Origin of the sequence: Pseudomonas gingeri (genome assembly GCF_013385425.1) — a bacterium.
GTDB lineage: Bacteria > Pseudomonadota > Gammaproteobacteria > Pseudomonadales > Pseudomonadaceae > Aquipseudomonas > Aquipseudomonas gingeri_D.
Genome location: NZ_JACAQA010000004.1, coordinates 1 through 112,120, shown reverse-complemented (window position 1 = coordinate 112,120; position 112,120 = coordinate 1). Strand labels below are relative to the sequence as shown.

The 112,120-nt window shown below is 62.0% G+C and carries 112 protein-coding genes and 1 pseudogene (1 of these 113 cut by a window edge); 57 read left to right on the top strand and 56 right to left on the bottom strand.

What is annotated here, in order from left to right; all coding sequences use genetic code 11:
• The 3 genes from HX830_RS06120 to HX830_RS06110 all read left to right on the top strand — a co-directional run.
• Positions 1-265, top strand: partial view of a C4-dicarboxylate transporter DctA gene (locus HX830_RS06120; RefSeq protein ID WP_103497059.1) — the 3' end only. It extends 1,049 nt beyond the left edge of the window; 265 of the gene's 1,314 nt are visible here — the last part of the coding sequence; its start codon lies beyond the left edge, outside the window; the stop codon is at positions 263-265.
• A gap of 98 nt (positions 266-363) precedes the next feature.
• A complete protein-coding gene (locus HX830_RS06115; protein ID WP_103497061.1) occupies positions 364-1,074 on the top strand; it encodes a FadR/GntR family transcriptional regulator in 711 nt (236 codons plus the stop codon).
• 25 nt (positions 1,075-1,099) lie between these two features.
• Positions 1,100-1,768 carry a GntR family transcriptional regulator gene (locus HX830_RS06110; RefSeq protein WP_177099325.1) on the top strand — a complete coding sequence of 223 codons (669 nt, stop codon included), beginning with the start codon at positions 1,100-1,102 and terminating at the stop codon, positions 1,766-1,768.
• A 260-nt stretch (positions 1,769-2,028) separates the two neighbouring features.
• Here the strand turns inward: HX830_RS06110 and yjiA are convergent, their stop codons facing one another.
• From yjiA to HX830_RS06095, 3 genes are all read right to left on the bottom strand, one after another.
• The gene (gene yjiA / locus HX830_RS06105; RefSeq protein WP_177099323.1) at positions 2,029-3,015 is read right to left on the bottom strand and encodes a GTPase; all 987 of its coding nucleotides are present in this window, start codon (positions 3,013-3,015) and stop codon (positions 2,029-2,031) included.
• A gap of 137 nt (positions 3,016-3,152) precedes the next feature.
• The gene (locus HX830_RS06100) at positions 3,153-3,350 is read right to left on the bottom strand and encodes a YbdD/YjiX family protein (protein ID WP_017123431.1); all 198 of its coding nucleotides are present in this window, start codon (positions 3,348-3,350) and stop codon (positions 3,153-3,155) included.
• 15 nt (positions 3,351-3,365) lie between these two features.
• Positions 3,366-5,432 (bottom strand): carbon starvation CstA family protein, encoded by a 2,067-nt coding sequence (locus HX830_RS06095; protein WP_177099320.1) that lies wholly within the window; start codon positions 5,430-5,432, stop codon positions 3,366-3,368.
• 233 nt (positions 5,433-5,665) lie between these two features.
• Here HX830_RS06095 and HX830_RS06090 point away from each other — a divergent pair, with 233 nt between their 5' ends.
• Positions 5,666-6,034, top strand: a complete 369-nt coding sequence (locus HX830_RS06090; protein WP_152741773.1) for a PilZ domain-containing protein — start codon at positions 5,666-5,668, stop codon at positions 6,032-6,034.
• Between the two features lie 92 nt (positions 6,035-6,126).
• On the opposite strand, the gene HX830_RS06085 is transcribed toward HX830_RS06090, so the two are convergent.
• The 4 genes from HX830_RS06085 to katB all read right to left on the bottom strand — a co-directional run bounded on the left by HX830_RS06085 (position 6,127) and on the right by katB (position 10,602).
• The gene (locus HX830_RS06085; RefSeq protein ID WP_177099318.1) at positions 6,127-6,852 is read right to left on the bottom strand and encodes a hypothetical protein; all 726 of its coding nucleotides are present in this window, start codon (positions 6,850-6,852) and stop codon (positions 6,127-6,129) included.
• Positions 6,853-6,898: 46 nt separating this feature from the next.
• Positions 6,899-8,266, bottom strand: a complete 1,368-nt coding sequence (gene radA, locus HX830_RS06080; protein WP_100941462.1) for a DNA repair protein RadA — start codon at positions 8,264-8,266, stop codon at positions 6,899-6,901.
• Positions 8,267-8,311: 45 nt separating this feature from the next.
• Positions 8,312-8,863 carry an ankyrin repeat domain-containing protein gene (locus HX830_RS06075; protein WP_103499710.1) on the bottom strand — a complete coding sequence of 184 codons (552 nt, stop codon included), beginning with the start codon at positions 8,861-8,863 and terminating at the stop codon, positions 8,312-8,314.
• Positions 8,864-9,060: 197 nt separating this feature from the next.
• Entirely contained in the window at positions 9,061-10,602 is a 1,542-nt protein-coding gene (gene katB, locus HX830_RS06070) for a catalase KatB (protein ID WP_177099316.1), read from the bottom strand.
• Between the two features lie 285 nt (positions 10,603-10,887).
• Here katB and mscL point away from each other — a divergent pair, with 285 nt between their 5' ends.
• Positions 10,888-11,301: a large-conductance mechanosensitive channel protein MscL gene (mscL, locus tag HX830_RS06065; RefSeq protein ID WP_177099314.1), complete on the top strand. Its 414-nt coding sequence runs from the start codon at positions 10,888-10,890 to the stop codon at positions 11,299-11,301.
• 21 nt (positions 11,302-11,322) lie between these two features.
• Here the strand turns inward: mscL and HX830_RS06060 are convergent, their stop codons facing one another.
• Entirely contained in the window at positions 11,323-12,099 is a 777-nt protein-coding gene (locus HX830_RS06060) for a ferredoxin--NADP reductase (RefSeq protein ID WP_177099312.1), read from the bottom strand.
• Positions 12,100-12,517: 418 nt separating this feature from the next.
• Between HX830_RS06060 and HX830_RS06055 the strand changes: the two genes are divergently transcribed.
• Entirely contained in the window at positions 12,518-13,231 is a 714-nt protein-coding gene (locus HX830_RS06055; protein ID WP_103498102.1) for a helix-turn-helix transcriptional regulator, read from the top strand.
• 147 nt (positions 13,232-13,378) lie between these two features.
• A complete protein-coding gene (locus HX830_RS06050) occupies positions 13,379-14,503 on the top strand; it encodes a methyltransferase (protein WP_177099310.1) in 1,125 nt (374 codons plus the stop codon).
• Between the two features lie 133 nt (positions 14,504-14,636).
• On the opposite strand, the gene HX830_RS06045 is transcribed toward HX830_RS06050, so the two are convergent.
• The 3 genes from HX830_RS06045 to HX830_RS06035 form a co-directional block, all read right to left on the bottom strand.
• Entirely contained in the window at positions 14,637-14,804 is a 168-nt protein-coding gene (locus HX830_RS06045) for a DUF2474 domain-containing protein (RefSeq protein WP_177099308.1), read from the bottom strand.
• An 89-nt stretch (positions 14,805-14,893) separates the two neighbouring features.
• Positions 14,894-15,901, bottom strand: coding sequence for a cytochrome d ubiquinol oxidase subunit II (gene cydB, locus HX830_RS06040; protein ID WP_100941470.1), 1,008 nt, complete (start codon positions 15,899-15,901; stop codon positions 14,894-14,896).
• A gap of 3 nt (positions 15,902-15,904) precedes the next feature.
• Positions 15,905-17,338: a cytochrome ubiquinol oxidase subunit I gene (locus HX830_RS06035; protein ID WP_177099306.1), complete on the bottom strand. Its 1,434-nt coding sequence runs from the start codon at positions 17,336-17,338 to the stop codon at positions 15,905-15,907.
• Positions 17,339-17,547: 209 nt separating this feature from the next.
• Between HX830_RS06035 and HX830_RS06030 the strand changes: the two genes are divergently transcribed.
• Complete coding sequence (locus tag HX830_RS06030) at positions 17,548-18,810, top strand: MFS transporter (RefSeq protein ID WP_152741764.1); 1,263 nt, start codon at positions 17,548-17,550, stop codon at positions 18,808-18,810.
• Here the strand turns inward: HX830_RS06030 and HX830_RS06025 are convergent.
• A complete protein-coding gene (locus HX830_RS06025; protein WP_103495862.1) occupies positions 18,807-19,259 on the bottom strand; it encodes a DUF4879 domain-containing protein in 453 nt (150 codons plus the stop codon). The genes HX830_RS06030 and HX830_RS06025 overlap by 4 nt on opposite strands.
• A 249-nt stretch (positions 19,260-19,508) precedes the next feature.
• On the opposite strand from HX830_RS06025, the gene HX830_RS06020 reads away from it, so the two are divergent.
• Both HX830_RS06020 and trmA read left to right on the top strand, forming a co-directional pair.
• Positions 19,509-20,804, top strand: a complete 1,296-nt coding sequence (locus tag HX830_RS06020) for an NCS2 family permease (RefSeq protein WP_177099304.1) — start codon at positions 19,509-19,511, stop codon at positions 20,802-20,804.
• Positions 20,801-21,880, top strand: a complete 1,080-nt coding sequence (gene trmA / locus HX830_RS06015; protein WP_177099302.1) for a tRNA (uridine(54)-C5)-methyltransferase TrmA — start codon at positions 20,801-20,803, stop codon at positions 21,878-21,880. The genes HX830_RS06020 and trmA overlap by 4 nt, the downstream gene beginning before the upstream one ends.
• 134 nt (positions 21,881-22,014) lie before the next feature.
• Here trmA and HX830_RS06010 read toward each other — a convergent pair whose 3' ends face one another.
• From HX830_RS06010 to HX830_RS06000, 3 genes are all read right to left on the bottom strand, one after another.
• Positions 22,015-22,863, bottom strand: coding sequence for an amidohydrolase family protein (locus tag HX830_RS06010; protein ID WP_371317475.1), 849 nt, complete (start codon positions 22,861-22,863; stop codon positions 22,015-22,017).
• 149 nt (positions 22,864-23,012) lie between these two features.
• Entirely contained in the window at positions 23,013-24,296 is a 1,284-nt protein-coding gene (locus HX830_RS06005; RefSeq protein WP_177099298.1) for an MFS transporter, read from the bottom strand.
• A gap of 41 nt (positions 24,297-24,337) precedes the next feature.
• Entirely contained in the window at positions 24,338-25,069 is a 732-nt protein-coding gene (locus HX830_RS06000) for a GntR family transcriptional regulator (RefSeq protein ID WP_103495857.1), read from the bottom strand.
• Positions 25,070-25,366: 297 nt separating this feature from the next.
• On the opposite strand from HX830_RS06000, the gene HX830_RS05995 reads away from it, so the two are divergent.
• From HX830_RS05995 to HX830_RS05980, 4 genes are all read left to right on the top strand, one after another.
• The gene (locus tag HX830_RS05995) at positions 25,367-25,711 is read left to right on the top strand and encodes a transcriptional regulator (protein ID WP_100941579.1); all 345 of its coding nucleotides are present in this window, start codon (positions 25,367-25,369) and stop codon (positions 25,709-25,711) included.
• The gene (locus HX830_RS05990) at positions 25,711-26,916 is read left to right on the top strand and encodes a type II toxin-antitoxin system HipA family toxin (protein ID WP_177099296.1); all 1,206 of its coding nucleotides are present in this window, start codon (positions 25,711-25,713) and stop codon (positions 26,914-26,916) included. Before HX830_RS05995 ends, HX830_RS05990 begins: the two co-directional genes overlap by 1 nt.
• Positions 26,917-27,025: 109 nt before the next feature.
• Complete coding sequence (ypfJ, locus tag HX830_RS05985; RefSeq protein ID WP_177099295.1) at positions 27,026-27,916, top strand: KPN_02809 family neutral zinc metallopeptidase; 891 nt, start codon at positions 27,026-27,028, stop codon at positions 27,914-27,916.
• The gene (locus HX830_RS05980) at positions 27,917-28,903 is read left to right on the top strand and encodes an alpha/beta fold hydrolase (protein ID WP_177099294.1); all 987 of its coding nucleotides are present in this window, start codon (positions 27,917-27,919) and stop codon (positions 28,901-28,903) included.
• A gap of 158 nt (positions 28,904-29,061) precedes the next feature.
• Here the strand turns inward: HX830_RS05980 and HX830_RS05975 are convergent, their stop codons facing one another.
• The 3 genes from HX830_RS05975 to HX830_RS05965 all read right to left on the bottom strand — a co-directional run bounded on the left by HX830_RS05975 (position 29,062) and on the right by HX830_RS05965 (position 31,238).
• Complete coding sequence (locus HX830_RS05975) at positions 29,062-29,655, bottom strand: HAD family hydrolase (RefSeq protein ID WP_177099293.1); 594 nt, start codon at positions 29,653-29,655, stop codon at positions 29,062-29,064.
• Positions 29,652-30,521: an acyl-CoA thioesterase II gene (tesB, locus tag HX830_RS05970; protein WP_103495853.1), complete on the bottom strand. Its 870-nt coding sequence runs from the start codon at positions 30,519-30,521 to the stop codon at positions 29,652-29,654. Before tesB ends, HX830_RS05975 begins: the two co-directional genes overlap by 4 nt.
• 147 nt (positions 30,522-30,668) lie before the next feature.
• The gene (locus HX830_RS05965; protein ID WP_103495852.1) at positions 30,669-31,238 is read right to left on the bottom strand and encodes a GNAT family N-acetyltransferase; all 570 of its coding nucleotides are present in this window, start codon (positions 31,236-31,238) and stop codon (positions 30,669-30,671) included.
• 93 nt (positions 31,239-31,331) lie between these two features.
• On the opposite strand from HX830_RS05965, the gene HX830_RS05960 reads away from it, so the two are divergent.
• On the top strand, positions 31,332-32,252 hold the full coding sequence (locus tag HX830_RS05960; protein ID WP_177099292.1) for a histone deacetylase family protein: 921 nt from the start codon (positions 31,332-31,334) through the stop codon (positions 32,250-32,252).
• 309 nt (positions 32,253-32,561) lie between these two features.
• Positions 32,562-33,821 (top strand): TIGR03862 family flavoprotein, encoded by a 1,260-nt coding sequence (locus HX830_RS05955; protein WP_177099291.1) that lies wholly within the window; start codon positions 32,562-32,564, stop codon positions 33,819-33,821.
• A gap of 132 nt (positions 33,822-33,953) precedes the next feature.
• Here the strand turns inward: HX830_RS05955 and HX830_RS05950 are convergent, their stop codons facing one another.
• Positions 33,954-35,288: a DEAD/DEAH box helicase gene (locus tag HX830_RS05950; RefSeq protein WP_177099290.1), complete on the bottom strand. Its 1,335-nt coding sequence runs from the start codon at positions 35,286-35,288 to the stop codon at positions 33,954-33,956.
• A gap of 58 nt (positions 35,289-35,346) precedes the next feature.
• A complete protein-coding gene (gene yedA, locus HX830_RS05945) occupies positions 35,347-36,237 on the bottom strand; it encodes a drug/metabolite exporter YedA (protein ID WP_152741758.1) in 891 nt (296 codons plus the stop codon).
• Between the two features lie 161 nt (positions 36,238-36,398).
• Here yedA and HX830_RS05940 point away from each other — a divergent pair, with 161 nt between their 5' ends.
• From HX830_RS05940 to HX830_RS05930, 3 genes are all read left to right on the top strand, one after another.
• Entirely contained in the window at positions 36,399-36,860 is a 462-nt protein-coding gene (locus HX830_RS05940) for an Lrp/AsnC family transcriptional regulator (RefSeq protein WP_177099289.1), read from the top strand.
• 127 nt (positions 36,861-36,987) lie between these two features.
• Positions 36,988-37,224, top strand: coding sequence for a type II toxin-antitoxin system Phd/YefM family antitoxin (locus HX830_RS05935; RefSeq protein ID WP_100941491.1), 237 nt, complete (start codon positions 36,988-36,990; stop codon positions 37,222-37,224).
• Positions 37,221-37,562, top strand: coding sequence for a type II toxin-antitoxin system RelE/ParE family toxin (locus HX830_RS05930; RefSeq protein WP_100941492.1), 342 nt, complete (start codon positions 37,221-37,223; stop codon positions 37,560-37,562). The genes HX830_RS05935 and HX830_RS05930 overlap by 4 nt, the downstream gene beginning before the upstream one ends.
• A gap of 65 nt (positions 37,563-37,627) precedes the next feature.
• Here the strand turns inward: HX830_RS05930 and HX830_RS05925 are convergent, their stop codons facing one another.
• The 4 genes from HX830_RS05925 to HX830_RS05910 form a co-directional block, all read right to left on the bottom strand.
• Positions 37,628-38,194 carry a BRO-N domain-containing protein gene (locus tag HX830_RS05925; RefSeq protein WP_177099288.1) on the bottom strand — a complete coding sequence of 189 codons (567 nt, stop codon included), beginning with the start codon at positions 38,192-38,194 and terminating at the stop codon, positions 37,628-37,630.
• A gap of 351 nt (positions 38,195-38,545) precedes the next feature.
• A complete protein-coding gene (locus tag HX830_RS05920; RefSeq protein WP_177099287.1) occupies positions 38,546-39,157 on the bottom strand; it encodes a 3'-5' exonuclease in 612 nt (203 codons plus the stop codon).
• Between the two features lie 26 nt (positions 39,158-39,183).
• Complete coding sequence (locus HX830_RS05915; RefSeq protein ID WP_100941494.1) at positions 39,184-39,663, bottom strand: NYN domain-containing protein; 480 nt, start codon at positions 39,661-39,663, stop codon at positions 39,184-39,186.
• A 282-nt stretch (positions 39,664-39,945) separates the two neighbouring features.
• The gene (locus HX830_RS05910) at positions 39,946-40,731 is read right to left on the bottom strand and encodes a DUF2076 domain-containing protein (protein WP_177099286.1); all 786 of its coding nucleotides are present in this window, start codon (positions 40,729-40,731) and stop codon (positions 39,946-39,948) included.
• 182 nt (positions 40,732-40,913) lie between these two features.
• Between HX830_RS05910 and HX830_RS05905 the strand changes: the two genes are divergently transcribed.
• Together HX830_RS05905 and HX830_RS05900 are read left to right on the top strand one after the other, a co-directional pair.
• Positions 40,914-41,576, top strand: a complete 663-nt coding sequence (locus tag HX830_RS05905) for a YciC family protein (protein ID WP_103495843.1) — start codon at positions 40,914-40,916, stop codon at positions 41,574-41,576.
• Between the two features lie 10 nt (positions 41,577-41,586).
• The gene (locus tag HX830_RS05900; RefSeq protein WP_177099285.1) at positions 41,587-42,669 is read left to right on the top strand and encodes an endonuclease/exonuclease/phosphatase family protein; all 1,083 of its coding nucleotides are present in this window, start codon (positions 41,587-41,589) and stop codon (positions 42,667-42,669) included.
• Between the two features lie 148 nt (positions 42,670-42,817).
• Here the strand turns inward: HX830_RS05900 and hrpB are convergent, their stop codons facing one another.
• Positions 42,818-45,349, bottom strand: a complete 2,532-nt coding sequence (hrpB, locus tag HX830_RS05895) for an ATP-dependent helicase HrpB (RefSeq protein ID WP_177099284.1) — start codon at positions 45,347-45,349, stop codon at positions 42,818-42,820.
• Between the two features lie 265 nt (positions 45,350-45,614).
• On the opposite strand from hrpB, the gene HX830_RS05890 reads away from it, so the two are divergent.
• Complete coding sequence (locus tag HX830_RS05890; protein WP_103495838.1) at positions 45,615-46,034, top strand: polyribonucleotide nucleotidyltransferase; 420 nt, start codon at positions 45,615-45,617, stop codon at positions 46,032-46,034.
• A gap of 33 nt (positions 46,035-46,067) precedes the next feature.
• Entirely contained in the window at positions 46,068-46,958 is an 891-nt protein-coding gene (locus HX830_RS05885; RefSeq protein WP_177099283.1) for a cation diffusion facilitator family transporter, read from the top strand.
• Positions 46,959-46,962: 4 nt separating this feature from the next.
• Here HX830_RS05885 and HX830_RS05880 read toward each other — a convergent pair whose 3' ends face one another.
• Positions 46,963-48,072, bottom strand: a complete 1,110-nt coding sequence (locus HX830_RS05880) for a DUF6515 family protein (protein WP_177099282.1) — start codon at positions 48,070-48,072, stop codon at positions 46,963-46,965.
• Positions 48,073-48,528: 456 nt separating this feature from the next.
• On the opposite strand from HX830_RS05880, the gene HX830_RS05875 reads away from it, so the two are divergent.
• The gene (locus HX830_RS05875; protein WP_007937367.1) at positions 48,529-49,008 is read left to right on the top strand and encodes an Lrp/AsnC family transcriptional regulator; all 480 of its coding nucleotides are present in this window, start codon (positions 48,529-48,531) and stop codon (positions 49,006-49,008) included.
• A 94-nt stretch (positions 49,009-49,102) separates the two neighbouring features.
• Positions 49,103-49,312, top strand: a complete 210-nt coding sequence (locus HX830_RS05870) for a DUF2788 domain-containing protein (protein ID WP_100941503.1) — start codon at positions 49,103-49,105, stop codon at positions 49,310-49,312.
• A gap of 12 nt (positions 49,313-49,324) precedes the next feature.
• On the opposite strand, the gene HX830_RS05865 is transcribed toward HX830_RS05870, so the two are convergent.
• Together HX830_RS05865 and amn are read right to left on the bottom strand one after the other, a co-directional pair.
• On the bottom strand, positions 49,325-49,957 hold the full coding sequence (locus tag HX830_RS05865; RefSeq protein ID WP_256350414.1) for a pseudouridine synthase: 633 nt from the start codon (positions 49,955-49,957) through the stop codon (positions 49,325-49,327).
• Between the two features lie 238 nt (positions 49,958-50,195).
• Entirely contained in the window at positions 50,196-51,668 is a 1,473-nt protein-coding gene (amn, locus tag HX830_RS05860; RefSeq protein ID WP_152741749.1) for an AMP nucleosidase, read from the bottom strand.
• A 327-nt stretch (positions 51,669-51,995) separates the two neighbouring features.
• Between amn and HX830_RS05855 the strand changes: the two genes are divergently transcribed.
• A complete protein-coding gene (locus HX830_RS05855; RefSeq protein WP_177099281.1) occupies positions 51,996-53,210 on the top strand; it encodes a hypothetical protein in 1,215 nt (404 codons plus the stop codon).
• Between the two features lie 101 nt (positions 53,211-53,311).
• Here HX830_RS05855 and HX830_RS05850 read toward each other — a convergent pair whose 3' ends face one another.
• A complete protein-coding gene (locus HX830_RS05850; RefSeq protein WP_177099280.1) occupies positions 53,312-54,961 on the bottom strand; it encodes an acyl-CoA dehydrogenase family protein in 1,650 nt (549 codons plus the stop codon).
• Between the two features lie 90 nt (positions 54,962-55,051).
• Positions 55,052-57,436, bottom strand: a complete 2,385-nt coding sequence (locus tag HX830_RS05845) for a hybrid sensor histidine kinase/response regulator (RefSeq protein ID WP_177099279.1) — start codon at positions 57,434-57,436, stop codon at positions 55,052-55,054.
• Positions 57,437-57,722: 286 nt separating this feature from the next.
• Here HX830_RS05845 and HX830_RS05840 point away from each other — a divergent pair, with 286 nt between their 5' ends.
• The 4 genes from HX830_RS05840 (at position 57,723) to HX830_RS05825 (ending at position 61,254) form a co-directional block, all read left to right on the top strand.
• Positions 57,723-58,520, top strand: a complete 798-nt coding sequence (locus HX830_RS05840) for a hydroxymethylpyrimidine/phosphomethylpyrimidine kinase (RefSeq protein ID WP_103495832.1) — start codon at positions 57,723-57,725, stop codon at positions 58,518-58,520.
• A gap of 35 nt (positions 58,521-58,555) precedes the next feature.
• Positions 58,556-59,179: a thiamine phosphate synthase gene (thiE, locus tag HX830_RS05835; RefSeq protein WP_177099278.1), complete on the top strand. Its 624-nt coding sequence runs from the start codon at positions 58,556-58,558 to the stop codon at positions 59,177-59,179.
• A gap of 17 nt (positions 59,180-59,196) precedes the next feature.
• On the top strand, positions 59,197-60,480 hold the full coding sequence (gene hemL, locus HX830_RS05830) for a glutamate-1-semialdehyde 2,1-aminomutase (protein WP_177099277.1): 1,284 nt from the start codon (positions 59,197-59,199) through the stop codon (positions 60,478-60,480).
• Between the two features lie 225 nt (positions 60,481-60,705).
• Positions 60,706-61,254: a tetratricopeptide repeat protein gene (locus tag HX830_RS05825; RefSeq protein WP_177099276.1), complete on the top strand. Its 549-nt coding sequence runs from the start codon at positions 60,706-60,708 to the stop codon at positions 61,252-61,254.
• Between the two features lie 3 nt (positions 61,255-61,257).
• Here HX830_RS05825 and HX830_RS05820 read toward each other — a convergent pair whose 3' ends face one another.
• Positions 61,258-61,584, bottom strand: a complete 327-nt coding sequence (locus tag HX830_RS05820; RefSeq protein WP_103495828.1) for a DUF1820 family protein — start codon at positions 61,582-61,584, stop codon at positions 61,258-61,260.
• Positions 61,585-61,717: 133 nt separating this feature from the next.
• On the opposite strand from HX830_RS05820, the gene miaB reads away from it, so the two are divergent.
• From miaB to lnt, 5 genes are all read left to right on the top strand, one after another.
• Entirely contained in the window at positions 61,718-63,046 is a 1,329-nt protein-coding gene (miaB, locus tag HX830_RS05815) for a tRNA (N6-isopentenyl adenosine(37)-C2)-methylthiotransferase MiaB (protein WP_177099275.1), read from the top strand.
• Positions 63,047-63,119: 73 nt separating this feature from the next.
• The gene (locus HX830_RS05810; protein WP_152741744.1) at positions 63,120-64,121 is read left to right on the top strand and encodes a PhoH family protein; all 1,002 of its coding nucleotides are present in this window, start codon (positions 63,120-63,122) and stop codon (positions 64,119-64,121) included.
• Positions 64,114-64,572, top strand: a complete 459-nt coding sequence (ybeY, locus tag HX830_RS05805; protein ID WP_103495825.1) for an rRNA maturation RNase YbeY — start codon at positions 64,114-64,116, stop codon at positions 64,570-64,572. Before HX830_RS05810 ends, ybeY begins: the two co-directional genes overlap by 8 nt.
• Positions 64,573-64,606: 34 nt before the next feature.
• Positions 64,607-65,446, top strand: coding sequence for an HlyC/CorC family transporter (locus tag HX830_RS05800; protein WP_103495824.1), 840 nt, complete (start codon positions 64,607-64,609; stop codon positions 65,444-65,446).
• Positions 65,447-65,454: 8 nt separating this feature from the next.
• Positions 65,455-66,978: an apolipoprotein N-acyltransferase gene (gene lnt / locus HX830_RS05795; protein WP_103495823.1), complete on the top strand. Its 1,524-nt coding sequence runs from the start codon at positions 65,455-65,457 to the stop codon at positions 66,976-66,978.
• 126 nt (positions 66,979-67,104) lie between these two features.
• Here the strand turns inward: lnt and HX830_RS05790 are convergent, their stop codons facing one another.
• Positions 67,105-67,866 (bottom strand): YdcF family protein, encoded by a 762-nt coding sequence (locus HX830_RS05790; protein ID WP_152741743.1) that lies wholly within the window; start codon positions 67,864-67,866, stop codon positions 67,105-67,107.
• A 121-nt stretch (positions 67,867-67,987) separates the two neighbouring features.
• A complete protein-coding gene (locus HX830_RS05785; RefSeq protein WP_152741742.1) occupies positions 67,988-68,305 on the bottom strand; it encodes a hypothetical protein in 318 nt (105 codons plus the stop codon).
• A 223-nt stretch (positions 68,306-68,528) separates the two neighbouring features.
• Between HX830_RS05785 and leuS the strand changes: the two genes are divergently transcribed.
• From leuS to HX830_RS05760, 5 genes are all read left to right on the top strand, one after another.
• Positions 68,529-71,135, top strand: coding sequence for a leucine--tRNA ligase (gene leuS, locus HX830_RS05780; protein WP_177099274.1), 2,607 nt, complete (start codon positions 68,529-68,531; stop codon positions 71,133-71,135).
• Between the two features lie 88 nt (positions 71,136-71,223).
• Positions 71,224-71,829: an LPS-assembly lipoprotein LptE gene (locus tag HX830_RS05775; RefSeq protein WP_152741740.1), complete on the top strand. Its 606-nt coding sequence runs from the start codon at positions 71,224-71,226 to the stop codon at positions 71,827-71,829.
• A gap of 40 nt (positions 71,830-71,869) precedes the next feature.
• On the top strand, positions 71,870-72,907 hold the full coding sequence (gene holA / locus HX830_RS05770) for a DNA polymerase III subunit delta (RefSeq protein ID WP_103495819.1): 1,038 nt from the start codon (positions 71,870-71,872) through the stop codon (positions 72,905-72,907).
• A 90-nt stretch (positions 72,908-72,997) separates the two neighbouring features.
• Positions 72,998-73,159, top strand: a complete 162-nt coding sequence (arfA, locus tag HX830_RS05765; protein ID WP_103495818.1) for an alternative ribosome rescue factor ArfA — start codon at positions 72,998-73,000, stop codon at positions 73,157-73,159.
• A 79-nt stretch (positions 73,160-73,238) separates the two neighbouring features.
• Positions 73,239-74,549: a lytic murein transglycosylase gene (locus HX830_RS05760; protein WP_103495817.1), complete on the top strand. Its 1,311-nt coding sequence runs from the start codon at positions 73,239-73,241 to the stop codon at positions 74,547-74,549.
• An 87-nt stretch (positions 74,550-74,636) separates the two neighbouring features.
• On the opposite strand, the gene HX830_RS05755 is transcribed toward HX830_RS05760, so the two are convergent.
• From HX830_RS05755 to HX830_RS05695, 13 genes are all read right to left on the bottom strand, one after another.
• Positions 74,637-75,593 carry a S66 peptidase family protein gene (locus HX830_RS05755; protein ID WP_103495816.1) on the bottom strand — a complete coding sequence of 319 codons (957 nt, stop codon included), beginning with the start codon at positions 75,591-75,593 and terminating at the stop codon, positions 74,637-74,639.
• Positions 75,594-75,596: 3 nt separating this feature from the next.
• Positions 75,597-76,622 carry a lipoyl synthase gene (gene lipA / locus HX830_RS05750; RefSeq protein ID WP_103495815.1) on the bottom strand — a complete coding sequence of 342 codons (1,026 nt, stop codon included), beginning with the start codon at positions 76,620-76,622 and terminating at the stop codon, positions 75,597-75,599.
• 1 nt (position 76,623) lies between these two features.
• Entirely contained in the window at positions 76,624-77,274 is a 651-nt protein-coding gene (lipB, locus tag HX830_RS05745) for a lipoyl(octanoyl) transferase LipB (protein WP_103495814.1), read from the bottom strand.
• Complete coding sequence (locus tag HX830_RS05740) at positions 77,274-77,549, bottom strand: DUF493 domain-containing protein (RefSeq protein ID WP_103495864.1); 276 nt, start codon at positions 77,547-77,549, stop codon at positions 77,274-77,276. Before HX830_RS05740 ends, lipB begins: the two co-directional genes overlap by 1 nt.
• 96 nt (positions 77,550-77,645) lie before the next feature.
• Positions 77,646-78,809 (bottom strand): D-alanyl-D-alanine carboxypeptidase family protein, encoded by a 1,164-nt coding sequence (locus HX830_RS05735; RefSeq protein WP_152741738.1) that lies wholly within the window; start codon positions 78,807-78,809, stop codon positions 77,646-77,648.
• A 181-nt stretch (positions 78,810-78,990) separates the two neighbouring features.
• Entirely contained in the window at positions 78,991-80,007 is a 1,017-nt protein-coding gene (locus tag HX830_RS05730) for a septal ring lytic transglycosylase RlpA family protein (RefSeq protein WP_152741737.1), read from the bottom strand.
• Positions 80,007-81,017, bottom strand: coding sequence for a lytic murein transglycosylase B (gene mltB, locus HX830_RS05725; protein WP_152741736.1), 1,011 nt, complete (start codon positions 81,015-81,017; stop codon positions 80,007-80,009). The genes HX830_RS05730 and mltB overlap by 1 nt, the downstream gene beginning before the upstream one ends.
• A 17-nt stretch (positions 81,018-81,034) precedes the next feature.
• Entirely contained in the window at positions 81,035-82,138 is a 1,104-nt protein-coding gene (rodA, locus tag HX830_RS05720) for a rod shape-determining protein RodA (RefSeq protein ID WP_177099602.1), read from the bottom strand.
• Positions 82,139-82,176: 38 nt separating this feature from the next.
• Positions 82,177-84,063, bottom strand: coding sequence for a penicillin-binding protein 2 (gene mrdA / locus HX830_RS05715; protein WP_103495810.1), 1,887 nt, complete (start codon positions 84,061-84,063; stop codon positions 82,177-82,179).
• Between the two features lie 9 nt (positions 84,064-84,072).
• Entirely contained in the window at positions 84,073-84,540 is a 468-nt protein-coding gene (gene rlmH, locus HX830_RS05710) for a 23S rRNA (pseudouridine(1915)-N(3))-methyltransferase RlmH (RefSeq protein ID WP_040071182.1), read from the bottom strand.
• A 9-nt stretch (positions 84,541-84,549) separates the two neighbouring features.
• Complete coding sequence (gene rsfS / locus HX830_RS05705) at positions 84,550-85,044, bottom strand: ribosome silencing factor (RefSeq protein WP_103495809.1); 495 nt, start codon at positions 85,042-85,044, stop codon at positions 84,550-84,552.
• Between the two features lie 70 nt (positions 85,045-85,114).
• Entirely contained in the window at positions 85,115-85,801 is a 687-nt protein-coding gene (nadD, locus tag HX830_RS05700) for a nicotinate-nucleotide adenylyltransferase (RefSeq protein WP_177099273.1), read from the bottom strand.
• Positions 85,802-85,805: 4 nt separating this feature from the next.
• Complete coding sequence (locus tag HX830_RS05695) at positions 85,806-87,077, bottom strand: glutamate-5-semialdehyde dehydrogenase (protein WP_152741735.1); 1,272 nt, start codon at positions 87,075-87,077, stop codon at positions 85,806-85,808.
• Positions 87,078-87,258: 181 nt separating this feature from the next.
• Between HX830_RS05695 and HX830_RS05690 the strand changes: the two genes are divergently transcribed.
• Together HX830_RS05690 and HX830_RS05685 are read left to right on the top strand one after the other, a co-directional pair.
• Positions 87,259-87,945 (top strand): DNA-3-methyladenine glycosylase, encoded by a 687-nt coding sequence (locus HX830_RS05690; protein WP_152741734.1) that lies wholly within the window; start codon positions 87,259-87,261, stop codon positions 87,943-87,945.
• 160 nt (positions 87,946-88,105) lie between these two features.
• Positions 88,106-89,422, top strand: coding sequence for a bifunctional DedA family/phosphatase PAP2 family protein (locus HX830_RS05685; RefSeq protein WP_177099272.1), 1,317 nt, complete (start codon positions 88,106-88,108; stop codon positions 89,420-89,422).
• On the opposite strand, the gene HX830_RS05680 is transcribed toward HX830_RS05685, so the two are convergent.
• From HX830_RS05680 to HX830_RS05660, 5 genes are all read right to left on the bottom strand, one after another.
• Positions 89,416-89,649: a cold shock domain-containing protein gene (locus HX830_RS05680; protein ID WP_152741732.1), complete on the bottom strand. Its 234-nt coding sequence runs from the start codon at positions 89,647-89,649 to the stop codon at positions 89,416-89,418. The two genes, HX830_RS05685 and HX830_RS05680, sit on opposite strands and share 7 nt — an antisense overlap.
• A gap of 102 nt (positions 89,650-89,751) precedes the next feature.
• A complete protein-coding gene (locus tag HX830_RS05675; protein ID WP_152741731.1) occupies positions 89,752-90,000 on the bottom strand; it encodes a cold-shock protein in 249 nt (82 codons plus the stop codon).
• A gap of 184 nt (positions 90,001-90,184) precedes the next feature.
• Positions 90,185-90,775, bottom strand: coding sequence for an LON peptidase substrate-binding domain-containing protein (locus HX830_RS05670; RefSeq protein ID WP_103495802.1), 591 nt, complete (start codon positions 90,773-90,775; stop codon positions 90,185-90,187).
• Between the two features lie 10 nt (positions 90,776-90,785).
• Entirely contained in the window at positions 90,786-91,502 is a 717-nt protein-coding gene (locus tag HX830_RS05665; protein WP_177099271.1) for an LrgB family protein, read from the bottom strand.
• Complete coding sequence (locus tag HX830_RS05660) at positions 91,499-91,861, bottom strand: CidA/LrgA family protein (RefSeq protein ID WP_177099270.1); 363 nt, start codon at positions 91,859-91,861, stop codon at positions 91,499-91,501. Before HX830_RS05660 ends, HX830_RS05665 begins: the two co-directional genes overlap by 4 nt.
• 163 nt (positions 91,862-92,024) lie before the next feature.
• Here HX830_RS05660 and HX830_RS05655 point away from each other — a divergent pair, with 163 nt between their 5' ends.
• The 3 genes from HX830_RS05655 (at position 92,025) to HX830_RS05645 (ending at position 94,970) form a co-directional block, all read left to right on the top strand.
• Positions 92,025-92,480, top strand: coding sequence for a MaoC family dehydratase (locus tag HX830_RS05655; RefSeq protein ID WP_103495799.1), 456 nt, complete (start codon positions 92,025-92,027; stop codon positions 92,478-92,480).
• Between the two features lie 102 nt (positions 92,481-92,582).
• Entirely contained in the window at positions 92,583-94,301 is a 1,719-nt protein-coding gene (locus HX830_RS05650) for a C13 family peptidase (protein WP_103495798.1), read from the top strand.
• A 27-nt stretch (positions 94,302-94,328) separates the two neighbouring features.
• Entirely contained in the window at positions 94,329-94,970 is a 642-nt protein-coding gene (locus tag HX830_RS05645; RefSeq protein ID WP_103495797.1) for an NAD(P)H-binding protein, read from the top strand.
• A 130-nt stretch (positions 94,971-95,100) separates the two neighbouring features.
• Here HX830_RS05645 and HX830_RS05640 read toward each other — a convergent pair whose 3' ends face one another.
• From HX830_RS05640 to mpl, 3 genes are read right to left on the bottom strand one after another with little or no spacing between them, the layout of a single operon-like run.
• The gene (locus HX830_RS05640) at positions 95,101-95,388 is read right to left on the bottom strand and encodes a YceK/YidQ family lipoprotein (RefSeq protein WP_177099269.1); all 288 of its coding nucleotides are present in this window, start codon (positions 95,386-95,388) and stop codon (positions 95,101-95,103) included.
• A complete protein-coding gene (ubiX, locus tag HX830_RS05635; protein WP_177099268.1) occupies positions 95,381-96,013 on the bottom strand; it encodes a flavin prenyltransferase UbiX in 633 nt (210 codons plus the stop codon). The genes HX830_RS05640 and ubiX overlap by 8 nt, the downstream gene beginning before the upstream one ends.
• Positions 96,010-97,359 carry a UDP-N-acetylmuramate:L-alanyl-gamma-D-glutamyl-meso-diaminopimelate ligase gene (gene mpl, locus HX830_RS05630; protein WP_177099267.1) on the bottom strand — a complete coding sequence of 450 codons (1,350 nt, stop codon included), beginning with the start codon at positions 97,357-97,359 and terminating at the stop codon, positions 96,010-96,012. The genes ubiX and mpl overlap by 4 nt, the downstream gene beginning before the upstream one ends.
• Before the next feature lie 211 nt (positions 97,360-97,570).
• Between mpl and HX830_RS05625 the strand changes: the two genes are divergently transcribed.
• Complete coding sequence (locus HX830_RS05625; protein ID WP_152741726.1) at positions 97,571-98,689, top strand: molecular chaperone DnaJ; 1,119 nt, start codon at positions 97,571-97,573, stop codon at positions 98,687-98,689.
• Between the two features lie 9 nt (positions 98,690-98,698).
• Here HX830_RS05625 and HX830_RS05620 read toward each other — a convergent pair whose 3' ends face one another.
• Positions 98,699-100,615, bottom strand: a complete 1,917-nt coding sequence (locus HX830_RS05620; protein ID WP_177099265.1) for a sigma-54-dependent Fis family transcriptional regulator — start codon at positions 100,613-100,615, stop codon at positions 98,699-98,701.
• A gap of 412 nt (positions 100,616-101,027) precedes the next feature.
• On the opposite strand from HX830_RS05620, the gene exaC reads away from it, so the two are divergent.
• From exaC to HX830_RS05570, 10 genes and pseudogenes are all read left to right on the top strand, one after another.
• A complete protein-coding gene (exaC, locus tag HX830_RS05615; protein ID WP_177099264.1) occupies positions 101,028-102,548 on the top strand; it encodes an acetaldehyde dehydrogenase ExaC in 1,521 nt (506 codons plus the stop codon).
• Between the two features lie 245 nt (positions 102,549-102,793).
• Complete coding sequence (gene eat, locus HX830_RS05610; protein WP_177099263.1) at positions 102,794-104,164, top strand: ethanolamine permease; 1,371 nt, start codon at positions 102,794-102,796, stop codon at positions 104,162-104,164.
• 180 nt (positions 104,165-104,344) lie between these two features.
• The gene (locus tag HX830_RS05605) at positions 104,345-105,739 is read left to right on the top strand and encodes an ethanolamine ammonia-lyase subunit EutB (protein ID WP_103498206.1); all 1,395 of its coding nucleotides are present in this window, start codon (positions 104,345-104,347) and stop codon (positions 105,737-105,739) included.
• Entirely contained in the window at positions 105,736-106,566 is an 831-nt protein-coding gene (gene eutC / locus HX830_RS05600; RefSeq protein ID WP_177099262.1) for an ethanolamine ammonia-lyase subunit EutC, read from the top strand. The genes HX830_RS05605 and eutC overlap by 4 nt, the downstream gene beginning before the upstream one ends.
• Before the next feature lie 103 nt (positions 106,567-106,669).
• Positions 106,670-107,128, top strand: coding sequence for a GNAT family N-acetyltransferase (locus HX830_RS05595; RefSeq protein WP_152741721.1), 459 nt, complete (start codon positions 106,670-106,672; stop codon positions 107,126-107,128).
• 284 nt (positions 107,129-107,412) lie between these two features.
• The gene (locus HX830_RS05590) at positions 107,413-108,069 is read left to right on the top strand and encodes a DedA family protein (RefSeq protein ID WP_103498203.1); all 657 of its coding nucleotides are present in this window, start codon (positions 107,413-107,415) and stop codon (positions 108,067-108,069) included.
• A 4-nt stretch (positions 108,070-108,073) separates the two neighbouring features.
• Complete coding sequence (locus HX830_RS05585) at positions 108,074-108,913, top strand: zinc-dependent peptidase (protein WP_177099261.1); 840 nt, start codon at positions 108,074-108,076, stop codon at positions 108,911-108,913.
• A gap of 198 nt (positions 108,914-109,111) precedes the next feature.
• Positions 109,112-109,639, top strand: a complete 528-nt coding sequence (gene ppa / locus HX830_RS05580) for an inorganic diphosphatase (protein WP_177099260.1) — start codon at positions 109,112-109,114, stop codon at positions 109,637-109,639.
• Between the two features lie 227 nt (positions 109,640-109,866).
• Complete coding sequence (locus HX830_RS05575) at positions 109,867-110,622, top strand: LexA family transcriptional regulator (RefSeq protein ID WP_177099259.1); 756 nt, start codon at positions 109,867-109,869, stop codon at positions 110,620-110,622.
• Positions 110,623-111,049: 427 nt separating this feature from the next.
• Positions 111,050-111,325 (top strand): annotated as a pseudogene (locus HX830_RS05570) (Arm DNA-binding domain-containing protein); the annotation flags it as partial.
• A gap of 144 nt (positions 111,326-111,469) precedes the next feature.
• Here the strand turns inward: HX830_RS05570 and HX830_RS05565 are convergent.
• Positions 111,470-111,820, bottom strand: coding sequence for a helix-turn-helix domain-containing protein (locus tag HX830_RS05565; protein ID WP_177099258.1), 351 nt, complete (start codon positions 111,818-111,820; stop codon positions 111,470-111,472).
• Positions 111,821-111,950: 130 nt separating this feature from the next.
• Here HX830_RS05565 and HX830_RS05560 point away from each other — a divergent pair, with 130 nt between their 5' ends.
• Entirely contained in the window at positions 111,951-112,115 is a 165-nt protein-coding gene (locus HX830_RS05560; RefSeq protein WP_177099257.1) for a GYF domain-containing protein, read from the top strand.
• Positions 112,116-112,120: the final 5 nt, after the last annotated feature.

Genomic DNA, 112,120 nt, shown 5'->3' with positions numbered 1-112,120 from the left:
GGCCCTGGTGATCCTCGCCGCCACCCTGACGGCCATTCCGGCGATCCCGGTGGTCGGGCTGGTGTTGGTGCTGGCGGTCGACTGGTTCATGGGCATCGGCCGGGCCATGACCAACCTGGTCGGCAACTGCGTGGCGACCGTGGCCATCGCCCGCTGGGAAAAGGACATCGATGTGCAGCGGGCCCACAAGGTCCTCGATGGCCAGCAAGGTTATGCCTTTACGCCGAGAAAGCCGGCAACACCGGCTCATCAGCAGGAGTTTTGATGCCAGGCGCCCGGGGACGGGCGCCGGTACTGGCCCCTGGCCCGCGAAACAAGCGCCGGCCTCGGGTCGTGGCCTCACCGTTTTATCTGGAGTACACCGTGATTACCTCAACCGTTGTCAATTCAGTCGTAGAAAAACTCCGGGCGGCCCTGGCCCGGGGCCAGTGGCGCCGTGGTGAGATGCTGCCGGGCCAGCGTGAACTGGCCGAACAGCTGGGCATCAGCCGCCCGAGCCTGCGCGAAGCCGTGACCGTGCTGGAAACCCTTGGCCTGGTGCGCTCGATGCCGGGCAAAGGGGTGGTGGTGCTCGACGCCGCCCCCAGCGAAACCTCGACCGCCCACAGCGGCGTGGCCGACGCCAGCCTCGAAGATGTGCTGCAACTGCGCTACACCCTGGAGCCGTTTATCGTCGGGCTGGTGGCGCAGTCCATCAGCAGCAAGGAAGTCGGCCAACTGCGCCTGACCCTGATGGACATGCGCGAAGCCCTGGAGGCCGACGACAGCGAAGCCGGGATGAACGCCTACATCGCCTTCCATGAAGAGCTGTTCGCCCTGACCGCCAACCCGATCTTCCAGAACGTGGTGCAACAGACCAGCAACGCCCTCAAGCAGAGCGCCGAGGTCCTGCGCAATTCGCCGGAACACCTGGCGGAACGCCTGCTGGAAAACGAGGCCGTAGTGCGCGCCATCCGCAACAAGAACAGCGCCCTGGCCAGCGCGGAAATGCGTCGCCATATCCTCCAGGAAGGCCGACGCATGGGCATCGAACTCACCATCCCGGACGACCATCTGGGCAGTACCGAGCAATAACCCACCCGCCAAGGGGAGACCGGATATGAACAGCGTTGCGACATCCCTGCCCTTCACCACCCGGCGTACCGTGGTGCCGCCACAGGGCCCGGCTTTCTGCGCCGAGACGCTCTACGCCCAGGTGTTCGAAGACATCCTCGACCGCCAGTTTGCCGAGGGGTTGAGTGAAGAGGCCCTGATACGCGTCTACGGCGCGGGTCGCAGCCAGGTGCGCCGGGTCATGAGCCGTCTGGCGCGGCAACAGATCATTCTTACCCGCCCCAACCAACGCGCCCGGGTCGCCGAGCCGGACGCCGAACAGATCCGCCAGACCCTGCAAGCGCGGCGGCTGGCCGAGATCAGCGTTATCGAGCTGGTTTGCGCCAAGTCCGCTGGACTGACGTTTGCAGCGCTTCGCACGCTGGTCGCCCGTGAACGCCAGAATGCCGAAACTGGCCGGCAGAGCACGGCGACAAGGCTGGGGGGCGAGTTTCATCTGGAATTGGCGAGGATGGCCGGCAACGCCCCCCTGGCGCACTTTCTCAGCGGGCTGGTGCCGCTGACCGGGTTGGCCCTGGCGCAACATTCGGCGCGCAACGAGGACTGGCGAGTACGTGAGGCCATCGTCAATGCCGTGGAAAACGGCAATGCCGGAGTCGGCGTCGAATGGCTGACGGAGTACCTGGATCAGCTTGGCGTCCTGCAGTGGTCCTGAGTCCGCCAAAATCTTCCCAGGAAGCCAGCCGTCCCAGTTAAACGCGGACCCAACCGTGGCGAGCGGGCTTGCCTTAATGCCGTTCATGTCGAGGGGAATGGAATACTGAAAACGCCACTTAACCTGTAGGAGCAGGGCTTGCCCGCGAAGCTTTTAGCGATCTTGAGGCCCCCTTCGCTGGCAAGCCATGCTCCTACAAGGACGGTGTTCGGCCTTAACTGAACGGCATCAGGGTTTGCCCAGTCACCACAGTGCTCACATCAAGCCGTCGCGACCTTCGCAAAGCCTTCGCGAATCTTCTCTTCCGGCAGGTCATCGGCAATAAACACGATCACGCTCTCCCGCGCCGCGCCCTCTTCCCACTCGGTATCCCAGTCGAAACCGTACAGCTTGAGCACCCCCTGGAACACCATGCGCCGGGGCTCCCCGGCGATATTCAACACGCCCTTGTAGCGCAGCAACTGTTTGCCGTGATCTTCCAGCAGTTCGTTCATGAACTCGCTGAGCTTGTCGATATCCAGCGGCTGATCGGTACGCAGCACCAGGCTGGAAATACGGTCGATGGATGCGGCCTTGCTGACCGGACGCAAACTCAAGCCGCCACCCAGGTCGGCATTGAGATTGAAGCCGCGCACATCGAGCAGTTCGGCCAGATCAATGTTGCCGTGCTCGACGATACGGATCGGTGCCCGGCGATTGATCCGCGTCAGCCGTTCGCTCAAGGCCGTAAACGTCGCTTCATCCACCAGGTCACGCTTGCTCACCAGCAGCCGGTCGGCAAAACCGATCTGCGCCTGGGCGATGGCCTGGGTCAGGTGGTGCTCGGCATGGGCCGCGTCCACCAGGGTGATGATGCCGTCGAGCAGATAACGCTCGCGCAATTCCTCGTCGATAAAAAAGGTCTGCGCCACCGGGGCCGGGTCGGCCAGACCGGTGCACTCGATCACCAGTCGGTCGAAGGCGATTTCGCCGCTGTCCAGGCGCTCCAGCAGCAGATACAGGGCCTTGGTCAGGTCAGTGTGAATGGTGCAGCAGACGCAGCCGTTGGACAGCGTCATCACTTGCACCGGCTCGGCACCCAGCAGTTGGGTGTCGATGCCGGCGTCGCTGAATTCGTTCTCGATCACGGCGATTTTCAGGCCGTGCTCGGCTTTGAGCAGATGGCGCAGCAAGGTGGTCTTGCCGGCGCCGAGGAAACCGCTCAGGACGGTCACAGGAATAGGAACTGACAAACAGAAATCTCCCATACGCTAAAAAAACGATGGGAGCCCGGCTTGCCGGCGATGGCGTCCGCAAGATCGCCATCGCCGGCAAGCCGGGCTCCCACAGTGACAGTGTTCAGCCTTGAATAACCCGGTACGCCCTCAAGAGAGCGCCACCCGGGTCAACAGCACTTCGGCCCGCCCTTGCCCCCATAACGGGCTTCCTGGCGTTCCCGGAAGAACGCCTCGTAGGTCATGACCGGCTTGTCCGGGTGCTTGTTCTGCATATGCTCGACGTAGGTGTCGTAGTCGGGCATGCCGACCATCAGGCGCGCGGCCTGACCGAGGTATTTACCGAGGCGACTCAGGTCGTTGAACATGGCGGTATTCCTCTTTTACGCTTCAGGCACGGCCTGGAACGGGGTTTCTTTGTCCGTGCGTTCCTTGTTGCCCCAGGCCGAGACACCGACCTTGATGGCATAGAACAGCACACTGAATACCACAAACAGGAAGAGTGCCGTCAACGCCGCGTTGGTATAGGCATTGAAGATCACGTGCTGCATCTGGTTGATGTCCTTGGCCGGGGCGATCACCTGCCCTGCCTCCAACGCTACGCTGTATTTCTTCGCCAGGGAAAGGAAACCGATGGCCGGATTGGCGTCGAACAGCTTGATAAAGCCGGCGGTGGTGGTACAGATCAGCAACCAGGCGGCAGGCAGCAAGGTCACCCAGATATAGCGCTGGCGTTTCATCTTGATCAGCACCACGGTGCCGAGCATCAGCGCGATACCGGCCAGCATCTGGTTGGAGATACCGAACAGCGGCCACAAGGTGTTGATGCCGCCCAACGGGTCGATCACGCCTTGATACAGCAGGTAACCCCACATCGCCACGCATCCGGCGGTGGCGATCAGGTTGGCGGTCCAGGACTCGGTGCGCTTGAGCGCCGGGACGAAGGAGCCGAGCAGATCCTGCAGCATGAAACGTCCGGCACGGGTACCGGCATCCACCGCCGTCAGGATAAACAGTGCTTCGAACAGGATCGCGAAGTGGTACCAGAACGCCATGCTGTTCTCACCGGGGAGGACATGGTGGAGGATCTGCGCGATACCGACCGCCAGGGTCGGCGCACCGCCGGCACGTGACAGCACGGTGGTTTCACCGATGTCCTTGGCCACGGCCAGCAGGGCGTCAGGGGTGATCGCAAAGCCCCAACTGGTGACGGTCTGTGCCACCGTCACCACATCACTGCCGACCGCCGCCGCCGGGCTGTTCATGGCGAAGTACACGCCTGGCTCGATCACCGAAGCGGCGACCATCGCCATAATGGCCACAAAGGACTCCATCAGCATGCCGCCGTAACCGATATAACGGGCGTTGGTTTCCTTGTCCAGCAGCTTGGGCGTGGTCCCGGAGGCGATCAGCGCGTGGAAACCGGACACCGCACCGCAGGCGATGGTGATGAACAGGAACGGGAACAGGCCGCCTTTCCAGACCGGACCTGTGCCGTCGACGAACTGGGTCAGCGCCGGCATTTTCAGCACGGGCATGGTGATCAGGATGCCGATCGCCAGGGCGATGATGGTGCCGATCTTGAGAAAGGTCGACAGGTAGTCGCGCGGCGCCAGAATCAGCCAGACCGGCAACACTGCTGCCACAAAACCGTAACCGACCAGCATCCAGGTGATCTGTACGCCAGTGAAGCTGAAGGCCTTGGCCCACACAGGGTCGGCGGCAATCTGCCCGCCCAGCCAGATCGAGCCGAGCAACAGGAGCACGCCGACAATGGAGATTTCACCGATGCGGCCCGGGCGGATATAGCGCATGTAGATGCCCATGAACATCGCGATCGGGATGGTCGCCATCACCGTGAAGATACCCCATGGGCTCTCGGCCAGGGCCTTGACCACGATCAGCGCCAGCACCGCGAGGATGATGATCATGATCAGGAAGCAGCCGAACAGGGCGATGGTCCCCGGCACGCGGCCCATTTCCTCACGGACCATATCGCCCAGGGAACGGCCGTTGCGGCGGGTGGAGAGGAACAGGACGATAAAGTCCTGCACCGCACCGGCCAGGACTACACCGGCGATCAGCCAGAGCGTGCCAGGCAGATACCCCATCTGCGCCGCCAGCACCGGCCCGACCAACGGTCCCGCGCCGGCGATGGCCGCGAAGTGGTGACCGAAAAGAATGTGTTTGTTGGTCGGCACATAGTCCAGACCGTCATTATTGAGCACCGCCGGCGTGGCCCGATTGGCATCGAGCTGCATGACATTGTTGGCGATGAACAAACTGTAGTAACGATAGGCAACCAGATAGATCGCCACAGCGGCGACCACGATCCACAAGGCGTTGATCGCCTCGCCGCGGCGCAAGGCCACTACGCCCAGGGCGCATGCTCCAACGATTGCCAGCAGCAGCCAGGGTAGGTGGCGTAGCGGGCTATTATTATTTTTCATTTTTATATTCCAGCCAGAGAGGACAAGAAAGACAGCTACCTTGAGTTTAGCGCCAACAGGGCCAAAGGCCATACCCGACATTGCTCGAGAACGGCTTTTTTGCCCCTGAGCGATGGCTTGCAATGGCCACCCACCCTGGCCCACGGCAGCACAAATCGTGTGGTATCCGGCTATACATTCGCTCCTGCTGGCTGTGGAGGCTATAGTCAGTGAATACGCCAAGGAGCCACGTCATGAGCGACCCGCATTCCAATCGACGCCAATTCAAACGTATTGATTTCGACGCCGACACCACCCTCAGCCAGGGCTCCACCGTCTGGTCGGCGCATCTGATCGACCTGTCGCTCAAGGGGCTGCTACTTCAGCGACCCGGCACCTGGGATGACAGCAACGAGGGCATCTTCCGCGTCGACATTCGCCTGGCGGCAAACGCCCATGTCGAAATGGATGCCGAACTGGTGCACCGGGAAAAAGACCACCTGGGCTTCAAGTGCCTGCATATCGGCCTGGAATCGATCCAGCACCTGCGGCGCCTGATCGAGTTGAATCTGGCCGACGCGGCGGAACTCGAACGGGAACTGGGCGCCCTGATCGAGCTGTAAACAAAGCCCTAGAAAAATTGTGGGAGCCGGCTTGCCGGCGATGCGGCGGTGAATACCCCCTCGCAATCACTGGCAAACCCGCACCGGCACCATCAGGGAAACGCCGAGCGCTGCGGAAAATCGCTCTCGGTGTCCCAATACCCCGCCTCTTGCCGCGACGACAATTGCCAGGCGCCGTTCTTGAACCGATAAGTCCGGTAGGTAGTGACGAACTCTTCATCCTCGCTCGCCGGCGACGAGGACACCTGCTGGATCTGTGCCACGCCGTCCGCCGTCGGCGCGCCGACCTGCCAGGCCGCCTTGCCGGTCTGGGCCAGGAACAGCGCCTCGCTCTTGCCCTCCGCCGTCCGATAGACCGTGGCGTTGAGCTTGCCCGTCGACGGCATCAGTACCTGGGTGGCCGGACCGCTGTAGGTGCCCATCGGCGCCGTTTCATCGATGGTCAGGAAATAGGCCGGGGCCGGCAGACCCACCAGGGGGGCTTTCTCAACCGTGGCCAGCGGATAACCCAGGCTTTTGTTTTCCAGCGCCTCACCGGAGGCCGCCAGCAAGCGTACCTGGGCGTCGACGAACGGCTTGTTCTCGACATCCGCGGCGAGCACCTGGTCATCGATACTTTCCGGTTCCGTACCGTTGCCCCACAGGGCGCGATGCAGGTCCGGAGTCATCCGCACGTCCTCCAGTATCTCCAACACCTGCCCGTTATCGATCGGCAATTGTTGGGCCACGCGATAACCGGCGGGCACCTCTGTCGCCCCTGCCAAGCCGCACCACACGGCCAATCCCAACCCCAGCACGGCCGAGTTGAAACCTTTCATCCTTTGACTCCCTTCCCAATAGGTCGATTGATAGATGAAGCGATCATTATTCAAACAACGCATCCAAAGCCTGCTCCAACCGCGTCACCGCGATGATCACCAACCCCGGCGGCGCTTCTTTCGGCGCATTGCCCTTGGGCACGATGGCCCGCTTGAAACCATGCTTGGCCGCCTCTTTAAGACGCTCCTGGCCGCTGGGCACCGGCCGCACTTCGCCGGACAGGCCTACCTCGCCGAACACCAGCAGGTCGTGGGGCAATGGCCGGTTGCGCAGGCTGGACATGATCGCCGCCAGCAGCGCCAGGTCCGAGGCGGTCTCCAGGACCTTGACCCCGCCGACGACGTTGAGGAACACATCCTGGTCGTGGGTCGGAATCCCGCCATGGCGGTGCAGGACCGCCAGCAGCATCGCCAGGCGATTCGGGTCCAGCCCGAGGGTGACCCGGCGCGGGTTGGCCAGGTGACTGTCGTCCACCAGGGCCTGCACCTCCACCAGCATCGGCCGGGTGCCTTCCCAGGTGGCCATGACCACACTGCCCGGCACTTCTTCCTGGGCCCGTGTCAGGAAAATCGCCGAGGGGTTGGAGACTTCCTTCAGGCCACGGTCGGTCATGCCGAACACGCCCAGTTCATTGACCGCCCCGAAACGGTTCTTCACCGCGCGCAACAGGCGCAGGCGGCCATCGGACTCACCCTCGAAATACAGCACGGTGTCGACCATGTGCTCAAGCACCCGCGGCCCGGCCAGGGCGCCTTCCTTGGTCACGTGACCGACCAGGAAAATCGCCGTGCCGCTCTGCTTCGCATAACGCACCAGCAGCGCCGCGCTCTCGCGGACCTGGGACACGCCGCCCGGTGCCGATTGCAGTTGCTCGGTGAAAATGGTCTGGATCGAGTCGATCACCATGACCTTGGGTTTTTCCACCCGGGCGGTGGCAATGATGGTTTCGATGCAGGTCTCGGTCATCACCCGCAGTTGGTCCTGGGGCAGGCCCAGGCGCCGGGCGCGCATGGCGACCTGTTGTTGCGATTCTTCGCCGGTGACATACAGCGCCGGCATGCGCGTGGCGAGATTGCACAGGGTCTGCAGCAGAATGGTCGACTTGCCGATGCCCGGGTCGCCACCGATCAGCACCACCGAGCCGTCCACCAGGCCGCCGCCGAGCACTCGGTCGAGTTCCCCGGACGCCGTGGAAAAACGCGGGATTTCCTCGACGCTGACTTCGGCCAGGGTCTTGATCTGCGCCTGTTGCCCGGCCCAGCCGGTGCGACCGCTGGGCGGCGCGGCACCGCCGCTTTCCACCATCGTCTCGGTCAGGGTGTTCCAGGCCCCGCATTCACCGCACTGGCCGGCCCACTTGGGAAAGGTCGCGCCGCACTCGGTGCAGCCGTACATGCGCTTGGCCTTGGCCATCTGAACCCCCACGCAAAACCGCGATGATAGCTCAGCTGGCGGCGATCAGCGCGGCGCCGGCGTGCGGATTTCGCCGTCCGCCAGACGCGCCGCGCTATTGCCCAGGGGATCTTCGGCGTCGAGGTTGGCACCTTTGGCCGCCAGGGCGTCGAGCAACCCGGTACGTTTGAACAACCCGGCGTACATGGCCGCCGTCTGGCCGGCGCCGTTGCGTTGGTCCGGGTTGCAGTCGGTGGCGAGCAGGCGCCGGGCGATGCTCACCTCGCCCTTGAAGATCGCGCCCATCAACGCGGTGTTGCCGCGTTTGTCCTGGGTGCAGGCATTGGCTCCGGCGGCCAGCAGGCGTTCGACCGCCGGGCCCTGGCCGTGATAGGCCGCCAGGATCAGCGCGGTGTAGCCCTGGTCGTCCTGGGTATCGAGGCTGTAGCCGGCGTCGATAAAGGTGTTGAGCATCTCGACGTCGCCACGGCGGGCGGCATCGAAATAGTAATCCTTGAGCTGCGCCTGGAGCGCGGCCGGGTCGGTGGGAACCGGTGCCTCTTGGGCTGAAGCGCCGAAGGCACAGGTCAGTAAAAGCAGGAAAGCATAAATACGCATGGAGAAACTCCGTTGCGGTGGGAAGCCGGAAGGTGTTTGGTGAGTTCAAGGGCCTCTTCGCGGCGATGCGGCGTCCCGACAAGCTCCGCTCCCACAGGATTTGAGTCGAGCCCAGGTTTTGTGTACGACACAAAACCTGTGGGAGCGGAGCTTGCCCGCGAAGAGGCCGGCACTGACACAACAACTATCGGGGATTGCTAGTCCGCCAGCTTCGCCGCCAACGCCTTGACCCGTGCCAGGTCACCCTTGGCCACCTTGGTCACCCCCGCGCCATACTCCGGGTCGGCCTTGTAGAGAAACGACAGCATGATGTGCTTGCTCTCGTCGTCGGTGTCCGCCAGGGAACCGCCGAAGTTCTCGATCAGGTCCTGCTTTTCCTTCTTGCTGTAGGAGCGGTACAGGTCACCGGCCTGCTTGAAGTTCTGCTCGCGCTGGATCTTCGCCTGCTGGGTGCTGCCCGCCAGGGCCAATTGGCTGTAACGGGCCGCCTGCGGCTCCTCGCGAGGCAACAGGCGGCTGGGCTGGTAATTCACCCCGGCGCTGCTGTGGCCGCTGTTCATCGCCCCATCCTGATTGCCGTTGTTGACCGCGACTTTCGGCGCGTTGATCGGCAACTGCAACGCGTTCGGCCCCAGACGATACATCTGGGTATCGGCATAGGAAAAGACCCGGCCCTGCAACAGCCGGTCCTCGGACGGCTCGATACCCGGCACCAGGTTGGCCGGGGCCATGGCCACCTGCTCGGTTTCCTGGAAGACATTCGCCGGGTTGCGATCCAGCACCATCTGCCCGACCTTGCGCTCAGGCACGCCCGGCCAGATCTTGGTGGCGTCCAGTGCATCGAAGTCGAACTTGCCCAGGTCCTCTGGCGCCAGGACCTGGACATAAAGATCCCACTTCGGAAACTCGCCCTTGTTGATATGCGCCACCAGATCGTGGGTCATATGGCTGTAATCCTTGCCCTGCACTTCGACCACCGATTTTGGATCCAAGTTTCGAATCCCTTGCAGACTCTTCCAATGGAACTTGACGTAATGCACGTCGCCCTTGGCATTGATCAACTTGTAGGCGTGCACACCGTTGCCATCCATCTCCCGGTAACTGGCCGGCGTGCCGGAGTCCGAGTACAACTCGGTCAGCGTGCGAGTGGCTTCAGGGACATGGGAGAAAAAGTCGAAGCGCCGCGAGTCGTCATCGAGATTAGTCCGCGGATCGGGCTTGAAGGCATGCACCATGTCCGGGAACTTGATGGCATCGCGAATGAAGAAGGTCGGGAAGTTGTTGCCCACCAGGTCCCAGTTGCCTTCGCTGGTATAGAACTTGGTGGCAAAGCCGCGCGGGTCGCGCAGGGTTTCCGGCGAATGATTACCGTGCACCACTGCGGAGAAACGCACGAATACCGGCGTGGCACTGCCGGCGGCAAAGACCTTGGCCTTGCTCAGGTCGCTCAGGTCATCGGTGACGGTAAAGGTGCCATGGGCACCGGTGCCGCGCGCATGCACCACACGCTCAGGAATACGCTCACGGTCGAAGCGCTGGAGTTTCTGGATCAGTTGCACGTCCTGCAGCAGCACCGGCCCGGCGGCACCGGCGGTCTGCGAGTTCTGGTTATCGCCGACCGCGGCACCGTTATCACGGGTCAGGGTCGCGGCGTGGACGGACAGGGATAGCAGGCTGGCGCTCAAGACACACAGCACGCGCCTTGAAGAAACGCTTCCAAGGGCAGGAATGATGTTCATGTCGGACTCCTCTGGTTTTTGTAGAGCGCATTCCAATGCGCTGACCAGAGGCTAGTGACTGAAGCCCGGTTCTCTAAATAGAAAAGCCTGAAGAGGTCGATTGAAAAAATAGACGAGCCATCCGCCGCCAGGGCGCGTATTTCGCGCGATTGCTGGCACTTTGCAAACTTTTCCCCGGGCAACCGGTCGATTAGAGCAAGCGCAGCCGGCTCCGCGCATCCTGCAAGATCCGCGCGGCTCCATTACACTGCGATCACTCCACTCATCTGTAACAAGGAATAACCTATGAGCGTGCTCAGTGAGTTCAAGGCCTTCGCGGTCAAGGGCAATGTGGTCGACATGGCCGTCGGTATCATCATCGGCGCGGCCTTCGGCAAGATCGTTTCGTCGTTTGTCGGCGACGTGGTGATGCCTCCGATCGGGCTGCTCATCGGCGGGGTCGACTTCAGTGCCCTGGCCATTACCTTGAAAGCCGCCGACGGCAATGTGCCAGCCGTGGTCCTGGCCTATGGCAAATTCATTCAGAGCTGCATCGACTTCATCATCGTCGCCTTCGCCATTTTCATGGGGGTCAAGGCCATCAACCGGCTCAAGCGCGAAGAGGCGGTAGCCCCGACCGTGCCGCCGATCCCGACCAAGGAAGAGGAACTGCTGGGTGAGATCCGCGACCTGCTCAAGGCCCAGGCCAACAAGCCCTGACTGCCACAACGCAGTGTCGCCCTACCAATAGTTCTCTACCGCCACCTGCCCGGGGCGCCGGCTCAGACTGAGCTGCAAGCCCCGTTGCTTGAGCAGCGCCCGGGTGTCATCGATCATCTGTGGATTGCCGCACAGCATCACCCGGGAATGCTCGGGTGACAGCGCCACCCCCGCCACCCGTTCAAGCTCGCCGCTCTCGATCAAGTGAGTGATGCGTCCGTTCAACAGACCCGGACACTGCTCGCGGGTCACCGTGGCAATGAACTGCAATTTGTGGCCGTGCTCGGCCAGGTAATCGCGCCCGGCCAGACCAGCAATCAGTTCCCCATAGGCCAGCTCCGCCGCCTCGCGGGCACTGTAGACCAGGATGATCCGCTCGAAGCGCTCCCAGACCTCGAAATCCTGCAGGATCGACAGGAACGGCGCGATACCGGTGCCGGTGGCCAGCAACCAGAGGTCGCGCCCGTCGACGAAACGGTCCAGGGTCAGGTAGCCAAATGCCTGTTTGTCCACCAGCAAGGTGTCGCCCTCGCGCAGACGACTCAGCTCGCTGGTGAATTCGCCCTCGGGCACGACGATGGAAAAGAATTCGAGGAACTCGTCATGGGGTGAGGACACCATCGAATAAGCCCGCCACACGACACTACCGTCGGCCTTGCTCACCCCAAGGCGGGCGAACTGGCCGGCTCGAAAACGAAAGCCGGCATCACGGCTGGCGCGCAAGGTGAACAGACTGGGGGTCAAGGGCTGGACATCGTGCAGCACCTGGCGGGTGAACTTCTCGGCGCTGGCAGTCATGACGTTCTCCGTAAGGCAGTGAACGTCAGTGTCGCGCAAAGTCCATGGGAGAAACACCGGTACTTTGTGTTGGTATAGGATTTCCGGAAAACTTATACACATTAATTACAAAAATACACATACAACTGAAAACAACAGCTTATATAAAACATTTCGACCAGCACTTAGTAAACACTCACAAATAGAAGCTCTTGCAGAGTCCGCAAAGGCCCTACTTACACCCACACCCTCCGCAAGGGTACAATCCAAAATGATAGCAAACCGCCCTCAATTACCGCACGACGCGCGATAACTGCTTTTTTTTAAAGTCGATAAAAATATCATCGGAGAGCAAAAAACATCGGCCCGCAATACGGATCTTTCCTACACTATTCCCGTCACCTTCGACCGTTACACGCAATCACGGAAGGGCACCTCAATGGAGAACTGGCAGGACAATCAACTGCATCAGCTCATGAGTGAAAAAGAAGAACAAGCAATCTTCAACGCAGTTTTCAATCTGGCCATGCAAATAGGTTTCACCTACGTATCATTCAGAATGACCACCTTACTCGGAAGCCATCAAACAAACAGCACAAGCTTCAACAACTACCCAAGTGAATGGAACAGATGCTATCAGCGCAACAACTACCAAACGATCGATCCGTTGGTTTTCCACTGTCATCGTTCGGTGTTCCCGATCCTCTGGTCCCCGGAGGTCTTTCAATCCACCCCAACACTCTGGAGAGACATGCAAGAGCATGGGTTGAGACAAGGATGCTCACAGTCCGTCCATGACGTTCGCGGCATCGTCAGTACCTTGAGTCTGGCGCGCAATTCGGTCCCGATTACCACCGATGAGTTCTACAGCAAGGCAGGGCAAGTGCTCTGGCTGTGCAACTGGCTGCATTCAGCGCTGGCAGACAAGCTGCTGCCGACCCCACGGTCGGACAACAGCTACCCGTTGTCGCCGCGCGAAGCCGAGATCATGAAGTGGACCGCGGAAGGCAAGACCGCCTCCGAGATTGCCGACATTCTCCACCTGACCACGCGCACCGTGGGTTTTCACATGAGCACGATCATGAGGAAGTTCGGGGTCAACAACAAAGCTTCCGCCGTCTTGTGTGCCGCCAAATCAGGGCTGCTTTTCTGAACGAGCACGGAGCGACCAGGCAGAAGGACCTGCCCTCAGAAGAAACAGGCAATCCGCGCCAAACCCACGTAAAATCCTTCGAACTTCTCTTCCCGCTTGTCCTGTCCTGACCTGTGACGAGGCAACATCGACGCTCCAGAGCCCTCCATGCCCCTGCTAGAAAGCCCGTTTGCCCGACTCGACCTGATCCGCCAGCCCGAACAACAGAACGAGCCCCTGCAAGCCTTCGATGCCGCGGATGAGTACCTGCTCGCGCATCTGGCCGAGCAAGGCGTGTCGGCCGAGACCCGGGTGCTGGTACTCAACGACAGCTTCGGCGCCCTGGCCAGCAGCCTGGCCGGACAGGTGCGGGTGACCAGCAGCGGCGACTCGTTCCTCGGTGCCCTGGCGCTGGAAAAGAACCTGGTGCGTAACGGCCAGGCCTTCGACGCGGTGCCGCATATCCCCGCCAGCGAGACCTGGGCCGGGCCCTTCGACCGGGTGTTGATCCGGGTGCCGAAGACCCTCGCGCTGCTGGAAGAACAGCTGATTCGCCTGCAAGGCCAGCTGGCCCCGGGCGCCCAGGTGATCGCCGGCGCCATGATCAAGCACCTGCCCAGGGCCGCCGGCGATCTGCTGGAGCGTTATATCGGCCCGGTGCAGGCGTCCCTGGCGGTGAAGAAGGCCCGCTTGCTGATCGCCACGCCCGAGGCCCGGGAGCCGGCCATATCGCCCTACCCGACGCGCTACCGGCTCGACGAACCGGCCATCGAGCTGCTCAACCACGCCAATGTGTTCTGCCGCGAAGGCCTGGACATCGGCACCCGGGCCTTCCTGCCCCATCTGCCGGGCAACCTGGGTAGCGCGCAGGTCGCGGACCTGGGCTGCGGCAACGGGGTATTGGCGATCGCCAGCGCCCTGCAAAACCCCCAGGCCCAGTACACCCTGGTGGATGAGTCGTTCATGGCCGTGCAGTCGGCGCGGGAAAACTGGCGGGCAACGTTGGGCGAGCGCGAGGCAGTGATACGGGCTGGCGACGGCCTGGCGGGACAAGCGCCGCAATCGCTGGACGTGGTGTTGTGCAACCCGCCCTTCCACCAGCAGCAGGTGGTCGGTGACTTCCTCGCCTGGCGGATGTTCCAGCAGGCCCGTGAAGCCCTGGTGGTGGGCGGCGCGCTGTATATCGTCGGCAACCGCCACCTGGGTTATCACAGCAAGCTGGCGCGGTTGTTCCGGGGCGTCGAACAAGTGGCGGCGACGCCCAAGTTCGTGATTCTCAAGGCGCGCAAGTAACCGAACGTCAAAAGCTTCGCGGGCAAGCCCTGCTCCTACAGTTTGATGTCGTACGCAGAGTCTGTGTTCGGCACCGTACTGTAGGAGCAGGGCTTGCCCGCGAAAGGGCCCTCAAGACCGCCAAAAAGGTTGGCTAGTGCGTGGTCATCCCCGCCGCCTTCATGAACAGCCGCATCAGGCTGGCAACCACGAAGAGCGAAAGCACGCTCCCCGTCCAGATAATCACCAGCCAGCCAATACGTTGCCAGAGCGGTTTCTTCTCAGCCGCCTCGATCTCATGCAAAGAAGGTTTGCCTGTCATAAACCCAATCCTCGTCTCTCAAATCCGCTGACGTTCCACAGGACGCCATCGCGAACGAGCCCACTCCTGCACGGAGCGGGCACACTCCCCTAGTGATAACCATCCTCGTGGGTCACCTTGCCGCGGAACACGTAGTAGCTCCAGAAGGTGTAGCCCAGGATGAACGGGATGATGAACAGCGTCCCCACCAGCATGAAGCCCTGGCTTTGCGGCGGCGCGGCGGCGTCCCAGATCGAGATCGACGGCGGCACGATATTCGGCCACAGACTGATGCCCAAGCCGCTGTAGCCGAGGAAAATCAGCGCCAGGGTCAGCAGGAACGGCGTGTAGTGGGCGTTACGTGCCACCGCCCGGAGCAAGCCGTACAGCGTCACCAGCACCAGGATCGGCACCGGCAGGAACCAGAACAGGTTCGGCAAGGTAAACCAGCGCGCGGCGATCTCGGCATGGGCCAGGGGCGTCCAGAGACTGACCACCCCGATCACCGCCAACACCACATAGGCCAGGGGCCGCGCCAGGTCATGCATCTGCTCCTGCAACTTGCCCTCGGTCTTCATGATCAGCCAGGTGCAGCCGAGCAAGGCATAGGCCACCACCAGCGCCACGCCACAGAACAGCGTGAAGGGTGTCAACCAGTCCAGCGAGCCGCCGGCGAACTGGCGATTGACCACCGGAATACCATCGATGAAAGCCCCCAGCGCCACGCCCTGGAAAAAGGTCGCGGTCAGTGAACCACCGATAAACGCCTTGTCCCAGATATGCCGCTTGTGCTCCTTGGCCTTGAAGCGGAACTCAAAGGCCACGCCACGAAAGATCAGCCCGATCAGCATCAGGATCAATGGCAGGTAGAGCGCCGACAGCACCACCGAATAGGCCAGCGGAAACGCGCCGAACAAGGCCGCGCCACCGAGCACCAGCCAGGTTTCGTTGCCGTCCCAGACCGGCGCGACGGTGTTCATCATCACATCGCGGTCACGGTCGTCCTTGATGAAGGGGAAGAGAATGCCGATCCCCAGGTCGAACCCATCCATGACCACGTACATCATGATGCCGAAGATGATGATCACGGCCCAGATCAGCGGAAGATCAATACCCATGACTCAGTTCCCCTTGTTCAGGTGGTGAGCATCTTCGGCGCCATCATCGGCGGCGGAGAGCGGACGGGCCGGCGTACGTTGCTGGCCGGGACCACCGTGGCTCGACTCGGCCCCTTCGTTGGTTTTCGGCCCTTTGCGCACCAGGCGCATCATGTAGCCCAGGCCGGCACCGAACAGCGAGAAATAGACCACGACGAACAGCGCCAGGGTGATGCTCATTTGCACCAAGGTGTGCCCGGACGAAGCATCCGCCGTGCGCATCAGGCCGTAGACCACCCAGGGCTGACGACCGATCTCCGTGGTGAACCAGCCGGCCAGGATCGCGATCAGGCCCGAAGGGCCCATCCACAGCGCCAGGTACAGGAAGGTACGGTTGCTGTAGAGGTGATCACGCTTGCGCAGCCACAGGCTCCAGAGCCCGGTGAAGATCATCAGGAAACCCAGGCCGACCATGACCCGGAACGACCAGAACACAATGGTCGAATTCGGCCGGTCCTCCGGCGGGAACTCCTTGAGGGCCGGCACCTGTTTGTCCAGGCTGTGGGTCAGGATCAGGCTGCCCAGGTAGGGAATCTCCACGGCGAAACGGGTCTTCTCGGCCTTCATGTCCGGCAGGCCAAAGAGGATCAGCGGGGTCGGCTCGTTGCCGACGTTTTCCCAGTGGCCTTCGATGGCGGCAATCTTCGCCGGCTGGTGCTTGAGGGTGTTGAGACCGTGGAAGTCACCGATCACCGCCTGGATCGGCGCGACGATCAGCGCCATCCACATGGCCATCGAGAGCATGGTGCGGATCGCCGGATTATCGCGCCCGCGCAACAGGTGCCAGGCCGCCGACGAGCCGACGAAAAACGCTGTCGCGACAAAGGCCGCCGTGGCCATGTGCATCAACCGATAAGGGAAGGACGGGTTGAACACCACCGCAAACCAGTCCACCGGGATCACCCGGCCGTCGATGATTTCGTAGCCCTGGGGCGTCTGCATCCAGCTGTTGGACGAGAGAATCCAGAAGGTCGAGACCAGCGTCCCGATGGCCACCATCACCGTGGAGAAGAAATGCAGGCCCCGTCCGACGCGGTTCCAACCGAACAGCATCACGCCGAGGAAACCGGCTTCGAGGAAGAACGCCGTGAGCACTTCATAGGTCAGCAACGGCCCGGTGACCGCACCGGCGAAGTCGGAGAAGCGACTCCAGTTGGTCCCGAACTGATAGGCCATGACCAACCCGGAGACCACGCCCATGCCGAAGTTGACGGCAAAGATCTTCGACCAGAAATGGTACAGATCGCGGTAGGTATCGTTGTGCGTCTTCAGCCACAAGCCTTCGAGTACCGCCAGGTAACTCGCCAGGCCGATGGTGATCGCCGGGAACAGGATATGGAAGGAGATGGTAAACGCGAATTGGATTCGGGCGAGATCGAGCGCCTCCAAACCGAACATAATGCTTCCTCTGTCAGGTATTGATCCGGATCAATCAACGTTGAAAGAGTAGTCCCATTCCGACGAGCTGCCTGCGTGGTCTTTTGCCGCGTGACAGGTTGTCTCAGCTCAGATGCCCTTCTGATCCGCAAAAAACCCGTGCAATCTGGCAACTTCTTGTTACACCCAAATGATAACCTCTGCTTTTCCCATGCCCGACCGAGCCCCCGATGCCCGACACCACGCCGTTGCTGTTGCGCCACCACCGTCCGTTCCTGGCTTTCTGGCTGGCACGGATCTTTACCGCCAGCGGCTTCCAGATGCTCACCGTGGCCATCGGCTGGAACCTCTACCAACTGACCGGCAATGTCTTGGACCTGGGCCTGGCGGGTCTGGTGCAGTTTGCCCCGCGGCTGCTGTTCATGCTGCACACCGGCCATGTCGCCGACCGCTACGACCGGCGCTACGTCTCGGCGCTGTGCCAGTCGTTGCAGGCGCTGATCGCCCTGAGCCTGGCCGTCGGCAGCGCGACCCACCACGTGACCCGGGAAATGATCTTTATCCTGGCGTTCCTGCTGGGGGCGGCGCGCTCTTTCGAAATGCCCACCACCCAGGCGCTGTTGCCGTCCATCGTCCCGGCGGCGCTGTTCCCGCGCGCCGTGGCCGCCGCGCAGTCGGCCCAGCAACTGGCGACCATCGTCGCCCCGGCCCTCGGTGGTTTGCTCTATGCCCTGGGCAGTGTCTGGGTCTATGGGCCCACCGTGGCCCTGTATGCGATCGCCTGCCTGCTGATGCTCAACCTGCCGGCGCGGCAGACCGCCCTGAACAAGGGCAAGGCCACCCTGCATTCGCTGTTGGCGGGGATTCGGTTTATCCGCAGTCGCCCGGACATTCTCGGGGCGATTTCCCTGGACCTGTTCGCCGTGCTGCTGGGCGGTGCCACGGCCCTGCTGCCGGTATTCGCCAAGGACATCCTGCTGACCGGCGCCTGGGGCCTGGGCCTGTTGCGCTCGGCCCCGGCGGTGGGCGCCCTGCTGATGTCGCTGTGGCTGGCGCGCTTCCCGGTGGAGCGCAAGGTCGGGCGGATCATGTTCACCGCCGTCGGCGTGTTCGGCGTGGCAACCATCGCCTTCGGCCTGTCGACCTCGTTCTGGTTCTCCCTGGCGGTGCTGGTGGTGCTGGGCGCGGCGGACATGATCAGCATGGTGATCCGTGCGTCCTTCGTGCAGCTGGAAACCCCGGACGAGATGCGCGGCCGGGTCAGCGCCGTGAACGGGTTGTTTATCGGCGCCTCCAACCAGCTCGGCGAATTCGAGTCAGGATTGACGGCCAACTGGTTCGGCACCGTGCCCGCCGTGGTGATGGGCGGCATCGGCACCCTGGTGATCACCGGGAGCTGGATGAAACTGTTTCCGACCCTGGCCCGACGCGACCGTATGCACGAAGCCCCGGGTCAACCGGCACAAGCGGCCGAGCCTGCGAAAGTCGCTTAGTAGGCGGCGATTTGAATTTCCGCCCCCAGGGTCCGCACCGGCGCCGTCAGCGAACGATCGGCGACGACGAAAGTGCCGACCTGCTGGCTGTCCAGCTCAAACACATAGGTGAATTTGTAACCCACCACCTTGCCACTGGTACAAGGTGCGAATGGCCGTTGGAATTCACAGAGTGAACTGCGCGTGGCGTATGTCAGGGGGACACCGTTGAGAAAGGCCAGCAGGCCGTGCCCATAACCCGACTCCACCACTGTCACGGTGATCGGCCCGCGATGGGCGCATTGGGTTTGCGTGCGACCGTCGGATACGTCCTCGACACAGCCCTTGGACACCACCGTATAGAGGCCGACGCCGATCAGCGCCTGGGCCGGCGCGGCAGACGCCGTCAGCACTGTACTGGCCATCACCAGGCCCATACCCAGGACCAGACTCTTCACTCGACTGCTCATAAATCCCTCCGAAAGGAGCCAGCAGTATGCCTGATGGACTCGGCGACGACACCGATGCCCCGCACCAGGACAAATTTTTTGCCCATGTCCTGGCATCTTGCTTGCAACGCGCAGCCAACCGGCACAAACCACTGGTATGATGCGCGGCTTTTTTCCACAGACAGAAGCTCATCAGGCCGCTAGAGTCTGTGCTTGGCTGTTTGGGGATCGATTCATTCACGGCGCCGAGTGCGCCACGGGGGAGCAGAGATGCTGGAAAGGCTGTTTCAACTCAAGGCACACAACACCAATGTACGCACCGAGATACTCGCGGGCGTCACCACCTTCCTGGCCATGGCCTACATTCTGTTCGTCAACCCGAGCATCCTCGGCGAAACGGGCATGGACAAGGGCGCGGTGTTTGTCGCCACCTGCCTGGCCGCGGCCTTCGGCTCGACGGTCATGGGCCTGATCGCCAACTACCCGATCGCCCTCGCACCGGGCATGGGCCTGAACGCCTTCTTCACCTACACCGTGGTCCTGCACATGGGCCATACCTGGCAAGTCGCGCTGGGGGCGGTGTTCATCTCGGCGGTGTGCTTCTTCGTGCTGTCGATCTTCCGCATCCGCGAATGGATCATCAACAGCATCCCGCTGCCGCTGCGTTCGGCGATTGCCGCCGGTATCGGCCTGTTCCTGGCGCTGATCGCCCTGCACAACGCCGGCATCGTGGTGAGCAACCCGGCGACCATGGTCGGCCTAGGTGACCTCAAGCAGCCGGCACCGATCCTCGCGACCCTGGGCTTCGCCGCCATCGTCGCCCTGGATGCCCTGAAAGTCCGTGGCGCGGTGCTGATCGGCATCCTCGGCGTGACCATCGTCTCGATCCTGATGGGCTTCAGCCCGTTCGGCGGGATCGTCTCGGCACCGCCATCGCTGGCCCCGACCTTCCTGCAGCTGGACATCAAGGGCGCCCTGGACATCGGCCTGGTCAGCGTGATCTTCGCCTTCCTGTTCGTCGACCTGTTCGACAACTCCGGGACCCTGATCGGCGTCGCCAAGCGCGCCGGGCTGATGGGCAAGGACGGCCACATGCCGAAAATGGGTCGCGCGCTGATCGCCGACAGCACCGCCGCCATGGCCGGCTCGCTGCTGGGTACCTCGACCACCACCAGCTACATTGAATCGGCGGCGGGCGTCAGTGCCGGCGGCCGTACCGGCCTGACCGCCGTGGTGGTAGCCGTGCTGTTCCTCCTGGCGTTGTTCTTCGCCCCGCTGGCCGGCAGCGTCCCGGCGTTCGCCACCGCACCGGCGCTGCTGTTCGTCGCCGTGCTGATGGCTTCGGGCCTGGCGGAAATCAACTGGGAAGACATCACCGAAGCCGCCCCCGTGGTGGTCACCGCCCTGGCCATGCCGTTCACCTATTCCATCGCCAATGGCATCGCGTTCGGCTTTATTGCCTGGACCGCGATCAAGCTGCTGTCCGGTCGCGCCCGCGAACTGAACCCGGCGCTGGTGATTCTGTCGATACTGTTCGTGATCAAGCTGGGCTGGTTCAACGCATGACTTTTGACTCCAACACCTACACCGCTCAGCTCGAAGACAAGGTCGCGCGCTTGCGCGACCTGCTGGCGCCGTTCGACGCCCCCGAGCCGCGGGTGTTCGACTCGCCCTTGCAGCACTTCCGCCTGCGGGCGGAGTTCCGCCTCTGGCGCGAAGCGGGCGAACGCCACTACGCGATGTTTTCCCAGGACGACAAGCGCACGCCGATCCTGATCGAGGAATTCCCCATCGCCAGCCTGCGCATCAATGAACTGATGCCCAAGCTCAAGGCCGCCTGGCAAGCCAGCGCGCCCCTGAGCCACAAGCTGTTCCAGGTGGAGTTCCTGACCACCCTGGCGGGCGATGCGATGATCACCCTGTGCTATCACCGTCCGCTGGACGAGCACTGGCAGACCGCCGCCGAGCAGCTGGCCGCCGACCTTGGGGTCAGCATCATCGGCCGTTCCAAGGGCAAGCGCGTGGTGATCGGCCACGACTACGTGGTGGAGAAATTCGAGATTGCCGGGCGCACCTTCAGCTACCGGCAACCGGAGGGTGCCTTTACCCAGCCCAACGGCATGGTGAACCAGAAGATGCTCAACTGGGCCTATGAAGCCCTGGGCGAGCGTTCCGACGATCTGCTGGAGTTGTATTGCGGCAACGGCAACTTCACCCTGCCGCTGGCGACCCGGGTGCGCAAGGTACTGGCCACCGAGATCAGCAAGACCTCGGTGAATGCGGCCTTGAGCAACCTCGACGAAAACGGCGTGGACAGCGTCACCCTGGTGCGCCTGTCCGCCGAGGAGTTGACCGAAGCACTGAACGAGGTTCGCCCGTTCCGTCGCCTGCACGGCATCGACCTGAAAAGCTATGAGTTCGGCAGCGTGTTCGTCGACCCACCGCGTGCCGGCATGGACCCGGACACCTGCGAGCTGACCCGGCGCTTCGACAATATCCTGTACATCTCCTGCAACCCGGAAACCCTGGCGGCGAATATCGCGCAGCTGCACGATACCCACCGCATCGAACGCTGCGCGCTGTTCGATCAATTCCCCTGGACCCATCATATGGAATCCGGGGTGTTGCTGACTCGTCGCTGACCGTCACATCACCTGTAGGAGCCGGCTTGCTGGCGATGCGATCTGATGGGCGACATCGTCGTCGCCTGGAAAATCGCTATCGCCAGCAAGCCGGATCCTACAGATCGGGTGCCAACGCAAAGATATCGTCGTGTTCAGTCCTTCACGAAGCCGAACAACTCCGCCGCCGTATTGCACAGCAGATGCTGACGTAACGGCGCGGCGCAGGCCAGACGACGCAGACGATCAAGCTCCGAGCTGAAACCCACTTCCCGCTCATGCTGCGTATGCGGCCAATCGCTGCCCCACAGCAAACGGTCCGGCCCCAGGGTTTGCAGCATCAACGACAAGGCCTTCTCGGCGAAATGCAGGTTTTCCATCGGCGTCCCGCCCAGCCGGTAAATACCCGAAACCTTGATCCACAAGCGCTGGCTTTCACCCAGTTCAAGCAGACGGGCAAAAGCCGGTTGCCCGGCCCCAAGCCGTGCATCGGGCCGGCCGAAATGATCGACCACCACCTTGCACCCCAACGCCAGCAGCGGCTCGATCAATGCCGGCAGATCCTCCAGTTGACGGTGCACTTCGACATGCCAGTCGAGGCGGCGCAAATGGCCGAAAAACACCTGCCACGGCGCTTCGGCAAAGTCCGGTAGCGGCTGCCCCATCAGATTCAAACGCACCCCCTTGACGCCGAGCTCGGCCATCCGTGACAGCTCGCTGAAACCAATATCGCGTTCGACCACCACCACCCCGCGCAGCTGTTCGGGCGCCTGTTGCAAGGCCGCCAACAGATAGCTGTTATCGGTGCCGAGAAAGCTCGGCTGCACCAACACGCCATGGCTCAAGCAGTTGTTCTGCAAGTGTTGCAGGTAAGTCTCCAGCGTAGCGTCGTAGCCCGGCGTATAACGACGCCTGCTGGCAAGCCCCAGGCCGCGCTGGAAAACATGGGCATGGGCATCGATGCCGCGAATCGGCAGTGGGCAAGTCTCGGGCATGGAACTCATCTATGGCTGAAGCACCGCACAGGGCGGCGCGATATAAAGTTGAATCACGTCTGAACGCAGGTCTTGTGGCGATGAGGCCCTTGAGCCTGGCGTTGCCTGTCAGGACGCCTTCGCGGGCAAGCCCTGCTCCTACAAGTTACGTGGCGCTCTCAGGATAATTGGCGGGCATCTGCGCCCTTGGCCGACGCGACTTCCGGCACAGTCTCCTGCAAATTGCGGCCCTTGGTTTCCGGCAACGCCAACGCGGCCAGCACCGCCACACCGTAGGCGATCCCCGCATCGATGCCGATGGCCGAGCCCAGGGACATCGACTCGCTCATATGCCCGACCATGAACGGAAACACCGCCGACAGCACACGACCGAAGTTGTAGCAAAAACCCACCCCCGCACCGCGCACATCCGCCGGATACAGCTCATTGAAGAACGATCCCAGGCTGGCCGGGATCCCGGCGGCGAAAAAGCCCAGGGGGAAGCCGAGGAACAGCATCTGGGTATTGCTCAACGGCAGGAACAGATAGCACTGCACCGTGATCACGCAACAGAAGGCGAAGAGGATGATGTTCTTGCGCCGGCCGATACGGTCCAGCAACAGACCGCTGACCACACAGCCGAACCAGAACGCCACGATGATCACCGCCAGGTAGCCGCCAGAACTCAACACCGAAAGGTTGCGTTCGGTCTTGAGGAAGGTCGGCAGCCAGGTCATCACCGCGTGATAACCACCGTGCGCCCCCAGACCGAGGATGCCGCCGAGCAGCGTCACCCGCAGCAACTCGGGACGGAAGATCGCCGCCATCGAAGCCAACAAACCACGGCTCTGGGCCTTGGCCTGGCGTTGCGCGCTGTCGGGTTCGACCACGCTGCGCCGCACATAAATCACCAGCAGCGCCGGCAACAGGCCCACGAGGAACATCACGCGCCAGGCCATGGCCTCGGGCACGAAGGTATAGATCAGCGTAAACACCCCGACCGCGGCGCCCCAGCCGATCGCCCAGGCGCTCTGTACCGCGCCCATGACCTTGCCGCGGAACCGGGCCTGGATGGTCTCGGCCATCAGCACCGCGCCCGCCGCCCACTCGCCGCCGATGCCAAAGCCTTGCAGCGCCTTGACGATCAGCAACTGATTGAAGCTGGTGACAAAGGCCGAAAGAAAGGTGAACAACGAGAACCAGAGGATCATCCATTGCAGCGTTCGGACCCGGCCATAGCGGTCGGACAGCGTGCCGCCGAGCCAGCCACCGATGGCCGAACTGATCAGGGTCACGCCGCTGACCAACCCGGCATCGCCCTTGCTCAGGGCGAAGGCGGCGATCAGCGCGGGAATCGCCAGGCCGAACATTTGCACTTCCAGTGCGTCCAGGGACCAGCCGCCAAAGCAGGCCCAGAATGTCTTGCGCTCCCTCGAGGTGATATCGCGATACCAACTGAACATGATTTCTTATCCTTATAGGTGAACGGGGAGCAGACCAGGGCTCAGCGAATCTCGACGCTGTAGCGGAAGTGGCTGGCCTGGCCACGGGAGCGCCGCCACTCCAGGGGCTGGCCGGCGTAGTCGCGGGCCAGTCGCTCGATCACCACCACCGGGCTGTTGGCCTCGATCTGCAACAACCGCGCATGGACCTCGCCCACGGCTTCGGCGGTAAGGGTTTCCTCGGCACAGGCGACGACCTGGCCGCACAGTTCCTCGTAGATCGGATAGAGCAGCGGCCCCTGCTGGTCCAGATCGGCGCTCAGCAGCGCCTGGAACGGCCCCTTGGGCAGCCAGATTTCCTCGGCCAGCACCGGCGCGCCTTCCAGCAGTCGCAGACGGACCATACGGATAACCTCGGCCTCGGGCGGCAGCCCCAGTGCCTGGCTGACGGCGGAGGGCGCGGGCAGGGAATCGATATTGAGGATTCGGCTTTCGGGGACCTGGCGTTCACCGGCCAAGGTCTGGAAGCGGAAAAAGCGGAACAGCGAAGACTGGAACTGCGGACGACGGATAAAGGTGCCGCGGCCCTGATGGCGTTCGAGAATGCCCTCCTCCACCAGCTTGTCGATGGCCTTGCGCACGGTACCGATGGACAGCTGGTACTCGCCGGCCAGCACCGTTTCGGTGGGAATCGCCTCGCCCGGGCGCCAGCGGTTATTGGCTATTTGCCGGGCCAGTTCGTCACGCAGACGTTGATAAAGGGGCAGGCGTTCGTCGCTGGAAAGGGCATTCATTCTTGTAGTTATCCAGTCATCTATATGAATTTTTACCGAGTATTCTCCCTGGATGAAAAAGCGTCAAGTGGCGGGCCGATTACTGGTCGGCGCGTTCGGCAAAAGCATTCACGCTGCTGCACCTGCGGGGGCACGAGAGCGGACCAGCACACAGGGAACCAGAAGATCATAAGCCTCATCATAATGAGTGTTAAAAAATTTAAAACTCATCCATGTGAGTTTTATAAATCGTAATAACATAATTAAGACATGCTACAGTGAGCCTTATCTAAGATAAGACTCACCTTGGTACGCTTTATGAACGCGTTTTTTCCTGTTGGCTGCGGCGACACCCTCAGTAAGATCGGGCTTCTCGTAAAAGCCAAGCGTCTGGATATGGGCCTGCGTCAGTCAGACTTCAAATCCAGCCTCGGGATTTCCGAGCATACGCTGCGCAAAATCGAAAATGGCTCGGAGCTCGTCGACCTCAGGTCCTTCATGCTGGTGCTCTGGCGCCTGGGCCTCAACGAGATGATTTTCGGTTCATTGGATGGCGTCGAAAACACCTCGCAAATCACCAAATACGCCACGGGTGAGGATAGGCATACGAGCCTTTCTTCGAAACGTGTTCGCCTGTCCAAACCCAAGGCGGAGGATTTCTGATGTCCCGTGCCTACATTTACATGGAGCACCCGCAGACGGGCGAAGTCATCACCCTCGGTCGGCTGACGCTCCAGGGTAAGGTCGGTGAGTTTCTGTATGCGCCCGACTATGTAGCCAGCAACGGCTGGATACCTGACCCGATCAACTATCCGCTGCGGGCTGAAGCCTATACCGGCATCACGAAGAATCGTGGTATCCCAGGCTTTATCAACGACGCCATGCCCGACGGCTGGGGAGAGCGCCTGCTGCACCGTGTCTACGGCCAGGAACTGACAACCCTCGACTTCCTGCTCAAGTCACCGAACAACGACCGCATTGGCAACCTTATGGTCGGGAAAACCACCTTGCCTGCCTCTGGCCTGGGGACCGAGCCTGCGCCGACATTAAGAGGCCTGGCAAAATTCGTCGAAGCATGCGAAACGGTATACAACAGTCAATTGGATCAGGAGTCCGTCTCGATACTGAACCTGCGCCAACAACGTTCCTCTCTGGGTGGCGCCCGCCCCAAGCGGACTCTGCAGGATCGTGGGATGTTGATCCTGGCCAAACCTCGCGACCGCTTTGACCAGTACGACCTACCCGCCGTCGAATATGCGTGCATGACCTTCGCGGCCTCCAAGGGCCTGAATGTCGCCAGGACCGCCTTGCATGCCGAAACCCCATCTACGTTACTGGTAGAGCGATTCGATCGGACACCGCTAGCCGAGGGTGGACGTCGCATCCCCATGCTCAGTGCCCTTACCTTGCTGGACGCTGAATGGATGGCCCAACACGACTGGCGCTATGCGGCAGTCGCCGATGAAATGCGCCGCCGTGGCGTTCCCGAAGAGGACTTGCAGGAGCTCTTCAAGCGAATGTGCTACAACGCGCTGGTCGGTAACAGTGACGATCACCCACGCAACCACGCCATCATCTGGAGGGGAGGCCAGTGGCGCCTATCCCCGATGTACGACGTGCTACCGATCCTGGATGAGGGGCCAGCCCAGACACTGGCCATGGCCGTTGGCCGTGAAGGAACCCAAATCAGCCGCCAGAACCTGCTCAGCCATCACACCCACTTCGCGCTTTCACGCGAGCACGCCGAACATGTGCTGGACGAGGTGATCGGGTGGGAGCAAGAACTAAAGGAATACTACGGTCGGTGGCTGCAAGGGACGGAGTTGCAAATGGCGCGGGAGGCAACGAGCACTGCGCGGTTGCGGTAAGTGAGCGATGCCCGGTTTCCAGCCTCTATCTGTATGGCCTGACGACCGGACTGGCGCTCACCCGCCTCAGCAGCAACACTCATTGCGACAGCAGCAAGAGGATTCCCACATGCTCTGGAGAAAAGGACGGCGCAGCGACAACGTGGTGGATGCTCGCGATGACGGCAATGCCGGGAGTGGCGGTCTGCGTTTTGGCGGGGGCAAAGGCTTGAGCCTGGGCGCCGTCGTGTTGATCGTCGGCATCGGTCTGCTCACGGGCCAGGACCCCATGCAGATTCTAGGAAAACTCAGCAACCACCTCAGCCAGCAACCTTTAGCCACCACCCAGCAGCCCCGCCAGGCACCACCGGCCAACGACGAGCAGGCAGACTTCGTCCGGGCCATTCTCGGAGACACCGAAGACACCTGGGGCCAGATCTTCCAGCAGGCCGGTCGTCAATACAAAGACCCGACACTGGTGCTGTTCCGCGGACGGGTCGCCTCCGCCTGCGGCCTGGCCTCCTCCGCCACCGGACCGTTCTATTGCCCGGCGGATCAACAGGTCTACCTGGACCTGGATTTTTTCCGAGAGATGTCCCAACGCTTCAAGGCCGCCGGGGATTTTGCCCAGGCCTATGTGATCGCCCACGAAGTCGGCCATCACGTGCAAAACCTGCTCGGCGTGTCCGCCAGGATGCAGGCGGCCCGCCAGCAAGGGCAAAAGATGGAAGGCGCCGACGGCTTGCTGGTCCGCCAGGAACTGCAAGCCGATTGCCTGGCCGGGGTCTGGGCCAATCACGCGCAGCAACGCTTGAAATGGCTGGAACCCGGCGATATCGAAGAAGCCTTGAATGCCGCCAACGCAATCGGTGATGATCGCCTCCAGCAGCAGGGTCAGGGACGCGTGGTGCCGGACTCCTTCACCCACGGCACCTCTGCGCAACGGGTGCGCTGGTTCAAGACCGGCTTCGCCCAAGGGCAACTCAACCAATGCGATACCTTCGCCGCCAAGAGTCTGTGAATGAAAAAAATACTGTGTGGGTCATTGTTGTTGGGCATGTGCGTGATCGGCGCCCAGGCCCAGGCCAAGGAACACGGGCTCGAAGTCAGCCCCAATCACTTGAAGTTGTCGGCCGGTGAATTGAGCGTCGGGCTCAATCGCGATTGGCAGGGGCCGATGCCGGATGTGGAACGGGTGCTGATCATCGTCCACGGTCGGCTGCGTAACGCCATGACCTATCTGCAGAGCGCGGAGACCGCCGCGGCCCAGGCGGGCCAGGACCGCAATACCCTGATCATCGCCCCGCAGTTCCTCAATGACAGCGATGCGCGGAGCAATCACCTGCCGGGCAACCTGCTGCGCTGGCAGGGCGATGACTGGATGGCCGGTTCGGAATCGACCGGGCCTTCGGCGATGAGCTCCTATGCGGCCCTGGACGAAGTGCTCCAGCGCCTGGGCAACAGGAAGAAGTTTCCGGCCCTGCGCGAAGTGGTCGTCGCCGGGCACTCCGGGGGTGGCCAGGTGGTGCAACGCTATGCGCTGGTAGGGCATGGCGATGCGCAATTGGCGGGGAGCGGCGTCAAGCTGCGCTATGTGGTCGCCAACCCGTCGTCCTATGCCTATTTCAACGCCCAGCGGCCAGTGGTGGGGTTCAGCCCGGCGAGTTGCCCGGGGTTCAACGACTGGAAGTATGGCCTGCGGAACCTGCCGGACTACGCCAAGGGGCAATCACCGGCGCAGTTGGAGCAGGGTTATGTGCAACGCGATATCACCTACCTGCTGGGGCAACAGGACACCGACCCGAACCATCCGGCCCTGGACAAGAGCTGTGGCGCGGAGGCCCAGGGGGCGTATCGGTTGATTCGTGGGCATAACTATTTCACCTACCTGCAACAGCGTCATCCGCAAGGCTTCACGCAGACGCTGGTCGAGGTGCCCGGGGTTGGGCATAACGGCGATGGGATGCTGACTTCGCCGCAGGGGCAGAAGGCGTTGTTTCAGCGCTAGCGGTTTACGGTACAGGCAGCGAGGGATGTGTTGCCTGGACTGACGTCTTCGCGGCGATGCGGCGTCCCGACAAGCCCTGCTCCTACAAATTTCTGTCGTGCATAGATTTTGCGGACGACAAATAACTGTAGGAGCAGGGCTTGCCCGCGAAGAGGCCCTCAAGCCGAAAGCATCTGCCGAAGCGCCACGCAATCCTCGGCATGCCAGTCGGTCAACTCCGGCCACGGGTTGTCCGGCAGGTTGACCAAGATGGTCCGAGCCCCCGCCGCCCGCCCGCAATCCAGGTCGAAACGATAGTCGCCGACCATCACCATCTCGCTCGGCGCCACGTCCCAGGCTTCGGCCAATTTCAACAAACCGCCCGGATGCGGCTTGGGCGGTGCTTCATCGCGACCCAGCACATCGGCCTCGGCAAAACAGTCCGCCAAACCAATGGCCTCCAGTGTCACATGGGCCAACTCGCGGGCATTGCGCGTCAGGATACCCAGGCGATAACCGCGCCCGGCCAACTCACGCACCAGTTCCACCGCGCCCACCGCCGGCTTCGAGCCCAACGCCAGATCCCGCTCATGCTCCAGCAACCAGGCATGCTTGGCCGCGGCCTCATCCGCCGGCAACGCCGCCAGATGCGTGAGGATATCGTGCTCCGGCGGAATCGACAGGGCCACGCGGATCGCGGCGAAATCGTGCACGGCCACGGTCAGGGTGCCGTCCATATCGAACACCCAATGACGTACCTCGGACAGACTCATGCCCAATCCTTGCGATGACGGATCAAGCCTTCCTGGGTCACCGATGCCACCAGCACACCGGCGCGGTTGTACACGCTCCCCCTGGAAAATCCGCGGGAATTGCCGGCCCACGGGCTGTCCATGGCATAGAGCAACCAGTCGTCAGCGCGCAGATCGGCATGGAACCACAAGGCATGATCAAGACTGGCGACCTGCATATCCTTCTGCCACACCGACTTGCCATGGGGCAGCAAGGACGTGGTCAGCAGACCGAAGTCCGAGGCGTAGGCCAGCAGGTATTTATGCAGTGCCGGCGAGTCGGCCAGTGCCCCATCGGCACGAAACCAGACGTACTTCACCGGGTCCGACGGCTGCGGGTTGTAAGGGTCCTTCTCGGTGACCGGGCGCACTTCGATGGGCTTGGGGCACAGGAGTTTTTCACGCATATGTTCGGGAATCAGGTGCGCGCGTTGCTGGGTGAGCTCCAGCTCCGTGGCCAGGTTCTCCGGCCCGACGACCTGGGGCATGCTGCTCTGGTGCTCGAAACCTTCCTCGTCGTACTGGAACGAGGCGCTGCAGGTGAAGATCGGCTGGCCCTTCTGGATCGCCGTGACCCGCCGCGTGCTGAAGCTGCCGCCGTCGCGCACCCGGTCGACCGAGTAGACCACCGGCAAGCCGGCATCGCCCGGGCGCAGGAAATAACCGTGCATCGAATGCACATGCCGCGCTTGCTCGACCGTCTGGCTGGCCGCCGACAACGACTGGCCCAGCACCTGGCCGCCGAACAACTGGCGAAAGCCCAGGTCCTGGCTGCGGCCGCGAAACAGGTTTTCTTCAATCGGTTCCAGGGTCAGCAAGTCGACCAGGTCTTCCAGCACTTGGCTCATTCAAACGCTCCTCACACAGGGCAATACTGTTCACTTAACGACGATATCAAGCCATCCGTGCTTGTGTGGCCGGCACGCTGGCCACAGGCCTCGAATGATACAGCCTTTGTCGCTCCCGGCGGTGCAGCGGATCGGCCAACCCCGGGGTTATCCTTGCAGGGTGCGCAGCCATTGCGCGTGGTTGATGCGGTAGAGCACGTGGCGGCGCAACGGATGATCGTCGGCCAGCTTCGGATGCTCGAAGTCCGACTGCGGGTCGTAATGCATGCCGATGGCCTGCATGACCTTCTGCGACGCCGTATTGCTCTCGCTGGTAAAGGCCACGACCTCGTCCAGGGACAGGCGCTCGAAACCGCAGCGCAAGGCGGTCCAGGCCGCCTCGCTGGCATAGCCCAGGCCCCAGTGCTCGCTGGACAGGCGCCAAGCGATCTCCACCGCCGGGGTGAAGGTGGCCTCGAAGTTCACCTGCATCAGCCCGGTCAGGCCGATAAAGGCCCCGGTGTCCTTGCGTTCCAGCGCCCAGAGGCCAAAGCCGTATTCGGCGAAGTGCCCGCGAATCCGACCGATCAGCGCGGCACTTTCCAGACGGTTGAGGACTGTCGGAAAATAGCGCATCACCTGAGGATCGGCACACATCCGGGCAAACTCCGGCAAGTCCTCGTCGCGCCACTGGCGCAACAGCAAGCGTGCACTCTCAAGTTCCAGTATCGGCCCCATCAACTCTCTCTCCGGATTCTTTCAACACGGACTCCCTGCTCGTCAGTGTATCGCGCTGATAAGATCCTTCACTCCTTCCTACATGAATTCGCCATGCCGTTGCCTTTGATCTACCACGATGATTACAGCCCGGACTTCCCCGCGGACCATCGCTTTCCCATGGACAAATTCCGCCTGCTGCGTGATCACCTGGTGGACAGCGGCCTGACCCGGGACGCCGATCTGCTGCGCCCGGCCATCTGCCCTGTGGATATCCTCGCCCTGGCCCACGACCGTGGCTACATCGAACGCTATATGGCCGGAGAACTGTCCCGCGAAGACCAGCGCCGCCTTGGCCTGCCCTGGAACGAGGCCCTGGCGCGGCGCACCGTGCGCGCGGTCGGCGGCTCGCTGCTGGCCGCCGAACAGGCGCTGGAACACGGTCTGGCCTGCCACCTGGCGGGCGGCACCCACCATGCCCATTACGATCACCCGGCGGGTTTCTGCATTTTCAACGACTTGGCAGTCATCAGCAGCTATCTGCTGGAAAGCGGCCGCGTGGGTCGGGTGCTGATCTTCGACTGCGACGTGCACCAGGGCGACGGTACCGCGCGCATCCTCGAAGACACCGCGGACGCCATCACGGTGTCCCTGCACTGCGAGAAAAACTTCCCGGCGCGCAAGGCCCACAGCGATTGGGACATTCCCTTGCCGATGGGCATGGGTGACGGTGACTACCTCAAGGTGGTGGATGACGCGTTGAACTACCTGCTGCCGCTCTACCAGCCGGACCTGGTGCTGTATGACGCCGGCGTGGATGTGCACAAGGACGATGCCCTGGGTTACCTGAAACTGACCGATGAAGGGGTGGCCGCCCGGGATGAAAGTGTCCTGCGCCATTGCCTGGGCCGGGATATCCCGGTGGTCGGGGTGATCGGCGGTGGCTACAGCAAGGATCGCCAGGCCCTGGCCCGGCGCCACGGGATCCTGCACCACAGCGCGCGGAAGGTCTGGGCGTCATCAGGTTGTCACTGAAGCCTGGGCTTACCCACAATGGCTGTGGAACCGCCTGTGGATAACCTGAGTGAAATGCGCTGCAGGTCTTATGGGGAAAGGGCTGTACAGGACTGTATATTTTTTGTACAGGGATTCTGAATCTACCATCACTCCTAAGGCCCCCACCGTCCTGTAGGAGCAAGGCTTGCCCGCGAAGCTTTTAGCGATTTGAGGGCCTTTCGAGGCCAATCGAGCGTCGACCGGCCGCTCCTACAAGGCCCGCGTACACCACATCCTCGGTGGAAAAACGTAGAATGCCCGGCTCGTCCAGCCAATTCGCCGCCCGCCATGACCCAGCCAACCCCTGACACCGCCCCTCACGTCGCCATTATCGGTGGCGGCCCCGCCGGCCTGATGGCCGCCGAGGTCCTGAGCCAGGCGGGTATCCAGGTCGACCTCTACGACGGCATGCCTTCGGTCGGGCGCAAGTTCCTGCTGGCCGGCGTCGGCGGCATGAACATCACCCATTCCGAAGCCTACCCGGCGTTTCTCTCCCGCTACGCCGAACGTGCTCCCCACATCGCTCCGTTGCTCCGAGCTTTTGGTGCCGATGCACTGTGCGAATGGATTCACGGCCTGGGGATAACTACGTTCGTCGGCAGCTCCGGCCGGGTTTTCCCCAGCGATATGAAAGCCGCCCCGCTGCTGCGCTCCTGGCTCAAGCGCCTGCGGGAAGCCGGGGTAGTTATCCACACCCGCCATCGCTGGCTGGGCTGGCGCGACGGCAGCCTGGTTATCCACAGCCCAGAGGGCGAAAAAACCTTGCGCCCCGACGCCACGCTCCTCGCATTGGGCGGCGCCAGCTGGGCGCGACTGGGCTCCGACGGGGCCTGGTTACCGCTGCTTGAGCAACAGGGTGTGACGGTCGCACCCTTGCAACCGAGCAACTGCGGCTTCGACGTCGCGGCCTGGAGCGAGGTTCTGCGCGGCAAGTTCGCCGGTGCGCCACTGAAGAACGTCGCCATCGCCCTGCCCCACGGCACGCCGCGCCTGGGGGAATGCGTGATCACCGCCAGCGGCATCGAAGGCAGCCTGATCTACGCGCTGTCCGCGCCGATTCGCGAGCAGATCAACCAGCAAGGCCAGACAATGATCGAGATCGACCTACTGCCCGGCAAGCCTGTGGACAAGGTCCAGGCCGCGCTCGCCAAACCCCGCGGCTCACGTTCCATGGCCAAGCACCTGCACAGCCAGTTGGGGATCGACGGAATCAAGGCCGCGTTGCTGCGGGAGCTGACCGATGCCGAGACCTTTGCCGACCCGGCGCGTCTGGCCAGCGCCATCAAGGCCCTGCCGCTGACGCTGGTCAAGGCGCGTCCGCTGGACGAGGCCATCAGCAGCGCCGGGGGCGTACCGTTCGAGGTCATGGACGAGCGATTGATGCTCAAGGCCTTGCCCGGGGTGTTCTGTGCGGGGGAAATGCTTGATTGGGAAGCGCCGACCGGCGGCTACCTGCTCACGGCCTGCTTTGCCAGCGGGCGGGTGGCGGGACAAGGGATGCTGGAGTGGTTGCGGCAGCGCCCCCGAGACAAGCTCATCCCAGGATAACGCGGACAACTGTAGGAGCCGGCTTGCTGGCGATGAGGCCCTTGGACCTTGCATCAATTTCAAGGACGCCATCGCCAGCAAGCCTACAATGACCGTGTTGACCCTGCAGCCAACACGGCATCAATGCTCGCCTTACGGCTTGCGCTTGCGCGGCCCGGTATTGAACACCGGCACCTTGCGCACCGGTTTGATCGACTGCACCACATCTTCCGGCTTCTCGCCGCTGTCGACCCACTTGCCCAGGTTACGCTTGCCACCGGAGGCTTTCGGTTTTTTCGGCTTCTTCGGTTTCTTGATCACGCTGCCCGAGGCATCGGTGTCCGGCACCCGGTGATCCGGTTCGAAACCGGCTTCGTCCTGACGCTTCAGAGTCTGACGAGTCAGGGTCTCGATGGCTGACAGCAGATTCACCTCATCGGCGCAGACCAGGGAAATCGCCTCACCCGTAGCGCCGGCACGGCCGGTACGACCGATCCGGTGAATGTAGTCCTCGGCCACGATAGGCAGGTCGAAGTTGACCACCAGCGGCAGGTCCTCGATGTCCAGGCCACGGGCCGCCACATCGGTGGCCACCAGGATCTGGATCTCGCTCGCCTTGAAGCGGTCCAGGGCGCGCTGGCGGGTAGCTTGTGGTTTGTCGCCATGGATGCCGTCGGCATTGATGCCCAGGCCCTGGAGTTTTTCCACCAACTGGTCGACGCCATTGCGGGTCTTGGCAAACACCAGGACCTGCTTCCAGTGCTGCTTGCGCATCAGGTGCACGAACAGCTCCGGCTTGCGCTTCTTGTCCACCGTCACCAGCCACTGCTTGACGGTGTTGGCCGCCACGTTGCGCGGGCTGACTTCGATGCTCAGCGGATCGTTGAGCATCTGCCCGGCCAGCAGGCGGATGGCATCGGAGAAGGTTGCGGAAAACAGCAGGGTCTGGCGCTTTTTCGGCAGGGCTTTGTAGATATTGCCCAGCTCCTCCTGGAAACCGAGGTCGAGCATGCGGTCGGCTTCGTCGAGCACCAGGGTCTGCAACTGGTTGAACTTGAGAGCGTTCTGACGATAGAGATCGAGCAGACGACCCGGGGTCGCCACCAGCAGGTCGACGCCCTTGCGCAGCTTCATCATCTGCGGGTTGATGCTGACGCCGCCGTACACCGCATAGGTGCTCAGCGGCAGGTGCTCGGCGTACTGGCGCACGCTTTCATGCACCTGCTCGGCCAGCTCCCGGGTCGGCACCAGGATCAGCGAACGCACCGAGTTGGCGCTGACCTTCGGCCCTTCCAGAGTCAGCAGCTGCAGCAGCGGCAAGGCAAAACCGGCGGTCTTGCCGGTACCGGTCTGGGCCGCGGCCATCAGGTCGCGACCGGCCAATACGGCGGGAATGGCCTGGGCCTGGATCGGTGTGGGGGTCTGGTAACCCAGAGTGTCCAGGGCCCGCGTCAGGGGTTCGATCAGGCCGAGTGTGGCGAATGTCATGGAAGTACCGTAGGAAAAAGTGTCAGCGCCGTAAAGCAATGCGCGGCAGTTTACCCTGTCAGGCCTCTTTCGGCTTGCGCCACTGCGGTAAACCGATCAACACCACGGCGCTGATGATCACGCCCATGGCCATGCACTCCTGCCAGCCGATGTGCTCGCCGGCAAAGAGGATGCCCAGCAGCACCGCCACAGCCGGGTTGACATAGGCATAGCTTGTCGCCGCCGCCGGGCGCACATGCTTCAACAGGTACATATAGGCGTTGAAGGCGATGATCGAGCCGAAGACGGTCAAGTAAGCCATGGCGATCCAGCCGTCGGTCGAGGGCATCTGGGTCAGGCGCTCGCCGCGGACAAAGCTGGCCATCAGCAACACCACGCCACCCACCAGCATTTCCGCCGCGCTGGCCATGCCGCCCTGGGGCAGCGGCAAGTGCTTGCTCCACACCGAACCGAAGGCCCAGGTCGCGGCGGCCAACAGCAGCAGGCCGGCACCGAGCGGGCTGGCTTGCAGGTTGGAGCCCATGTTCAGCAGGGCGATACCGATCAGGCCGAGCACAATGCCGGCCCATTCAAGACCGGTATTGCGGTTGCCCCAGAAATAGCCGCAAAGCAAGGTGAACAGCGGCACCGTGGCCACCGTCAGCGCGGCGACGCCCGAGGCCACGCCCATATGCTCGGCCAGGGTCACCGCGCCATTGCCGAAGCTGAGCAGCAGCACGCCGATGGCCGCCGCTGCTTTCCATTGCGGCCAGGTCGGTGCCGGTACGCCGCGAAGACGTTGATAGGCAAACAGCAGGCTGCCGGCGATCACAAAACGGATGCCGCCCATCATCAACGGTGGCCAGGATTCCACGCCGATACGAATGGCCAGGTAGGTCGAGCCCCAGATGAAATACAACGCAAAAAAAGCACCGATCAGCGGTAACGGGAAACGGCGTGGGGCAGACATGGGGGGCGGATCCAGGCAGGGCAAGGGAGGCTTATTCTAGAAAGGCGCCTGGAAAATAATAAGTTACAAAACCGTGTTATAAGGCCAGTACACTTTGTAAAGCATGGATATCAGGGGTTTCGACCATTGTTTCGAAAGCCCGCACAATAGAGAGCCTGTGGATGGATAAATACGACCGTTTGATCCTGGGTGAGCTGCTGGACAATGGCCGTGCCTCGTTCGCCGAACTGGCGCGCAAGGTCAACCTGTCCGCGCCGGCGGTGGCGGAGCGGGTGGCAAAGCTGGAAAGCAGTGGGGTGATCACCGGGTATCAGGCCAAGGTGGACCTGGCGAAGATCGGTTTGCCGATCCAGTGCGTGATCGAGTTGCGGCTCAACCAGCATGGCAAGCAACAGGTCTATGACGACCTGGCGCAGATTCCGCAGATTACCGAATGCCATCGGGTGACCGGGGACCCGTGCGTGATTCTGCAGGCCGCGGTGGGAAGCATGGCGGAGCTGGAGCAACTGATCAATCGGATTGCCCAGTTCGGCTTCAGCAAGACCTCGATTGTGCTGTCGAGCGCGATTGAGCGGCGGGTGCCGTTGGGGCATTTGGACATGAATGGAAAAACAAAGGGATGATAGATTCGGGAGAAAATCTTACGAACGGTTCAAATTCAGGCCGAATTCAGGTCATACTGCGCAACGTGCCAGAGCCCAACCTGACTATCTAACGCAAATATTCGTGCCGCGATGGAGACACCCACTCATGCGAGTCGAGACAATCAGCTACCTGAAATCCCATGCCTCCGATCTGGATCTTCAAGAACCAATGATCGTTACGCAGAATGGAAAGCCCGCTTACGTCATCGAATCCTATGAGGACCGCGTCCGTCGAGACGAGGCATTGGCGCTGGTCAAGCTGCTCGCAATCAGCTCCCGCGAATACTCGGAAGGTAAGTTCCTGACAGCTGATGAAATGCGGGCCCGCAGAGCCAGAAAATGACAAAAATCGTTTTCACTAACACGGCCATCAGCTCAATCGACACGCAAGAGTTTTATCTCGCCGACAAAGTAGGCATTCAGACCGCTTCAAAATACTTTGGTGATCTTGAAGATAAAATAGACCGGCGACTCAGCGATCACCCTCAATCTGGGCAGCTCTGCCAACAAGCGGCAGAACTGGGCGCTTTGCAGTACCGGGAACTGAATTACAACCCCTACCGTGTCATCTACAGCTACGACACCATTAACGACGTCGCCGTCATACACCTGATATTGAATCAAGTCCAGAACGTGCAAGACTGGTTGGTGCACTACTGCCTGGTTAAAGATCTCAACTAGGGTGCTCGGATACCAAAACGCCGCACTGTTCCCAGCGCGGCGTTCAGCTTTCAAATGGTCGCTAGCTACCAGACGCTGCCACACCCACTGACCGGCACCACCTGCGGCATATCACGCAGACGAATCCACGGCTCCTTGCGCCAGTGCAGCAGACTCAACGCACCGCCATCCCATTCCAGAATTCCAAGGCTCGGCGCCTGGGTCAACGCCGGCTGCGGCTGGCCGCGCAACATCGGCAGCACCTGATGCGTCAGCCATTGGCGCAGATGGCGATTCTCCGGCAGGTAGTGATAGACCAACATCGCGTAGACGCCGGATTCGCTGAGCATCAGATGATCTTCAGATCGGCCGCTACCCTTAAGTTTCAGCACTCGCCGCTGATCCGGATCGAGCTTGATGGCTTTGCGTTCATGCCACTCGATTCCCATCAGATGCCCGATATCACGGGCGCAGAACCAGGCTTCGTCATGCAGGAGCAAGGCCCGGAGCTTTAGATGATGGTGGGTAAAAATGTGTGGTTCGAAAGCAATGTTAACGGCAAGACCAAGCGGCTTTGACGCATCAGTAGCAGCGCCGTCATCAAGATGTTTTTGTATGGTTTCAGCGTGGCTTTCGAGAATGACTTTTTCCATTTTGGAATACTCCGAGAGATTCAAGGAGCTGCCATAAAAGCCTTCCTACGGACTTGGGTGGCAGCCGTACGCGGGGTAGGAACCGAGCTCTCTCGGACACTCGGCCACGAATCAACGTGCCCGCGCACGGCCACCATGAGGGGAACACTGGCGACAAAACCAGCGAGTATGGTGGCTGTTCAGTATCGAAAGAGTCAATTGCAAGGGTTCCTACGCCCTGTCACCGATTTGGCGATGACAGGACAAAGGCTAACGCCACTGCACCGCTCGGAAAAGACAGCACAGATCGCCACCCGCAGTACGACATTTCCTAAAAACCACACGACAAATTGCAATATCACAGCAGCGTCTTCAGACGCCCCGATAGCGCTTCAAATGCTCACCGATCTTCGCCGCCGGCACCTTCTGCAATTTGCACAACCAATCATGGGACAACGCCTGTACCCCATGTTTGTCGCGCAACTCGCCGGCCATATGCGCCAGCAGGTTCGCCGCCATCTCGGCATCGGCCATGGCCCGGTGCGCCTGCCCCGTGTGCGGCAAGCGGGCAAACGCAGTCAGCGTACCCAGCTTGTGATTCGGCGCCGCCGGCATCAGACGTCGTGCCAACAGCAACGAACAGGCAAAGTTCTGCAACCGAGTGCGCTTGATCCGACCCAGTTCGTAATCCCAGAACTTCTGGTCGAACGCGGCGTTGTGCGCCAGTAACGGAGTCGTACCGACAAACTCGTTGACCTCGTTCATCACCCGCTCCGCCGACGGTGCGGTGCGCAACATGGCGTTGCTGATGCCGGTCAACTGTTCGATAAAGGCCGGCACTCTCACGCCGGCATTCATCAGGCTCTGGTAACGGTCGACGATGCGCCCTTGTTCCAGGATGACCACGGCGATTTCCGTAGCCCGGCACCCCGCGTTCGGTGTAATGCCCGTGGTTTCAAAGTCGATGACCGCAATACGTTCCAAAAGCCCAGCCCTTTGCAAAATCGGTTTCAGTTTTTCAACAACAACGCGCCTTCAATGGGCACGTAGCGGCTCGCGGCACGGATCAACGAGTTGGCCGTCAGCCCCGGCACGCCATAGGCCACGGCTTCAACGCCGTGCTTGTCGATGATGCGTGTGAGCAACAGGTCGAAATCGCCGTCGCCGGAAGCCAGCACCACTTCGTCGACATGGGGCGCCACGTCCATGATATCGATGGTGATGCCCACGTCCCAGTCGCCCTTGGCCGAGCCGTCGCTGCGCTGGATATAGGGTTTGAGTTTCACCGTAAAACCCAGGTTGCGCAGGATCTGCTGGAACTGCTGCTGCTTGCTGTCGCCGCGATCGATGGCGTAGGCGTAGGCCTCGACGATCTCTCCCCGCTGGCTGATATCAGCCCACAGAGCGGCATAGTTGAAGTGACAACCATAGGCCTGGCGAACGGTGTAGTAGAGGTTCTGCACATCGGCGAACACAGCGATTTTCTTCACCGCGAATCCTCATGGCGCAAAAGCGCACTGGCGGGTGATGACGAGCGCTCGGAAGCGATTAGGTGCGCAGTATGCCAGCCCGGGGGAAGGTTCAGCGAATAATCGGCGGGGTAAGTGTCAGCGCTTCAGGCCTCTGATGGGCTTGAGGCGGCGAACGCAGATTTGGCGAATCACGCAAAAACCTGTAGGAGCATGGCTTGCCAGCGAAGCTTTTGGCGGCCTCAAGGGCCTCTTCGCGGGCAAGCCCTGCTCCTACAGGGCTGTGTTCACCCAAACAGAGGGTCAGACGAAGGAGTCGTCGTCACCAGAAAAGGAGGAACTGTCGTCATCGAAATCGGCGTCGGCAAAACCACCCTGGTTGTTATTGCTGCCCCAGGAATCGTTGTTGGCCATACGCTGATCATCGCCCCAACCACCGCCACCACCGTTGTTGCTCATCGGGCTCGGCTCGATGATTTCTTCGATGATCTGCGGTTGCTGCTGGTTGTGATGGAACAGGCTGCTGATGCCTTCCGCCAGCATCACGCCACCGGCCACGCCGGCCGCGGTTTTCAGCGCGCCACCAAGGAAGCCGCTACCCACGGGCGCCGCCGGGGCCGCCTGCTGTGGCGCGGGCTGGGCGTAGGCAGGCTGCTGATAGTTGGGCTGGGTGTTGTAGTTCTGCTGCGGTGGCGGAGCATTGAACCCAGGACGCCCCGGCTCACGCCAGCCGCCACCGGAATTGCTCGGTGCAGGCGCTGGAGCCGGATCGCGGCTGCCACCGAAAATGCTCGACAGGAAACCACCGCTGCTCGACGCCGGCGCGGCGCTCTGGGCGCGGGCCTGCTGCAATTCGTCCTGAAGCTGCTGCAACTGCGCCTGCAGTTGCTTGTTCTGTTCGTCGAGGCTCTTGATCGCGTGCTCTTGCACCAGGATCGACTGGGTCATGTAGTACGGTGCAGCCGGTTGGCGAGTCAGGTGTTCCTTGATCCGCGCCTCGGCCAGGGCGTCACGCGGGGCTGAGTCCATTCCGGCTTGCTGCAACCGTGAAAACAGTCCATCGATCAGGGTTTGCTCTTCGCTGTTCATGGCGACCTCATTAGATTGCCGGGTAGAAATCGATCGCCTCGACCCAACCGGGTCAGGCGTCCCTCAGTTATGGGGTTGTTACTGGAAGTTTCAATAGTCCTTACCTAACGTTTACATTTGAGTGTCGGCCCGCGCCATCGGTTAAAGTGGGGCTCTGCCTCAGCCTGCGCGATAGACAACCGATGAACCCGTTCAATGTAATCCGCGATTCCCTGTATTTTTTCCAGCGCAACCTGCGCCAGATTGCCCTGCTCTGCCTGCCGCTGGTGATCTTCGAAACCTTGCTCCAGCAGGTGTTGGACAACGCTGTGGGCCCGGATGCTTCACCGGCCTATGGCTTGGTGGCCGGACTGCTGGTCTATCCGCTCTACACGGCAGCGCTGATCCTGTTTCTCGATGCCCGCAGCCGTGGCGAAGCGCCAGCCAATCGCGATCTGCTGGCCATGTCCCTGCGCCTGTGGCCGCGCTTTGCGCTGCTCTCGGCGGTCAATACCATTGCCATCGTGCTGGGCCTGTCGCTGTATTTCATTCCCGGTATCTGGCTGACCGTGATCCTGGCCTTCTCCGAATACCTGCTGGTGCTGCGCGGGCGCGAGCCGTTGCGGGCGATGAAGGAGAGCTTCGCCTTGAGCCGTGGCCACTTCTGGCTAACCTTCACCTGCATCTTGTGTGTAATGGGTCCACTCTGGCTGCTCAAGGGGTTGAGCCTGAGTGTCTACCCGGCACCGCAGAACCCGGTGTTGATGCTGATCATCGACAGCGCCCACAGTTTCCTGCAACTGTTCAGCTGCGTCGTCTTGTTCCGAATCTACATGCTGATCGGTGAAAATTCCGCCAAAGACTGAACCGAGGCCCATGACCCGTCTATTACGTTACCTGGTGGCAGGCCTGCTGATTGTCGCGGGCCTGGCCGCCCTGCTGGTCTATAGCCTGACCTGGCGCCCGGAAGAGCGCGAGACCCTGCCCGTGCGCTGTACCGCCGAGGCGCCGGTGCTGGTTCCCGGCCAGGCCCTCAAGGTGATGACCTGGAACCTCCAGTACCTGGCGGGCAAACGTTATGTGTTCTGGTACGACCTGCCCGACGGCAGCGGCCCGGACGATCGTCCAACCCCGGAAGACATGGCTTTCAGCCTGGACGAGGTGACCCGGGTGATCCGCGACGAGCAGCCGGACATCGTGCTGTTGCAGGAAGTCGACGAGAATGCCAAGGCCAGCGACTACCAGGATCAGTTGAAGTTGCTTCAGGAACGGCTCGCGGACCTGTATCCCTGCAGTTCCCAGGCGTTCGACTGGAAAGCCGACTTTGTCCCGAACCTGCATATTTTCGGCAGTGTCGGGCGCAAGCTGGCGACCTTGAGTCGCTATCAGGTCGAACACGCCGAACGCCAGCAACTGCCCCTGGCACCGGGCAATCTGCTCAAGCGCCAGTTCGAGCCCCGGCCGGCGCTGCTGGTGAACTACCTGCCGCTGAGCGACGGCGGACAGCTGGCGGTGGTCAATACGCAACTGGGGGCCTTTGCCCAGAACGACACCCAACTCAGGCAAGCAGCGGCAACCCTGCAATTGCTCGACAAGTTCGAGAGCCAGGGCACGCCGTGGCTGATCGGCGGTGATTTCAACCTGCTGCCGCTGGGGCAGTATCTGCGCCTGCCACCACGGTTGCGCGGCGGTTACTCGGCGGACAGTGAACTGCATCTGTTATGGGACAAGTACCCGATGATCCCGAGCAACAACGAAGCCAGCGGCATCGACCGTGAGCGGTGGCTGACGTTTTACCCGAACGACCCCGACGTCAGTGGGCCGGATCGAACCCTGGATTACTTTTTCTACAGCTCCAAGCTCAAGCGGGTCGAGGCCCAGGTGCGGCAGGACGATACCTTGACGATTTCCGATCACTTGCCGGTGCTGGCGCGTTTTCTGTTGCCGGCGGCGCAGTAGTCGCCATCCAGCCCCGAGCGCGCTACTGCGGCCAACACGGCCCCTGTAGGAGCCGGCGTGCCGGCGATAGCGGTCTGAAGGGCGAAATCTCTGTCGCCTGAAAAATCGCATCGCCAGCACGTCGGCTCCTACAGGTTTGGGCGGGCTCTTACTTGCGTGGTTTGATCCGTGCCGTCGCCTCGGCTACCAAGGGATCATCCGGCCAGTAGTGCTTCGGATAACGCCCCTTGAGGTCCTTCTTCACTTCGGCGTAGGTGCTGCGCCAGAAGTTCGCCAGATCCTGGGTGACCTGTACCGGGCGCCGGGCCGGCGACAGCAGGTGCAGTTTCACCACTTGGCGGCCACCGGCAATCCGCGGAGTCTCGGCCAGGCCGAACAACTCCTGCAGACGCACCGCCAGAATCGGTGGCTGCTCACTGTAGTCCAAACGGATCGACGAACCCGAAGGCACACTCAGATGATGCGGTGCCAGTTCCTCCAGGCGTTGTGGCAACGGCCAGGGCAACAGGCTGTGAAGAATCCCGGACAGTTCCAGGTTGGCGAAATGGCTGAGCCGCGACACCCGCCCCAGATAGGGCTTGAGCCACTGTTCCAGGGTCGCCAGCAAGGTCTTGTCGCCGACATCCGGCCATTCGCTCTCGCCCTTCCCGTCCAGGTCCAGCTGGCGTAACAAGGCCACCCGCGCCTGCCATTGGCGCAGCTCCGGGGTCCAGGGCAACAGTTCCAGGCCCTTGCGCCGCACCAGGTTGACCAGCGCCTGGCTACGCGCTGCCTCGTCCAGCCCGGTCAGGGGCTCGCGACTGAGGATCAACTCACCGACCTTGCGCTGGCGCTCGGCACGCAGCACACCTTCGCGCTCATCCCAGTCCAGTTGGTCGACCGTGCTCACCTGCTCGGCCAGCACGCTGTCGAACAGGCCCGGATCGAACTCCGCCGCCAGGTAGATACGTTCTTCACGCTGGCCCTGGCGACTGCCCAGATCGGCCACCACCAACCAAGGCTGTTTCATCAGGCTGTCGGTTTCGCTGAACAAGGCCGCCCGGCCGTTGGCCAGCCGGTATTCCGCGCCACCGTCGCGGCGCTGCTGCGCCACCCGATCCGGATAGGCCAGGGCCAACAGCGTCCCGAGCCAGCGCGGATGATCCGGATCAGCCACCGGTTCGTTCGCCGAACCGCGCAAGTAGCCGCGATACTGCCGCGCCAGTTGCCGCGCACGCTGCACGCCCCCCTGAGCACCACGGGTTACCCGCTCTTCACCCGCCAGCAAGGCCAATCGCGTGTGCAGGTCAGCCCCGCCACCACGCTGGATATCCCGCTCGCCCAGGAGTGCCGCGACATCGCAGGCCATGGCCGCCAGCCCCAGCGCCTGCCCGCGCAACAGCAAATGGGCGATACGCGGATGGGCCGGCAACTCGGCCATGGCCTGGCCGTGATTCGTCAATGCGTACTCGGCGCCGGCCTTACCGGCCAACGCCCCAAGCCGCTGCAACAGATCCTGGGCCTGGGCATAAGCGGCAGCAGGCGGCGCGTCCATCCAGACCAGCTCGCCGGGCGCCACGCCCCAGCGCGCCAGCTGCAAGGCCAACCCGGCCAGGTCCGCCTGAAGGATTTCCGCGCTGCCATAGGCCGCCAGTTGCTCATGCTGGGCTTCGGACCACAACCGATAACACACCCCCGGCTCCAGACGCCCGGCACGGCCCGCGCGCTGGGTGGCGCTGGCCCGGGAAATGCGCTGGGTGTCGAGACGGGTCATGCCGCTGCCGGGATCGAAACGCGGCACCCGCGCCAGACCGGCATCGATCACCACCCGCACGCCATTGATGGTCAAGCTGGTTTCCGCAATGTTGGTCGCCAGCACCACCTTGCGCTTGCCGGCGGTTGCCGGCTCGATGGCGGCGCGCTGGGCCGCGAGGTCCAACTCGCCATGCAGCGGGCACAGCAGCACATCGGCCCGCCCGCCCAGGCTTTCCTCCAGTTGCTGGTGCACCCGGCGAATCTCCGCCTGACCCGGCAAAAATACCAGCAGGCTGCCGTGCTCGGCGTCCAGCGCCTCGTGCACGGTTTGCACCACTCGCGGCTCGATAAATTCTCCGGGTTGAAAGGCCCGACCCCAGCGCAAGGTCACCGGGAACATCCGCCCTTCGCTGCGTACCACCGGCGCGTCGTCCAGCAAACCGGCCAGGCGTTCGCCTTCAAGCGTGGCGGACATCAGCAGGATCTTCAGCGGCTGCTCGTCACGAAACATCTGCCGCCCGTTGAGGCTCAGGGCCAGGGCCAGGTCGGCATCCAGGCTGCGTTCGTGGAATTCGTCGAAGATCACCAGCCCGACCCCCTCAAGGGCCGGATCGTCATTCAAACGACGGGCAAGAATACCTTCGGTGACCACTTCGATACGCGTCTTGGGGCCGACCCGGCTTTCCAGGCGAATGCGATAGCCGACGGTTTCACCAACCTTTTCCCCCAGCTCACTGGCCAGTCGCTCGGCCGCCGCGCGGGCCGCGAGACGCCGCGGCTCAAGCATCAGGATGGTTTGCCCGGCCAGCCACGGCTCGTTCAGCAACGCCAGCGGCACCCGGGTGGTCTTACCGGCACCGGGCGGCGCTTCCAGCACTGCCTCATGGCGTTCGTTCAACGCCTGGCGCAAAGCCGGCAATACTTCATCAATCGGCAACGAATTCATGGTGGCTCCCAGGCTGACCGTGAATTATACGGTGAACCCCGCGGGCCTCCAAAGCCAAAGGCTTTGCAAGCGGTTGTCAGCTCATCACGCGCCTGGCCCGGCGCCGGGTACAAAGCCGGCAAGACTTCATCAATCAGCAACGCATTCAGGGTGGCTCCCGGACAAAGAGCCGGGTATAACGGCGAACTGCCCGGTCTTAATCGCGGTCTTAACAACTGATCCAGACGCGCCCCCAGCGGCTTCACGTTTCCTTCAGGAGATATCCATGCGTATTGTTTCCCGTGTTATCGGCACCGTTCTGGTTGCTACCCTGCTGACCCAACTGAGCGCTTGCGGCTCGATTTTCTACCCGGACCGACGTGGCCAGATCGAAGGCCGGATCGACCCGCTGATCGCCGGTCTCGACGCCATCGGCATCCTGTTCTTCGTTATCCCCGGCCTGATCGCGTTCGGCATCGACTTCGCCACGGGCGCCATTTATCTGCCCCACGGCAAGACCGCACAGATCGCCCCGGAAAAACTCCAGGAAGCCATCACCGCCGATGGCCACGTCGACAACCTCAAGCTGCAGGCGATTCTCAAGACCGAACTGCACCAGACCCTGCCGTTGAACGACCCGCGCCTGATCCAGCAAAAAGGCAATCTGCAACAACTGGCGATGTACAACCTGCGCCCCGCGGCCTGAGCCCGGGGACACTGAAAAAGGATCGCGGCCTTCATGACCAGCAGCCCGGAACACGCCCGCCTGTTACGTCTGGCTACCCGGGCCTCGGTCGGGGTGGCGAGCATCCTGATCCTGACCAAGGCCGCCGCCTGGTGGCTGAGCGGTTCGGTGAGCATGCTCGCCGGGCTGACCGACTCGCTGCTCGACGGCGTCACCTCGTTTCTCAATCTGCTGGCGGTGCACTACGCGCTGCGCCCGGCGGATAACGATCACCGCTACGGGCACGGCAAGGCCGAATCCCTCTCGGGCATGGCCCAGGCGCTGTTCATTGCGGTGAGTGCGGTGCTGATTGCGATCCAGGCCTTCGAGCGCCTGAAAAACCCGGAACCCATCGGTGCCCCGTGGATAGGCATCGGGGTGATCGTGTTGTCGCTGATCCTGACCGCCGGGTTGCTGTTGTTGCAGCACAAGGTGGTCCGCGAGACCGGCTCCACCGCCGTGCGCGCCGACTCCCTGCACTACCGCTCGGACATGCTGCTCAACGCCAGTATCCTGCTGGCGCTGGTGCTCGCCGGCTTCGGCTGGCCGCAGGTGGACGCCTGGTTCGGCCTGGGGATCTCGGTCTATATCCTCTGGAGCGCGATCCAGATCGGCCGGGAAAGCTTCGCCGTGCTAATGGATGAGGAGCTGTCGCCGGATATCAGCCAGCACATGCTGGAACTGGCGTGCAGTGTGCCCGGGGTGCTGGGCGCCCACGATCTGCGGACACGGATCTCCGGCAACCGCTGGTTTGTGCAGTTGCACCTGGAGTTGCCGGGAGAATTGACGCTATCGGTGGCCCACGACCTGAGTGACCAGGCCGCCGATGCCATCCAGGCCGCCTACCCGCAGGCCGAGGTGCTGGTGCACGCCGACCCGCGGGAAGTGGTAACGCCGCGCCACTGATCCGTCAGTAGTTGACCTGATAGCCGCGACTGCTCAGGCAGTTACCCTGGGCCTGGCGGTAAGCCTGGACCACCGCCGGTGCCGGCGCGTAGGTCACGTTGGCCGGGTCGAAGCCGCTTTGCTGCACCGCCCAGCGATAGCAATCCTCGCCATCCTGCTGGACCTGCTGCGGGCTCTGGCCGTTGGCCGGATAAGCCACCACATCGTAGCCGTTGCCTTGCGGCTCGGGCGCAACCTGTGGCGCGGCGGCCGGTGGATCGACCACCACGTAGTCCTGGGTATCTTCCTGGTAGAGGTAATAGGCACCGGCCGCGAGGAAAAACAGCGAGCCACCGATCCAGACTTCCCGCGCATAGTCAGGCAGGTAGGTGGTGCGAATCCCACGTGGCGGAGCGACGACTATGTAACGTGCGCCCTGCGGGCGATACCAGTAGCCACCGGAGAAGAAATAGTCCTGGCCACGGTAAGGCACCCGCCAGTTGCGATCCGGAAAGCGATCGACCACATAGCCGGGGCGATATTGCGGGCCCGGGCCCCAGCCATTGCCATGACCGTCGGGACGACCCGGCCAGCGACGATCGTCGTGATGCTCGAAATTACCGCCGGGACGGTTGTTATTGTTGCCACCCTGCCAGTTCGGGGCGTTGCCGTTGCGCCGGGGGATATCGGAATAGTTGCCACGCACCGGTTCCTGGGTCTGGCGTACGCTGTCGGGATGAGGCTGGATCGGCAGGTTGTTCTGCTGTACCGGACGCGGTGCCTGATTGGGCTCGTTCTGCGGCGGCCGGCCTTGCCATTGGCCGCCAGGGTTCTGGTCATGCCGCTCGAAATGCTGATTGTTCTCCGGGCGAACCTGAGGCGCAGGAGCAGGAGCCGGTGGCCGCGGAGCGGGAGCCGGGGGACGGACTTCCGGCGCGGCTGGCCGTGGGGCCGGGGCCTGGGGACGCGGTTGATTGTTTTGCGGATGCGCCTCGTTACCTCCCGGGCGCCCTTCAGGGCGATGTTCACCCTCATGTTTCTGATTTTCATCACCCTGGTTTTCAGCCAGTGCTTGCGCACCAACACTCATACAGAGCAAGCCAACACCTGCCAGACGCCAGATGCGCGATTTCATTCCATTCCTCACTGCGGTTCAGGGCTTAACCATAAGACTGGGAAAGCGGATTCCGGTTCTGTGACACTCTACCAGTCGCGCAACTTATTTTTCGCCCATTAAAAAAGGGAGACCCGTCGGCCTCCCCTTGAGAACTTCGTCCGTGCTCGGCGCTTTTGACGCCGGCTCACCTCACACCGTCTTCTGGACAGCGTGTAGCCCGGTGGCCGGCGCAACCCTGTGGGATTGTCGGCCGCGGCTGGCCTGATTCGGCGGGCCGCAGTGGACTGGGGTGTCTGTCTCGAATGTGAACAGGCTTGCGAGACAGGACACTTGTCCGGGCAGTGATTCTGGTAATAAGCATAGGCCCGGGGCGACGGCAGAGGATTGCGAACATTGCTCAAATAAACATCTCTTGCGCAATTTTTAACTTAAGATAGATAATTTACCGCAATAGTTCTTGGAAAGGCCCTGACGATGAGCAAACTCGACCGATACGACCTGAGCATTCTGGCGGAATTGCAGCGTGATGCCCGCATCTCCAACCAGGAACTGGCCGAGCGTATCGGCCTGTCGCCCTCGCCCTGTTCGCGGCGGGTCAAGCAATTGGAGGACGACGGTTATATTTCCCGCCAGGTGGCCTTGCTCGATCGCAAGATGCTCGGCCTGAGCCTGACCGCCTATGTGCTGATCGGCATGGACCGGCATACGCCGGAGCGCTTCGAAAACTTCGAGGCGGCGATCCGCACCCTGCCCCAGGTGCTGGAGTGCAGCCTGGTGACGGGGATGGACGCCGACTATCAGCTGAAAGTGGTGGTGCCGGACATGGACCACTACCAGAAACTGCTGCTGGGGCACCTGACGCGTATCGAGGGGGTGACCAGCGTACGCTCCAGCTTTGTGCTGAACCAGGTGCTCAACAGCACGGAACTGCCGTTGACCCATTTGCGCAGTTGATGGCCGTACCGCTTTATTGCCCGAGATCAGATCAGTTCTCGCCCATGGCGTATAATCGGACGGTTTTCCACCCCGCTCGTACTGGAGAGGTCTGATGGATCCTGCCGTTTTCGAAGAATGGATGATGACCGGCCTGGTCAGCATCCTGGTCATTTTCATGGGCTTTATCGTCTGGGACCTGGCGAAGAAATCCAAGGCCGGGCGCTTCGGCACCTTTATCCTGTTTTTCGTACTGGGCCTGGGCATCGTCGCGTTTGTGATCAAGAGCGTGGTGATCGGGCTGATCGAGTCAGGCTCGCTTTAACGCCGCCACAAGCTACAGACGCGCCGGCACTTCTCGCCACTGGCCTTGATCCAGGCCGTCCAGGGTCCAGTCGCCGATACGCACCCGTACCAGGCGCAAGGTCGGCAAGCCCACCGCCGCCGTCATGCGTCGAACCTGACGATTACGCCCCTCGCGAATGATCAACTCCAACCAAGCCGTGGGAATGCTCTGACGAAACCGCACCGGCGGGTTGCGCGGCCAGAGAGTGGGCTCGTCGATCTGCCGCGCCTGGGCCGGCAAGGTCATGCCGTCGTTCAATTCCACGCCCTTTTGCAACTGCTCGATCTGCTCGGCGCTCGGCACACCCTCGACCTGTACCCAATAGGTTTTCGCCAGTTTGTGCCTGGGGTCGGCAATGCGTGCCTGGAGCTGACCGTCGTTGGTCAGCAACAGCAGGCCCTCGCTGTCGCGGTCGAGCCGGCCGGCGGGATAGACGCCCCCCACGGCGATAAAATCCTTGAGGGTCGCGCGCCCTTCGCCATCGCTGAACTGCGTCAACACATCGAAGGGTTTGTTGAACAGGATCAGCTTGGGTTCGGCCGGCGGGGCCTTGGCGACCCGACGCGGCGCGACAGGCGTTTTCGCGGCCGAATGGCGCACGACGGGACGGGGTGGACGAGACATGGCAAAGAGGATATCTGAGGATCAGGAGCCGCCATGCTAGGGCGTGCCGGCTATTATTTCCACAAGCGCATCCATGGACTTGCTGGCGATGACACTCTCAAGGCCGCCAAAAGCTTCGCGGGCAAGCTCCGCTCCCACATGAGTTTCGTGTCGTACACAAAACTCGTGATCGACATCGAACTGTGGGAGCGGAGCTTGCCCGCGAATAGGCCCTCAAGACCGCCAAAAATCAGCGCCCTTAACGAAACGGCGGCTCATCAAAGCTGCGCAGCTTGCGCGAGTGCAGCGAATGCAGCTCTGTGCGCAGCAGGTCCACCGCCGCAATACCGATCTTCAAATGCTGGCTGACCGCCCGCTCATAGAAGGCGTTCGCCGAACCTGGCAGCTTGATCTCACTGTGCAGCGGCTTGTCCGACACACAAAGCAAGGTGCCATACGGTACCCGCAGACGATAACCCTGGGCGGCGATGGTGCCGCTTTCCATGTCCACGGCCACGGCTCGGGACAGGTTGATCAACGGCCGCTCCTGGGCCCAGCGCAGCTCCCAGTTACGGTCGTCGTAGGTCAGTACGGTGCCGGTGCGCAGACGCTTCTTCAAATCGTCGCCACGTTCGCCGGTGACGTTCGCCGCCGCCTGTTGCAAAGCCATCTGCACTTCAGCCAGGGCCGGGATCGGGATATTCGGCGGCACTACCCGGTCGAGAATCCCATCGCGGCGCATATAAGCGTGGGCCAGCACATAGTCGCCAATGGTCTGGGATTGGCGCAGGCCGCCGCAGTGACCGATCATCAGCCAGCAGTGCGGACGCAGCACCGCCAGGTGGTCGGTGATGTTCTTCGCGTTGGAGGGGCCGACGCCGATATTCACCAGGGTCACGCCATGGCCATCGGCGGCCTGCAGGTGGTAGGCCGGCATCTGGTAGCGGTGCCAGACCACCCCGGCGGCCACGGCCTGGGCCTCGCCGTACTCCATGCTCTGGTCGATGATCACGTTGCCCGGCAACACCATGCGCACGAAACGCGGATCATCACGCAGCTGTTGCAGGCCATGGAGGATGAACTGGTCGACATAGCGGTGGTAGTTGGTCAGCAGGATCCACGGCTGCACATGGCGCCAGTCGCTGCCGGTGTAATGCACCAGGCGGCGCAGGGAGAAGTCCACCCGGGCGGCGTCGAACAGGGCCAGGGGCAAGGGCGAGGTATTTTCCCAGTCGTGCAGGCCATCGGCGATGTCATCGGTGGCGGCCGACAGGTCGGTGCTCGGGAACACCCGCGCCAGGGCCGAGGCGGTGACGCCGGAGCCGGCCAGTTCATCGCCCTGCTCGACCACATAGGGGTAAGGAATATTCTGTTCGCTGACGCCCACTTCCACCGTGACGGTGAAGTCGCGCATCAGCGGCACCAGTTGTTCCAGCAGGTATTTGCGGAACGCCGCCGGGTGGGTGACGGTAACACTGTAGGTGCCCGGCAACTGGACCTTGGCGTAGGCCCGGGTGGTGGCGGGGACTTCACCCTGGTAGGTGTAGGTCAGGCGCAATTCGGGGTAGCGGAATACGGCACGCTGTTCGGCGTCGGGTTCGACGCGGTCCTTGAGGTAACGCTTGAGGGCCTGGCTCAGGGCGCTGGTGGCACGCTCGTGGAGTTCGGCCAGACGGTCCACGGCTTCTTCGGGGGATTGCACGACAATAAAAGCTTCGGTCACGGAGAGCATCCTGTCTTCTGATGTTGCAGACCTTCATCTTGCCTGTTCCGCCCTCCAAAGGCACTACTTCCTCCCCCTTCGGGTTGACCTGAGATGGATCGATCAGCTCTCCGTATGCCGATGCAGGTGTTCAAAACCCATATCCCCAAGCCGTTGATCATCAGAGAAAACTATCGATATAAATCGAATGATAGCTGTCACTTCTGACAGTATACAAAGAGGTATTTTGGGTGTTTTCTAGCCCGTGTGCCTGTTGCCAATCGCAGTACCGAGATATGTGGAGTTAACCGTTGATTGCGTTGTAGAGGCCCCTCTCAACCCTCAAGGTCTACTTCAATGAACCCATCAACCAAAGACAACAAAGCTCCCGCCAGCTTCGACCCCAGTTTCGGAACCCAAGGCATCGTGCGTATCCAGCTAGCGTCCGAGTCCTTCTACGGCACATCCAGATTATTGCCGGATGGAAAAATACTGTCGGTTGGATCGATCCTGTCATCGGACATGCTGGTCATCGTGAGGCACACGACAGACGGCGTTCTGGACGACACCTTTGGCAACCAAGGTGTTGTCCATACTCGCCTCCCGGAGAACTATAACGCCACGCTATTGAATTTCGTTGTGCAATCAAATGGAAAAATCATTGTATTCGCAGGCATAGGAAATGGCCTCAATCCTTTCGGCGCTGCGCTATTCGCCCGATTACTGCCTGATGGCCGTCTGGACCTGATATTCGGCACTAGCGGAATGACCTCTTTCAATATCCAACTGGACTCTGGTCGCCGCAGAACGGGGATGGCGGTTCAGCCGGATGGAAAGGTTTTCGTGGCCGCGGAAACCGCTGATATTGGAGCCGGGCGTGGCGGTGTGATTTTTGGCCTCAGTGCAAACGGCCAGCCTGACGTGACCTTCGGCAACAATGGCCTGGTGTACGGAATGGAGGGTGCCACTTTTCAATCACTGACCCTCCAGGGAGACAAGATCCTGGTCGGCGGCATCTACCAAAGAGGCGGGCTCATCGCTCGCTATACCGACAAGGGCGAGCTGGATTTGAGCTATGGCAGTTTCAACCAAGGGTTTGTTTTGATTGATAGCACTGGGGGCGTTCATGTGGAGCTTATTCACTTGTCACAGCAGCCTGACGGAAAGACATTGGCCGCCGGGTATATTTTCAAAGGCGAGAACGGAGCTCTGATAGGAGCACTGCCTCTTCTGTCACGTGTTAACTCAGATGGTAAGGAAGATGGTACGTTTAATGGGGGAAAAGCCCTGGAAATATTCGTCAACGGCGAACTGGACTACGGATGGCAGGCCTTGTGCGCCACTGTACAAGCTGACGAAAAAATCGTCGTACTGTGCCAACCACCTGGCAGCACCCGGTCTGCGTTACTCAGGTATATAAAAGATGGCACCCCGGACGCGGACTTCGGAACCCAGGAACTCCAGATCATCAGTTCACAACCGTCCCCTGTCGTTCAAGTACAACCTGACAACAAGATACTGATCTCGGGCTCAACCGACGGTACCGGCATCATCGCCCGCCTTTTAGGCTGATAGAAACCGATCATTGTGAAGAGGAAAACTGTAAGTTTCCCTCTTCACATTTGAAACTTCAAAATCACCTTCCCCCTGCGACAGGTCGCTGCAATCGCCCGTCAAAAACCCTGCGGCGTCGAACGAGCGACAATAGCCTCGACATTCACTCCACGGGGCAAGGTGCCGTAGACTCGTCCCCCGGCCTCTAGCCGACTGGCGATAAAACCATCGCTGACCTCGGCATTGCCCGCCTCCAGCAACAATTTGGCCTGCAACGCCAGGGCGATGTCTTCGGTCAGTTGCCGGGCGCGGTACTGGATATCGTGGGTGTCGGTAAACGCCAGCTTCAAGTGTTCGATATGCCGGGCCAGGCGTTTGTCGCCATGGCCGTCGCCCAATTCGCTGAACAGCACTTCCAGCACGCCCGGCTCCTTGGACAACGAACGCAACACATCCAGGCACTGCACGTTCCCCGAACCTTCCCAGGTCGAGTTGACCGGTGCTTCGCGGTACAGCCGCGGCAGGATGCTGTCTTCCACATACCCGGCGCCGCCCATGCATTCGGCGGCCTCGTTGATCATCGCCGGGGCACGCTTGCAGATCCAGTATTTGCCCACCGCCGTCACCAGCCGGGCGAACTTCGCCTCATGCTCATCCCCCAGATGATCCAGCGCCCGGCCCATGCGCAGGCTCAAGGCCAGCGCCGCCTCGCTCTCCAGCGCCAGGTCGGCGAGCACGTTCTGCATCAGCGGCTGCTCGCTGAGCACGCGCCCGCCGACCAACCGATGGGCACAATGATGGCTGGCCTGGGTCAGCGCCTGGCGCATCAAGGCACTGGAGCCGACCATGCAATCGAAACGGGTCATCGCCACCATCTCGATAATGGTCGGTACGCCGCGCCCTTCCTCGCCGATCATCCAGGCTAAAGCACCACGGAACTCCACTTCGCTCGACGCGTTGGAACAATTGCCCAGCTTGTTTTTCAAGCGCTGGATATAGAACTGGTTGCGACTGTCATCCGGGCGATGGCGCGGCAGCAGGAAACAGGTCAGGCCCTTGTCGGTCTGGGCCAGGGTCAGGAAGGCATCGCACATCGGTGCCGAGCAGAACCATTTGTGCCCCAGCAGTTCGTAAGGCTGCCCCGGGCCGCCAGCGCCGACCGGATAGGCCCGGGTGGTGTTGGCGCGCACGTCAGTCCCCCCCTGCTTCTCGGTCATGGCCATGCCGATGGTTGCCCCGGTCTTGTGGGCGATGCCGATATTGCGTGGGTCGTATTGGGTACTGAGGATGCTCGGCAGCCATTGCCCGGCGATATCCGCTTGCAGACGCAAGGCCGGCACGCAGGCGAAGGTCATGGTCAACGGGCAACCGGTGCCGGCCTCGGCCTGGCTGTGCAGGTAGGTCATGGCGGCGCGGGCGACATGGGCGCCGTCCTGCGGATCGGTCCAGGGCAACGACGGCAGGCCGTGTTCGACGGCGGTGCGCATCAGCTCGTGATAAGCCGGATGGAACTCCACCAGGTCCTGGCGATGGCCGTAACGGTCATGGCTGACGAACACCGGTTTGTTCTGGTTGGCGAGAAACCCCGCCTCCATCAGCGGCCCGCCGGCCAGGGCGCCATAAACGTCGATCCGCGATTCGGCCCAACCGGCGCCGAAACGCCGCGCCCACTCTTGCAGCGGCAGGTCGATGCGATAGAGGTTGGTCCCGTCCAGCGACGGCGGCTGGTTGGTGACCTCGTGGGTTTCGGCGTATTGATGAAGGTTCATGTCGGGCTCCTTTGAGAAATGGCTTCGCAGAGAAAGGCCAGGGAACCCAGTGAATCACGCGTACCGTCGCGAAAAAAGCGACATAAGCGCCTAAGTACCGGCGCTTTCACCCTGTACAGGCGTCAATAGACAACGGGCCAGCAGGCTCTTCAACTCCTCGAAACGCACCGGCTTGGACAAGGTGTCCGTGACGCCCGCCGCCAGGCACCGCTCGCGTTCGCTGGCCTCGGTCGAGCTGACCAGGGCCAGGATCAGCAGGTCGGCGCCGCCGGGCATCGCCCGCAACTGTCGACAGAGCAATACCTCGTCCGCCGGCTGCGCCGGGCAATCGAGCAACAGCCCATCCACGGCCTGACCGTGCAGGACATCGAGCGCGGCCCGGGCGTCGACCGCGGTGAACACCCGATACCCCAGTTTGAGCAACATGCCCCGCACCACCAACTGGCTGACGGTGTTGTCATCCACCAGCAACAGGGTACAGTCGTAGGGATAACGCGCCACCGACAGCGCCGAGGGCCGCAACGCCCGCGGGATCAGCGCCTCGACCTCGACATCAAGCTGGAAACGGCTGCCCATCCCCGGCTCCGACTGATGGGTGAGATGACCGCCGAGCAGATCGATCAATTGCCGACAGATCGCCAGGCCAATCCCCAGGCCGCCATATTCACGGGTCATCGAGCCATCCAGCTGGAAGAACCGTTGATAGAGCGTGGCTTCATCCAGGTCGATAAAACCGATACCGCTGTCGATGACCGCAAACGACAGGGCCCATTGCTGCTCCGCGACCTGCCGGCCGCGCACCCGCAACACCAACCCGCCTTCACGGGTGAACTTGATGGCGTTGTCCACCAGGCATTCCAGGCACTGCAGGATTTTCTGCGCGTCGCCATGGAGACTGTCCGGCACGTTGTCGTCCACCTCAATGGCGAAATGCAGCCCCTTGCCCTGGACGCGACCGGCAAACTGCTCCTGCAAACCATCCAGCAGGCGCCGCAGGCCGAACGACTGCGTCGTGACCTTGAGCCGGCCGGCCTGCAACTCGGTCAGGGTCAGGATGCCATTGACCATGCGCATCATGTCCCGCGCGGAACCAGCCGCCGTCTGCTGGTATTGCGCCAGTTCCGAGTCCAGTTCCAGGGTCTGCATCAGTTCCAGGGAGCCGATCACACCATTCATCGGCGTGCGTAGTTCATGGGTGACGGTGGCGAGGAATTCATCCTTGAGCCGGTTACTGTTGGCCAGCTCACGGTTCAGCACTTCCAGCTTCTGCCCGGACTCGAGCAAGGTCTGCGCCTGCTGCTCGCGCATGGTATTGATCCGGTCGGCCAGGGCCAGGGACAACAGCCCGACCTCCAGGGCCGAGCCGATCTGGCTGGCGTACATGGTCAGGAACACGTTCGGCAGGTAGCCCAGCACCATCAGGGTATTGACCAGGCCGCCGAGCAGGAACGCCGACCAGGCGATAATGAAGTAGCGCGCCACCCGCAAGCCGCAATACCAGGCACTGATCCCGGCGACGAAAATGGTCACGGTGAACGCCAGGGCGAGGACGGTCGCCAGGCGCAGGGCCAGGGCATAACCGGTCAACAGCGACATCGCCGTGACCACCGCGCTGTAGGCCATCAACAGCAGCAACAGCCGGTCCAGCCAGCGACTGTGGGCACCCGTGTGCAGGAAACTGCGGGTGAACTGACAACCGAAGAAGCCCGCCAGGCCGATAAAGAAAGGCGTCGATGCGTTGGCCCACCAGGGGTTGTTCGGCCAGAAATACTGCGCCGCGGCGCCATTGACCGACAGTTGGTAGAAGCCGAACGAGGCGATGTAGAAAATGTAGTAGAGGTAGCTGGTGTCGCGCACGCTGAGGTAGATGAACAGGTTGTAGACCAGCATCCCCAGCAGCACACCATAGATCAGCCCCAGGACATACAAACGCACCGGTTCGTCTTCGAGGTAGGCCTGCATCGACCAGAGGGTCAGTGGCGCCTGCATCGAGCCTTCGGTTTGCAGCCGCAGGTAGACGGTCTTGCTTTCGTTGGGAGCGAACGCCAGCTCGAACAGGTAGTTGTTCTGCTTGATCGGCCGGCTGGCGAACGGTAATTCATTACCGGTGCGCTGGGCCAGGCGATAGCTGCCCTTGGCGTCAGGCACATAGAGTTCGATGTGTTTCATCGGCGGATAGGCCAACTCCAGCAACCAGATGCGTCGGGCGCTGGGATCCTTGGGGAGGTAGGTCAGGTCGACCTTGAGCCAGAACGCCGAGAGCGTATAGCCGGCATTCAGCGAGGTCTTGTTGTGCGCATGAAACTGTGGGGCCATGGCGGGCGAGGCGATCTGCGCGATATCGGCCTGGCCGCTCGCGTCTTCGAACACCTGCATGACCCGGCCCAGAGGCAGGCTCTGGGTGGACTCATCAAACTCGACCGCGCTCGCCGACAGCGGCAGCCAGCTCAACAAAATCAGCAGCAAATAGCGCATACAGCCCCAGCATGGCCAATCAAGTCGCGTCAGGAGCCCCCCTTCCCTTTGAGACGACGTGAAACTTCATGACCTGTTATTCGTTTGGATCCACTCTAGCATAGCCACTAATGGCTAAAACACACCATTGAAACATTTTATCCAAAGGCTCTAGAACGGGCGTCCCAGCACAAAACCTGGCTGTATGACCAAGGGTTATCGGCCGCCCTGAAAAAACCTTCAGGGGACAAATTCAACGCCGGGCGGACGATCCCGAAAAAAGCGTTTGGTGGTAAGCTCGCGCTCCATGAATACCTACAGCTCCCGTCCCGTTGTCCTCTGTCTCTCCGGCCACGATCCCAGTGGTGGTGCCGGCCTCCAGGCAGATATCGAAGCCCTGCTCGCCCAGGGTTGCCATGCCGCTCCCGCGGTCACCGCGCTGACCGTGCAAGACACGGTCAATGTCAGCGACTTCCGCGTGCTCGACCGTGAGTGGGTGTTGGCCCAGGCCAATGCCGTGCTCAACGACTCGACCGTGGCGGCCGTCAAGCTGGGCATGCTCGGCTCCCTGGAAATGGTCGACACCGTGGTCGAACTGCTCCTGGCGCACCCGCACCTGCCGCTGGTCTGCGACCCGGTGCTGCGCGCCGGCGGTGGCGGCCGCCTGGGCAAGGACGAAGTCGGCTATGCCATGCGCGAACGCCTGCTTCCCTTGGCGACCATTGCCACCCCCAACCTCCCGGAAGCCCGCATCCTCGCCGAGTTGCCCGAGGGCAGCGCCGACGAATGCGCGGAAAAACTCCTGCCGTTCTGCCAACACCTGCTGATCACCGGCGGACATGGCGATGAAGACGAAATCCACAACCGCCTGTACAGCCGCGACGGCACCCGCCAGACCTTCAAGTGCCAGCGCCTGCCCGGCAGCTACCACGGCTCCGGCTGTACCCTGGCGAGCACCCTGGCCGGACGCCTGGCCCTGGGCGAAGGCCTGGTCAGCGCCGTACAGACCGCGCTGAACTACACCTGGCGGACCTTGCGTGATGCCGAGCAACTGGGCAAAGGCCAGTTCGTACCCCGACGCCTGCCCCTGGATTTCTGCTCGTAACTTTCAGCGCTACCCAACACCCCGAGGCTGACCCGATGAAACTACGCGGCCTGTATGCCATCACCGATAGCCAGTTGCTGGCCGGCAAGTTCCTGTCTTATGTCGAGGCGGCGCTGGAGGGCGGCGTGACCTTGCTGCAATACCGCGACAAAAGCACCGATGAGGCCCGCCGCCTGCGGGAGGCCGAGGCCCTGCGGGTGCTCTGCGAACGCTACAAGACCCGCCTGATCATCAACGACGACGCCGAACTGGCGGCGCGGCTGGGGGTCGGCGTGCACCTGGGGCAGACCGACGGCCCGCTGACGCCGGCCCGCGCGCTGCTCGGCAGCCGGGCCATTATCGGCTCCACCTGCCACGCGCAGCTTGAGCTCGCCGAACAGGCGGCCCGGGAAGGCGCCAGCTATGTCGCTTTCGGGCGCTTCTTCAATTCCACGACCAAGCCCGGTGCACCGGCCGCCGACGTCGCGCTGCTGGAGCGCGCCCGCCCGCAACTGCAACTGCCGATCGCGGTGATCGGCGGCATCACCCTGGACAACGCCGCCCCGCTGGTGGCCCACGGCGCCGACCTGCTGGCCGTGATCCATGGCCTGTTCGGTGCCGACAGCACCCGGGAAGTGACCCGCCGCGCCCAAGCCTTCAATGCCCTCTTCACTTCATGACTCCTGAGAGCCTGCCCATGTCTCGTTCCGAAACCCTGTTTGCCAGTGCCCAGAAACACATCCCCGGCGGCGTCAACTCGCCGGTTCGCGCGTTCAAGAGCGTTGGCGGCACCCCGCTGTTCTTCAAGCACGCCGAAGGCGCTTATGTCACCGACGAAGACGACAAGCGTTATGTCGACTACGTCGGTTCCTGGGGCCCGATGATCCTCGGCCACAGCCACCCGGATGTGCTCGATGCCGTGCGCAAGCAGCTGGAACACGGCTTGTCCTACGGCGCGCCGACCGCCATGGAAACCGAGATGGCCGACCTGGTCTGCGCGATCGTGCCGTCGATGGAAATGGTCCGCATGGTCAGCTCCGGCACCGAAGCGACCATGAGCGCCATCCGCCTGGCCCGTGGTTTCACCGGCCGTGACAGCATCATCAAGTTCGAAGGCTGCTACCACGGCCACTCCGACAGCCTACTGGTCAAAGCCGGCTCCGGCGCCCTGACCCAGGGCGTGCCGAGTTCGGCCGGTGTCCCGGCGGACTTCGCCAAACACACCCTGACCCTGCCATTCAACGACATCAATGCCGTCGAGAAGATGCTCGGCGAAGTCGGCCAGCAAGTCGCCTGCATCATCGTCGAGCCCGTGGCCGGCAATATGAACTGCGTGCCGCCGACGCCAGGTTTCCTCGAAGGCCTGCGGACCCTGTGCGACCAGCACGGCGTGGTGCTGATTTTCGACGAAGTGATGACCGGTTTCCGCGTTGCCCTCGGCGGCGCCCAGGCCCACTACGGCGTCAAGCCGGACCTGAGCACCTTCGGCAAGATCATCGGCGGCGGCATGCCGGTGGGCTGCTTCGGCGGCAAGCGCGAGATCATGTCCCGCATCGCCCCGCTGGGCCCGGTCTACCAGGCCGGGACCTTGTCGGGTAACCCGCTGGCCATGGCCGCCGGCCTGACCACCCTGCGCCTGATCAGCCGCCCGGGCTTCCACGCCGAGCTGAGCGACTACACCAGCCGCCTGCTCCAGGGCCTGCAGGAACGCGCCGACGCGGCCGGCATCCCGTTCGTGACCACCCAGGCCGGCGGCATGTTCGGCTTGTACTTCAGCGGTGCCGACGACATCGTCACCTTCGACGACGTGATGTCCAGCGATGCCGAACGCTTCAAGCGCTTCTTCCACCTGATGCTCGACGGCGGCGTGTACCTGGCGCCCAGTGCCTTCGAAGCCGGCTTCACCTCCATCGCCCATGGCGAAGCCGAGTTGAAGCTGACGTTGGATGCAGCTGAAAAAGCTTTTGCCGCACTGAAGTAACCGATGTCCCCGACGTCGGTTTCAGCCGACGTCGGTTTTCCCGCCTAAACTTACCCAGTTTCCTACCGCCCTCTGTGCAGATACTTGCAAAACAAGGCCATATAGCGCCCGCGCAGCAGAAAAACGAGTAAAGACTTTGTAAGGTGGCCCCCGCTTATTTCATAATGCGCGCCATAGTCATCCCCTGGCCGGGTCCGCCCGCCCTTCAGAGGTACGTCGATTCCCATGAACCGCACCGGCCGCGCCCTTGCCTTGGGCTGCCTGTTGCTCCTTCAGCCGCTGCTGGCCTATGCAGGCGGTAACTCGTTGTTGATCCCGGCGATGGGCCGTTGCACCCTCAACTCCCAGCCACAGGACCTCGCCGAGGCCCTGGCCGCCTGCGAAGAAGCGGCAAAGAGCGGCGATGCCCAGGCACAATACGAGTTGGGCGCGTTCTATCACGACGAGAAAAACCCGCAACACGACCTCAACAAGGCCCTGAGTCATTTCGAACAGGCGTCCCTGCAAGGTCACGCCCAGGCGCAATACCAGCTCGGCATCATGTTCTACAAGGGTGAGGGTGTGCCGGCCAACAACGTCCAGGCCTATATCGTGCTGAAGATGGCGGCGGTCAACGGCGCAGAGGATGCGCTGGACACGGCGGATGAGGTCGCGGCGCAGATGCCCCGTGACCAGTTGGAGATGGCGACCCAGGTGCTGGGGCAGATTTTCCGCAAGTACCTGCTGGAATTGCAGACGGCTGACGGCCGTACACCGTTCTCGCCGCTGCCCTGAGCCTTATTTGTCGGGCATCGGCATCGGGAATGGCATCACGTTGCTCATCCCCCTCGCCTCGCTGATCTTCGGCGTACCCAGGCGCTCGACCTCGTCGATGCGCACGATCGAATGCATCGGCACGAAACTGCGCACCACGCCTTCGAACTGGGCCTTGAGCTTTTCCTCGCCGGGATCGACCACCAGTTGCGTGCGCTCGCCAAAGACAAATTCTTCGACTTCCAGGAAGCCCCACAGATCGCTCTGATAGATCTGCTTGGCGTACATTTCGAACACCTGGCCCTGGTTGAGGAAAATCACCTTGTAGATGGGGGCTTCACGTTTGGTCATGGTGGGCGGGCAACACATCGGGGGATAAAAAAGAGGGCGCGAACTATAGCATAGCCGCCGAACGCACAGCGCTAGGAAGCAAGCGCGATGACCACTATAATGCGCGGTTCTTTGAACCACCTGATGAAACTCCATGGCCAAGAAGCTTTACATCGAAACCCACGGTTGCCAGATGAACGAGTACGACAGCTCGCGCATGGTCGATCTGCTGGGCGAACACCAGGCCCTGGAAGTCACCGCCCGCGCCGAAGACGCGGACGTCATCCTGCTCAACACCTGTTCGATCCGCGAGCGTGCCCAGGACCGGGTCTACTCCCAACTGGGCCGCTGGCGCGAACTGAAACTGGCGAACCCGGAGATGGTGATCGCCGTCGGCGGCTGCGTCGCCAGCCAGGAAGGCGCCGCCATTCGCGACCGCGCGCCCTATGTCGACGTGGTCTTCGGCCCACAGACCCTGCACCGCCTGCCGGAAATGATCGATGCCGCGCGGCTGACCAAGCTGCCGCAGGTGGATGTGTCGTTCCCGGAAATCGAAAAGTTCGACCACCTGCCCGAACCGCGCATCGACGGCCCGAGCGCCTATGTCTCGGTGATGGAAGGCTGCAGCAAGTACTGCACCTTCTGCGTGGTGCCCTACACCCGTGGCGAAGAAGTCAGCCGGCCGTTCGACGATGTGATCGCCGAGATCATCCACCTGGCCGAACACGGCGTACGCGAAGTGACCCTGCTGGGACAGAACGTCAACGGCTATCGCGGCACCACCCATGACGGCCGCCTGGCGGACCTGGCGGAGCTGATCCGCGTGGTCGCTGCCGTCGACGGTATCGAGCGGATCCGCTACACCACCTCGCACCCGCTGGAGTTCTCCGACAGCCTGATCCAGGCCCACGCGGAGGTTCCGCAGTTGGTCAAGCACCTGCACCTGCCGGTGCAGTCGGGCTCGGACCGGATTCTTTCGGCGATGAAACGCAACCACACGGCGCTGGAATACAAGTCCAAGCTGCGCAAATTGCGCGCCGCCGTGCCGGGCATCTGCATCAGCTCGGACTTTATCGTCGGCTTCCCCGGCGAAACCGAGAAAGACTTCCAGCAGACCATGAAACTGATCGAAGACGTCGGTTTCGACTTCTCCTATTCGTTCGTCTACAGCCAGCGCCCCGGTACGCCTGCGGCGGATTTGCCGGACGAAACCTCGGAAGCGGTGAAGAAAGAGCGCCTCAATACCCTGCAACATCGCCTGAACCAGCAGGGATTCGAGATCAGCCGACAAATGGTCGGTACGATCCAGCGCATCCTGGTGACCGATTATTCGAAGAAAGACCCCGGAGAATTGCAGGGCCGCACCGAGAATAACCGTATCGTCAACTTCCGCTGCGACAATCCCCAGCAGATCGGGCAGTTTATCGACGTGCACATCGATGCGGCACAACCCCATTCACTGCGCGGCTCGATGCTGCAATGAGAGCTTTCACCCCCGGGCTGCTAGCGTTATCCTTGATTTCATCTCAATTGCCGTCGGGCGGCTAAAAACGACCTTGAACGCACCCATCGAACCTCATCGTTTCATCCTCGAGCCTTTCGAGGCTCGCCGCTTCGCCAATCTGTGCGGGCAGTTCGACGAGCATTTGCGCTTGATCGAACAACGCCTGGCCATCGAGATCCGCAATCGCGGCAATCAGTTCGAACTGATCGGCGAACCCAAGCTCACCTCCTCCGCGGAAAACCTGCTGCGCCGCCTGTACCGGGAAACCAAGGGTACCGAGCTGTCGCCGGACATGGTCCACCTGTTCCTGCAGGAATCGGGCGACGAAGACCTGCGCAACAACCCGGTGGCCGAAGCCAGCGTGGCCCTGCGCACCAAGAAAGGCATGATTCGCCCCCGCGGCCTGAATCAGCAGCTCTACGTGAAGGAAATCCTCGGCAACGACATCAACTTCGGCATAGGCCCGGCCGGTACCGGCAAGACCTACCTGGCCGTGGCCTGCGCCGTGGATGCCCTGGAGCGCGAGCAGATACGCCGCATCCTGCTGGTGCGCCCGGCGGTCGAAGCCGGTGAAAAACTCGGCTTCCTGCCCGGCGACCTGGCCCAGAAGATCGACCCGTACCTGCGCCCGCTCTACGACGCCCTGTATGAAATGCTCGGCTTCGAATACGTGGCCAAGCTGATCGAACGCCAGGTTATCGAGGTCGCGCCGCTGGCCTACATGCGCGGCCGGACCCTGAACAACAGCTTTATCATCCTCGACGAAAGCCAGAACACCACCGTCGAACAGATGAAAATGTTCCTGACCCGTATCGGCTTCGGCTCCACGGCGGTGATCACCGGCGACATCACCCAGGTCGACCTGCCCAAGGGCACGAAATCCGGGCTGGCCCACGTGATCAAGGTCCTCAAGGACGTACCGGGCATCAGCTTCACCCATTTCATGCCCAAGGACGTGGTCCGCCACCCGTTGGTGCAGCGGATTGTCGAAGCCTACGAGCGCTTTGAAAACAGTGCCGAAGCAGACACCCAGGGTGCCCGCCGCGATGCTTGAGCTTGATCTGCAACGGGCCTCTGACGCCCCCGCTCCGACCGACGCCGAGTTTCGCCGCTGGTGCGAACTGGCCCTGCGCCAGCGCACGGCCGACTCCGAGCTGACCATCCGCCTGGTGGATGAAGCCGAAGGCCGCGAGCTCAACCACACCTGGCGGCACAAGGACTACGCGACCAACGTGCTGTCCTTCCCCGCCGACGTGCCGGACGAATTGCTGGATATCCCGCTGCTGGGCGACCTGGTGATCTGCATTCCGGTGGTCGCGCGTGAAGCCGGCGAACAAGGCAAGGCACTGGAGGCCCATTGGGCCCATCTGGTCATTCACGGCTGTCTGCATCTATTGGGCTACGACCACATAGATGACGAGGAAGCCGAGGAAATGGAAGCACTGGAACGAACGTTGCTTGCCGAATTGGGTCACCCCGACCCCTATATCGATGATGAACACTGATCACTCCACCACCAAGGGATACGAGTAAATCGCTATGAGCGAAGATCGATCGAGCAACGGGCAGAAGTCCTGGCTGGGTAAACTGACCCAGGCTTTTGCCCATGAGCCGAAAAACCGCCAGGAGCTGCTGGAGCTCCTGCGCGAAGCCCACCAGAACAAATTGCTGGACAGCGAAGCGCTGGCCATCGTCGAAGGCGCCATCCAGGTCGCTGACCTGCAGGTCCGGGACATCATGGTCCCGCGCTCGCAGATGATCAGCATCAAGGCGACCCAGACACCCCGCGAATTCCTCCCGTCGGTCATCAACGCCGCGCACTCACGCTACCCGGTGATCGGTGAAAGCCATGACGATGTCATGGGTGTGTTGCTGGCCAAGGACCTGTTGCCGCTGGTGCTGCAGGAAAACGGCGACGCCTTCAACATCAGGGACCTGCTGCGCCCGGCGACCTTCGTCCCCGAGTCCAAGCGCCTGAACGTGCTGTTGCGCGAGTTCCGCGCCAACCATAATCACATGGCCATCGTCATCGACGAGTACGGCGGTGTGGCGGGCCTGGTGACCATCGAGGACGTGCTGGAACAGATCGTCGGCGATATCGAGGACGAGCACGATGTCGAGGAAGACAGCTACATCAAGCCCCTGCCCAGTGGCGACTTCCTGATCAAGGCGCTGACGCCGATCGAGAACTTCAACGAGTTCTTCGACAGCGAATTCTCCGATGATGAGTTCGACACCGTCGGCGGCCTGGTGATGAGTGCGTTCGGGCACCTGCCCAAGCGTAATGAAATCACCGAAATCGGCGCGTATCGTTTCCGCATCCTGAATGCCGACAGCCGTCGCATCCACCTGATCCGCCTGACCCCCATTAGCCGCTAAGGATTCACATGCTGCGCTTAACCCGCCCCGGCTGGCCCGGTAACCTGCTGGCCGTGGTGGCCGGCGCACTGACCACCCTGGCCCTGGCGCCGTACGATATCTGGCCCTTGGCATTGCTGGCGGTGGGTGTGTTCTACGCCGGCCTGCGCGAGCTGTCGCCGCGCCAGGCACTGGGGCGCGGCTGGTGCTTCGGGTTCGGCCTGTTCGGCGCCGGTACCAGCTGGATCTACGTGAGTATCCATACCTACGGCGATGCTTCGGTGTTGCTGGCGGGTTTCCTGATGCTCGCGTTCACAGCGGCCATCGCCTGGTTCTTTGCCCTGCCCGCCTGGCTCTGGGCACGCTGGATACGCCGCAACGAAGCGCCGCTGGCCGATGCCCTGGCCTTCGCCGCCTTGTGGGTGGGCCAGGAAGCCTTTCGCGGCTGGTTCCTGACCGGCTTCCCCTGGCTTTATTCCGGCTACAGCCAGCTCGACGGCCCACTGGCGGGGCTCGCGCCGCTGGGTGGCATCTGGTTGATCTCCTTTGCCCTGGCCCTGACCGCGGCGCTGCTATACAACGCCCGCCGACTGCTCCAGGCCGGACGCATGGGCTTTATCGCCGTGGGTGTGGTGCTGCTGCTCGGTCCCTGGGTGGCGGGGATCGCGCTCAAGCATCACGCCTGGACCAGCCCGGCGGGCGAACCGCTGACGGTGGCGGCGGTGCAGGGCAATATCGAGCAGAGCATGAAGTGGGATCCTGCACAGGTCGATGCCCAGTTGGCGCTATACCGCGACCTGAGCTTTCGCTCCAAGCGCGTGGACCTGCTGGTCTGGCCGGAAACCGCCGTGCCGATACTGAAGGAGTCGGCCGAGGGTTATCTGGCGATGATGGGCCGCTTCGCCGCGGATCGGCATTCGGCGCTGATCACCGGCGTACCGATCCGCCAGGTGGTGGACAACGAGAAGCGCTACTACAACGGCATCACCGTGACCGGCGAAGGTGATGGCACCTATCTGAAGCAGAAGCTGGTGCCGTTTGGTGAATATGTGCCGCTGCAAGAGCTGCTGCGTGGGTTGATCGACTTCTTCAACCTGCCAATGTCCGACTTCGCCCGTGGCCCGGCTGACCAGCCGCTGTTGCAGGCCAAGGGTTACCAGATCGCCCCGTTCATCTGCTACGAAGTGGTCTACCCGGAGTTCGCCGCCAGCCTGTCGGCGCGCAGCGACCTGCTGCTGACCATCAGCAACGACACCTGGTTCGGCACCTCGATCGGCCCCTTGCAGCATCTGCAAATGGCCCAGATGCGTGCCCTGGAAGCCGGACGCTGGATGATTCGGGCGACCAACAACGGTGTCACCGGCTTGATCAACCCATTTGGCGAGATCACCACGCGCATCCCGCAGTTCGAACAGGGCATCCTGTACGGCGAAGTGGTGCCGATGCACGAGCTGACGCCTTACCTGCAATGGCGTTCGTGGCCGCTGATCATCCTGTGTGGCTTGCTGTTCGGCTGGGCCCTGCTGGCCAGCCGGATTGCCAAGACGGTCTGAGCCCGACCAAACACCGCATAACCTTGTAGGAGCAGGGCTTGCCCGCGAAGGCGGCCTCAAGACCGCTGAAAGCTTCGCGGGCAAGCCCTGCTCCTACAGGTTCGGTGTTTTCTTCAATACTGCGATCTAACGGTAGAACAGTCTGTATCCCACCTGCCCCACCGCTTCATTGATCAACTGCCCACTGCGCCAGATCGCCTTGAACTCCGGCATCCAGCCTCCTGCCGGCCTCGCATTGTCCTGCCCGAAAAAGCCCACCGGCGCCGGCACCACGGTAAAGCCGGCCTTTTCAAAGCTCCACATCGCCCGCGACATATGCGCGGCATGGGTCACCACCACCACGCGCTTGATCCCCAGCGGTGCCAGCAGCTCATAACTGAACTGGGCATTTTCCCAGGTCGTGGTGCTGCGCCCTTCTTGCCAACGCACCGCCACGTCGAAATCACTCTGCATCGACGCCGCCATCAACGCCGCCTCACTCGGCGGCGTACCGTAGTGCAGACCACCACTGGTCAGCACCGGCAACCCCGAAGCCTTCGCCAACCGCGCTGCATAACGCTGGCGCTCCAGACCGATGCCGGTCGGCTGATCGTCGCCCCACGCCGGATCACCGCGCTCACGCCCCGACCCCAACACCACAATGGCATCGGCCCGCTGCGCCAGCCCCGCCCACTCACTGCGCTCAAGCGGCGGCACCGTCTCCAGTGCCCGCGCGCCCCACTCCACCACCACCGGCAGGCTCATCAACCAGAACCCGCCCAGGCCAAGTGCAAAACACACACCCGCCAGGCGCGGCCGAGTGCGTCGAAACCACCAGGCGCACAACAGCAACAGCAACAGAAGGCCGGGAGGCATGAACAATTGTTTAAGGATGTAACGAACAGGCATCGGGCACCTCCAGAAGATGCCCGAAGCCTAAGTGCATCGGGGTCAATCAACAACCTCTGGAACAATGACTTCAAACCGAAGCCAGGTTAGCGACAGACAACAGCACGCCGCCGGGCGAACCTTACTTGACCCCCGCGGACTTGAACTTCGCCGAACCGGGATTGGGCATTTTGTCTTTCAACCAGATGATCTCGGCCGAACGGGGTGGCACCTTGTACTCCAAAACGGAAAACGGCACAGGCACATCCTGCCCACTGAGATCCAGATAGGCCCTGATCAATTCAAACTCGGCATGGCTCAAGCCACGCAACTCCAACTCGGCGGGCCGCTCATCACGCAAGCGCGCCGCCGTACTGGCTGCGTCCAGGGCATGCCCCAGACGGACGATCAAACGTTCGTACAACTCGGGTTTCATGACATATCGCTGCGACTCCACCATCCGCTCACCTCATTGAAGATAAGAATCACTCCCCCTCTTCCAAGCTTAGCGGTGTCCGGCAAACCAGCCGACCGCCGCGACCAACGGCTTGGGCGGTGCAATCAGGGTTTCCCTCGATAGAGCGGCGTCATGTATGCTACGGCGCTTCCTGTAACTCCACTTCCAGCACCGCCTGACGGATGCGTTGAAGAGGATTAGGCCACCCTTTCCAGTACAAGTAGCCATGCACGAACACTATCAGCCCCGTGAAATCGAAAACGCCGCCCAATCGTTCTGGGATGCGCAAAAGTCCTTTGAAGTCAGTGAACAGCCAGGCAAGGAGACGTACTACTGCCTGTCGATGTTCCCTTACCCCAGCGGCAAGCTACACATGGGGCACGTGCGCAACTACACCATTGGGGACGTGATCGCGCGTTATCAGCGCATGCAAGGCAAGAACGTCCTGCAACCCATGGGTTGGGACGCCTTCGGCATGCCGGCGGAAAACGCCGCGATGAAGAACAATGTCGCACCGGCCAAGTGGACCTACGAAAACATCGCCTACATGAAGACCCAGCTGCGCAGCCTGGGCCTGGCGGTGGACTGGTCCCGCGAAGTGACCACCTGCAAGCCGGATTACTACCGCTGGGAACAATGGCTGTTCACCCGTTTGTTCGAAAAAGGCGTGATCTACCGCAAGAACGGTACCGTCAACTGGGACCCGGTGGACCAGACCGTACTGGCCAACGAGCAAGTGATCGACGGTCGCGGCTGGCGTTCCGGCGCGCTGATCGAAAAGCGCGAAATCCCGATGTACTACTTCAAGATCACCGCCTACGCCGATGAGCTGCTGGAAGGCCTCGACGAACTGCCGGGCTGGCCTGAACAGGTCAAGACCATGCAGCGCAACTGGATCGGCAAGTCCCGTGGCATGGAAGTCCAGTTCCCGTACCACGTCGACTCCATCGGCGAAGCCGGCAGCCTGAAAGTCTTCACCACCCGTCCGGACACCCTGATGGGCGCGACCTACGTCGCCGTGGCCGCCGAGCATCCGCTGGCGAGCCTGGCCGCGCGCAACAACCCCGAGCTGCAGGCGTTCATCGCCGAATGCAAGGGCGGCAGCGTCGCCGAAGCCGACGTCGCCACCCAGGAAAAGAAAGGCCTGCCGACCGGCCTGTTCGTCGAGCACCCGCTGACCGGCGAGCAACTGCCGGTGTGGGTTGCCAACTACGTGCTGATGCACTACGGCGACGGTGCGGTCATGGCCGTACCGGCCCACGACGAGCGTGATTTCGAGTTCGCCCACAAATACAACCTGCCGATCAAGTCGGTGGTGCGCACCAGTTCGGGCGATACCAACCCGGCACCGTGGCAAGACGCCTATGGCGAGCACGGCAGCCTGATCAACTCCGGCGAGTTCGACGGCCTGGACTTCGCCGGCGCCTTCGACGCCATGGAAGTCGCGCTGATCAAGAAAAACCTCGGTGCCTCGCGCACCCAGTTCCGCCTGCGCGACTGGGGTATCAGCCGCCAGCGCTACTGGGGCTGCCCGATCCCGATCATCCACTGCGACACCTGCGGTGACGTGCCGGTCCCGGAAGACCAACTGCCGGTCGTACTGCCGGAAGACGTGGTGCCGGACGGCGCCGGTTCGCCACTGGCGCGCATGCCCGAGTTCTACGAGTGCAGCTGCCCGAAATGCGGCGCACCGGCCAAGCGTGAAACCGACACCATGGACACTTTCGTCGAGTCGTCCTGGTACTACGCCCGCTACGCCTCGCCGCACTACGAGGGTGGCCTGGTCGATCCGAAAGCCGCCGACCACTGGCTGCCGGTGGATCAGTACATCGGCGGTATCGAACACGCGATCCTGCACCTGCTCTACGCACGCTTCTTCCACAAGTTGATGCGCGACGAAGGCCTGGTCAGTTCCAACGAGCCGTTCAAGAACCTGTTGACCCAGGGCATGGTGGTCGCCGAGACCTACTACCGTCGCGAAGCCAACGGCGGCTACACCTGGTTCAACCCGGCGGACGTCGAACTCGAGCGCGACAGCAAGGCCAAGATCATTGGCGCCAAGCTGATCAGCGATGGCCTGCCGGTGGAAATCGGCGGCACCGAGAAGATGGCCAAGTCGAAGAACAACGGCGTCGACCCACAATCGATGATCGAACAGTACGGCGCCGACACCTGCCGCCTGTTCATGATGTTCGCCTCGCCGCCCGACATGAGCCTGGAATGGTCCGACTCAGGCGTCGAAGGCTCGCACCGCTTCCTCAAGCGCGTCTGGCGCCTGGCTCAGGCCCATGTGACCCAGGGCCTGCCGGGCAAGCTGGAGCTGGCGACACTGAGCGATGAGCAGAAAGTCATTCGTCGCTCGATCCACCTGGCGATCAAGCAAGCCAGCCAGGATGTCGGCCAGCACCACAAATTCAACACCGCCATCGCCCAGGTGATGACGCTGATGAACGTGCTGGAAAAAGCCCCGCAAGGCACCGCGCAGGATCGAGCCCTGGTCCAGGAAGGTCTGGAAACCGTGGCCCTGCTGCTGGCCCCGATCACCCCGCACATCAGCCACGAGCTGTGGAACCGCCTGGGGCACGATGGCGCCATCATCGACGCCAGCTGGCCGGTGCTGGATGACAGCGCGCTGGTCCAGGACAGCCTGCAACTGGTGATCCAGGTCAACGGCAAGCTGCGTGGCCAGATCGACATGCCGGCCAGCGCCAGCCGTGAAGAAATCGAAGCGGCGGCGCGGGTCAACGAAAACGTACTGCGCTTCACCGATGGCCTGACGATTCGTAAAGTGATCGTCGTGCCCGGCAAACTGGTCAATATTGTCGCCAGCTGAACAGGATCGGGCGCCTGCTGTTGCGGGCGCCTTGCAAGACTTCCGCGGTCGCACCGTCGACCCACAGGGTTTCAAGGGGAGCAACAAGATGATCAAACGCAATTTGCTGGTAATGGGCCTCGCCGTGCTGCTGAGCGCCTGCGGCTTCCAGCTGCGCGGCACCGGCACCAACCAACTGACCATCAAGGAACTGTCGGTCAGTGCCCGTAACGCCTATGGCGACACGGTCAAGCAGTTGACCCAGGTCCTCGAGCACAGCGGCGTCAAGGTCTACAGCGGCGCGCCTTACAAGCTGGTCCTGACCGACGAGCAGGAAACCCAGCGTGACGCGACCTACTCGGGCTCCGGCCGCAACGCCGAGTACGAGCTCAATACCGCGCTGTACTATGAAATCCGTGGCGACCACGACCTGCAACTGCTGACCGGCAAGCTGCAAATACAGAAGTACTACGTGCACGACGGCAACAACATCACTGCCGGCGACGCCGAGGCGGGTCAGCTGCGCAAGGAAATGCGTCGTGACCTGATTCAACAGATGGTCCTGCGCCTGCAACTGCTGACACCGGAGCAACTGGACGCCCTGCAACAGACCGCCGACAACAAGGCCAAGGCCGATGCCGACGCCCTGGAAGCCGCGCGCAAGTACGAAGCGTCGCAGCCGCAGCAATCGCCGCTGCAACTGCCTAAGCAATAGGCCTGTCGGGGCGCCCTGGGCGCCCCGCCGTTGCCCGCCTATGAAACTCGCCCCCGCCCAACTCGCCAAACACCTGCAAGGCAGCCTTGCGCCGGTCTACGTCATCAGCGGCGACGATCCGCTGCTGTGCCAGGAAGCCGCCGACGCCATTCGTAGTGCCGCTCGCCAACAGGGTTTCGACGAACGCCAGGTGTTCAGCGCCGACGCCAACTTCGACTGGGGCACGCTGCTGCAAGCCGGTGCCAGCATGTCGCTGTTCGCCGAAAAACGCCTGCTGGAACTGCGCCTGCCTTCGGGCAAGCCCGGGGACAAGGGCGCCGCGGCACTGATCGAATACTGCTCGCGTCCGGCCGAAGACACCCTGCTGCTGATCAGCCTGCCCAAGCTCGATGGCAGCGCCCAGAAGACCAAGTGGGGCAAGGCCCTGGTCGAAGGCCAGGACACCCAGTTCATCCAGATCTGGCCGGTGGACGCCGCGCAGCTGCCGCAGTGGATTCGCCAGCGCCTGTCCCAGGCCGGCCTTTCGGCCCAGCAGGACGCGGTGGAACTGATTGCCGCACGGGTCGAAGGCAACCTGCTGGCCGCTGCCCAGGAAATCGAAAAGCTCAAGCTGATGGCCGAGGGTGGACAGATCACCGTGGAAACGGTGCAGGCGGCCGTGGCCGACAGTGCTCGTTTCGATGTGTTTGGCCTGGTGGATGCGGTGCTTAACGGCGAAGCCGCCCATGCCCTGCGGATGCTCGAAGGGTTGCGCGGCGAAGGGGTCGAGCCGCCGGTGATTCTCTGGGCCCTGGCCCGGGAACTGCGGCTGCTGGCCAACCTGTCGCTGCAATACAGCCAGGGCACACCGCTGGACAAGGCCTTCAGCCAGGCCCGTCCCCCGGTCTGGGACAAACGCAAGCCGCTGATGAGCAAGGCCCTGCAACGGCACTCGGCACAACGCTGGAGCCAGCTGTTGCTGGACGCGCAACGCATCGACGCGCAGATCAAGGGCCAGGCGGCGGGCTCCCCATGGAGCAGCCTGAGTCGGCTGAGCCTGTTGATGTGTGGACAACGCCTGGCATTGCCAGCGGAATAACCGCCAGCATAGCCAAATGCCCCCACTGGACAGACAGCCACATCTGCCCGATGATTCGCACTCTTCAACACACCTCAAGAGTGCAAGTCCATGAGCAAGCCGTCCCGGCAGCGTCCCAATAAAGCCAAATCCATCATCGCCCAGCCACTGTTCCGCAGCCGTCAGGAACAACCGGCGAAGGGCAAAGGCAGCTACCGCCGCGAAGCCTTCCAGTCTAAAAGCTGGGAGGCTTCTTACTTTCTGGCGGCCTGAAAGCATAGAGCGCCATCACGACTCCACCCCCTCAAGCATGGTAAGGTCAGCACCTGATTCGCATTATCCGGACCCGCGCATGCCCTTTTGCCTTACCCTTCGTCGTCCCCTACGTCGACTGTTCGCCGCCACCAGCTTCATCCTGTTAGTTGCCTGCGCGGAAAAGCCGACCGCCGCCGATGCCGAGCCGCTGCAAACCCTCCCCGCAGCCCCGGTCACTACCCAACCACAGGTCAATGACGACCTGACTATCCAGCCTGCGCAAAGCTTCGATGAATGGATGTCCGCCTTCCGTATCGAAGCCCTGAGAGCCGGCATCACGCCCGCCATCTTCGATACCGCCTTTGCCGGTGTCACCCCGGACATGAGCGTGATCAAGGCCGACCGCAGCCAGCCGGAATTCACCCGTCCGGTCTGGGAATACCTCGACGGCGCCCTGTCCCCCGTGCGTGTGCGCAAGGGCCAGGCCCTGCTGGTACAGAACAGCGCACTGCTGGCGAGCATTGAACAACGTTATGGTGTCGACCGTGAGGCCCTGGTGGCGGTATGGGGCATGGAAAGCAATTTCGGCCAGTTCCAGGGTGACAAGTCGGTGATCCGTTCGCTGGCGACCCTGGCCTATGAAGGCCGCCGCCCGGGATTCGCCCAGGCCCAGTTGCTGGCGGCGCTGCAGATTATCCAGCATGGCGATATCCAGCCTGAGCAGATGCTCGGTTCCTGGGCCGGAGCCATGGGCCAGACCCAGTTCATCCCCACCACCTACAACAGCTACGCGGTGGACTTCGACGGTGACGGTCGCCGCGATATCTGGAACGACTCGGCCGATGCGCTGGCCTCCACCGCCAACTACCTGCAAAGCTCCGGCTGGCAGCGTGGGCAGCCGTGGGGACTGGAAGTGGTGCTGCCACAGGCCTTCGACTACGCCCAGGCCGACGGCACGATCCGCAAGACGGTGAACGAGTGGCTGCAAATGGGCATTCGCTTGCCAGCCGGCGCCGTATTGCCAAATGGCTCGGCCTCACTGTCCGCCGCCCTGCTGCTGCCGGCCGGTTATCGCGGCCCGGCGTTCCTGGTGCTGGATAACTTCCGCGCCATCCTCAAGTACAACAATTCGTCGTCCTATGGGCTGGCGGTGGGCTTGTTGTCCCAACGCTTCGGTGGTGCGGGTCTGATTCGTGGCGACTGGCCGAAGGATGACCTGCCGTTGAGCCGTTCCGAGCGGATCGAGTTGCAGACCCTGCTCAGCACCAAGGGTTATGACGCCGGCAATCCCGATGGGATTATCGGGGCGAATACCCGCAAGGCGATTCGTGGGGCCCAGCAAGTGTTGGGCTGGCCGGCGGACGGCTATCCGAATCACAAGCTGCTGGAGAGCTTGCGTAGCCGGTAGAAGCGCACTGCCCTCTCCTCTGTAGGAGCTGGCTTGCCGGCTCCTACAAGGAATGCGATCAGCCGTGAGATTGTGGATAAAACCAGGTTATTCGGCGCGCACTACATCCTGCTCCAACACCAACTGCCGCGCATCGGCATCCAACCTCACCTGCGCCCCCAGCGGCAACGTCAGGTTCGGGTCGCAATGCCCGCTGCGCCAACCCGCCAGCACCGGAATGCCCAAGGGTCCCAGTTCCTGCTTGAGCAAGCGCGCCAGCGCATCCGGGTCGACCCCGGCGAAATCCCCCACCAACACGCCCCTCAGGCCTTCCAGCTTGCCCGCCAGGCGCAGGTGTGTGAGTAACCGGTCAACCCGGTACAGCGGCTCATTGACGTCCTCGATCAGCAGGATCAAGCCATTGGTGTCGATTTCATAGGGCGTGCCCAGCGTGGAGCAGATCAACGACAGGTTGCCGCCTTGCAAGCGCCCCGAAGCGGCACCCGGAACCACGGTGGTCAGTGGAAACGCCGCGGGATGCTCGAACACGCTACCCGCGCGCACCTGCCCGGTCAGCAGGTTGAACAACGAGGACTCGGTCGGTGGCAGCTTGTCCCCGAGCAGATCCGCATTGAACAACGGTCCATGAAAGGTCATAAACCCCGCATAACGGGCAATCGCCAGGTGCAGCGCAGTGATATCGCTGTAACCGACCAAGGCTTTTGGATGTTTTTTAAGTAATTCGAAATCAATGTCGTCCAACAGACGCGGACAACCATAACCCCCGCGCAGGCAGAGAATCACATCGATTTCAGGATCGGCAAAGGCGTCGTGCAAGTCGCGCAGGCGGACTTCATCACTGCCGGCCAGGTAACCGTCCCGTTGCGAGACACCCGGAAAGATCCGCAGCTCATAACCGCGGGCCTGAACCCACGCCTGCGCCCTGAGCACGTCAAGGGCAGCAGGACCGGCAGGGGCGATCAAACCGATCACCCCGCCCTGCCGTAGCGCCGGCACCGCGCTCTGGACCTGATAGGAAGCCTGCACGGGTCGACGACGGTTCAAGGGTTACGCTCCCAGCAGTTCAGCCTTGACCAGCTTGGCCTGCTCGTCGGCATGGTAGGACGAACGCACCAACGGCCCGGAAGCCACGTTCTTGAAGCCCATCTTGTAGCCTTCCTCGGCGAACCAGGCGAAGACGTCCGGGTGCACGAAACGCTGCACCGGCAAGTGACTGCGGGACGGCTGCAGGTACTGGCCGAGGGTCAGCATGTCGATATCGTGCTCGCGCATGCGCTGCATGACTTCGATGACTTCCTCGTCGGTTTCGCCCAGGCCCAGCATCAAGCCGGACTTGGTCGGAATGTGCGGCATCATCTGCTTGAAGCGTTGCAGCAGGGTCAGCGACCACTGGTAGTCGGAACCCGGACGCGCGGCCTTGTACAGGCGTGGCACGGTTTCCAGGTTGTGGTTGAACACATCCGGCGGCTCGGCGGCGGTGATTTCCAGCGCGATGTCCATGCGCCCACGGTAGTCGGGGACCAGGGTTTCGAGCTGCACGTTCGGCGACAGCTTGCGGATCTCGCGGATGCAGTCGGCGAAGTGCTGGGCGCCGCCGTCACGCAGGTCGTCGCGGTCCACGGAAGTGATCACCACGTACTTCAGGCGCAGGTCGGCAATGGCGATGGCCAGGCTTTGCGGCTCGTTGACGTCCAGGGGCTTCGGCCGGCCGTGGCCGACGTCGCAGAACGGGCAACGACGGGTGCAGATATCACCCATGATCATGAAGGTCGCGGTACCGCCGCTGAAGCACTCGCCCAGGTTCGGGCAGGAAGCCTCTTCGCAGACGCTGTGCAGCTTGTGCTTGCGCAGCAGTTGCTTGATACGGTCGACTTCCGGCGAAACCGGGATGCGCACGCGAATCCAGTCGGGTTTCTTCGGCAGTTCGGTGGTCGGAATGATCTTCACCGGGATACGTGCGACTTTCTCGGCGCCACGCAGCTTGACGCCGGTTTCGACTTTCGCACGGGCCGGGCGCTCGGAAACGTCCAGCGCCGGGATCAGGGTTTGCACAGCGTCTTGCGCAGTAGTCATATCAATCGATTCCGCCCGTGAGGGTCGTCTGCTCAGCATAGTCGAGGTGTTTGACGAGCTGCGCGCGCAGCCGGGCACTTACCTCGGCAAATTCAATCGGTCCTGTGTGGTCGCGCAGCTGGGTCATCGCCAGCCCCGCATAACCGCAGGGGTTAATCCGTCGAAACGGCCCAAGGTCCATGTCGACATTCAGCGCCAGGCCATGGAACGAACAGCCGTTGCGAATCCGCAGGCCCAGGGAGGCGATCTTCGCCCCGTCGACATACACGCCGGGGGCGTCGGCCTTGGCCTCGGCGTTCACGCCATAGCCGGCCAACAGATCGATCAGGCAACGCTCCATCCGGCTGACCAGTTCGCGCACGCCAAAACCCAGGCGGCGAACATCCAGCAACAGATAGGCCACCAGTTGGCCGGGGCCATGATAAGTCACCTGGCCGCCGCGATCGACCTTGACCACCGGAATATCTCCCGGCAGCAGCACATGCTCGGCCTTGCCGGCCTGGCCCTGGGTGAACACCGACGGATGCTGCACCAGCCAGATTTCGTCCGGTGCGTCCGCGTTCTTGCGCCCATCGGTAAAGCGCTGCATGGCATGCCAGACCGGCTCGTAAGGGGTCTGGCCGAGCTCGCGAAAGCCCAGCACACCGCCCATCACAGCACCATGTGCACGAAGCCGGTAGCTCGCAGCTCGCTGTTGATGTCGTACAGCTGGTCCTGGCCGGTGGCCACGATATGCAGCTGGATCGTGGTGTACTTGCCGTTGGTGCTCTGGCGCTCGTCCACCCGATTATCGTTGATCGTGGCGTGTTTCTTGACGATCTCGAGGATCTTGTCCTTGTTGCCCACACCCGTGTCGCTGATGACCTTGACCGGGTAGTCGGTAACGGGGAATTCGATTTTCGGTGCTTTTACTTCAGTGTCTGTCATGACAATAACGGCCTCGTAAGCCCAGGCAACGGACATACCTCACGCCCGGGTCAGGCGCGAGGTACGCAAATCGACACTTTCTGTTAGCGGTCGACCTCAGTTGAACATGCCGTAGAAGAACATACGGATGCTGTCCCACAGGCGACGGAAGATACCACCTTCCTCGACCGCGTCCAGCGCGATCAGATCGGCGCTGTGTACCACTTTGTCGTCCAGTTTGACTTCGACTTTACCGATCACGTCACCCTTGGCAATCGGTGCGACCAGTTTCGGGTTCATGGTCATGCTGGCGGCGAGCTTCTTCAGCTGGCCTTTAGGCATGGTCATGGTCAGGTCTTCGGCCAGGCCGGCCTTGACCTGGTGGGTGGTGCCTTTCCAGACAGGTGCCTGGGCCAGTTCGGCGCCCTTCTGGTAGAAGGTCTGGGTTTCGAAGAAACGGAAACCGTAGGTCAGCAGCTTCTGGGTTTCAGAAGCACGTGCCGATTCGCTGTTGGTGCCGAACACCACGGCGATCAGGCGCTGGCCGTCACGTACCGCCGAGGCCACCATGCAGTAGCCGGCCTCTTCAGTGTGGCCGGTTTTCAGGCCGTCGACCGTTTTGTCACGCCACAGCAGCAGGTTGCGGTTAGGCTGCTTGATGCCGTTCCAGAAGAACTCTTTCTGCGAGTAGATCGCGTAGTGCACCGGGTCGAGACGAATGATCGCCCGAGCCAGGATCGCCATGTCGTGGGGCGAGGAGTAGTGATCCGGGTTCGGCAGGCCGGTCGGGTTCATGAAGTGGCTGTTGGTCATGCCCAGTTCGCCAGCCGTCTTGTTCATCATGTCGGCGAACGCGTCTTCGCTGCCGGCGATGTGCTCGGACAGCGCCACGGTGGCATCGTTGCCGGACTGGATGATGATGCCGTGCAGCAGGTCGCTGACGGTCACCTGGGAACCGACCTTGATGAACATCCGCGAGCCGCCGGTGCGCCAGGCGTTTTCGCTGACGGTCACCATATCGTTCTCGCCGATCTGCCCGCGACGGATTTCCTTGGTCGCGATGTAGGCACTCATCAGTTTGGTCAGGCTGGCCGGGGGCAGGCGCTGGTCGCCGTTGTTCTCGACCAGCACGTTGCCGCTGGCGGCATCCATGAGTACGTAGGCTTTGGCGGCCAGTTGCGGCGAGGCCGGCAGGGCCATTTCATCGGCGGCCCAGGCGGCAGGCGCAACGATCAGGGGTACAAGCAGGCACAAACGTTTGGCAAAGGTGGTGATGTTCATCCGTCTCTCGAAATCGCTAATGGAAACTTGCCCTCGCGGGCAAAAATAAATCCGGCAGTTTTCCAACTGCCCCGTGTCAGGTTGCTCGCTCCACCACCCTTTCCAGGCTTTTATTATCAAACGAACCAACAACCCAGGACCCGGCCCCTGAAAAGCAGCCTAATCCACAATTGTGCCTGTGTTACTCCGACGTCACCAGACTTGGCGAACCGAGATTGGCCAGACGTACGCTGTTCTGCACTTGCTGGACCTCACCCGGCGTGCCGATCGGCCCCATCCGTACCCGATGCAGGGTCTGCTGGTTGCGCACGATCGAGCTGACGAAGACCGGCGCTTTCACCATCGAGCTTAGCTTCGACCTCAACAGTTCGGCAGCGTCCGGGTTGGCGAAGGCGCCCACCTGGAGATACTGGCCAGAGGCTGGTGCAGAACCGTTTTTTTTTGCGTCAGCCTGTACGGGCACAACGTCGGTGGCGTGTTGCTGCGGTGGCGGCGTCCACTGCTCGATCGTCCCGGTGGACGCGGTCAGGGCTGGAACCTGGGACTGCGCCACTTGCGGTTCGTTGAGCATCAGCGGCGCCGGCCGCCCCTTCTGGGCCCACCATTCCTGCGGGTCGATTCCCTCGACCTTGACCCGCGCCGTGCCGATCTCGGCATAACCGAGCTTTTTCGCGGCGGCGTAGGACAGGTCGATGATCCGATCCGAATAGAACGGCCCACGGTCGTTGACCCGCAGGATCACGCTGCGGTTGTTGTCCAGGTTGGTCACCCGCACATAGCTGGGCAACGGCAGGGTCTTGTGCGCGGCACTCATGCCGTACAGGTCATAGACCTCGCCATTGGCGGTGTTCTGGCCATGGAACTTGGTGCCGTACCAGGACGCCGTGCCCTGGGCCACGTAGCGCTTGGAGTCGGTCAGCGGGAAATAGGTCTTGCCCAGCACCGTGTAGGGGTTGGCCTTGTACGGCCCGGTGTGCAAGGTCGGCGTGGCATCCGGGATCCGCGACACATCGACGTCCCACCACGGCGCGCCGTCTTTATGGGCACGGTTGATGTCCAGGCCCGGCTTGGCGCGGATGGTATTGGAGGAGGACGACGACTGATAGGGCGAGCGGCTGGTCGAACAACTGACCACCAGCACCGCCAACGCGGTGTAAGCCAACAGCTTCAGTGGTTTTGGAATCGGCAAAGCCTGCATTACTTGACGCCCCGTGCTTGGACCAACAGGTCAGACAGCTGATGCACGGCCATGGCGTACATTACGCTGCGGTTATAGCGCGTGATCGCATAAAAATTCTTCAGGCCCATCCAATATTCCGGGCCATTGTCGCCGTCCAGGCGAAACGCCGTCACTGGCATATCATCGCGCAACGCATCATGACTCGACCAGCCCAGCGCCCGCAACTCCCCAACGGTCTTGACCGGCTCGAGACCCGGGCTCAGGCCCTGGTCGACCTGGTCGCCGCGCACATCCGCGCGGCTGACCACCGGTTCCCCGGCGACCCAGCCGTGGCGCTTGAAATAGCTGGCCACGCTGCCGATGGCGTCGTCGGCGTTGGTCCAGATATTGATATGGCCGGTGCCGTCGAAATCCACCGCATAGGCGCGAAAACTGCTCGGCATGAACTGCGGCAGGCCCATGGCTCCGGCGTAGGAACCCTTGAGGCTCAGCGGGTCGAGCTGCTCTTCACGGGCCAGCAGGAGGAATTCACGCAACTCCTTGCGGAAAAAATCGGCCCGCGGCGGATAGTCGAAGCCCAGGGTCGACAAGGCGTCGATCACCCGGTAATTGCCGGTGTTACGGCCAAAAAAAGTTTCCACGCCGATGATCGAGACAATCACCTGGGCCGGCACGCCGTATTCCTGCTCGGCACGGGCCAGGGCCGCTTCATGCTGGCGCCAGAAATCGACGCCACGGGCCACCCGGGCCTCGGTGATAAAGATCGGCCGGTATTCCTTCCACGGCTTGACCCGTTCCGCCGGGCGGGAAATCGCGTCGAGAATGCTCTGCTTGCGCTCGACCTGACGGAACACCTCCATCAGTTGCTCACCGGCAAAGCCGTAGTCGCGGGTCATTTCCGCGACGAACTGGGCCACTTGCGGCGAACCTTCGTAGTCACCGGCCAGCGCGCCCGTTCCTGCCCCCAGACAGCCGACCAGGCCTATCCAGGGCGCACACCGAGCCGCCCAACCGCGCAATACTTGCATTGAATTGTTCACCTTGCTCAAACCTGTGCGATCCACTTGCGGTGGGTATGGATCGACATCAAAACCCCAAACGCTGACAGCAGTGTCACCAGCGAAGTTCCGCCATAGCTAATGAATGGCAACGGCACCCCCACCACCGGCAGCAGACCGCTGACCATACCGATGTTGACGAAAACATACACAAAAAACGTCATGGTCAGGCTGCCGGCCAGCAGTTTGCCGAACAGCGTCTGGGCCTGGGCGGTAATCACCAGCCCGCGCCCGATCAGCAGCAGGTAGAGCAGCAGCAAGGCGCAAATACCCACCAGGCCGAACTCTTCGCCCATCACCGCGATAATGAAATCGGTATGGCTTTCCGGCAGGAAGTCCAGGTGCGACTGGGTGCCCAGCAGCCAGCCCTTGCCGAATACACCACCGGAACCGATGGCGGCCTTGGACTGAATGATGTTCCAGCCGGTGCCCAGCGGATCGCTTTCCGGGTCGAGGAAGGTCAGGATCCGCTGTTTCTGGTAGTCGTGCATGATAAAGAACCACATGCCCACCGCCACCGGGATCGCCGCCGCCAGTACGCTGATGATCCAGCGCCAGCGCAGGCCGCCCATGAACAGCACGAACGCACCGCCGGCCAGGACCAGCAGCGAGGTGCCGAGGTCGGGCTGGCGGACGATCAGGATAAACGGCACGCCGATCAGCATCAGGCTGATGGCCACGTGCTTGAGCTGCGGCGGCAGGGTGCGCTTGGACAGGTACCAGGCGATGGTAGCCGGCATCAGGATCTTCATGAATTCCGACGGCTGGAAGCGGATCACCCCGGGAATATTGATCCAGCGCGTGGCGCCCATGGCGTTGTGCCCCATGACATCCACCACCACCAGCAGCATCACCCCCAGCACGTAGGTCAGTGGCACCCAGCGCGCCATGAAGCGCGGTTCGAGCTGGGCGATGACGAACATCGAGACCAGGCCGATGCCGAAGGAGGTGGCCTGCTTGATCAGCAGGTCCCAGCTCTTGCCGCTGGCCGAATAGAGGACGAACAGGCTGCCGGCCGCCAGGGTCAGCAGCAGGACCAGCAAGGGGCCATCAATGTGCATGCGTTGCAACAAGGTGGCCCGGCGGCGCATCACATCTTCACTGGAGAGGATGCGGTCGAAATTGGCGATCAAGGCATCACCTGCAAGGGGGTTGAGTCGGCATATTCGGGTTTGAGCTTGCCATCCGGGCCGAGCAACCAGGCGTCCATGACCTGGCGAACCACCGGCGCGGCGACGCCGGAACCGGATTCACCGTTCTCGACCATCACCGCCACGGCAATTTTCGGGTTGTTGGCCGGGGCGAAGCCGACGAACAGGGCGTGGTCGCGATGACGTTCCTGGACTTTCGAGCGGTCGTACTTCTCGCCCTGCTTGATCGCCACGACCTGGGCGGTCCCGCTCTTGCCGGCGATCAGGTACTGCGAACCGACGGCCGCCTTGCGCGCGGTGCCACGGGCACCGTGCATCACTTGCTGCATACCATGGCTGACCTTGTCCCAATCCGCCTGGTTACGCAGGACGATATCCGGCATCGGGTCTTTATCCAGCGGTTTCTGGCCTTCGATGGTCTTGGCCAGGTGCGGACGGTTCCACACGCCCTTGTTCGCCACCAACGCCGTGGCCTGGGCCAGTTGCAGGGGTGTGGCCTGCATATAGCCCTGGCCGATCCCGAGGATCAGGGTTTCGCCGGGGAACCAGGCCTGACGCCGGGTGGTGCGCTTCCATTCGCGCGAAGGCATCAGCCCCGGCGATTCCTCAAACATGTCCAGGGAGACCTTCTGGCCCAGGCCGAACTTGTTCATGTAGGTGGACAGCCGGTCGATGCCCAGCTTGTGGGCCAGGTCATAGAAGTAGGTGTCGTTGGAACGCATGATCGCCGTGTCCAGGTCCACCCAGCCATCGCCGGTGCGGTTCCAGTTGCGGTATTTGTGATCGTAGTTGGGCAGTTCGTAGTAACCGGGGTCGAAAACCCGCGTCGTAGCGTTGACCACGCCGCTGTCGAGCCCGGCAATCGCCACCGCCGGCTTGATGGTCGAACCGGGCGGATAAAGGCCGCGCAGCACCCGGTTGAACAGCGGCCGGTCGATGGAATCGCGCAACTCGGCGTAGGCCTTGAAGCCGATCCCGGTGACGAACAGGTTCGGGTCGAAACTCGGCTGACTGACCATCGCCAGCACCTCGCCGGTGGCCGGGTTCAAGGCCACCACGGCGCCACGACGGCCGCCGAGGGCCTCTTCGGCGGCCTCCTGCAGCTTGATGTCCAGACTCAGGACAATGTCCTTGCCCGGCACCGGGTCGGTGCGCTTGAGCACCCGCAGGATACGCCCGCGGGCGTTGGTCTCGACTTCCTCGTAACCCACCTGGCCATGCAGCTCGGCCTCGTAGAAACGCTCGATGCCGGTCTTGCCGATATGGTGGGTGCCGCTGTAGTTCACCGGGTCCAGGGCCTTGAGCTCCGCTTCGTTGATCCGCCCCATATAGCCCACCGAATGCGCGAAGTGCGCGCCCTGGGGATAATGGCGAACCAATTGCGCGACCACCTCGACGCCCGGCAGGCGGAACTGGTTCACGGCCACCCGGGCGATCTGCTCTTCGGTCAACTCGAACAGGATCGGCACCGGCTCGAACGGCCGCCGGCCCTGGCGCACGCGTTTTTCGAAAAGGACGCGATCTTCCGGGGTGAGCTGCAGGACCTCCACCAGCACATCCAGCACCTGGCGCCAGTCCCCCGAACGCTCACGGGTCACGCTCAGGCTGAAGCTGGGCCGGTTATCCGCCACTACAAGGCCATTACGGTCGTAGATCAGGCCACGGCTGGGCGGAATCGACTGGACATGGACGCGGTTGTTTTCCGACTTGGTCGAGTGATAGTCATACTGGATCACCTGGAGGAAATACAACCGGGCGATCAGCACGCCGATCAGCGCCACCACCACAATTGCGCCGACCACGACACGGTTACGCACCAGACGGGCGTCTTTCTCGTGGTCCTTGAGGCGAATCGGCTGGGTCATTCGGCAGGCTTATTTATGGTAAGGATGCCCGGACAGCACGGTCCAGGCGCGATACAGCTGTTCACCGATCAGGATCCGCACCAAGGGGTGCGGCAAGGTCAGCGGCGACAGCGACCAGCGCTGATCGGCCCGCGCACAGACCTCCGGCGCCAGCCCCTCGGGACCGCCGACCATGAAGTTGACCGTGCGCGAATCCAGCCGCCAGCGATCCAGCTCGACCGCCAACTGCTCGGTGCTCCACGGCTTGCCATGGACCTCCAGCGTGACGATCCGCTCGTTCGGACCGACCTTGGCCAGCATCGCTTCGCCTTCCTGACGGATAAAACGCGTCACGTCGGCGTTCTTGCCCCGGGTATTGAGCGGAATTTCCACCAGTTCCAGCGCCAGTTCGGATGGCAGACGCTTGGCATACTCGTGCCAACCCTCTTCCACCCACTTGGGCATGCGTGAACCGACAGCAATCAGGCGCAGGCGCACAACGCCACCTTATTCCTGGTCTTTGTTGAGCTTGATGAAATGCTCATGGGTGTTTTCCGGGCTGTGGTGCGCGGCGCTGGCCGAACGGCTCTGCTCGGCACCCTGCCACAAACGCTCCAGGTCATAGAACTGGCGAGCGCTGGCGGTCATCATGTGGACGATCACGTCGTCCATATCCAACAGTACCCAGTCGCTGTCGCCCTTGCCTTCTTCACCCAGCGGCTTGATGCCCAGGGCCTTGACCGCTTCGCGGACCTTGTCCAGCATCGCGCCGATCTGGCGGTTGGAGGTACCGGTGGCGATGATCATGAAGTCGGTGATGCTCTGCTTTTCACGAACGTCGATCACCAGGATGTCCTGGCCCTTGACGTCTTCCAGGGCGGCTACGGCAATCTTGACCAGCTCTTCACCCTTGAGGGGCTCACCGCTGAGGACTTTCTCCGGCAGCGGAGCACTCTTGAACGTGCCTTTGCGCTTTACTTTGTTTACGTCGTTGTTGGTCATAAAAAACTCGTTTTGCTCATATGTTCGGGCGCTTCAATACACGACTATTCGTGCTTTCAAGCGCGCCGTTTCAGTTCGACGCACGGTACAGCCCGTGCGCATCGATATAGGCCAGGACCGCGTCAGGCACCAGGTAACGTACCGACTTACCGCTGGCCAGCAGTTGACGGATCTGGGTGGCCGACACCGCGAGGGGTGTCTGCCAGACGAATGTAATATGCCCGCCAGGCCCCGGCAGGGCCTTCGGGTCGCTGACCGACCGCGCGGCCAGCAGGTTGCGCAAGGCATCCGGCGGTTCGCTGTCGGCATCCGGGCGTTGCAGCACCAGGATATGGCAATGCTGGAGCAATTCTTCCCAGCGGTGCCACGTGGGCAGGCCGCAAAATGCGTCCCAGCCCAACAACAAGAATAACTGGTCCTCAGCGGCCAGCTCGGCGCGCATCAGTTCCAGGGTGTCGATCGTGTAGGACGGCTTGTCCCGTTGCAGCTCGCGGTCGTCCACCACCAGCGGGCTGACGCCGGCCACCGCGCAATCGACCATGGCCAATCGATCAATGGCCGAGACCTGCGGTGTATCCCGATGGGGCGGCCGGGCACTGGGGGTCAGGCGCAACTCATCGAGGTCCATCAGCTCCGCGACTTCCAGGGCACTGCGCAAATGGCCGATGTGCACCGGGTCGAAGGTTCCGCCGAGCACGCCAATGCGCCGGGGCGGAACCTGGCGCGGGCTGACGACGGCTGGCGGACGTTTACTCACTCGCTCAGACCGCGGCCTGACCGCGCAACTGCCCGTCGCCGACCACGATGTACTTCTCGCAGGTCAGGCCTTCCAGCCCTACCGGGCCGCGGGCGTGCAGCTTATCAGTAGAAATGCCGATCTCGGCACCCAATCCGTATTCGAAGCCGTCGGCGAAGCAGGTCGGGGCATTGAGCATCACCGAACTGGAGTCGACTTCGGCCATGAAGGCCCGGGACTGCGCCAGGTTCTCGGTGACGATGGCGTCGGTATGGTGCGAGCCGTAGTGGTTGATGTGCTCGATGGCCGCGTCCAGCCCGTCGACCACCCGAATCGACAGGATCGGCGCCAGGTATTCGGTGCTCCAGTCTTCTTCGCTGGCGGCGATGGCCTCGATCACCGCCCGGGTCCGCTCGCAACCGCGCAGCTCGACACCCTTGGCGCGCAGGCGCTCGGCCATGGCCGGGAGGAATTCGGCGGCGACCGCCTTATCCACCAGCAAGGTTTCCATGGCGCCGCAGATGCCATAACGATAGGTCTTGGCGTTGAAAGCGATGTCGCGGGCCTTCGCCAGGTCGGCGTGGGCGCTGACATACACATGGCAGATGCCGTCCAGGTGCTTGATCACCGGCACCCGCGCCTCGCGGCTGACCCGCTCGATCAGGCCCTTGCCACCGCGCGGCACGATCACGTCGACGTACTCGGGCATGCTGATCAGCGCCCCGACGGCGGCGCGGTCGGTGACTTCCACCACCTGCACCACGGCCGCCGGCAGACCGGCTTCGTCCAGGCCGCGCTGGATACAGGCGGCAATGGCGCGGTTGGAATGAATGGCCTCGGAGCCGCCGCGCAGGATGGTCGCGTTACCCGACTTGAGGCACAGGCTGGCGGCATCGATGGTCACGTTCGGCCGCGACTCGTAGATGATGCCGATCACGCCCAGGGGCACGCGCATCTTGCCGACCTGGATCCCCGAAGGCCGGTAGCTCATGTCGCGGATCGCCCCCACCGGGTCCGGCAGGCTCGCCACCTGGCGCAGGCCGACGATCATGCCGTCGATGCGCTCAGGGGTCAGGGCCAGACGTTCAACCAGCGCCGGCTCCAGGCCATTGGCACGGGCGGCGGCCAGATCGAGTTCGTTGGCGGCACTCAGCTCGGCGCGGGCAGCGTCCAGCGCGGCGGCGGCGGCCAGCAGGGCGCGGTTCTTCTGCGCGGTGCTGGCACGGCCGATCACGCGGGAAGCCTCGCGGGCAGCGCGACCCAGACGGGTCATATAGTCGAGAACGGACTCAGTCATGGCTCTTAAGGGGGACTTGGCAAAGAGGAAAGCGGCCGATTATAGCTGTCGCGCCGCCTCACGGACAGCGGTGCCGGGCGGATGGTCGAAATGGAGGACAAATAGTCGCTGTTCAGACGCGATTAAGGCATAAAACGTTATGCTTGCCCCTCGATCAGCCATCCACAGTCTCGCGCCCACGATGTCCAGCCTTACCCCTGCGTCCTTGCCGAACGCCCTGCCCGACGCCTTTTTCGACCGTGATGCGCAGCTGCTCGCCCGTGAATTGCTGGGCAAAGTCGTCCGCCACAAGGTCGGCGATCTCTGGCTGGCAGCGCGGATCATCGAGACCGAAGCCTATTACCTCGAGGAAAAAGGCAGCCATGCCTCCCTCGGCTATACAGAAAAGCGTAAGGCTTTGTTTCTGGATGGCGGACATATCTATATGTATTACTCCCGTGGCGGCGATTCGCTGAACTTCAGCGCCCACGGGCCTGGCAACGCGGTGCTGATCAAATCCGCTTATCCGTGGGTCGACGAGCTCTCCGGGCCAGCCAGCCTGGCGCAGATGCTGCTGAACAATCCGGCGACCAATGGCTCCGCGCGCCCGACACAGAAGCTGTGCGCGGGGCAGACCCTGCTGTGCAAGGCCCTCGGGCTCAAGGTGCCGATGTGGGATGCCAAGCGCTTCGACCCGCAGGGACTGGTGGTCGAGGATGTCGGCACCCAGGTGACACAGATCATCCAGACCACCCGCCTGGGCATTCCCGACGGGCGTGACGAACAACTGATGTACCGCTTCGTCGATGCCAGCCATGCGCCGTATTGCACGCGCAACCCGCTGCGGCGGGGGCAGGTCGAAGGTCGCGATTACTTGCTGCATACCTGAGAACGCGCCTCCTGCGGGCACATGACCTGTGGGTGGCTTGCCGGCGATGGCGGCCGGACAGTCGATGCAAGTCTTGCGGGCCTCATCGCTGGCAAGCCAGCTCCTACATGGGGAGTGTATGACTCAATGTTTTTGTTTGGCCTGAAAAAGGAAATTCTTCATGGGCCCATGGCTCGATAGCATCACCGGCTGGCTGACCGCCAACCCACAATGGCTGGGCCTGGCGATTGTCATCGTCGCCTGCCTCGAATGCCTGGCCATCGTCGGGAGCATCGTGCCAGGCACGGTCACGCTGTTCGCCATCGCCGTGCTGGCCGGCAGCGGCGCCCTGCCCCTGGGCGAAACCCTGCTGCTGGGGTTCATCGGTGGTTTGCTGGGCGATGTGATCTCCTACACCCTGGGCCGCCGTTTCCACCAGAACATCCGGCGCCTGCCCGGCCTGCGCAGTCACCCGCAGTGGATCGGCGGCGCCGAAAGCTACTTCCAGCGCTACGGCATCGCCAGCCTGCTGGTCGGACGGTTTATCGGCCCCCTGCGCCCGATGCTGCCAATGATCGCGGGCATGTGCGACATGCCGTTTCCGCGCTTTATCGGCGTCAGCCTGATCGCCGGTGCCGGCTGGTCGGTGGTCTACCTGCTGCCGGGCTGGGCCACCGGCGCGGCTATCCGCCTACCCTTGCCTGAAGGGTTCTGGTCACAGGCCGCCGTGGTCGCCCTCGGGCTCGTCGCCCTGATCGGGTTGTGCATCCATTGCAGCGTGAAGCGTCATCCCCGAACCACCCTGCTGATTTCAGGCTTGAGCCTGGCGTTGCTGGTCAGCCTGTTTATCGGCTACCCGCACCTCAAGGCCTTCGACCAGGGCCTGATGGCGCTGGTCCAGGAACATCGCGACCAGGCACTGGACGTGGCAGCGGTGATCGCCACCCGCCTCGGCGATTTCCGTATCCAGTTCATCGTCGCCGGGACTCTGACCACCCTGCTGTTTCTCGCCCGCCAATGGCGTCACGGGCTGTTTTTCGGCGCCACCCTGGCGGTGACGGCGCTGGGCAACACCGCCGCCAAATACTTCTTCGCGCGGATCCGCCCGGAAGTGCTGGCCGAGCCGATCACCAGTTTCAGCATGCCCAGCGGCCACAGTTCGGGCTCGTTCGCGTTTTTCCTGATGCTGGCGATACTGGCCGGGCGCGAACAACCGCCAAGGATGCGCATGACCTGGCTATTGCTCGGCTGCCTGCCGGCGCTGGTGGTGGCGCTGTCACGGGTATACCTGGGCGCACACTGGCCCACCGACGTCCTGGCCGGCGCCCTGCTCGCCATCACGGTGCTCGCCGCCAGCCTGAGTCTCAGCCAGCGTTTCATGCCGCTACCGGCCATGCCCCCCAGGGCCTGGTGGCTGATCCTGCCGGCCGCGGTGGCGATCTATGGCTTTTATGCAATGTGGCATTTGCAGCATGCAATCGGCCGATATGCCTATTGAGGCGTTTCGGGAGGATCACTTTCCACGACTTCAAGATTGATGGCATAAAACCGGCCGTCTTCGCCTTGCACGACTTCATAGGTCACGGTGTCGCCGGCCTTCAACTTCGGCCCACCGTCGGCAACGGATTTCACGTGAAAGAAAAGCTCTCGTCCGTCCACATGCGCTGTGATCACGCCTACTCCGCCCCGGGCGGAGTCGTAACGTTCTTCGCCGTGCTTATCCATGATTGCTTATCCCAAAAAGGAAGACGCACGCCGTGGCGCCGAACTGAATAAGGTTCGGTCATCCAAGGGATACTTGGACAGCTGTTTCCACGCAGCAGAACCTCAAAGTATTTGAACTTCGTCCGCTTGCAGACCCTTTTGCCCCTGGGTAGTTTTAAAGCTCACTTTCTGCCCTTCAGCGAGACTTTTAAAACCACTGCCCTGGATGGCTCTGAAATGCACAAAAACATCTGCTGCCCCATCGTCCGGCGTGATAAACCCGAACCCTTTTGCATCATTGAACCACTTGACCGTACCTTTTCTGGGCCCGGAGTGCGACGAGGGTTCCTTGTGTTCCGTATGCTCTGACATTTCAAATATTCCCAGTCACTGAATGACGAAAAGCTCGTCCGTGGACAACATTCGTCCTGCGAGCCTTCCATATTTCTGCCGTTCAATCCTGGATCCATTGCGCCTGTCGGCGCTACTGTCATTTCTGACAGGTTTTCAGATTATTTTTATATAACGGTTATTCCATGTCATTACATGGGCCCACTCAAGCAAACAACTCGCCTTGCAATTCGTCCAATAACACCTGAATCGCATCCAGGCGCTGTTGAGGATCATCCAGTTCCAACAGGTCGATCTTGTCCAGTTCGGAAAACGGCAGCAGATAGGCCAACTGATTGGCCAACGATTGCTGCCCGGTCGCTTCGGCCCCCATGTTCAGGGCCGCGACCATCGGGTGTTCGGCCAGCGCCTTGAGCAGGGCCACCAGGTCTTCGTCCTCGTCCTGCAACGGCTGCTCGGGAACCTCATCCAGCCACTCGACCTCGGCGACCGTCAGTTGATCGCGTTGCAGCTCACTGCTCAGCACGCGGAAACGCCGGCCGCCTTCGACCCGAATGCCCAGCAAGCCGTTGTCCTGCTGCTGGAAATCGCGGATCAACGCTTCACAACCGACCAGGGCAAAGCCCTCCGGCGCATCGCCGACCTCCTGCCCCTCGAGAATGCAGACCACGCCAAAACCGCTGCCCTGTTTCATGCAGCGACTGATCATGTCCAGGTACCGCGCCTCGAAAATCTGCAAATCGAGGATACAACCGGGAAACAGCACGGTGTTCAGGGGAAACAACGCCAGGCTCATAACGATTTCCTTAAACCACCAAAGTTACCGCCAACGGCAGCAAGACTGCCGTGGCCACGCCCATCAGGCTCATCGCCAGCGCCGCGAAGGCGCCGCATTCTTCACTTTCCTGCAAGGCGACCGAGGTCCCCACCGCATGGGCGGTCATGCCCAGGGCCATGCCCCGGGCTTCCGCTGCATGCACACCCAACCGCGTCAGCAACCAGGGCCCGGTAATGGCGCCGATGACCCCGGTGATCAACACGAACACCGCCGCCAGCGCCGCGACGCCACCGATCTGCTCGGCCACCAGCATGGCGATGGGCGAAGTCACCGACTTGGGCAACAGGGTCATCAGGATCATGTGATCGGCCCCGAACAGCCAGCCCAGCAACACCCCCAGGCCTGTCGCCAGTATCCCGCCAATCACCAGCGTAGTAAAAATCGGCCAGAACAACTGCCGGATCCGCCGCAAGTTCAGGTACAGCGGCACGGCCAGCGCCACCGTGGCCGGCCCCAGCAGAATACCGAGAATCTCGGTGCTCTTGCGGTACTCGGCATACTCCAGGCCACAGAGCAACAGGATGGCGACCACCAGCACCATCGAGGCCAGGACCGGTTGCAGGAACACCCAGCGGGTCTTCTCGAAACCCGCCAGCACCAGTTGATAGGCGCCAAGGGTAATACCGATGCCGAACAGCGGATGATGGATCACCGACGCCCAGGCCCCCTGCCAGTCGAGACTCATGGCTGCTCTCCGCGCCGGGCGTGGCGCTTGATCAGGGCGTTCATCAATACCCCGACAAATGCCATGGAGATCAACACCGACAACACCAGCGCACCGGCAATCGCCCAGAAGTCCGCGGCGATCTGCCTGGCATAGACCATCACGCCCACCGCCGGCGGCACCAGCAACAGCGGCAGATAACGCAACAAACTGGAGGCCGCCTCACTCAACGGCGCACTGACTTCGCCACGCACCATCAGAAACCCCAGCAGGAACAACAGGCCGATAATCGGCCCCGGCAACACCGGCACACACAAATGATTGAGGGCGGTGCCGAGCAACTGAAACAGCACCAGCCAGGTCAGGCCGCGTAACAACATCCGAACTCTCCCCTGAAGATGCCAGCATTATAAGCACGCCCATATAGCGCCATTCACCAAAGGTAGGGTGCCTTGACCGGGCACATGTCCCATGATGATCTACAGTGGATGCCAAGGGCTGCAACCCGAGGCCCGATAACTCGATAGACCAAGGAGTGTGTCAATGCCCTATGTACCTGTAGCGCAGCTCAACGATTATGTCGGCAAGGAACTCGGACATTCCGAATGGCTCACCATCGACCAGGCGCGGATCAACCTGTTCGCCGAAGCTACCGGCGACTATCAGTTCATCCATGTCGACCCGGTCAAGGCCGCGCAAACCCCGTTCGGCAGCACCATCGCCCACGGTTTCCTGTCGCTGTCGCTGATTCCAAAACTGATGGAAGACATCTTCATCATGCCCGAAGGCCTGAAGATGGCGGTCAACTACGGCCTGGACAGCGTGCGCTTCATCCAGCCGGTGAAGGTCGACTCGCGGGTGCGCCTCAAGGTCGAACTGACCGAGGTCACCGAGAAAAAACCCGGCCAATGGCTGCTCAAGGCCACTGCCACGCTGGAAATCGAAGGCCAGGAAAAACCCGCTTATATCGCTGAACCGCTGTCACTCTGCTTCGTCTGATCCGTCGTACTCACGAAACAGAGTGCACTCTGTTTCGTGCAGGACACTGGACACGCCATATTGCTACGGCATACTCGGTCCCCTAATTATCCGGATCCCGTTATGCGCCCACTCGTACCCCTTGCTTTGACCCTGCTGCTCACCGCCTGCGGTGATGGCGAATCGCTATTGCCGCCGGACGCTCGTCTGCCGGATGGCGGTCGCTATCGCGGCGAAGTGATCAATGGGCTGCTGCAAGGCCAGGGTCGCATCGACTACCCCAGCGGCAGCTGGTACGCCGGCCAGTTCGACCATGGCCAGTGGCAAGGCGACGGCGAGTGGCACGGCAGCAATGGCGAGGTCTACAAGGGTCAGTTCCAGCAGGGCCTGTTCCACGGCCAGGGCACCTTGACCGTGCACGACAGCGTCTACACCGGTGGCTTCAAGCAGGGCCGGCGCGATGGCGAAGGCACGCTCAAAGAAGCCGGCATGACCTACCGCGGCGAATTCAAGGACGACCAGTACTCGGGCCTCGGCCATCTGGAACTGGAAGACGGCAGCCAATACCAGGGCGAGTTCGCCCACGGCAAGCCCAACGGCGAGGGGCAGCGCAGCGATGCCAACGGCAACCTGTTCACCGGCCACTTCGTCAACGGTCAACTGGAAGGGGTTGGCACCTTCAACAGCGCCGACGGCGACCAGTATGCCGGCGGTTTCAAGCGCAACCAGCTCAATGGCAAGGGCCGCTACGAAAATGCCGATGGCGATGTCTGGATCGGTGAATTCAAGGACGGCGTACTCAGCGGCAAGGGCCAACTGATCGGCGTCGACGGCAGCCACTATCGCGGCGAATTCAGCGAGTGGCGCTTCAACGGCCAGGGGCATTTGACCCTGGGCGACGGCAGCGTCTATATCGGCGAGTTCGCCAGCGACACCTATAACGGTCGTGGCAGCCTGACCCTGGCCGACGGCAGTGTGCAAAGCGGCACCTGGACCAACGGCCAGCGGGTCCGCGATGCCGACGGCAAGCTGCTGCCCGACCTGCTGGAGCTTGGCCTGCTGGCCCAGGGCCCGCTGCTGGACAAAGCCCTGGCCGCCGTGCCGGCCTCGACCCCGGCGATCGAACTCTACAGCCTGGTACTGGCCGGCGACGGCAAGCAAAGCGTATTCATGCGCGAGGCCGATTACGTCAACCAGATGCTCGCCACCCGCTTCGGCGCCTATGGCCAGATCAGCCTGGTGAACCATCGCGACCACCTGGGCGATCGGCCGATGGCCACCCGCGAGAACCTGCGCCGCGCCGCCCAGACCCTGGCCGAGCGCAGCGGGCCGGAAGACCTGATCTTCATCTACCTGACCAGTCATGGCACCCATGAACACGAGTTCGTGCTGGATCAGCCACGCCTGGAACTGGCCGACCTGCCGGCCGATGAACTGGCCTCGGCGCTGGCACCGCTGAAGAACCGCGACAAGGTCATCGTGATTTCCGCCTGCTACTCCGGCGGCTTCATCCCGGCGCTCAAGGATGAAAGAACCTTGATCATGACCGCGTCCCGCGAGGACCGGGTTTCCTTCGGCTGTTCCGAGGAAGCGGATTTCACCTATTTCGGTGACGCCCTGTTCGCCCAGGCGCTGAACCAGACCGACGACCTGCAGCAAGCCTTCGCCCTGGCCAAGGCCCATGTTGCCGAGCGCGAGCAGGCGGATAATTTCGAGGCGTCGGAACCGCAGATCTGGGCCCCCAAGGGCGTGCTGGCACATTGGCAAGCGTTGCGTAAACAACAGGCACGAAAAGCGTTGCAAAGCGCTTCGCTAGACAGCAAGACTGCCAAGAGCAACTAAGCTGAACTGTATCAAGGGAGGTCTTTTATGTACTTGACGCCTCAGCATATCCTGCTCGCTGGAGCCACCGGCCTGACCGGTGAACATCTGCTCGACCGCCTGCTCAACGAGCCGACGGTTACCCGTGTACTGGCACCCTCGCGCCGACCGTTGGCCGAACATCCGCACCTGGAAAATCCGGTGGGCGATCCAGCGATTTTCCTGCCGCAGTTGAGTGGCCGCGTGGATCTGGCCATCTGCTGCCTGGGCACCACCATCAAGCTGGCGGGTTCCGAGGAAGCGTTTCGCGCCGTGGACCATGACATGGTCGTGGCCTTTGGCAAGCGCGCACGGGAAATGGGCGCGCGGCACCTGATCGTGGTCAGTGCCATCGATGCCGATCCAAAATCCAAGGTGTTCTACAGCCGGGTCAAGGGCGAGATGGAACAGTCACTGCGGGCGCAGAACTGGCCGCAGCTGACCATCGCCCGTCCTTCGTTGCTGCTGGGAGAGCGGGTCGAGCCGCGCCTGGCGGAACAGTTGGCGGCACCGCTGTCGAAACTGATTCCGGGGAAATATCGCGGTATCGAGGCCTGCCAGTTGGCGCGAGCGCTGTGGCGCCTGGCGCTGGAAGAGCAGGATGGGGTGCGGATTGTCGAGTCGGACGAATTGCGTCGGCTGGGCAAATAGCACCACCCTGCGTGAAGAGCAATGGAATGCATACCCTGTGGGAGCGGTGCTTGCCCGCGAAGACGGCGGTGAGGCCACTAAAAGCTTCGCGGGCAAGCACCGCTCCCACAGGTTAGGTTGTCACTCGGAGCTACAACCCGCCCGTCGCCTGATACCCCACGCCCAATACCGTCAACACCGACAGCGGCAACAACAGCGTATCCAGCAACGCACTGGCCGGCAGGTCCACCCCGGGATAGCTCGGCGCCTCAGCCCCAAAGCGGTCAAAAGCGCAACAACCACCCTGCAACGCATACAGATCCAGGCGCATCCCCGAATACACTATGGGGGCTCCGGCCTTGCCGGCGTCCAGGGTCCGCGCGGTCGCACAGCCGGCCAGTTGCAACACCAGCAGCAGGTACAGCAGCGGCTTACTCATCACTGCTCAAATGGTGTTCGCCCCAACGCGGCAGCATGTCCTGGGGGATATTCAACAGGTTGAGAATCCGCGCCACGACAAAATCCACCAGGTCATCAATGGTCTGCGGCTGATGATAAAAGCCCGGCGACGCCGGCAGGATGGTCACGCCCATATTCGACAGTTTGAGCATATGCTCCAGATGAATGCTCGAATACGGCGCCTCGCGCGGCACCAGGATCAACTGACGGCGCTCCTTGAGAGTGACATCCGCCGCCCGCTCGATCAGGTTGTTGCAGGCCCCCGTGGCAATCGCCGACAAAGTCCCGGTGGAACAGGGCACCACCACCATCGCCGCCGGTGCGCCGGAGCCCGAGGCCACCGGCGACATCCAGTCTTCCCTGCCATACACCCGGATCTGTCCGGCCGCCGCGCCGGTATATTCCGTGAGGAAAGCCTGCATCATCTGCGGCTTGGCCGGCAGCGCCACATCGGTCTCCGTGGCCATGACCAACTGCGCGGCCTTGGAGATCAGAAAATGCACCTCGCGGTCCTCGCGCACCAGGCAGTCGAGCAGGCGCAGGCCATAGGGCGCGCCGGAAGCGCCGGTCATCGCCAAAGTGATGCGTTCCGGTCCGTTGTTCATTGCAGCGCCTCGGCCAGTTTGCCGTGCAGGCCGCCGAAGCCGCCGTTGCTCATGATCACCACGTGGGTGCCGGGTTTGGCCTGGCTTTTCACCCGTTCGATAATGCCTTCCAGGGAATCGCTGACGATGGACGGCACCGAGCACAGCGCCGCAGTGGCACCCAGGTCCCAACCGAGATTGGCCGGCGCATACCAGATCACCTGATCGGCCTGGACCACGCTGTCCGGCAAACCATCACGGTGGGCACCAAGCTTCATCGAGTTGGAGCGCGGCTCGATAATGGCGATCAATGGGGCATCGCCGATTTTCTTGCGCAGGCCATCCAGGGTGGTGGCGATGGCCGTCGGGTGGTGGGCGAAGTCGTCGTAGATCGTCACGCCGTGGACCTCGGCGACCTTTTCCATCCGCCGCTTCACGCTCTTGAACGCGCTGAGGGCGGCAATACCCATGGCCGGCACCACACCGACATGCCGCGCCGCCGCCAGGGTGGCCAGGGCATTGGCAACGTTGTGCTGGCCAGTGAGGTCCCACTCGACCGTGCCTTGGGCCAGGCCTTCGAACATCACGTCAAAGCGCGAGCCGTCTTCGCTGAGCAGCTTGACCTGCCACTGACCGCCGGCACCGGTGGTCTGCACCGGGGTCCAGCAGCCCATATCGATGACGCGCTGCAAGGCCGGCTCGGTGGTCGGGTGAATCACCAGGCCTTCGCTCGGAATGGTCCGCACCAGATGGTGGAACTGCCGCTCGATCGCCGCCAGATCCGGGAAAATATCCGCGTGATCGAACTCCAGGTTGTTCAGGATCGCAGTGCGCGGGCGGTAGTGGACGAACTTGGAGCGCTTGTCGAAAAAGGCGCTGTCGTACTCGTCGGCTTCGATCACGAAGAATGGCGTGCTGCCCAGGCGGGCCGAGACCGAGAAATTCTGCGGCACGCCGCCGATCAGGAAACCCGGGCTCATGCCGGCGTGCTCCAGCACCCAGGCGAGCATGCTGCTGGTGGTGGTCTTGCCGTGGGTGCCGGCCACGGCCAGGACCCAGCGGCCTTGCAGCACATGGTCCGCCAGCCACTGCGGGCCGGACACATAGGGCAGGCCCTTGTTCAAGACGTATTCGACCGCCGGATTGCCACGGGACATGGCATTGCCGATCACCACCAGGTCCGGGGCCGGATCGAGTTGTGCCGGATCGTAGCCCTGGGTCAGTTCAATGCCCTGGGCCTGGAGCTGGGTGCTCATCGGCGGATAGACGTTGGCATCGGAACCGGTGACGTGATGGCCCAGCTCCTTGGCCAGCACGGCCATCGAACCCATGAACGTACCGCAGATACCCAGAATATGAATGTGCATAGTCGACCTCGTAAAACCTGGCCGCAGGTTAGCCCAGGGTACGGAAATTCGCACGTGGTGTTTTGGCTGGCCGACCGGCACACATCATCCCTTCGGGGCCCCGAGTGATCACGGAAAAAATCAGATCCATCCCACAAACTTCGTAATATGTCTGCCGTGACAATCTATTGATAATAATGTCTCGTTTTGACCTGACGCTTGGACTCAAATGATGAAAAACACTTCCTCCGCACTCAACATCATGCCCGGTTCCGGCCCCCGGAAAAAATTGTCCGCCGGACAGCGAAAATTCAACACCCTGATCAAGAAAATCGAAAACCAGCGCGAGGTGCTTCAGGCTTGGGAAACAGCCATGCCCCTCTATCTGGAGCGCTGGAACAATGATTTCAAACCACTGCTCGATGAGTTCCATCAAGGTAACATCGAGCTGCTGCATATTCTGGACGAGGCCAGTACCCGGGTAAAACTGTCGAAAACCGATCGCCAGACCCTGAGCACCGAAATCCGCGAGTTGGCTTCATCCTCGATGGATGGAGAGAACGACGAAGCCCTGAAGGCGCTGTACAACAAGCACAGCCATGGCGACTTCGATGAGATGTCCCGCGAGGAGGATGAGTTTCTCAAACAAGGGCTGCATGAAATTTTCGGTATAGAACTGGGCGACGATGTCGATTTGCGCGACGAAGAGGCGGTCGCCCAAAAAGTCCAGGAGCATTGGCAGGCCGAGCAGGCCGCTCAACAGCAAAAACCAGGCAAGAAAAGCGCGCAACAGCTACGCGAGGAAAAGACCGCTGACGAAGCCAGCCAATCGGTACGTGAAGTCTATCGCAAACTGGCCAGCGCCCTGCACCCGGACCGCGAAATCGACCCGACCGAACGCGAACGCAAGACCGCGCTGATGCAGCGAGTCAACCTGGCCTACGCCGAGCGCAATCTGTTGGAGTTGCTGCAATTGCAACTGGAAATCGAGCAGATCGACGCCGCTAATATCAACGCACTGCCCAGTGCCCGACTCAAGCATTACAATCAGGTACTGACGGAACAACTGAACGAGCTGGAGTTGGAAGTCCGTGCAATGGAATGGGCGTTCAAGGAACAGTTCAGTATCGAACCGTATGACAATGTCACCCCCAAGAACATGCACCGCAAGTATCAGATACAGTTCAATCGACTCCTTCTCGACACTCAGTCCCTGGAAAGTCTGTGCGAAGCAATCAAGGACCCCAAAACCTTGAAAGCCTGGCTCAAGGAACAGAGGGCCTACCAGATGGCCAGGGAGCAGGACGATGATTTCTTCGGGGACGATCTTCCTGACTTTCTGTTTCGCTGAGGCGCGGTCCTAACGCACAATCCCATGCTTGCGCAACTTGCGATACAGGGTGTTGCGACTGACCCCCAGTTGCTCGGCCGTGTGGGTCATGTGCCAGCGCTGCTGTTCCAGAGCGCTCTGCAAAGCCAGGCGCTCGGCGTCTTCGAGGAGATGTCCGGACGGCGTGTCAATCGCCATCGCGCCCAAGCTCGGTCGCGCCTGTCGGATCAGCACCGGCAGGTCCTCAAGACCGATCCGGCCGTCCTCGCACAACGCCGCCAGCGTGCGCAACACCGTACGCATCTGCCGCACATTGCCCGGCCATTCGAACGCCAGCAGCGCCTGACGCGCGGCAGCGTCGATCAGTACGGCCTGCTCACCGGCCTCCTCCGCCAGCAGGAAATCCAGCAATTGCGACTTGTCGCTGCGCTCACGTAACGCCGGCAAGCCGACTTCCAGCCCATTGAGCCGGTAGTACAAATCCTCGCGGAAACTGCCATCGCCGACCCGCGCCATCAGGTTACGGTGCGTGGCGCTGATAATCCGCACATTGACCGCCTCCGGCTCGCCGCCGATGGGCACCACCTGGCGATCCTCCAGCACCCGCAGCAAGCGGGTCTGCAAGGCCAGCGGCATATCGCCGATCTCATCGAGAAACAACGTGCCACCATCGGCCTGTTGCAGCTTGCCGCGCATACCTTCCTTGCGCGCGCCGGTAAAGCTGCCGCCGCGATAACCGAACAGTTCGCTTTCGATCAGGCTTTCTGGAATCGCCGCGCAGTTGAGGGCGACAAAGGCTTTCTCGGCACGCTGGCTGGCCTGGTGCACCGCCTTGGCGAAGGCCTCCTTGCCCGAACCGGTTTCGCCGTTGATCAGCAAGGGCACATCACGCTCGAAAACCCGTAGCGCCCGACGAAAATCCGTCTGCAAGGCCGGATCGCCGAGGCAGATATTGGACAGCTTCGGCCGCTCCAGCGGTGCCGGTGCCGGTGCCAGCGCCTTGGGCACGCTGCGTGGCTGACCGCGCAACACCGCGAACAAGGCACGGCCATCACGGGTACGCAGTGGCCAACTGGCACTGGCCTGGGCACTGGCGCGACCGAGCAGTTCATCCAGTGAGCAATCGAAGAACGCCTCCACCGGCTGGCCCAACAAACCGCCACGCCCCTGCCCCAACAGGTTCAGGGCACTCTGGTTGACGGCACTGATCCGACCTTCGCCGTCGAACGCCAACAACCCTTCGCTGAACAGCCCCACCGACTCGGCCTGCAAGTGGAAGCGCAGCAGCCAGTGGTTGTCGTAATGCCGGAGGAAATAGCAGCTCTCGATCATCTTCGCCGAGAGATTGACCAGCGCCATGGTGTGGAACTGGCTCTGGCGCGACACGTCCGGGCGGGCTGAGGACACGTCGAGCACCGCCATCAATTCGCCATGGGGATCAAAGACCGGGCTGGCGGAGCAGGTCAGGCCAGTGTGGCGGCCACGGAAATGTTCATCCTGATGGATGGTCAGGGACTGGCGTTCCACCAGACAGGTGCCGATGCCGTTGGTGCCTTCGCAGGCCTCGCTCCAGTCGGCGCCGAGCCAGAGGCCGGCGCGCTCGAAGATCTTGCGTTCGGCGGGCGCGGTGACACAGTTGAGGATCACCCCGCGGGCATCGGTGAGCAGCACCGCGTGGCCGGCACCGGAGAGTTGCTGGTGCAGGCTGGTCATTTCATTACCGGCAATCTGCAGGACCTGACGCAGGTGCTCGCGGCTTTCCAGCAGGCGACCGTGCTCAAGCACGGTGGGCGCGATGCTCAGCGAGGGGTCGAGGTGATAGTCCTCCAGGCAGCGCAGCCAGGAGCGGGCGATGGACGGATCACTGCCGGGACCGCCCGGATGGGCCTTGCCCTGGGTCACGGTCAGCACCTGCTGGGCATGGCGACTCAGATGGTTGTTCTGCATTTCTTATTATTCTCCCCACCCCTGTAGGAGCGAGCTTGCTCGCAATGATGGTCCAACCACTGAGGGTGTCAGGGCGCCCGCATCATCGTTGACGTCCATCGCGAGCAAGCTCGCTCCTACAGGGGTGTTCAGCCGTTGATGCACGTTCGTCTGGATGCCCAGCATCCTCCAGCGCCACGAGCAATGCAATCACCCCGCGACCGCCGAGTCACAGGCTGTGCCAATCACGGTACAAACTGTCACCCTGGCTGTGTCATCCCTGTTGCAACACCCCCGCCATCTGTCACCGGAGACACCCGGCAACCGCTCTGGAACCCGGACCTCGACGCACTGGCCCGACCTTTGCTCTACGCTTATGAAGCGCTCAAGCGCGTACTCCCTTATAAGCACAATAGCCAAGGAGACACACACCATGCGTTACGCCCACCCTGGTACTGCCGGCGCCATCGTTACGTTCAAGTCCAAGTACGGCAACTACATCAATGGCGAATTCGTCGCGCCTGTCGACGGCCAGTATTTCACCAACACCTCCCCGGTCAATGGCAAGGCCATTGCCGAATTCCCCCGTTCCAACGCCAAGGATATCGACAAGGCCCTCGACGCCGCCCATGCCGCCGCCGATGCCTGGGGCGCCACCTCGGCCCAGGCGCGCTCGCTGGCCCTGCTGAAAATCGCCGACCGTATCGAACAGAACCTCGAACTGCTGGCCATCACCGAAAGCTGGGACAACGGCAAGGCCGTGCGCGAAACCCTCAACGCCGACATCCCGCTGGCCGCTGACCATTTCCGTTACTTCGCCGGTTGCCTGCGGGCCCAGGAAGGCAGCGCCGCGGAAATCGACGGCAACACCGTGGCCTATCACATCCACGAACCGCTGGGCGTGGTCGGGCAGATCATCCCGTGGAACTTCCCGCTGCTGATGGCCGCCTGGAAACTCGCTCCGGCCCTGGCCGCCGGCAACTGCGTGGTACTCAAGCCGGCCGAGCAGACCCCGCTGGGCATCACCGTGCTGATGGAACTGATCGGCGACCTGCTGCCACCTGGCGTGCTGAACGTGGTGCAAGGGTTCGGCAAAGAAGCCGGCGAAGCCCTGGCCACCAGCAAGCGCATCGCCAAGATCGCCTTTACCGGCTCGACTCCGGTCGGCTCGCACATCATGAAATGCGCGGCCGAGAACATCATCCCGTCCACCGTGGAGCTGGGCGGCAAGTCGCCGAACATCTTCTTCGCCGACATCATGAAAGCCGAGCCGAGCTTTATCGAAAAGGCCGCCGAAGGCCTGGTCCTGGCCTTCTTCAACCAGGGCGAAGTCTGTACCTGCCCATCCCGCGCCCTGATTGAAGAGTCGATCTACGACGAGTTCATGCAAGTGGTGATGAAGAAAGTCGAGCAGATCAAACGGGGCGACCCGCTGGACACCGACACCATGGTCGGCGCCCAGGCTTCCGAGCAGCAGTTCGACAAGATCCTCTCCTACCTGGAAATCGCCAAGCAGGAAGGCGCGCAGTTGCTGACTGGCGGCCAGGTGCAGAAGCTCGAAGGGGATCTGGCCACCGGCTATTACATCCAGCCGACCCTGCTCAAGGGCACCAACAAGATGCGCGTGTTCCAGGAAGAAATCTTTGGCCCGGTGGTGAGCATCACCACCTTCAAGGACGAAGCCGAAGCCCTGGCGATTGCCAACGACACCGAGTTCGGTCTCGGTGCGGGCCTGTGGACCCGCGATATCAACCGCGCCTACCGCGTGGGCCGGGCAATCAAGGCCGGTCGCGTCTGGACCAACTGCTACCACCTGTACCCGGCGCATGCGGCGTTCGGCGGCTACAAGAAGTCCGGCGTGGGTCGCGAAACCCACAAAATGATGCTCGATCATTACCAGCAGACCAAGAACCTGCTGGTGAGCTATGACATCAATCCACTTGGGTTCTTCTAAACCCTGAGGCCGCCTTCGCTGGCAAGCCAGGCTCCTACAGGTTTCGTGTTGTACGCCCTCTCGGGTACGACACTACATTGTAGGAGCAGGGCTTGTCGGGGCGCCGAACCGCCGCGAAGAGGCCGTCACTGACACCCTGAAAATAACGCCTGGCCGCTCTGGCACGGGCTTTGCGTGCACGCTGTACCGAAAATCGATACCCGCAAGTCCAACACCCAAACAATAAAAATGACAAGCGAGGACTTATGACAACCCAAACCGAACTCAAACCCACCCTCGGCACCCTGCACCTCTGGGGCATCGCCGTGGGCCTGGTGATCTCCGGCGAATACTTCGGCTGGAGCTATGGCTGGGGGATCGCCGGCACCATGGGCTTCCTCGTCACCACCCTGCTGGTGGCGACCATGTACACCTGCTTCATCTTCAGCTTCACCGAACTGACCACCGCGATTCCCCATGCCGGCGGGCCTTTTGCCTATAGCCGCCGGGCCTTTGGCGAACGCGGCGGCCTGATCGCGGGGATCGCCACCCTGATCGAGTTCGTCTTCGCCCCGCCGGCCATCGCCATGGCCATCGGCGCCTACCTCAATGTCCAGTACCCAGACCTCGACCCGCGCCTCGCCGCCGTCGGAGCCTATGTGGTGTTCATGGGCCTGAATATCCTCGGCGTCAGCATTGCCGCCACCTTCGAACTGGTGGTGACGGTGCTCGCGGTGGCCGAGTTGCTGGTCTTCATGGGCGTGGTCGCGCCGGGCTTCAGCTTCAGCAATTTCGTGCTCAACGGCTGGTCCGGCTCAACCAACTTCAGCATCGATTCGATCCCCGGCATCTTCGCCGCGATCCCCTTCGCGATCTGGTTCTTCCTCGCCATCGAAGGCGCGGCCATGGCCGCCGAAGAGGCCAAGGACCCCAAGCGCACCATTCCCAAGGCCTATGTCGGCGGCATTCTGACCCTGGTGTTCCTGGCCCTCGGCGTGATGGTGATGGCCGGCGGCGTCGGCGACTGGCGCCAGCTGTCGAACATCAACGACCCGTTGCCCCAGGCGATGAAAGCAGTGGTCGGCAATAACTCCAGCTGGATGCATATGCTGGTGTGGATCGGCCTGTTCGGCCTGGTGGCCAGCTTTCACGGGATCATCCTCGGTTACTCACGGCAGTTCTTCGCCCTGGCCCGGGCCGGTTACCTGCCACGCTCGCTGGCCAAGCTGTCGCGCTTCCAGACCCCGCACCGGGCCATCCTGGCCGGCGGTGTGATCGGCATCGCGGCGATCTACAGCGACGGACTGGTCAACCTGCAAGGCATGAGTCTGACGGCGGCGATGATCACCATGTCGGTATTCGGTGCCATTGTGATGTACATCATCAGTATGCTGAGCCTGTTCAAGCTGCGTAAAACCGAGCCAAACCTGGAGCGCAGCTTCCGCGCGCCGGGCTACCCGATCATCCCGGGTATCGCGCTGGTCCTGGCGGTGGTGTGCCTGATCGCGATGGCCTGGTTCAACACCCTGATCGGCCTGATTTTCCTCGGCTTCATGGCGGTGGGCTTCATCTACTTCCAGCTGACCGCCAGCCAGCGCTCGGACGCACCGGCGGACGCTATGCTCACAGGTAACTGATTGCACCAGCACGGGGCGCCCTGCGCCCCGGCGCTGTACATATGAACACCGCTGAACTGTAGGAGCCGGCTTGCTGGCGATGAGGCCAGCAAGACATGCATCGCCTGGTCGGCCGCCATCGCCAGCAAGCCGTCTCCTACAAGGAAGGGTTATCGTTAAAGTTCAGGAGGACACCGCCCCATGGCCACATTCGCCCATTCCGTCGGCGCCCAGACCTACCGCTTCGACAGCCTCAAGGATGTCATGGCCAAGGCCAGCCCCGCCCGCTCCGGTGATTTCCTGGCCGGGGTCGCCGCCCTCAATGACGGCGAACGGGTCGCGGCCCAGATGGCCCTGGCCAATATTCCCCTCAAGCATTTCCTCGAGGAAATGCTGATCCCCTACGAATCCGATGAAGTCACCCGGCTGATCGTCGACACCCACGACAAACAGGCCTTCGCCGTCGTCAGCCACCTGACCGTCGGCGGCCTGCGCGACTGGCTACTCAGCGACGCCGCCGACGAACAGAGCCTGCGCGCCCTGGCCCCGGGCCTGACCCCGGAAATGGCCGCCGCCGTGTCGAAGATCATGCGCGTCCAGGACCTGGTGCTGGTGGCGCAAAAAATCCGCGTGGTGACCCAATTCCGCGGCACCCTGGGCCTGCGCGGTCGCCTGTCGACCCGCCTGCAACCCAACCACCCCACGGACGATCCGGCCGGCATTGCCGCCAGCGTCCTCGACGGCCTGCTCTACGGCAACGGCGACGCCATGATCGGCATCAACCCGGCCACCGACAGCCTGAGCTCGATCTGCGACCTGCTGAACATGCTCGACGCGGTCATCAAACGTTACGAAATCCCCACCCAGGCCTGCGTGCTGACCCACGTCACCACCTCCATCGAGGCGATCAACCGTGGCGTGCCCCTGGACCTGGTGTTCCAGTCGATTGCCGGCACCGAAGCGGCCAACGCCAGTTTCGGCATCAGCCTGAGCGTCCTGCAGGAAGGCTACGACGCCGGCCTGAGCCTGAATCGCGGCACCCTCGGGCAAAACCTGATGTATTTCGAAACCGGCCAGGGCAGCGCGCTGTCGGCCAACGCCCACTTCGGCGTCGACCAGCAGACCTGCGAAACCCGCGCCTATGCCGTGGCCCGGCATTTCAAACCCTTCCTGGTCAACACCGTGGTCGGCTTTATCGGCCCGGAATACCTCTACAACGGCAAGCAGATCATCCGCGCCGGTCTCGAAGACCACTTCTGCGGCAAGCTGCTGGGCGTGCCCATGGGCTGCGACATCTGCTATACCAACCACGCCGAAGCCGACCAGGACGATATGGACACCCTGCTGACCCTGCTGGGGGTGGCCGGGATCAACTTCATCATGGGTATTCCCGGCTCCGACGACATCATGCTCAACTACCAGACCACCTCGTTCCACGACGCCTTGTATGCCCGCCAGACCCTGGGCCTCAAGCCCGCGCCGGAGTTCGAACAGTGGCTGGCGAAGATGGGCATCTTTACCCAGGCCGACGGCAAGGTGCACTTTGGCAACAGCCTGCCCCCGGCGTTTCGCCAGGCACTGGCGCAGCTCGGATGAACAACATGGCCAACGAGATCGACAACGACAATCCCTGGCTGCAACTGCGTCGCCTGACCCCGGCGCGTATCGCCCTGGGACGTACCGGCACCAGCCTGCCCACCCGCGCACAACTGGATTTCCAGTTCGCCCACGCCCAGGCCCGCGACGCCGTGCACCTGCCGTTCGACCACGCCGGCTTGAGCGCCCAACTCGCCGAGCGTGGGCGGGAAACCCTGCTGCTGCACAGTGCTGCCGACGACCGCCACAGCTACCTGCAACGCCCGGATCTGGGTCGCAAGCTCAACAGCGCGTCGGCCCAACAGCTACGCGAGCATGCCCTGGCCCATCCCGACGGTATCGACCTGGCCATTGTCGTGGCCGACGGCCTGTCGGCGCTGGCGGTGCATCGGCATACCCTGCCCTTCCTCAACCGCCTGGAGGAGCAGATCCAGGCCGAAGGCTGGTCGACGTCGCCAGTGATCCTGGTGGAACAGGGACGAGTCGCGGTGGCTGACGAAATCGGCGAATTGCTCGGTGCGAAAATGACCGTGATCCTGATCGGCGAACGCCCCGGTCTGAGTTCGCCGGACAGCCTGGGTTTGTATTTCACCTATAATCCAAAAGTCGGCCTGACCGACGCCTACCGCAACTGCATCTCCAACGTGCGTCTGGAGGGCATGAGTTACGGCATGGCCGCGCACAAACTGCTGTACCTGATGAAAGAAGCCTGCCGCCGACAATTATCGGGGGTCAATCTCAAGGACGAGGCTCAAGTGCAAACGCTGGAGAGTGATTCGGATGTCCATTCAAACGGCAACTTCCTACTGGGCCCGCCCCAAGACTGACCGTCATCCGGATTGCGCTTTTCCCGCGCTTTGGGCAGCATCGACACCACGGCTGCCCGAGTGAACCGTTTGCCGTCATATCCACGAAGTTGAGGCCTGATCTATGCGGATTACTCAAGCGACCCTGGAACATCTGGACCTGCTGACGCCCCTGTTCGTCAAATACCGTGAATTCTACGGTGCACTGCCCTTCCCTGATTCGTCCCGTAGCTTCCTGGAAAAACGCCTGCGCCGCAAAGAGTCGGTGATTTACCTGGCGTTGGCCGACGATGACGACAAAAAGGTGCTCGGTTTCTGCCAGCTGTACCCAAGCTTTTCTTCGCTCTCACTCAAGCGCGTGTGGATCCTCAACGATATCTACGTCGCCGAGGACGCCCGTCGCCAGCTGGTGGCCGACAACCTGATGCGCACGGCGAAGAAAATGGCCCGTGACACCCATGCCGTTCGTCTGCGCGTGTCCACCAGCAGCAACAACCTGGTAGCGCAGAAAACCTACGAATCCATTGGTTTTCGCGAAGACAGCGAATTCAAGAACTACGTGCTGCCGATCGACGAAAAGTGATCATCACACGCGCTCTGTAGGAGCTGGCTTGCCAGCGATAGCGGTAGTGAATACCACATCGCCATCACTGGCAGTCGAGCGTCGACCGGCGCTCTCACGGCCACGTGCATAATCTTCGCCCGACATCCCCCGCTACAAACTCAGCAGGCAGAAATCTCCCCAACTCTTATAATCCCGCTTTCCCACGGAATGTACGAAAAAACTACATTCCTTGTAGTTAACTACGCCTATCTATTTTCCTTGCACGGGTCCGCCGAGTCGGACCGTCCACACAGGTGCCACCCATGGATTTCAACCCGATCGACATAGTCCTGCATCTCGATGTCTACCTCGACATGCTGGTGAACAACTACGGGCCCTGGATCTACGCCATCCTGTTCCTGGTGATCTTCTGCGAAACCGGCCTGGTGGTGATGCCGTTCCTGCCGGGCGATTCGCTGCTGTTCATCGCCGGCGCGGTGGCCGCGGGCGGTGGCATGGACCCGGTACTGCTGGCCGGCCTGCTGATGCTGGCGGCGATTCTCGGCGACAGCACCAACTACATCATCGGCCGAACGGCGGGCGAGAAGCTCTTCAGCAACCCGAACTCGAAGATCTTCCGCCGCGACTATCTGCAGAAGACCCACGACTTCTATGATCGCCATGGCGGCAAGACCGTGACCCTGGCGCGCTTCCTGCCGATCCTGCGGACCTTCGCACCGTTCGTCGCCGGCGTTGGCAAAATGCCTTACCCGCGTTTCTTCATGTTCAGCATCCTCGGCACCATTTTCTGGGTCGGCGGCCTGGTCACCCTGGGTTATTTCTTCGGCAACGTACCGTTCATCAAGAAAAACCTGTCGCTGCTGGTCGTTGGCATCATCCTGCTGTCGCTGCTGCCGATGATCATCGGCGTGGTCCGCAGCCGCTTCGGCAACGCCGCGTCCAAAGCCGGCACCCACTGATCCCGTGTGGTCGCTGAGTGCCTGGCGTCGCCGGCGAACCCTGGCCCGCCACCCCGTTGCCGATGAAACCTGGCAACGGGTCCGCGAACACCTGAGCTTCCTCGACGGCCTGAGCGATGCCGAGGATCGCTGGCTGCGAGAACACAGCGTGCTGTTCCTCGACGACAAGCACCTGAGCGCCTTGCCGGGCGTCGAGCTGAACCAGGAACGCCGCCTGCTGCTGGCGGCCCAGGCACAACTGCCCCTGTTGCACCTGGGGGACTTGAACTGGTACCAGGGCTTCCATGAAATCGTCCTCTACCCGGACGACTTCCTCAGCCCCCAGCGCCATCGTGACGCCAGCGGCGTGGAGCACGAATGGGATGCCGAGCACAGCGGCGAAGCCTGGCAACAGGGCCCGATCATCCTGGCGTGGCCCGGCGTACAGGCCAGCGGCGGCTGGGAGGGCTACAACCTGGTGATCCACGAACTGGCGCACAAGCTCGATATGCTCAGCGGCAGCGCCAACGGCCTACCACCGTTGCACGGCGACATGCGCGTAGGCGAATGGGCCAAGGTCATGCAACACGCCTACGATGACCTCAATCGCCAACTGGACCGCAACCCCGACGCCGATACCGCGATTGATCCTTATGCCGCGGAAAACCCGGCGGAATTCTTCGCGGTGACCAGCGAATATTTCTTCAGTGCCCCGGATATCCTGGCCACGGCCTACCCGCAGGTGTACGAGCAATTGCGCGCGTTCTACCGCCAGGACCCGCTGGCGCGGCTGCAGCATCTGCAAGCCCACGACCCACGCTACCAGCCCGAAGCACAAGGCCCGAGCGCCACTCCCCACCAGTAGGAGCCGGCTTGCCGGCGATAGCGGTCGTCGGCACACCACAGGACTTCAGGACCTCACACTACCCGGCAGCCCCCGACCAAGGTGGTATTCCACACGTCCCGCCGCCCGTGGCATCGGTCCCGGAATATGCCTATAATCCCCGCCACTTTTTGGTCAAACCGGCCAAGTTTTCTGATCAACCAACGGGGGCATCGCCCAATGAGCTACAGCAAGATTCCGGCTGGCAAAGACCTGCCGAACGACATCTACGTCGCGATCGAGATTCCGGCCAACCACGCGCCGATCAAATACGAAATCGACAAAGACAGCGATTGCCTGTTCGTTGACCGTTTCATGGCCACCCCGATGTTCTACCCGGCCAACTACGGTTTCATCCCCAATACCCTGGCTGACGACGGCGACCCCCTCGACGTGCTGGTCGTGACCCCGTACCCGGTCACCCCAGGCTCGGTCATCCGTGCCCGTCCGGTCGGCATCCTGCACATGACCGACGACGGCGGCGGCGACGCCAAGGTCCTCGCGGTCCCGCACGACAAGCTGTCCCAGCTGTACGTCGACGTGAAGGAATACACCGACCTGCCACCGCTGCTGCTGGAGCAGATCAAGCACTTCTTCGAGAACTACAAGGATCTCGAAAAAGGCAAGTGGGTGAAGATCGAAGGTTGGGGCGATGCCGAAGCCGCCCGCGCCGAAATCATGAAGTCGGTCACCGCTTACAAGGGCTGATCCGCCGCGCCCTGGCGCGAACTGAAAAACCCCGGCTTGCCGGGGTTTTTTGTGCCTGTTTACCAATAAACAAACAAGAGTTTTAATGAATAAACACAACGACTCAGATTCAGCTATTTGAGTGTAGGAATTCTGAACAAACCCAATCAGTTCGTGTGCTGGCCGGGACAATTTTTGAACACCTCGTTTATTTAAACAGGTGTAGCACGCCAGTAAACTCCGTGTTCATGAATACATCAGGCGATCGCTTAAGGGCCCTCCTGCGGGAGTGCCACCTATCTGCTTCGGACTTCGCTGCCAACCGGCAAGTGACGCCGCAGCACGTCAATAACTGGTTCAAGCGCGGCATTCCCATGGCGCGACTGGACGAGATAGCCGAGTTGTTGTGCGTCAATAGCCGCTGGCTGCGCAACGGCGACGGACCCAAGCACCCCGGCAGCTCGAGCAACGAAGCTCAGGATGAAGAAGCGCAGCCTCTCCATGGCAAGGAGCCCTACTCGGCCCGTGACGAGCTGGCAGCAACCGAGCGCAACGATGTGCAAGTGCCGCTGTACAAGGAGACGCCAACGGCCCCCGGATCAAGCCTGACTCAGGTTGCGATCATCCCTGGGCGCAAGGTACGCCTGCCCTATCGCATCCTGCAGGCCATGGGTGTCGAGCCGGACCAGGCCATCTGCGCGCCCATGACCGGCAACAGCATGGCAGAAAAGATCCAGGACGGCTCCACCATTGCCATCGACCGCAGCCTGACCCAGGTGGTGGACGGCGAAATCTACGCGCTGGAGCACGACGGCATGCTGCGGGTGAAGTATGTCTATCGCCTGCCGGCGGGGGCCTTGCGGCTGCGCAGCCATAACAGCGCCGAGTACCCGGACGAAGTGTTCACGGCGGAACAGATCGACGAGCAGAACATCCGGGTACTGGGTTGGGTGTTCTGGTGGTCGACATTGAACAAGCGACGGCCGCCGGTGCCCTCAAAATAGGGGACAAGACATCTCTTGTCTGAAAACGACAGCTCTGGCGTGTGGTTTTCGCTGGGAATCTGTCGTAAATGCCGGTATCCTGCGCGGCACATTTGGGCAGCGTCCTGCTTCCAGCAGGCCACATTGCCCACGACACGGCGCGAGACAACTGCGTGGTGTCCCACAACCAGATTTGCTCTGGATGTACATTTTGAAGGCGAGCGAGGCTTACCAAAAATAAGCCAAACCCGTCCCCGAGAAGCCGGCCACAAGCCGGCTTTTTAATTGTCCGAAATAAGCCTATCCCATCCGAGAATTCTGCCGATAGCCTAGCTATTCCGGGGGGTTCAGGCAGGCCCCTGCCCGATGGTGTTCAACACCATTTGACCTCATCCGACGATGAAGTGGGGGGGGTAAAAGGGACGACAGAGGAAAATCAACGGGTAAGCTGAATCCGAAACAAGTCGAAAACCTGACCGAACCCGGCACCTACGAAGATGGTGATGGGCTTCGCTTGGTCGTCAAACCTACCGGGCGTAAATCCTGGCTGCTTCGCTTTCAACTGGCAGGCCGTCGTAGGGAGATGGGTTTAGGCTCGTTTCCTGAAGTGAGTCTCAAGAAAGCCAGACTTGAAGACAGCGTCAAATGCAGCCAGTTGAGCGACGGTGTAGATCCTCTAGCCGCTCGCGACATCGAACGTGCGGCTCAACGTGAAGGTGAAAAAACCGCTCGCCGGCGCAATAGCTGGATGCAACGCTATAACTGCGTTTGCCCAGGACGTGCAGAAATATCAGTTCAGCCACTACGACTGTCTCTGTTTACGCAGTGGTGCCAGGTTCGATCAAGGGGCGGGCGCAGAAAGTCCCCCTTACAACGACTCACCCTTCTTCAGTCGCTCAGCCAGGCATTCAACCAACTCCACGACCATCTGTCGGTCCTCATCATCCAGCTGCGATAGCAACCGACCAATCCGGGCTGCCTGATCATCTGGGCATGGACTGGCCTCAGTCAGCAGATCCGCCCCTTCGCAAATGCTTGCGAACTCCGCCAACCTCTCAATATTGGGCACGACCACACCTCGCTCAATGCGGGAAACGGCTTCGTTGCCGATGCCCAAACGTTCGGCCGACACCTTCTGCGTCAAGCCACTGCGAATGCGCTGCTTAGCAATCGCACGACCTACCCCGCCAGCCAAAGACTTCTGATCAGTATCTATCACAGCACCTTCCAATCTCAACCTAAATAGTTGTTAATCACCCCATTGACACGGATAACTCAACAGACTAAAAATCAACCTAAAAGGCTGTTAATCATCTATTTATGCCCACACCAAAACCAAGGAACTTTCCATGCCGGAAGCAACAAGCAGTGAGCAATGGTTTTACGAAGAGAAAGGCCAGCGTCAGGTCGCCAATGAACAACAAATAGTCGCCCTCATCCGCTCAGGCAAGCTGACCTACGGCAGCCTCATTTGGAAAAAGGGGCTGGATAACTGGATTGTAAGCGCCCCATAAACCCC

Excerpts from the sequence above, each read along its gene's own strand:
- HX830_RS06110 (WP_177099325.1), top strand. The coding sequence starts at position 1,100 with ATGAACAGCGTTGCGACATCCCTGCCCTTCACCACCCGGCGTACCGTG.
- yjiA (WP_177099323.1), bottom strand. The coding sequence starts at position 3,015 with ATGGGAGATTTCTGTTTGTCAGTTCCTATTCCTGTGACCGTCCTGAGC.
- HX830_RS06100 (WP_017123431.1), bottom strand. The coding sequence starts at position 3,350 with ATGTTCAACGACCTGAGTCGCCTCGGTAAATACCTCGGTCAGGCCGCG.
- HX830_RS06095 (WP_177099320.1), bottom strand. The coding sequence starts at position 5,432 with ATGAAAAATAATAATAGCCCGCTACGCCACCTACCCTGGCTGCTGCTG.
- HX830_RS06090 (WP_152741773.1), top strand. The coding sequence starts at position 5,666 with ATGAGCGACCCGCATTCCAATCGACGCCAATTCAAACGTATTGATTTC.
- HX830_RS06085 (WP_177099318.1), bottom strand. The coding sequence starts at position 6,852 with ATGAAAGGTTTCAACTCGGCCGTGCTGGGGTTGGGATTGGCCGTGTGG.
- radA (WP_100941462.1), bottom strand. The coding sequence starts at position 8,266 with ATGGCCAAGGCCAAGCGCATGTACGGCTGCACCGAGTGCGGCGCGACC.
- HX830_RS06075 (WP_103499710.1), bottom strand. The coding sequence starts at position 8,863 with ATGCGTATTTATGCTTTCCTGCTTTTACTGACCTGTGCCTTCGGCGCT.
- katB (WP_177099316.1), bottom strand. The coding sequence starts at position 10,602 with ATGAACATCATTCCTGCCCTTGGAAGCGTTTCTTCAAGGCGCGTGCTG.
- mscL (WP_177099314.1), top strand. The coding sequence starts at position 10,888 with ATGAGCGTGCTCAGTGAGTTCAAGGCCTTCGCGGTCAAGGGCAATGTG.
- HX830_RS06060 (WP_177099312.1), bottom strand. The coding sequence starts at position 12,099 with ATGACTGCCAGCGCCGAGAAGTTCACCCGCCAGGTGCTGCACGATGTC.
- HX830_RS06055 (WP_103498102.1), top strand. The coding sequence starts at position 12,518 with ATGGAGAACTGGCAGGACAATCAACTGCATCAGCTCATGAGTGAAAAA.
- HX830_RS06050 (WP_177099310.1), top strand. The coding sequence starts at position 13,379 with ATGCCCCTGCTAGAAAGCCCGTTTGCCCGACTCGACCTGATCCGCCAG.
- HX830_RS06045 (WP_177099308.1), bottom strand. The coding sequence starts at position 14,804 with ATGACAGGCAAACCTTCTTTGCATGAGATCGAGGCGGCTGAGAAGAAA.
- cydB (WP_100941470.1), bottom strand. The coding sequence starts at position 15,901 with ATGGGTATTGATCTTCCGCTGATCTGGGCCGTGATCATCATCTTCGGC.
- HX830_RS06035 (WP_177099306.1), bottom strand. The coding sequence starts at position 17,338 with ATGTTCGGTTTGGAGGCGCTCGATCTCGCCCGAATCCAATTCGCGTTT.
- HX830_RS06030 (WP_152741764.1), top strand. The coding sequence starts at position 17,548 with ATGCCCGACACCACGCCGTTGCTGTTGCGCCACCACCGTCCGTTCCTG.
- HX830_RS06025 (WP_103495862.1), bottom strand. The coding sequence starts at position 19,259 with ATGAGCAGTCGAGTGAAGAGTCTGGTCCTGGGTATGGGCCTGGTGATG.
- HX830_RS06020 (WP_177099304.1), top strand. The coding sequence starts at position 19,509 with ATGCTGGAAAGGCTGTTTCAACTCAAGGCACACAACACCAATGTACGC.
- trmA (WP_177099302.1), top strand. The coding sequence starts at position 20,801 with ATGACTTTTGACTCCAACACCTACACCGCTCAGCTCGAAGACAAGGTC.
- HX830_RS06010 (WP_371317475.1), bottom strand. The coding sequence starts at position 22,863 with ATGAGTTCCATGCCCGAGACTTGCCCACTGCCGATTCGCGGCATCGAT.
- HX830_RS06005 (WP_177099298.1), bottom strand. The coding sequence starts at position 24,296 with ATGTTCAGTTGGTATCGCGATATCACCTCGAGGGAGCGCAAGACATTC.
- HX830_RS06000 (WP_103495857.1), bottom strand. The coding sequence starts at position 25,069 with ATGAATGCCCTTTCCAGCGACGAACGCCTGCCCCTTTATCAACGTCTG.
- HX830_RS05995 (WP_100941579.1), top strand. The coding sequence starts at position 25,367 with ATGAACGCGTTTTTTCCTGTTGGCTGCGGCGACACCCTCAGTAAGATC.
- HX830_RS05990 (WP_177099296.1), top strand. The coding sequence starts at position 25,711 with ATGTCCCGTGCCTACATTTACATGGAGCACCCGCAGACGGGCGAAGTC.
- ypfJ (WP_177099295.1), top strand. The coding sequence starts at position 27,026 with ATGCTCTGGAGAAAAGGACGGCGCAGCGACAACGTGGTGGATGCTCGC.
- HX830_RS05980 (WP_177099294.1), top strand. The coding sequence starts at position 27,917 with ATGAAAAAAATACTGTGTGGGTCATTGTTGTTGGGCATGTGCGTGATC.
- HX830_RS05975 (WP_177099293.1), bottom strand. The coding sequence starts at position 29,655 with ATGAGTCTGTCCGAGGTACGTCATTGGGTGTTCGATATGGACGGCACC.
- tesB (WP_103495853.1), bottom strand. The coding sequence starts at position 30,521 with ATGAGCCAAGTGCTGGAAGACCTGGTCGACTTGCTGACCCTGGAACCG.
- HX830_RS05965 (WP_103495852.1), bottom strand. The coding sequence starts at position 31,238 with ATGGGGCCGATACTGGAACTTGAGAGTGCACGCTTGCTGTTGCGCCAG.
- HX830_RS05960 (WP_177099292.1), top strand. The coding sequence starts at position 31,332 with ATGCCGTTGCCTTTGATCTACCACGATGATTACAGCCCGGACTTCCCC.
- HX830_RS05955 (WP_177099291.1), top strand. The coding sequence starts at position 32,562 with ATGACCCAGCCAACCCCTGACACCGCCCCTCACGTCGCCATTATCGGT.
- HX830_RS05950 (WP_177099290.1), bottom strand. The coding sequence starts at position 35,288 with ATGACATTCGCCACACTCGGCCTGATCGAACCCCTGACGCGGGCCCTG.
- yedA (WP_152741758.1), bottom strand. The coding sequence starts at position 36,237 with ATGTCTGCCCCACGCCGTTTCCCGTTACCGCTGATCGGTGCTTTTTTT.
- HX830_RS05940 (WP_177099289.1), top strand. The coding sequence starts at position 36,399 with ATGGATAAATACGACCGTTTGATCCTGGGTGAGCTGCTGGACAATGGC.
- HX830_RS05935 (WP_100941491.1), top strand. The coding sequence starts at position 36,988 with ATGCGAGTCGAGACAATCAGCTACCTGAAATCCCATGCCTCCGATCTG.
- HX830_RS05930 (WP_100941492.1), top strand. The coding sequence starts at position 37,221 with ATGACAAAAATCGTTTTCACTAACACGGCCATCAGCTCAATCGACACG.
- HX830_RS05925 (WP_177099288.1), bottom strand. The coding sequence starts at position 38,194 with ATGGAAAAAGTCATTCTCGAAAGCCACGCTGAAACCATACAAAAACAT.
- HX830_RS05910 (WP_177099286.1), bottom strand. The coding sequence starts at position 40,731 with ATGAACAGCGAAGAGCAAACCCTGATCGATGGACTGTTTTCACGGTTG.
- HX830_RS05905 (WP_103495843.1), top strand. The coding sequence starts at position 40,914 with ATGAACCCGTTCAATGTAATCCGCGATTCCCTGTATTTTTTCCAGCGC.
- HX830_RS05900 (WP_177099285.1), top strand. The coding sequence starts at position 41,587 with ATGACCCGTCTATTACGTTACCTGGTGGCAGGCCTGCTGATTGTCGCG.
- hrpB (WP_177099284.1), bottom strand. The coding sequence starts at position 45,349 with ATGAATTCGTTGCCGATTGATGAAGTATTGCCGGCTTTGCGCCAGGCG.
- HX830_RS05890 (WP_103495838.1), top strand. The coding sequence starts at position 45,615 with ATGCGTATTGTTTCCCGTGTTATCGGCACCGTTCTGGTTGCTACCCTG.
- HX830_RS05885 (WP_177099283.1), top strand. The coding sequence starts at position 46,068 with ATGACCAGCAGCCCGGAACACGCCCGCCTGTTACGTCTGGCTACCCGG.
- HX830_RS05880 (WP_177099282.1), bottom strand. The coding sequence starts at position 48,072 with ATGAAATCGCGCATCTGGCGTCTGGCAGGTGTTGGCTTGCTCTGTATG.
- HX830_RS05875 (WP_007937367.1), top strand. The coding sequence starts at position 48,529 with ATGAGCAAACTCGACCGATACGACCTGAGCATTCTGGCGGAATTGCAG.
- HX830_RS05870 (WP_100941503.1), top strand. The coding sequence starts at position 49,103 with ATGGATCCTGCCGTTTTCGAAGAATGGATGATGACCGGCCTGGTCAGC.
- HX830_RS05865 (WP_256350414.1), bottom strand. The coding sequence starts at position 49,957 with ATGTCTCGTCCACCCCGTCCCGTCGTGCGCCATTCGGCCGCGAAAACG.
- amn (WP_152741749.1), bottom strand. The coding sequence starts at position 51,668 with ATGCTCTCCGTGACCGAAGCTTTTATTGTCGTGCAATCCCCCGAAGAA.
- HX830_RS05855 (WP_177099281.1), top strand. The coding sequence starts at position 51,996 with ATGAACCCATCAACCAAAGACAACAAAGCTCCCGCCAGCTTCGACCCC.
- HX830_RS05850 (WP_177099280.1), bottom strand. The coding sequence starts at position 54,961 with ATGAACCTTCATCAATACGCCGAAACCCACGAGGTCACCAACCAGCCG.
- HX830_RS05845 (WP_177099279.1), bottom strand. The coding sequence starts at position 57,436 with ATGCGCTATTTGCTGCTGATTTTGTTGAGCTGGCTGCCGCTGTCGGCG.
- HX830_RS05840 (WP_103495832.1), top strand. The coding sequence starts at position 57,723 with ATGAATACCTACAGCTCCCGTCCCGTTGTCCTCTGTCTCTCCGGCCAC.
- thiE (WP_177099278.1), top strand. The coding sequence starts at position 58,556 with ATGAAACTACGCGGCCTGTATGCCATCACCGATAGCCAGTTGCTGGCC.
- hemL (WP_177099277.1), top strand. The coding sequence starts at position 59,197 with ATGTCTCGTTCCGAAACCCTGTTTGCCAGTGCCCAGAAACACATCCCC.
- HX830_RS05825 (WP_177099276.1), top strand. The coding sequence starts at position 60,706 with ATGAACCGCACCGGCCGCGCCCTTGCCTTGGGCTGCCTGTTGCTCCTT.
- HX830_RS05820 (WP_103495828.1), bottom strand. The coding sequence starts at position 61,584 with ATGACCAAACGTGAAGCCCCCATCTACAAGGTGATTTTCCTCAACCAG.
- miaB (WP_177099275.1), top strand. The coding sequence starts at position 61,718 with ATGGCCAAGAAGCTTTACATCGAAACCCACGGTTGCCAGATGAACGAG.
- ybeY (WP_103495825.1), top strand. The coding sequence starts at position 64,114 with ATGCTTGAGCTTGATCTGCAACGGGCCTCTGACGCCCCCGCTCCGACC.
- HX830_RS05800 (WP_103495824.1), top strand. The coding sequence starts at position 64,607 with ATGAGCGAAGATCGATCGAGCAACGGGCAGAAGTCCTGGCTGGGTAAA.
- lnt (WP_103495823.1), top strand. The coding sequence starts at position 65,455 with ATGCTGCGCTTAACCCGCCCCGGCTGGCCCGGTAACCTGCTGGCCGTG.
- HX830_RS05790 (WP_152741743.1), bottom strand. The coding sequence starts at position 67,866 with ATGCCTGTTCGTTACATCCTTAAACAATTGTTCATGCCTCCCGGCCTT.
- HX830_RS05785 (WP_152741742.1), bottom strand. The coding sequence starts at position 68,305 with ATGGTGGAGTCGCAGCGATATGTCATGAAACCCGAGTTGTACGAACGT.
- leuS (WP_177099274.1), top strand. The coding sequence starts at position 68,529 with ATGCACGAACACTATCAGCCCCGTGAAATCGAAAACGCCGCCCAATCG.
- HX830_RS05775 (WP_152741740.1), top strand. The coding sequence starts at position 71,224 with ATGATCAAACGCAATTTGCTGGTAATGGGCCTCGCCGTGCTGCTGAGC.
- holA (WP_103495819.1), top strand. The coding sequence starts at position 71,870 with ATGAAACTCGCCCCCGCCCAACTCGCCAAACACCTGCAAGGCAGCCTT.
- arfA (WP_103495818.1), top strand. The coding sequence starts at position 72,998 with ATGAGCAAGCCGTCCCGGCAGCGTCCCAATAAAGCCAAATCCATCATC.
- HX830_RS05760 (WP_103495817.1), top strand. The coding sequence starts at position 73,239 with ATGCCCTTTTGCCTTACCCTTCGTCGTCCCCTACGTCGACTGTTCGCC.
- lipA (WP_103495815.1), bottom strand. The coding sequence starts at position 76,622 with ATGACTACTGCGCAAGACGCTGTGCAAACCCTGATCCCGGCGCTGGAC.
- lipB (WP_103495814.1), bottom strand. The coding sequence starts at position 77,274 with ATGGGCGGTGTGCTGGGCTTTCGCGAGCTCGGCCAGACCCCTTACGAG.
- HX830_RS05740 (WP_103495864.1), bottom strand. The coding sequence starts at position 77,549 with ATGACAGACACTGAAGTAAAAGCACCGAAAATCGAATTCCCCGTTACC.
- HX830_RS05735 (WP_152741738.1), bottom strand. The coding sequence starts at position 78,809 with ATGAACATCACCACCTTTGCCAAACGTTTGTGCCTGCTTGTACCCCTG.
- HX830_RS05730 (WP_152741737.1), bottom strand. The coding sequence starts at position 80,007 with ATGCAGGCTTTGCCGATTCCAAAACCACTGAAGCTGTTGGCTTACACC.
- mltB (WP_152741736.1), bottom strand. The coding sequence starts at position 81,017 with ATGCAAGTATTGCGCGGTTGGGCGGCTCGGTGTGCGCCCTGGATAGGC.
- rodA (WP_177099602.1), bottom strand. The coding sequence starts at position 82,138 with ATGCGCCGCCGGGCCACCTTGTTGCAACGCATGCACATTGATGGCCCC.
- mrdA (WP_103495810.1), bottom strand. The coding sequence starts at position 84,063 with ATGACCCAGCCGATTCGCCTCAAGGACCACGAGAAAGACGCCCGTCTG.
- rsfS (WP_103495809.1), bottom strand. The coding sequence starts at position 85,044 with ATGACCAACAACGACGTAAACAAAGTAAAGCGCAAAGGCACGTTCAAG.
- HX830_RS05695 (WP_152741735.1), bottom strand. The coding sequence starts at position 87,077 with ATGACTGAGTCCGTTCTCGACTATATGACCCGTCTGGGTCGCGCTGCC.
- HX830_RS05690 (WP_152741734.1), top strand. The coding sequence starts at position 87,259 with ATGTCCAGCCTTACCCCTGCGTCCTTGCCGAACGCCCTGCCCGACGCC.
- HX830_RS05685 (WP_177099272.1), top strand. The coding sequence starts at position 88,106 with ATGGGCCCATGGCTCGATAGCATCACCGGCTGGCTGACCGCCAACCCA.
- HX830_RS05680 (WP_152741732.1), bottom strand. The coding sequence starts at position 89,649 with ATGGATAAGCACGGCGAAGAACGTTACGACTCCGCCCGGGGCGGAGTA.
- HX830_RS05675 (WP_152741731.1), bottom strand. The coding sequence starts at position 90,000 with ATGTCAGAGCATACGGAACACAAGGAACCCTCGTCGCACTCCGGGCCC.
- HX830_RS05670 (WP_103495802.1), bottom strand. The coding sequence starts at position 90,775 with ATGAGCCTGGCGTTGTTTCCCCTGAACACCGTGCTGTTTCCCGGTTGT.
- HX830_RS05665 (WP_177099271.1), bottom strand. The coding sequence starts at position 91,502 with ATGAGTCTCGACTGGCAGGGGGCCTGGGCGTCGGTGATCCATCATCCG.
- HX830_RS05660 (WP_177099270.1), bottom strand. The coding sequence starts at position 91,861 with ATGTTGTTACGCGGCCTGACCTGGCTGGTGCTGTTTCAGTTGCTCGGC.
- HX830_RS05655 (WP_103495799.1), top strand. The coding sequence starts at position 92,025 with ATGCCCTATGTACCTGTAGCGCAGCTCAACGATTATGTCGGCAAGGAA.
- HX830_RS05650 (WP_103495798.1), top strand. The coding sequence starts at position 92,583 with ATGCGCCCACTCGTACCCCTTGCTTTGACCCTGCTGCTCACCGCCTGC.
- HX830_RS05645 (WP_103495797.1), top strand. The coding sequence starts at position 94,329 with ATGTACTTGACGCCTCAGCATATCCTGCTCGCTGGAGCCACCGGCCTG.
- HX830_RS05640 (WP_177099269.1), bottom strand. The coding sequence starts at position 95,388 with ATGAGTAAGCCGCTGCTGTACCTGCTGCTGGTGTTGCAACTGGCCGGC.
- ubiX (WP_177099268.1), bottom strand. The coding sequence starts at position 96,013 with ATGAACAACGGACCGGAACGCATCACTTTGGCGATGACCGGCGCTTCC.
- mpl (WP_177099267.1), bottom strand. The coding sequence starts at position 97,359 with ATGCACATTCATATTCTGGGTATCTGCGGTACGTTCATGGGTTCGATG.
- HX830_RS05625 (WP_152741726.1), top strand. The coding sequence starts at position 97,571 with ATGAAAAACACTTCCTCCGCACTCAACATCATGCCCGGTTCCGGCCCC.
- HX830_RS05620 (WP_177099265.1), bottom strand. The coding sequence starts at position 100,615 with ATGCAGAACAACCATCTGAGTCGCCATGCCCAGCAGGTGCTGACCGTG.
- exaC (WP_177099264.1), top strand. The coding sequence starts at position 101,028 with ATGCGTTACGCCCACCCTGGTACTGCCGGCGCCATCGTTACGTTCAAG.
- eat (WP_177099263.1), top strand. The coding sequence starts at position 102,794 with ATGACAACCCAAACCGAACTCAAACCCACCCTCGGCACCCTGCACCTC.
- HX830_RS05605 (WP_103498206.1), top strand. The coding sequence starts at position 104,345 with ATGGCCACATTCGCCCATTCCGTCGGCGCCCAGACCTACCGCTTCGAC.
- eutC (WP_177099262.1), top strand. The coding sequence starts at position 105,736 with ATGAACAACATGGCCAACGAGATCGACAACGACAATCCCTGGCTGCAA.
- HX830_RS05595 (WP_152741721.1), top strand. The coding sequence starts at position 106,670 with ATGCGGATTACTCAAGCGACCCTGGAACATCTGGACCTGCTGACGCCC.
- HX830_RS05590 (WP_103498203.1), top strand. The coding sequence starts at position 107,413 with ATGGATTTCAACCCGATCGACATAGTCCTGCATCTCGATGTCTACCTC.
- ppa (WP_177099260.1), top strand. The coding sequence starts at position 109,112 with ATGAGCTACAGCAAGATTCCGGCTGGCAAAGACCTGCCGAACGACATC.
- HX830_RS05575 (WP_177099259.1), top strand. The coding sequence starts at position 109,867 with ATGAATACATCAGGCGATCGCTTAAGGGCCCTCCTGCGGGAGTGCCAC.
- HX830_RS05560 (WP_177099257.1), top strand. The coding sequence starts at position 111,951 with ATGCCGGAAGCAACAAGCAGTGAGCAATGGTTTTACGAAGAGAAAGGC.